This is a genomic window from Pseudomonas sp. KU26590, from assembly GCF_026153515.1.
Taxonomy (GTDB): domain Bacteria; phylum Pseudomonadota; class Gammaproteobacteria; order Pseudomonadales; family Pseudomonadaceae; genus Aquipseudomonas.
Genome location: NZ_CP110644.1, coordinates 927,501 through 1,042,271, shown reverse-complemented (window position 1 = coordinate 1,042,271; position 114,771 = coordinate 927,501). Strand labels below are relative to the sequence as shown.

Genomic DNA, 114,771 nt, shown 5'->3' with positions numbered 1-114,771 from the left:
ATGTACTTGACGCCTCAGCACATCTTGCTTGCCGGAGCTACCGGATTGACTGGCGAGCACTTGCTCGACCGCCTGCTTAACGAACCCACTGTTACCCGGCTTCTCGCCCCCAGCCGTCGTCCTCTGGCTGAACATCCACGCCTGGAAAACCCGGTCGGCGATCTTCAAAGCCTGCTGCCCGCGCTGGAAGGCCCCGTAGACATCGCGTTCTGCTGCCTGGGCACCACGATCAAACAGGCCGGTTCCCAGGAAGCGTTTCGGGCCGTGGATCTGGACATGGTCGTCGCATTCGGCAAACGTGCCCGCGAGTTGGGTGCGCGTCACCTGCTGGTGATCAGCGCGGTAAACGCCGATCCGAAATCGAGCATCTTTTACAGCCGCGTCAAAGGCGAGATGGAAGAAGCACTGAAGCTTCAGGGCTGGCCGCAACTGACCATCGCCCAGCCGTCTCTGCTGATTGGCGAGCGGCAGGATCAACGGTTTGTGGAACAGTTGGCCGCGCCTCTCGCCAAGTTGATTCCCGGCAAATACGGCGGCATTGAAGCGTGCAACCTGGCCCGCGCGCTGTGGCGTCTGGCGCTGGAAGAGCAGGACGGCGTGCGGGTGGTTGAGTCGGATGACTTGCGGCGGTTGGGGAAGTGACTGAGCACCACTCAAGCTAACGGCAAGAACTGTGTAGGAGTGAGCTTGCTCGCGAGCAGGTCTGACAGTCACCCTTACAGGGCCAGTCATATCGCAATCGCGAGCAAGCTCACTCCTACAGGGATCGCCGACCCGAGTTACATCCCGCCGGTAGCCTGAAACCCAACACCCAGCGCGGTCAGAATCGACAACGGCAGCAGCAGCGTGTCGAGCAGCGCGCTGCCGGGCAGGTCGAGCATCGGATACTTCGGCGCCTCGGTGCCGAAGCGGTCCTTCTCGCAGCAGCCCCCTTCGATGGCGTACAGATCCAGTCGTGTGCCGGCGTACACGACCGGCGCGCCGGGCTGATTGGCATCGAGGGTGCGCACGGTCGAGCAGCCTGTGGTCAGCAACAGACCCAGCGCAATGACGACGAGCTTATTCATCGGCGCCAAAGTGATGCTCGCCCCAGCGCGGCAGCATGTCCTGCGGGACGTTGAGCAAGTTGAGGATCCGTGCGACGACGAAATCCACCAGATCATCGATCGTCTGCGGCTGGTGATAGAAACCGGGCGACGCCGGCAGAATCACCGCGCCCATGTTCGACAGCTTGAGCATGTTCTCCAGATGAATGCTGGAGAACGGCGCCTCGCGGGGCACCAGAATCAGCTGCCGACGCTCCTTCAACGTCACGTCTGCGGCGCGTTCGATCAGGTTGTTGCAGGCGCCCGTGGCGATTGCCGACAGCGTTCCGGTCGAACACGGCACTACCACCATCGCACTCGGCGAACCGGAACCGGACGCCACCGGTGACATCCAGTCTTCCTTGCCGTAAACCCGAATCTGGCCCGCTGTCGCGCCGGTGTATTCGTTGAGGAAGGCCTGCATCATCTGCGGTTTGGGCGGCAGGTTGACGTCGGTTTCGGTGGCCATGACCAACTGTGCGGCCTTGGAAATAAGGAAGTGCACTTCGCGATCCTCGCGCACCAGGCAGTCCAGCAGGCGCAGACCGTATTGCGCGCCGGACGCGCCGGTCATTGCCAGGGTAATACGTTCAGGGCCGCTCATTGCAGTGCCTCCGCGAGTTTGCCGTGCAGGCCGCCGAAGCCGCCGTTGCTCATGATGACCACGTGGGTGCCGGGCTCGGCCTGGTTTTTCACGAGCTCGATAATGCCGTCGAGGCTGTCGCAGACCAGTGACGGAATGGTGCATTGCGCAGCGGTTGCGGCCAGATCCCAGCCCAGATTGGCCGGCGCATACCAGACCACCTGATCGGCCTGGACCACGCTTTCCGGCAGACCATCGCGGTGGGCGCCGAGCTTCATGGAATTGGAACGCGGCTCGACGATGGCAATGATCGGTGCATCGCCAACCTTCTTGCGCAGACCGTCCAGCGTGGTGGCGATGGCGGTCGGGTGGTGGGCGAAGTCATCGTAGATGGTGATGCCGCGCACTTCGGCGACCTTCTCCATGCGCCGCTTCACGCTCTTGAAAGCACTCAACGCCTCAACGCCCTGCTGCGGCACGACGCCCACGTGGCGGGCAGCGGCGAGGGTGGCCAAGGCATTCGCCACGTTGTGCTGGCCGGTCATGCCCCAATCGACGACGCCTTGGACCGCACCTTCGAAAAGCACTTCGAATTTTGAACCGTCTTCGCTGAGCAGGTTCGCCTGCCATTGACCGCCCTCGCCCGTGGTTTGCACCGGCGTCCAGCAGCCCATTTGAATCACGCGCTCAAGTGCCGGCTCGGTGGTCGGGTGAATGACCAGGCCTTTGCTCGGGATGGTGCGCACGAGGTGGTGAAACTGCCGTTCGATGGCCGGCAGATCAGGGAAGATGTCGGCGTGATCGAATTCCAGGTTGTTGAGGATGGCGGTGCGCGGGCCGTAATGGACGAACTTGGAGCGCTTGTCGAAAAAGGCGCTGTCGTATTCGTCAGCCTCGACGACGAAGAACGGCGTATCGCCGAGACGCGCCGAAACATCGAAGTTCTGCGGCACGCCGCCGATCAGGAAGCCCGGGGCCATGCCAGCGTGCTCCAGCACCCAGGCGAGCATGCTGCTGGTGGTGGTTTTGCCGTGGGTGCCAGCGACGGCCAGCACCCAGCGACCGCGCAGGACGTGATCGGCCAGCCACTGCGGCCCGGAAACGTAGGGCAGGCCCTTGTTCAGGACATATTCGACCGCGGGATTGCCGCGCGACATGGCGTTGCCGACCACCACCAGATCCGGTGCCGGTTCGAGGTGCGAAGGGTCGTAACCCTGCATCAACTGAATGCCCTGCGCTTCGAGCTGCGTGCTCATCGGCGGGTAGACGTTGGCATCGGAGCCCGTGACTTTATGGCCCAGATCCTTGGCGAGCACCGCCAGCGAACCCATGAACGTGCCGCAGATACCCAGAATATGAATGTGCATGACCGACCTCTTAGAACATGGGCCGCAGGTTAGCGTAGAAGGCAGTGGATGCGCACGGGGGAATTACCGAGAGCGGCTGACACGCTTGAGGATGACCCTCGGGATTGTGAGTGAACGCCATGGTAGGACCGGCTTTAGCCGGGAAGACGTCGGGCGTCCCACCGCAGAATGGATAGCGCTCACACAGGCCTCTTCCCGGCTAAAGCCGGTCCCACTGAAAAGCCACGCGCATGTGCATCTTCGATCTGACGCGGTCAATTGTAGGAGCGCGCTTGCCCGCGAAATCGGTTAATCAGGCAATACAATGGTTGCAGTTCGAACGCCTTCGCGGGCAAGCGCGCTCCTACAGGATGCGCGTCAGTCATCATTATTTCGTTTTCCCGCCATGGCCCCTATACCGGCCAAGAAGCAAGTACTGAGTGGGACCGCGATCTCCCAGTAGGACCGGCTTCAGCCGGGAAAGCGTCAGGTGGCACACCGCAGAATGGATAGCGCTCACGCAGGCCTATTCCCGGCTGAAGCCGGTCCCACTGAAAAAAGCTCGCGCATGTGCGGTCTGACGCGGTCAATTGTAGGAGCGCGCTTGCCCGAGAAATCGGTTAATCAGGCGATACAGTTATTGCCGTTCAAACGCCTTCGCGGGCAAGCGCGCTCCTACAGGATGGGCGTCAGCCTGCATTATCCCGCTTTCCCGCCCGGCCTCATATGCCGGCCAAGCAGCACGTACTGAGTGGGACCGGCTTCAGCCGGGAACGGTTGGAGGCCTAAACACAGGTTCGGCGGTGTATCCCATGCTTGCGCAGCTTTCTATACAGCGTATTGCGACTCACCCCCAGCTCGCGGGCGGCGTGGGTCATGTGCCAACGCTGGGTTTCCAGGGTGGCGATGAGCGCTGCGCGTTCCGCGTCGTCCAAGGGCGAATGGGAAATGTCGGGCTTTGTCTGTGCACTCCCCTGCCGAATCGCCACCGGCAGATCAGCAAAACCAATCCGCCCCTCATCGCACAACGCCGCCAGCGTACGCAGCACGTTGCGCATCTGCCGCACGTTGCCGGGCCAGTTGAAGTCGAGCAGCGCCTGCCTGGCCTTCGCCTCAATCACAATCGCAAGCCCTCTCGCCTCCTGCTCCAGCAAGAACTCCAGCAACTGCGCCTTATCACTCCGCTCTCTCAACGGCGGCAAGGCGATCTCCAGGCCGTTAAGCCGATAAAACAAATCCTCACGAAAGCTGCCGTCCTCCACTCGATCCAGCAGATTCCGGTGGGTGGCGCTGATCACTCGTACATCCACCGCTCGCGGCTCGCCGCCAATGGGCACCACCAGCCGGTCTTCCAGCACTCGCAGTAAACGGGTCTGCAAGGCCACCGGCATGTCGCCGATCTCATCCAGAAACAACGTGCCGCCATCGGCCTGTTGCAACTTGCCGCGCATGCCTTCCTTGCGCGCGCCGGTAAAACTTCCGCCGCGATAACCGAACAGCTCGCTCTCGATCAGGCTTTCCGGAATGGCCGCGCAGTTCAGCGCCACGAACGGCTTGGCGGAGCGCCGACTCGCCTGATGCACCGCCTTGGCGAACGCCTCCTTGCCAGAGCCGGTCTCGCCGTTGATCAGCAACGGCACGTCGCGCTCGAATACCTTCAGCGCCCGACGGAAATCAGTGTGCAGCGATGCGTCGCCCAGCCAGATATCACTCGAACAGACCGGCACAGCCAACGTGCTGACAACCGGAGTAGCAAGGTCCTTCAGCTCGGTACGCGATTGCCCGCGCAGCACGGCGAAGAATCCCCTTCCATCACGGGTACGCAAAGGCCAACGGGTGGCGGCGTCCGGCGAAGCGCGGCTCAGCAACTCATCCAGTGAGCAGTCAAACAACGATTCCACGCCCTGCCCCACCAGATCGCCACGGCTCAAGCCCAGCAAATTCAGCGCGCTCTGATTCAGCGCACTGACGCAGCCTTCGCCGTCAAACGCCAACAGCCCTTCGCTGAACAAACCGACCGCGCCAGCCTGAAGGTGAAATCGCAGCAGCCACTGACCGTCAAAATGACGCAGGAAATAGCTGCTCTCGATCATCTTCGCCGACAGGTTCACCAGCGCCATGGTGTGAAACTGGCTCTGGCGGGACACATCGTGGCGGGCCGAAGAAACGTCGAGCACCGCAAGCAGATCGCCATGGGGATCGAACACCGGGCTCGCCGAACAGGTCAGTCCGGTGTGGCGGCCCCGAAAATGCTCGTCGCGATGGATGGTCACCGACTGACGCTCGACCAGGCAGGTGCCGATGCCGTTAGTGCCCTCGCGCGCCTCACTCCAGTCGGCGCCCAGCCAAAGGCCCGCACGCTCGAAAATCCGCCGGTCCCCGGGCTCGGTCACGCAATTGAGGATGATCCCGCGTGCATCGGTCAACAGCACCGCGCTGCCGCCGGCAAGCTGACGGTGCAGGCTGTTCATCTCGTCGCCGGCGATGGTCAGGACCTGCTGCAGTTGCTCGCGACTCTCCAGCACGCGCGCATGTTCATGCACGGTGGGCGCCATGGCTTGGGCGGGGTCGAGGTGATAATCCTCCAGGCACCGCAACCATGAACGGGCAATGGAAGGATCGGCGCCGGGGCCGTATTGATGGGGCGTTTTGCCTTGGGTAACGGTCAGCACTTGTTCGGCGTGGCGCGTCAGGTGATTGCTGTGCATTTTTATTTTTCATCCTGAGCCGGGGCTCTGCGGAGGATTCGCGACTCAGCATCCTCCTCGCCCGGATTCATTGCAATGCTGCGAAAGGCGGGGTCAGCCAAGCTGTCACGCAAAGGGTACAAAGTGTCACTCCGGCCGCCCCGCCGTTGATACACCACTCGGCCAGGACCACACGACCCATGGACAAAACCCCCATAAAACGGGCACCGGACGGCAGTGGCCCGCGCTTTGCTCTACGCTCTACCCATGCGACCTAACTATGCGCCGCAACGCGTTATCCCCAGACAATCACAAGAGCAAGGAGATATTCACCATGCGTTATGCCCACCCCGGTACTGAAGGCTCAATCGTTACCTTCAAGACCCAGTACGGCAACTACATCGGTGGCGAATTTGTGCCGCCGGTCAAAGGCCAATACTTCGAAAACATCTCGCCGATCACCGGCAAGCTGATCGCAGAATTTCCACGCTCCAGCGCCGAAGACATCGACAAAGCCCTCGACGCCGCCCATGCCGCGGCCGATGCGTGGGGCAAAACCTCGGTGCAGGAACGCTCGCTGACCCTGCTGAAAATCGCTGACCGCATCGAACAGAACCTGGAGTTGCTGGCCGTCACCGAGACCTGGGACAACGGTAAAGCCGTGCGCGAAACCCTCAACGCGGACATCCCGCTGGCAGTCGACCACTTCCGTTATTTCGCCGGTGTGCTGCGTGCCCAGGAAGGCTCCGCTGCGGAGATCGACGGCAACACCGTGGCGTATCACATTCACGAGCCGCTGGGCGTGGTCGGGCAGATCATCCCGTGGAACTTCCCGCTGTTGATGGCCGCCTGGAAACTCGCGCCCGCCCTCGCCGCCGGTAACTGCATCGTGCTCAAACCGGCCGAGCAAACGCCGCTGGGCATCACCGTGCTGATGGAGCTGATCGGCGATCTGCTGCCAAAAGGCGTGCTCAACGTGGTGCAGGGTTATGGCCGCGAGGCCGGTGAAGCGCTGGCCAGCAGCAAGCGTATCGCCAAGATCGCTTTCACCGGTTCGACGCCGGTGGGTTCGCACATCATGAAACTGGCGGCCGACAGCATCATCCCGTCCACCGTGGAGCTGGGCGGCAAGTCGCCGAACATCTTCTTCGAAGACATCATGCAGGCCGAGCCGGAGTTCATCGACAAAGCTGCTGAAGGCGTGGTGCTGGCGTTCTTCAACCAGGGCGAAGTCTGCACGTGCCCGTCGCGTTGCCTGGTTCAGGAATCGATCTACCCGCAGTTCATGGAAGTGGTGATGAAGAAGGTCCTGAAGATCCAGCGCGGCGATCCGCTGGACACTGAGACCATGGTCGGCGCGCAGGCGTCGCAGCAGCAGTTCGACAAGATCCTTTCGTACCTCGAAATCGCTCAGAGCGAAGGCGCCGAGCTGCTGACCGGCGGCAAGGTCGAGAAGCTCGAAGGCTCGCTGGCCACCGGCTACTACATCCAGCCGACGCTGCTGAAAGGCAACAACAAGATGCGCGTTTTCCAGGAAGAAATCTTCGGCCCGGTGGTGAGCGTGACCACCTTTAAGGACGAAGCGGAAGCCCTGGCCATTGCCAACGACACCGAGTTCGGCCTGGGTGCCGGCGTCTGGACCCGCGACATCAATCGCGCGTATCGCGTAGGCCGGGCAATCAAGGCCGGTCGCGTGTGGACCAACTGCTACCACCTGTATCCCGCCCATGCGGCGTTCGGCGGTTACAAGAAATCCGGCGTCGGCCGCGAAACCCACAAGGTCGCGCTTGAGCACTATCAGCAGACCAAGAACCTGCTGGTGAGCTACGACATCAATCCGCTGGGCTTCTTTTGATTAGCGTGTTCAGGTGACAAGCAACGGCCTCTTCGGAGGCCGTTTTTGTTACAGGGTTTCGGCAATGCAACGTGTAGGAGCGTGGCTTGTCCCGCGATCTGGCGCGCAGCGGCAGCAATCCGGCCAATGCGGGCTATCCATAATCGCGCGGCGGCAGGATTACGGCTGCTGCGCAGCCGATCGCGGGACAAGCCACGCTCCTACCGGTTCGTACCCGCCGCTGACACGTAGCAGACGCAAACCCTGCGGGAGTGAAAGGGGGCGGCATGTCGAGCGCCATAATTGCATTGCATGCCTCTATAATGCCGCGCACATTTCCCCTCTTCGCCCCGCACGACCCGGATCGGGTCTCAAACCAGGTGCCTACATGGATTTCAATCCGCTTGATCTGATTCTTCACCTCGACGTTTACCTAGACCTGCTTGTGACCCAATACGGCACCTGGGTTTACGCGATTCTGTTTCTGGTGATCTTTTGCGAAACCGGCCTGGTGGTCATGCCGTTCCTGCCGGGCGATTCGCTGCTGTTCATCGCGGGCGCCGTGGCGGCCGGTGGCGGCATGGATCCGGTGTTGCTGGGGTGCCTGCTGATGGCAGCAGCGATACTCGGCGACAGCACCAACTACATCATCGGCCGCACGGCTGGCGACAAGCTGTTCAGCAACCCGAATTCGAAAATCTTTCGTCGGGATTACCTGACCAAAACCCAGGAATTCTACGGTCGCCACGGCGGCAAGACCGTTACCCTCGCGCGCTTCCTGCCGATCATCCGCACCTTCGCCCCCTTCGTGGCCGGTCTTGGCCGCATGCCTTACCTGCGCTTTCTCGGTTTCAGCGTATTGGGCTCGGTGCTGTGGGTCGGCGGGCTGGTCACTTTGGGCTTCTTCTTCGGCAATATCCCGTTCATCAAGAAAAACCTGACGCTGCTGGTACTGGCGATCATTCTGCTCTCGCTGCTGCCGATGATCATCGGTCTGATCCGCAGCCGCGCAGGTCGCTCTTCCGAGGTGCGCTGATCCCATGTGGTCGCTGCGGGAATGGCGCAAACGGCGCACGCTGGCCCGCCATCCGGTCGATCCGCAACTGTGGGAGCGTGTGCGCCAGCGCCTGCCGATCCTCGACGGCCTGAGCGCCGAAGAGGACCGCTACCTGCTCGACAGTTGCGTGCTGTTTCTCCAAGCCAAACACCTGACCGCGCTGGAAGGCGTCGACCTGGATGACGAATCGCGTCTGTTTCTTACCGCTCAGGCACAGCTGCCGTTACTCGCCCTGGGCGATCTGAACTGGTATCAGGGTTTTCACGAGATCATTCTTTACGGCGACGACTTCATCAGCCCGCAACGCCATCGCGACGCCAGCGGCGTCGAGCATGAATGGGACGGCGAGCACAGCGGAGAGGCGTGGTCCCAAGGGCCGGTGATTCTGGCCTGGCCCGGTGTGCTGACCAGCGGCGGGTGGGAAGCCTATAACCTGGTGATCCACGAACTGGCGCACAAGCTGGACATGCTCAACGGCGAGGCAAACGGCCTGCCGCCGCTGCACCACGACATGCGCGTCAGTGACTGGGCCAGCGCCATGCAGAGCGCGTACGACGATCTCAATCGGCAACTCGACGCCAACCCCGACGTCGAAACAGCCATCGACCCCTACGCTGCGGAAAACCCCGCGGAATTTTTCGCGGTCATCAGCGAATACTTCTTCAGCGCACCGGATTTGCTCGTCGAGGCCTATCCCGCCGTCTACGGGCAACTGAAAGCGTTCTATCGGCAGGATCCGCTGGCGCGGCTGACGGCACTTCAGCGCGACAACCCGGTCTATCAGGCTCAACACGACGCCTGAAGCCAGCCTTCACGCATGGCAACGCTTCAGGAATGTGCCTATAATCCGGGCCACTTTTTGGCGTTGCATGCCAGATTCTGAATGGTCAACCAAGGGGGCAAAGCCCAATGAGCTACAGCAAAATTCCGGCCGGTAAAGACCTGCCGAATGACATCTACGTCGCAATCGAGATCCCGGCCAACCACGCGCCGATCAAGTATGAAATCGACAAAGATAGCGACTGCCTTTTCGTTGACCGTTTCATGGCCACCCCGATGTTCTACCCGGCCAACTACGGTTTCATCCCCAACACCCTGGCTGACGACGGCGACCCCCTCGACGTGCTGGTCGTGACGCCTTATCCGGTGACCCCGGGTTCCGTGATTCGCGCCCGCCCGGTCGGCGTGCTGAACATGACCGACGACGGCGGCGGCGATGCCAAAATCATCGCAGTCCCCCACGACAAGCTGTCCCAGCTGTACGTGGACGTGAAGGAATACACCGATCTGCCAGCGCTGCTGATCCAGCAGATCGAGCACTTCTTCGCGAACTACAAAGACCTCGAAAAAGGCAAATGGGTGAAAATCGAAGGGTGGGCTGGTGCTGACGCCGCTCGCGAAGCGATCACCAAATCGGTCGCGGCCTACAAGGGCTGATCCGGTTGTGCCCCGCCGAAGCGCCCGCCGCTTCGACGGGGCCATGCTTGACGCGCCTGTCCCCGGCTTCTGCTGTTTGAACACCCCTCCCCCGTAAATCCCGTTTTTTTTTCGCCCGCCGTCATTACACAAATGTTTAAAAATCGCTTTGCACACACAGCGTGTTTAATTGGGCCGTGTGCTTTTCTTATTTGAACAATATCGCGGGATTGAAACTTCCCTCGCAGCCGCTCAAATCAGGCCCCAATGGCCGTGAATCGCTCACGCTCATGAATCCCATCGACTTCAACCATTGTTGATGCAAAAGAAAACAGTAAACGAATCGGCCTACAAAAACCGCCGAAGGTTGTAATCCCTACATTCACGTTCAAGCATGACGGCGTGCTCATTTGAACACTTCGTTCATTTAAACGCGCTTCAAGCCGCCGTAAACTTCGGGCCATGAATACATCAGGTGATCGACTGCGCGGCCTTCTGCGAGAGTGCCATCTCTCCGCAACGGACTTTGCCGCCAACCGAAAAGTAACGCCGCAACACGTGAACAACTGGTTCAAGCGCGGCATCCCCATGGCGCGCATTGAAGAAGTCGCGGAACTGCTGAGCGTCAACGCCCGCTGGCTGCGCAGCGGCGAAGGCCCCAAGCACCCTGGAGCCGACCGCATAATTGCCGAGCAGCCAGACACTCAACCAGTCCGGGCCGAGCGAAGCGTGCGCGAAGAACTGGAAATGCCGGTCTACACCGAGTTGCAGACGCAAAGCTCCGGCCGCACGGCAGTGGGCGAAATCCATAACCACAAAGTACGCCTGTCCCGACGCGTGCTTGAAACCATGGACGTGGAGCTGCACAACGCCATTTGCGTGGCGATGGTCGGCAACAGCATGGCGGACAAAATCCAGGACGGTTCGTTGATCGGCATCGATCGCGGCCGGGTGCAGGTCATCGACGGGGAAATGTACGCCCTCGAACACGACGGCATGCTGCGGGTGAAATACCTGTATCGCCTGCCGGGCGGCGGTTTGCGCCTGCGTAGCCACAATTGCGCCGAGTACCCCGACGAGATCTTCAGCGCCGAACAGGTGCAGGCGCAGCACATTCAGATTCTGGGGTGGATCTTCTGGTGGTCGACGCTCAACAACCGCCGCCATCCGGCAACGTTGCGGCGAGGCGCGGAATGAGCGTGTTTCAGAACTGGGCAGACGTGAACAACATGGGTATCCTGCACGCCTTCGTTTCAGCACCCGTCGGCCACACGCGGATGGATGATCGACCTGGCACCGTCTCCGTGACGTGCCCGGTCTACCTTACAAGCGCCTCCTCGCAGCGCGCACTTTTGCGGACGGGTGCGGTTAGCCAAAAACTAATCAAACCCGTCACCGAGAAGCCGGCCACAAGCCGGCTTTTTAACTTCCCATGAATATGTCCCACCGCTAACCCGCGCGGCGCCTCAGTGCGCGCGTAAATCGGCAATCAATGGACTGAGCGCCTAACCAACGAAGCGAAAAGAACCGTCTTCGTCTCAATACAGGAAGTTCGTCATGAGTTATCGCAACAAGACCTACATCGCATTCGCCAGCGAAGACCTCTCTTATTACTCCTTGATGAAAGCCTGGAAAGTAAATGAGAAGATCGACTTCGACTTTTTCAATGCCCATGATTTGTTCGAAGCGCGGGACAGCAGTTCGCCAGAGACCATCAAACGCCGACTGCGCGAGCGGCTGAACAACACCAAGCAAGTCATCTTCCTGGGCAGCGAAGATGGCCGTCGCAAAGGCGGCGACGGGGATTCGTTTCTTGCCTATGAAATCGAGGTCATTCTCGAACTCGATCTTCCCATCGTCATCGCGAATCTGTGCCAGAGCAGAAACATCGTCACGGACAACATTCCCGAGCCGCTCATCGAGCAAAAACACTTCAACGTTTCGGTGTCTTTCCAGCCAAAAGTCATTCAGTACGCGCTGGACAACTACGTCGCCAGCTACGCGAAGAGCGAGATGCAGGGTCCGCATCGGTATGTCGGGAGGATCTACGAAGAGCTGGGCATGTGATGACCGTCCCTAAGGACATGCAGACCTTTAACATCATTAACCCTGGCAGGCACGCGATGGAGGGTTTCGGCATCCTGATGGCAATCATCGCGCTGTCAGTTTCTGCCGCGCTGGTTAAAGCTTGGCCACGCCCGATTGCCGAGGCCTGTTTGGGCAGCAGGCTGCTGCCCAATTGCCTTGGCCGCAGTTAAGAACCCGTGCGGGAGCATCAACGGCTCCACGCTAGGGGAATACCAACTCGGAAACCGTGAAGCAGTCTCACTGCCACCTCGGGACCCTTCATTCTCTGCAAAAAACGTCGCAACCTGGATGGCCTGCGGACATTTAAGCGGTTTGCCGGGTTAGACTTCGCTTTTTTTGCCTGCCTCAAGGAACTGTTGCGTGAATACGGAAAATCATTCTCAGACGGCTGCCTTTCTCTGGTCGATTGCCGACCTACTTCGGGGTGACTTCAAGCAATCTCAGTACGGTCGCATCATTCTGCCGTTCACGCTGCTGCGCCGGATGGAGTGCGTACTTGCGCCGACCAAAGACGAGGTGATCAAGCAGACCTTCGCTCAAGAAGGCCGTCCAGATACCGTCCGCGAAATGATTTTGCTGCGTTCATCCGGCCACCAGTTTTTCAATGCCTCGCCGCTGACCCTAGGAACCTTGTCAGATACCCAGACCGCCTCCGACTTGATGAGTTACGTGCAGGCCTTCAGCAAGGACGCCCGCGAAATCTTCGAGCACTTCCACTTTGAAGACTTTGTCCAGCAACTGAGCAGCGCCAATCTGCTCTATCAGATCGTCCAACGTTTTGCTGCCACCGATCTGAGCCCCGAGCGCATCAGTAATTTCGGCATGGGCATCATCTTCGAAGAGCTGATCCGGAAGTTCGCGGAGAGCTCTAACGAAACAGCCGGAGAGCATTTCACCCCGCGCGATATCGTGCAGCTGACCACGTCACTTGTGATCACCGAGCAGGATGCAAAGCTCGCACCCAACAGCATCGTTACCATCTATGACCCAACGGCAGGTACGGGTGGTTTTCTGTCCGAAGGTGACGAGTACATCCAGTCCATCAGTAAGAAGGTTAGCGTGTCGCTGCATGGTCAGGAGCTGAACCCTGAGTCATATGCCATCTGCAAGGCAGACATGCTGATCAAGGGCCAGGATGTGGCCAGCATCAAACTAGGCAACACCCTGTCAAATGACCAACTTGCCGACAAGCGCTTTGACTTCATGCTCAGCAACCCGCCATTTGGCGTGGAGTGGAAGAAGGTCCAAAAGCAGATTACCGACGAGCACAGCCGTAAGGGCTCTGACGGTCGCTTTGGCCCTGGCCTGCCCCGCGTATCCGACGGCTCGCTGCTGTTTCTACTGCACTTGGTTAGCAAGATGCGTGACCCGCGTGAAGGTGGCTCGCGCATCGGCATCATTCTCAATGGCTCTCCGCTATTCACCGGCGGCGCGGGCTCGGGTGAGTCTGAAATTCGCCGCTACCTGCTGCAGAATGATCTCGTCGAAGCCATCGTCGCGTTGCCGACAGACATGTTCTACAACACCGGCATCGCTACCTATGTGTGGATACTGAGCAATAAGAAAGCCGCACGTCGCCAGGGCAAAGTGCAGTTGATCGACGGCAGTCGGCACTCCGAGAAAATGCGCAAGTCGCTGGGCAGCAAGCGCCAATACATTACTGAAGATCAGATTATTGGGCTGGTGCGTCTGTATGGCAGCTTCGAGCAAACTGCGCAGAGCAAGATCTTCCCCATCGACGCCTTCGGCTACCGACGCATAACCGTCGAACGGCCGCTGCGTCTGAACTTTCAGGCCAGTGCCGATCGGATAGACAAGGCGCTCGAAGAAAAGGCACTGCAGAAGTTAGATAGCACTACTCAGCAGCATCTTATGGCGGCGCTGAGCGGTATGGATGCCAGCGCACTGCACCGCAATCGCGAGCAATTCAGCAAGCTGCTGAAAAAAGCCCTCGCCGTGCACAGCGTTAGCCTCAGCACACCGGAGCTAAAAGCCCTGATGAGCGCTCTAAGCGAGCGCGATCCCGAGGCGGATATCTGCATGACCAAAGGCCAGCCGGAAGCCGACACCGGCCTACGCGACAACGAAAACGTACCGCTGGGCGAATCGGTGTACGACTACTTCCAGCGCGAAGTCATCCCCCATGTACCAGATGCCTGGATCGATGAAAGCAAAACGGACGCTCAGGATAGCGAGGTCGGCATTGTCGGCTTCGAAATTCCCTTTAACCGCCATTTCTATGTATTCCAGCCGCCGCGCCCGTTGGTCGAGATCGATAGTGATCTGAAAGCTTGTACCGACCGAATCAAGCAAATGATTGAGGGGCTGTCGGCATGACGTTTCCAGCGTATTCGTACTACAGGGATTCTGGGGTCGAGTGGCTAGGGGTTGTACCTGAACATTGGGGTGTTAAACCGCTCAGGTATCTCGGCCGCTTTAGAAAAGGATTGACGATAACAAAAGCAGATTTAACTGATACAGGTATCCCTTGTCTGAATTATGGTGAAGTTCACTCCTTGTATCCTTTCGAGGTAAACCAAGACATACATGCCCTAAAATGCGTGCCTGCGGAGTATCTGGAAACAGAGCCATCATCTTGTATTAGCTATGGCGATTTTGTGTTTGCCGATACCTCGGAGGACCTTGAAGGCGTCGGCAATTTCACTCATGTGTCAGGCACGGAGCCTCTCTTCGCTGGTTATCACACGATTATCTACAGCTTGGATTCGGACGTAAATTCACGGTTTCTTGCCTATTGTCTAGAGTCTTTCGCCTTCAGAACCCAGTTACGTATGGGTGTAAAAGGGGTCAAGGTATTCAGTGTCACTCAGGAAATTCTTCGGGGCGGTATTGCTTGGATCCCTACAACAGCCGAGCAAACCCAAATCGCCCGCTTCCTCGACCACGAAACCGCCCGAATTGACGCGCTGATCGAAGAGCAGCAGCGCCTGATCGAACTGCTCAAGGAAAAACGCCAGGCCGTGATTTCCCACGCAGTCACCAAAGGCCTCGACCCCATTGTGTCAATGAAAGACTCCGGCGTGGAGTGGCTAGGCGAGGTGCCGGCGCATTGGGATGTTTCTCGCCTCAAATACCACAGCACTAGGATCGGTGATGGTTTGCACTCCACCCCAGAGTATGACGATGCGGGTGATTATTTCTTTATCAATGGGAATAATCTTGTGGGAGGGGCAATTACCATCGCCCCAACAACTCGGCAAGTTAATCGCCAAGAGTTTTTAAAACATCGAGTGTTGCTTGATTCGAGCACAGTCCTTATCTCTATAAATGGCACCATAGGAAACCTTGCGCTTTACAGTGGCGAGCCGGTGATCTTAGGAAAAAGCGCAGCCTATATAAATTGTACTGAGTCACTTTCACCAAGATTTTGCCTATATCTTTTTTCCTCAGAGCAGATTAAGCGCTTCTTTGAAAGCCAGCTTACCGGGACGACTATTTACAACCTTTCACTGCGAACAATTGCGGAAACGCCAACGCCTTTACCGCCTATAGATGAACAAAATTCCATAGTCGAATTCTTGAATAGAAATGTCGATGGATTTGACGAGCTAATCGACAATGCTATGAAGCTTGCACAGCTGCTCCAAGAGCGCCGCTCTGCCCTAATCTCCGCTGCCGTCACCGGCAAAATCGACGTACGCGGCTGGCAGCCACCGGCCAGCGAGCCAACTCCCGAATTAGTAGAAGAGGCCGTGTAATGGCGGACAGCAAGGAAGCGCAGTTTCAACGCGACATTATCGATGCACTGGCCGCCCAAGGTTGGCTAGTCGGTACAGCCAGCGGCTACGACCGCCAAACGGCGCTGTACACCGAAGATGTGCTGGGTTACTTCAAAGACGCCTGGCCGGAACGTTGGGACAAGTTCGCGAAGGCGAACCCGAATAACCCTGACGGCGTGCTGGTGCAAAAGCTGGTGCGCGAGTTGGAGCAGAGCGGCACGCTCGATGTGCTGCGCCATGGCTTCAAGCTCCCAGCGGTGAAGGTCGAGCTGTGCAGTTTCCAGCCCGACCACAGCATGAATCCGGACACCCTAAGGCGCTATCACTGCAACCGCCTGCGCGTGGTTCCGGAGGTTTCTTACTCACCGCATTCGCGCGAAGCCGGAAGCAATGGGCACAGCTACAACCCGCGTCTGGATTTGGTGCTATTCGTCAACGGTATCCCCACCGCCACGCTGGAGCTGAAAAGCGAGTTCAAGCAGTCAGTAGAAAACGCCAAGCGCCAGTACCGTGACGACCGCCCGGTAAAAGACCCGTTGACGCGCAAGCACGAGCCGCTGCTGACCTTCAAGCGCGGCGCGCTGGTGCATTTTGCCGTGGGGCAAAACGAGGTGGCGATGACCACCAAGTTGGCGGGTAAAGATACTTTCTTCCTGCCTTTTAACCTTGGCAGCGAGGAAGGCGGCGCGGGCAACCCGATGCCTGCCGACGACAGCCAGTACGCGACGAGCTACTTGTGGCAACGACTGTTGCAGCCCGATGCTTGGCTTAAAGTTCTGGGGCGTTTTCTGCACTTGGACAAAAAAACCAGTGAAGGCTTCGACGGCACGCTGGTTACCAAAGAGACGATGATCTTCCCGCGCTACCACCAGTGGGAAGTGGTCAACAAACTCATCGAAACTACCCATGCCGAAGGGCCGGGCAAGCGCTACCTGATCCAGCACAGCGCTGGTTCCGGCAAATCGAACTCCATCGCCTGGACTGCACACCAACTCGCTTCGATGTACAGCGCGGACGGGCAGCGCCTGTTCAACTCGGTGATCGTCGTCACCGACCGCACAGTGCTGGACAGCCAACTTCAGAATACGATTTACCAGTTCGAACATGCTCAAGGCGTGGTCAAACCGATCAGTCGTGATGTTGGCAACCAGAGTAAATCCGAACAACTGGCAGAGGCGCTGGCTGAGCAGACCCGCATCATCATTGTCACGATCCAGACTTTCCCGGCGTTGTTCGATGCACTGGACAAGTACCCCAAGCTGGCCAGCGGACGTTATGCGGTGATCGCTGACGAGGCGCATTCTTCGCAAACCGGTTCATCGGCTAGCAAGCTGAAACAGATCCTCGGCAGCGATGCGCTGGACGCCGAGGAGGTCAGCGCAGAAGAGCTGTTGGACGCGGCTGTGCAAGCTCGCCAACCGAATGAGCGAATCAGTTACTACGCCTTCACCGCTACGCCGAAAGCTAAAACCCTGGAGTTGTTCGGACGTCCTGCCGATTCGACATTGCCGCCCAGTTCCAGCAACAAACCAGAGCCGTTTCACCTGTACTCCATGCGTCAGGCTATCGAGGAAGGTTTCATTCTCGACGTGCTGCGCAACTACACCACTTACAGCACTGCCTGGAAGATTGCCCATCCGGATGGCGAAGATGATGAAGTTGACAGCAAAAAGGCGCGTATCAAACTCGCCCGATGGGTCCGTTTGCACCCCTACAACATCAGCCAAAAGGTTGAAGTGATCGTCGAGCATTTCCGCGCCAATATTCGTGGTCTGCTCAATGGGCAGGCCAAGGCCATGGTAGTTACCAGCAGCCGGCAGGAAGCAGTGCGCTATCAGATGGCAGTGAAAGCTTACGTGCAGCAGATGGGCTACGCCGACGTGCACCCGCTGGTGGCGTTCTCTGGCAGTGTGCTGCCGGATTCGGTGATTCCTGAGGAAGTGACGGAGAACAGCAGTCTGCTGAATACCGGCCTGAATGGTCGCGACCTAGCTGATGCTTTCGACACGCAAGACTTCAACGTGATGATCGCAGCCAACAAATACCAGACCGGTTTCGATCAGCCCAAGCTTTGCGCCATGTACGTGGACAAAAAGCTACAAGGCGTGGACTGCGTGCAGACACTGTCACGGCTGAATCGCACATTCGGTGACAGCAAGCAGACCTTTATCCTCGACTTCTTCAACGAGCCTCAGGACATTCTCGACGCCTTCCTGCCGTACTACACGAAGGCAGAGCTGATCGATGTCACTGATCCGCAGATCATTTATGACCTGCAGAAGAAGTTGGATGCCGAGGGCATCTATCACTGGCAGGAGGTAGAGGCATTCGCCATGGCGTTCTTCGATCCGAAGGCAGCCGCAAGCAAGCTCAGCTATTACTGCGCGCCGGCAAAGGAACGTTTTGCCAAGCGCTACGCCCTCTCGGTGGAAGCGCGTCAACTGGCCCTGGACTTCAAGCGCACAGCCGAAGTTAACGGTGACAGCAGTGGCGTGAAAAAAGCCGAGCACGCGTTGAAAGAGGCTGGCGAGCAGATAGATCAACTCGACCTGTTCCGTAAGAATTTGCAGAGCTTTGTCCGCCTTTACGAATTTCTATCCCAGATAGTGCCGTACGAAGATCGCGAACTTGAACAGCTATGCGTTTATGCCAAGCATCTGCATCCACTGCTGCGCGTGGATCGCTTGCAGCAAGACGACGTGGACGTGGGCGAGCTGCAGCTGAGTCACTACCGACTGAGCAAGCGCGCTGAGCATCAGTTACGTCTGGGTGAGGAAAGGGGTGAATACGGGATCAAACCTGGCAGCGATGTGGGAAGCGGTAAACCACACGATCCGGAAAAGAAGCGACTGTCGGAAATCATCGATGCGCTGAACGACATCTTCGGTGCTGAGGTCAGCGATGATGACCAGCTGCAGTTCCTGACTGGCATTGCCCAACGGATCAGTCGTCAAGAAGACGTGATGGCTCAAGTGAACAACCACTCAGTGGATCAAGTGATGCACGGCCTGTTTCCCAAACGAGTGCTGGATACGGTGCTGGACGCCATGACCGACCACGAAAAGCTGTCGCTCGAAGTGCTAGACAACGAGACGAAGAGCCGGGCGTTTGCGCTGGTGATTCTGAAAATGTTGAAATCGGCTGGGTTGGAGGCAGGCGACTTCCGTGGCGCTTCTTGACCCGCGAAGGCTTCGCGACGAGCAATCCAGCGGAAGCTTGGGGATGCCTATCAATTCCCAATCAGAATCCGAAAAGCTTTTTTCTTCGGATTTTGATTTCGCTGTCGAGCAATGCGGATACGGTGGTCAGGAATACGTACAGGTCGCCTTCGAAGTAGTCTTCGGCGAAGGAAGTATCTTGACCAAACGGAGGGTCGACGTACTCCAACCCTTCGGGCGTCATATGCCTTCTGATATAGGTCCTTATTTCTCGTTTGAACAGGACTGCATGCAGCAGATCCAGGAACCCGTAGCCGATACATTCCTTGACTATCTGGGGAAGCGTGAGGGGTTCAAATCCTTCCTTTTCCTCTTCATCTAGAAACTCGCCAACTGCATCGCCGACAGAAAACATGAATCCATGTAAATATGCGTATCGCATCTTTAACGCCCTATAAAATTGGATGAGCAGTGACAATGTAATATGGCATGTGATTATATTCAACAAACCGAATGGTCACGTTAACCTTAGACATGTGCACTACTTTACTAGGTGCTTCTCGCGCAACCCCCCAGCCAATATTCTTTCCAAGACTCATCTTAAAATCACGACTAGTATTATTTCTCAATAAAAACTTGGACTTTGAGAACATTAATATTTTTAGCCTGCTATTTTGAAGCACCTTGCTAACTGCCCACTCTGCCGTATCCATGTCATAAAACGTCGAAGAAACATTAACTTTTTTTGACGCAAAGCGCTTTGTTAAGTAGTCAATATCTTTACCTACATGCTTGCGCAGCGCGTGTCCTCCTCCCAAGTTACCAGGCACATTGGGCAGCTTTTCGCTTGTGACAATTGATATTCGCCCCGCTCGCACGGACGACACTCTGAACGCGTTGTACAGCGAAGCGGTGGAAAGCGGAACGGCAAACTCAGTTGCAAGACCTATCACCTGGCCAGCCGATTTAGAGGTGCCGAGCGCTTCAGCGGCAGATGAACCGGCCTTGAAAGCAAAAGAGTCAGTCTCTTTGCCTGTAAGGAGCTGTGTTGCTCCTGCAGAAAGTTGGTCGGAAGCATGCACGCCCATTGCGACACATCCGATTTTAGTAATCATCGTTGGTTCGGGCACGGCGCAGAGTACCCCTGAACCTGCCAGCTCTACGATACCGCCAACAAGGCGTAGACTCCCGAAGATACGGTTCGACATTATCTCCGCAGGTGTGAGCGACTCTTGCGTCAAGATCGCAGCCATCTGAGCAAAGCTCAGCGCCACGCGAAACTCTCCATCGTCTGCCATGTTGCGTTTCCTTACGCGAATGGTTTGTTGGCGGTTCTGTCCCAACCTCCGGACACAATCCCTGCACTACCGCCATCAGCGCGACGCTGTTGGGAATATTCGAACTTGATACGGCCATAATTCAGGCTAATGATTTCCACAGGAAAACCACCTTGATCGGCGCCCTGTCCGCTGACGGTCGCGATCAAGACTTCCTCAAGCACGATGTCCATGTACTTGAATTTTTCACCACCAGAGCGATGTATGCGAATCGTCACCGTCTTGATGTGCGAGCCTCGGCAGCACAGCTCGAAGAGCTTGGGTGTTGCTCGATCTATATATTTGCTGATCTGGAAATCGCCCAGCGCCACACCGCCTGCGGACGCCCCGCCATTGGAACTCGCTGACTGGCTGATCGACTGGATTGCGTCATAATGATAAGAGAGCAACTCGATCCAACCCTTGTGGTCAGCATCCAACGACTCACCTTCTACCCCGTCCACCTGCATAAATGCGTCAAACGACATCGTTAGCTCCCTGCTTTTTTCAAATGAAAAGCGATGCTACCTGATGAAGGTTAATGATCACACCCCATTGGCGGTATATATTTGTGACGTCGACGACAGTTTAAAAAACTGCGGATCGATGTTCGGGCAATCCTATACAGATTAATCTTCATAACAAATACAAAGAGTGGCTAAGACAGCTCGATGCTGCCCCCGTAAAGCTGTTTTACAAGATTTACCCAAACGATGAGAATGTCCAACAGGCTGTTGGACAATTTCGTGTTATCAGGTCCTCCTCGCCAAGGGTTGGAATTCAACCTCCTGGATACCGCTCCCAAATCTCATCATCAAACTCCCCGCCATACCCCGAATAATCCCTAGGCACCCGCTCAATATCCTCCGCCACCGCCTCAATCACCCCACGCAACTCGAGCGGCGCAAGCCAGCGATCCGGGATCGCTTCAACGCCGTGCTGAATGCCCAGCAAATGCCCGGCAATCAGTCCGGTGCTGTCACTGTCGCCGCTGTGGTTCACGGCATTGATGACGCCGTCTTCGAACGATGTGGCAGTGAGTGCGCACCAGATGCCAATCGCCAAGGCTTCTTCCGCAATCCATCCGCCGCCCAGTGCGTCGATGCGCTCGGGGGTTGGGCGGTGGCCTTCGTAGCTAAAGAAGAGCACGCGCTCGACGATCGCTCGGGTTTCCTCCATGCCGGGTTTACCCCCGTGCTCGGACAGGCTTTTGGCAATGGCGTCGTCGAGGCTGTCCTCGCGGTCGACGATTCGCTGGAGGATGTCGGCGAACAGTCCGGCGGCCATGTAGCCCGTTGGGTGACCGTGGGTCAGACGGCCGGATTCAGCGGCGGTGTCGAAGGCGTTGCGAAAGAATGCGCACGGCGCGACGCGCATGACGGCGCCACAGCCTTTGCTGTCGTTTTTGGCGAGAAACCCTAATTCCGTGCTGGCCTTCAGCGCGCTTAAACACGTCTGGCCGGGCGCGCGGCGGGACCACAACGCGCGCTCCTGCACCAGCCAACCGTCGACGCTGACGGAAGTGGCAGGCGAGTAGTCCTGGGTCATCAGCCAGCGCAGCAACGCATGGTGGATGACGCCGGGTATGTGGCAAATACCGCGGGAGATACCGCGCACATGGGCGCGCAGCAGCCCTTCAGCGGTGAAGAGCATCATTTGCGTGTCGTCGGTGATGGCGCCAAGCCGGCCGTAAGCCGGGGCGAAATCGACAATGCCACGCGCACCGAAGGTAGCGCGGATGGCACTCCAGTCGAGAAACTCGACCGGCGCACCCAGCGCATCGCCCACCGCGCCGCCGAGCAGGCAGCCTTTGATCCGTTCAAGTCTGTTCATCTGTGCTTCCTTACACTGGCTGCATCATGATTTGGAGCGATTCGAGCGTTCTTTCACGTGGCTCAACATAGGCTCTTTCGGCACGCGAAGTCCTGATCTTCTATTTGTTAATCCTCAAATTCAGGCCCAAGATCTTGCTCACGTCGACGCGACCTCCAGCTCTTATATCCCTCCGAAATCTCCACCTCGGTCATCATTATTCCGAACCTCGGAAAAGCCTGCTTCAGCTCCAGCTCAGCCGGAATGAAGTCATCCCCGCCCCTGATTGATCGGAACATACCGTTGGGCACCTCACCAAAGGCGATGAGATCCGGCGCCTCAACTGGCAGCCCTTCTCCTTCGTAGGCATCGTATGCAGCCATGTAGAGCACATCATTGATATGAGCCTGAACGCTTCGGTCGCCACGCTTGAAAAAATGCACGGGTTGGAGGCTTTCTTCCCACACGTCGACGTGTCGCTGGAGCTCGGCCTGAGGTGGCATTTCCCCGCGTACGTTAACCGCCAGCACGAGCAGTTCAGCGAGATACCGGGAGTTGAACTGCTCCAGAAAACCCTTCATGTCGTTGCGTTTCAGGCCGACGAACATCATCGCGTAGCGCGTGTCGACTTTCATGGCGAGCAGGACATGGGTCTTGCCGAACGTGGCGACGTGCAATTGCCAGCGATCCACTCGCTCGTGTGCTGCGCTGTCCGCTTCCAGCGATTGGGCAGCAGCGGCGGGCTGCACAGCGCTGATGATTTTGCCCTTCACTTTCTTGGAGAAGAAATCACAGGCGTCCTGGGTGCAATCAAAAATCAGCATGGGGATAGAGGTCCATTCGGCGATGGTCGAGGATACCGACGCTGGCATCGAGGCGCCAACACGCTGAAAAGACGAATAGGCTGCCGTCAACTTCTAGGTGTCTGGACAGGCCCCTTCCCGGCTAAAGCCGGTCCCACTAACTGACAGCGTGTCATTCAGTGGGACTGGCTTTAGGCGGGAAAGCCGAAAGCGCATCTTCATCGAATCATCTGCCTAACCCCAAGCATCACAATCACTGCCCCACACACCCGATCAATCGCCTTCTTTTTGCTGGTATACGCACCCGCAATCCGGGGCCGTGACAGCGCGGTGGCGATCAGTGCATACCAAGCCGACGACACGATGGCGACCATCGCCAGCATCGCGGCGAAGGTTTCAAACTCGACATGGCTCGGCGCGGCAGCAGAGAAGATTGCTGCGTAAAACGCGACTGACTTGGGGTTGGCGATGTTGGTGGCGACGCCCTGTTTGAATGCGCTTCGCAGGCTGGGCATCTGACCGGCGCGGGCGTCGACTGTGGGAGGTTTACCGGAGGCGAATATCAAGCGCATTCCTAACCAGACGAGATAGCCCGCGCCGAGGCATTTGACGACAAACGCCAGCCACGGCAGCAGCGAGAAGACCGCGCCAATGCCCAGGATGGCGCACGTCGCCCAGAACAGATTCACCACCACGATGCCCGCCACCAGCATCAGTGCGTGAGCCGTTGTCGCAGAAACCGCTTTGTGCGCGACCGCCACGAAGTTGGGGCCGGGGATGATCACGCCGGCGCAGTAGACCGAGAAGACAGCTGTTACCGCAGGCCAATTAACCATGAAGTGTTCCTCGTAGTCGGGAGCGGCGATCACGCCAGATGGGTCAGGTTGATCCCTCGAAAGGCACCCGCCAGTATTCGCAGGCTTTCGCGGGTGTGCGCATCCATGTGGCGCGAATACATCACCATCTCCACGTTCGGCAATGACGGTAGTTGAAAGCCCTGGCCCACATCAATCAGCCGCGACGACGCCAGCCGCAACGGCAAAGGTGCGACGCCGATGCCAGCGGCTGCGGCATAGAGCGCGGTCGCGACACCTCCGCCAATGAAGCTGTCTGCCCACTCGATGCCTGCCTGAGCAAGCAGCCGGGTTGCGCTGCTGCGTATTCCGCATGCGTCGTCGACAGTGACGAGGGGCATGGGCTCGCCGCGCGTACGCATCGACAAACTGGCGAACCAGCCGTAGCGATCTTCAAACAGCGGTTCGGCATCGCGGCGGTTTTTCTCGGAGCGAACGATGGCAACGTCGATTTCCTCACGATCGTATTCGGCCAACAGCTCAGACGACGCTCCTACCCTCACGCTGATGGCCAGGCCCGGATCGTAAGATTTTATCTTTTCCAGAACGCTCGGCAGTTCAGGCCCGGCGACATGGTCACTGATGCCCAGGCGCAATCTACGGGACGTATGCGCCACTTCAACCAGAGCAAGTTGCTGCGCGACCAGCAGCGTGCGGGCGCGTGGCAGAAAAACTTCGCCGTCGGGGGAAAGCTGTATCGAACGGGGCGTGCGGATCAGCAGGCGTCGGTTGAGCGCACGTTCGAGCCGAGAAACCTTCAAGCTCACCGCGGCCTGGGTCAGCCCGAGCACGTCCGCAGCCTGGGTAAAGCTGCGCAAATCCGTGGTAAGCACGAATGCTTCCACGGTGGAGAGATCGAGATGCTGTGTCATTAAGGATAACCGTTGGTTATGTCTGAAATAGGCTAGCATAAATGTACAACGAGCCACGTACTCGTCACCCTTCGTAGCCAGTGGCTCGACTCCGGGCCTGAACAGGGAATTGGGTTGCGATGGGAAATGTGAAAGTGCTGGACCCGATACAAAGCGGCACCGAACAAGCCAACCGCCACCGCTGGATCGTGCTCGCCGTTGGCGTGGCGGCGCAGGCGAGTTTTTCCATGGGCTTTCAAGGTATTCCCGCCACCGGCCCTCTGTTGCAGGAGGCCTACCGCCTTACGCTGGATCAGTTGGGCCTGGTGCTCGGCGCGATCGCGCTGGGAATCGCGGCATCGGAGGTTGTCTGGGGACTGCTGACCGACAAACTCGGTGACCGCTTCGTGCTGCTGACAGGCTTGCTCAGCACCAGTCTGATTTTCGCTTTGCTGGCCATGTTTGGTGCGCCGCGTGCGGGCTCGATCCCCGGGGTGATGCTGCTCGGCGCTGGGTTGCTCGCCCTCGGCATATTCGGCGGCAGCATCAATGGCTCAAGCGGCAAGGCCGTCATGACCTGGTTTCAGGACGGTGAGCGCGGCTTTGCCATGAGCATTCGTCAGACCGCCGTGCCGGTCGGCGGCGGCATCGGTGCGGCGATCCTGCCGTGGGTTGCGCTGCACATGGGGTTCATCAGCGTTTTCACCACGCTGGCGGTGACCAGCCTGCTCGCCGCCGGCGCCGCCTGGACCTGGCTGACGCCCGCGCCGGTACAACCCGCGCCCAAAGTGAGTAGCAACGGGCCGGTGAGCAGTACGTTGCGCGACTGGAGCATCTGGCGGCTGTTCGTGGCCAGCGGTCTGTTGACCGTGCCGCAATTTGCCGTATTGACCTTTTCGGCGATTTACCTGATCAACGAATACAAATTCGGCATCGCGATCACCTCAGCCGTGATCTTCGCGGTGCAGGTGATTGGCGCCATTGCTCGCGTGTGGAGCGGCCGCTGGACGGACAAACATAAAAATCGTCGCACCGTCGTGCGCGCCATCGCAGTGCTGGCGGCGGTGGCGCTACTGCTGTTGCAGCTCAATATCATGACGATAAACGTCCCGCTGCTCAGCGTTGCCTTGCTGATTGCTGCCGGTGTGTTCGGCTCGGCTTGGCACGGAGTGGCCTACACCGAAATCGCGGTCATGGCCGGCGCGTCGAGGGTTGGTACTGCATTGGGGATCGAAAACACCGCCGTGTTCGCGGCGGCCTTTGCGACGCCAGCGCTGATTCCGTGGCTACTGCGGGTTTGCTCTTGGCCGCAACTGTGGGGAGGCATCGCGGTGTTGTGTCTGATCGCTGCGGCCCTGGCGCCCAAATCGGAGTCCTGACCCAGACAACTGGCCTTTATACGGGAGCGGCCTAAACCGCTTCCGTAGCCAATCCTTATTGGCGGTAGTTCACCTCACCCCGCCAACACATGCCGCAAAAACAACTCCCCCGCCACCGACAACCCTTCCCGCGACCTCACGCAGACGTTGAGCTCGCGACTGGCCCATTCCTCTTCCAGCTGAACCACTTTCGCACCGTCCATTCGGTAAATCCCTACACTGCCCTCGGGCATGATGCCGATGCCGACGCCCGCTTGAACCATCAGGCTCAGGGCGTCGTAGCTGGCGACTTCCATGCGGATTCTCAGGGAGCGGCCCAGGTCGTTGGCGGCTTTGATTAGCTGAAAATTGAGATGAGTGCCGCTGCGCAGGGCGACGTATTCGTGGTCGAGGGTTTCGCTGAAGCGCACTGACTCGCGGCCTGCCAGCGGGTGGTCGTTGGGCACGATCAACACCAGGCGATCGGTGCGGAATGGGAAGACTTCAATGTCGGCGCCATGGGGCAGGCGCGTGAAGATGCCGATCTCGGCGCGGTTTTCGGCGACGGCTTTGGTGATCGCCAGGCTTTGCTGTTCTTCAAGGATGATGTTGATCAGCGGGTAAAGCGCCATGAACGACTTGATCAGGCCGGGCATGAATTGGGTAATCGCGGAGATGTTCGCCAGCACGTGCACCGAGCCGCGCGTGCCGTTGGAGTAGTCGCGCATCTGCAGGACGATGTCGTTGAGGTTGTTCAGCGCGCTGCGGGCCATGAACAACAACGACAGGCCGGCATCCGTCGGCGTGATGCCTTTGTTGGTGCGGTTGAGCAGCCGGGAATCGAGCAGTTCTTCCAGTTCGCTAAGCCGCTTGCTGACGGCCGCCGCCGCAATGTGTTCGCGCTTGGCGGCGGCAGCAATGGTGCCTTCTTCGACGACGCTGACGAAGAGTCGCAGCGAGACGGGGTCGAGTTTCATGTGGGGTACCGGGCGTGCTGGCCTGAGTGGCTGCCATAGTACCCCGTCAGACATCGCCTCAGAACGCGCCCGACAACAGATGGCCGGCGTTCGGAACCTGCGCTGTAAGGCCGAGGGTTTTGAGCATCTGGTAGACGGTCGCCACGGACGCAGACAGCACCGGTTTATCCAGTCGATCCTGTACGACCTGGATGGCAGGCAGCGAAGGCATCTGCACGCAGCACGACAGAACCACTCCGTCGGCTTGCCCGATGTTGAGCCGGTCGGCGTGGGCAACGAGATTCATCGGGTCAAGGCGCCCGACTTGCAAGTTGTCGGAGACTTCCAGGCTGATGGCGTCCACCACCTCGATTCCAGCCGCTTCGATGTAGTCGATGACCTGTTGAGTGAGTGGCTTCATGTAGGGCGTGATGATCGACACTTTCTTGTAGTCGAGCATCTGCAAGCTGTCGATCAACGCGCCGGCCGAGCTCAACACGGGTGCGTCGGAGGCGTTGCTGGCGACCGTCTTGCTCAGGCGTTCCTGAGACACTTTGTGGTAACCGGCGCCCTGGCACATGATTGCCACCAGGCAGGCGTACGCCATGACATCGACCCGGGCATCGCTCAATTCCAGCGCGCAGCGGTCGCTGTCGATGTCCATTTTCTTCAATTCTTCGGGGCTGACTTTCATCATGCGCATGCGGGAGGAATGGAAGGTGAAGCGCTCGTCCGGGAACAGGGAATACCGCGACGTGAGCATCGCCGGGATCTCGGTTTCCATGGTGGTGTTGGAGCTGGGGACGATCTGGCCAATCCGGAAATTTCTCACAGGGTCTTCTCCATTTCGCCGATGGCGAGGTCATGTGCGACCGATGCTAGGAGTGACGGTGAGCTGCGTATATCAGGCAATGGCGAGCCTGCCATCGCGGCTGGCGATGGCAGTTAGAAAAGGGGCGGATCATTGCTCAATGCCAACCTGCCTCATCAAAATAAACTCGATCATCTTGTAGGAGCGCGCTTGCCCGCGAGCGCGGTAGGTCAGTCACCTTTCCATCAACTGACAGGACGCATTCGCCAGCAAGCCGGCTCCTACGGACTTGTGTCTTCCACGAGCGCAAATCTTGCGCTTGGCGCCGCACGTTGTTCTCGCTGACAAACCGCATTCGCCTGAATTACTGCCGCTGCGCGCCAGATCGCGGGCAAGCGCGCTCCTACGCCCTTCGGGCAGAGGCAGACCGCGATACATGCCATTTCGCCCTTCGGGCAGAGGCAGACCGCGATACATGCCATTTCGCCATTCGGGCAGAGGCAGACCGCGGTCCATGCCGATTCACCTGCGATTTCACACCAGAGGGTTGTGATCCAGCGCGGATTACCGACACCAACGCAGATCAACGGACGGCGCAAATCACCTGTAGGAGCGCGCTTGCCCGCGAACACGGTGGGTCAGTCACCTTTCCATCAACTGACAGGACGCGTTCGCCAGCAAGCCGGCTCCTACGGACTTGTGTCTGCCACGAGCGCAAATGTTGCGCTTGGCGCCGCACGTTGTAGGAGGTGCCGGTTGGCGCTCCACCTTGTCCCGCGATCGGCTGCGCAGCACTCGTAAAAACCGGCGCCGCTGCTCTCGCTGAAGCACCGCATTCACCTGCTTTACTGCCGCTGCGCGCCAGACCGCGGGCAAGCGCGCTCCTACGCCCTTCGGGCAGAGGCAGACCGCGATACATGCCATTTCGCCCTTCGGGCAGAGGCAGACCGCGATCCATGCCGATTCACCTGCGATTTCACACCTGAGGGGAGGTCATCCAACGCGGATTACCAACACCAACGCAGATCAACGGACGGCGCAAATCACGTGTAGGAGCGCGCTTGCCCGCGAACACCGTGGGTCAGTCACCTTTCCATCAACTGACAGCACGCGTTCGCCAGCAAGTCGGCTCCTCCTACAAAGCAAAGCCGTGTCAGGGCTGTCTCGACTACGCGTGAGAAAGCACCTCGCCTCGCGCAGGCGCTTGGGCCTTGTGATTGCCCAGCATCGCCCGCGGGATGGACAGAATCAGTCCGGCGCTGATGAACAAACAGGCGCCCAGCACGTAGGTGCCGTTGTTGATGTTGCCGGTGAGGTTCTCGGCGACGGCGGTGATCATCGAGCCGGTGAAACCCGACAGGTTGCCGATGGCGTTGATCATGCCGATTCCCGCAGCGGCCGCGACGCCAGACAGCACGGTGCCCGGGAGGGTCCAGTAGATCGGCATCAGGCTCAGCACGCCGGACGCGGACACGCTGAGGAAGATGATCGACAGCACTACGTTACTGGCGAAGTAGGCGCTGAGGATCAAGCCGATGCCGCCGATGATCGCCGGAATCGCTGCGTGCCAGCGGCGCTCGCCAGTCTTGTTGGAGTGCCGCGCGTTGAGGGTCATGGCGATCACGGCGATGCCGTAGGGAATGGCCGTCAGCAAACCAATGTCCATCGGATTGGAGACGCCGGCGCTTTTGATGATCGATGGCATCCAGAACGCCAGCCCGTAGAACCCGGTATTGAACGTCAGCAGGATCAGCACCAGCAGCCATACGCGTCCGTTGAAAAACACCTCGCGCAGGTTGGTCGCCTTGCCTTTGCTGTCGGTCTCCAGGTTGGCCTTGAGCATGGCCTTTTCCTGGGGCGACAGCCATTTGGCCGCGTCGATGTTATTGGCCATGAATGCCAGCACCACAAAGGCCATTACCACCGAAGGCAGGCCTTCGATGATCAGCAGCCACTGCCAGCCGGCCATGCCGTTGACGCCTTGCATCCGAGTCATCAACCAGCCGGAAATCACACCGCCCAGCGTCAGACTGATCGGCATCGCCATCAGGAAACCCGCCATCACCCGGCTCTGCCGACGGGTAGGAAACCAGTAGTTGAGGTAAAGGATGACGCCGGGAAAGAACCCTGCCTCACAGATGCCGAGCAAAAAGCGCAGCACGTAGAACATGGTTTCCGACTCGATGTGGAAAAACTTCGCCAGCGGTACGGTAAACGCGACGGCCATGGAGACGATGGCCCAGGTGAGCATGATCCGGGCGATCCAGAACCGCGCGCCGAAGCGATGCAGCAACAAGTTGCTGGGGACCTCGAAGAGGAAATAGCCCCAGAAGAACATGCTCGCGCCGAGGGCATAGATGGTGTTGCTGAATTGCAGGTCGTTGAGCATGTCCAGCTTGGCGAAGCCGATGTTCACGCGGTCCAGATACGCCGCCATGTAACACAGGAGCAGAACGGGGAGGATGCGCAGGATGACTTTGCGGTAGGTGCGGTCTTCAAAGCTGGCGTGCCCGGGACCCGAGGACTCGGGCAGGCGCTGGGAAACGGTTTCCATGGTGGGACCTCCAGGCACTCGGAGGCGCCTGTATTGTTGTTATGTGAGGGTCGAAACACGGAGCGATGTTACTGACAGCGGCATTGATTAGGATAATGACTTGTTTCCATTGATTGATAACGCAGCGTTATCGATCACTGCCGCGCAAGCCGGGCATTCGCCAGCAGGATTTCGGCAAATTCCGACGCGGCACCGAGCAACGGCTCACCGCGTCGGGTCAGGATTCCGTAATCCTGGGGCGCCAGTTTCAGCGGCGTGTTCAGCACTTTCAGCAAGCCCGAATCCAGATGCGGCTGCGCCATGGACGCCGGCAACATGGCGATCATCGGCCCGGCCTGCAGCACTTGCAGGAAGGTCTGCATCGAGATGGTGTCGATGGTGTTTTTCGGCGTCGCAATGCCGGCTTTGGCGAAAGCTTGCTCCATCCGTGCGCGAATCGGGGTGCCCAGCGGATACAGAATCCATGGCCATTTTCCGAGATCTTGCAGCGGCGTCTGCGCCAGTTCGGTCAGCGGGTGGCGGCTGTTGACGACCATGCAGAACGGCTCAGGGGCCAGCGCCTGAAAGTCATACACCTGCTGCTGGTTTTCATGGGTGTAACGCGCTACTGCGAGGTCAAGTTTCTTGTCGTCGAGCATTTCCATTAAATGGTCGCTGGTCTGCTCGACCACCTCGATCGACAGCAGCGGCCAGCGCGCTTTCAACTGCACAATGGCTTCCGGCAGCACCGCCGCCGTCGCCGCGAAGATCGCGCCTACTTTGAGGAAACCATGCCCGCCTTCGCGCAGGCTGCTGATCTGTTCCACGAACTTGCTCGCGTCATTCAGGGCGATCTGCGCATAGCGCACCACGTGCTCGCCGAGGGCGGTCGGCGGCATGTTCCGCGGCAGACGCTCGAACACATCAAAGCCAAGCAGCCGCTCGATCTCGCGCAGCATTTTGCTCACCGCGGGCTGGCTGAGGTTCATGTGCTGTGCCGCCGTGTGCATGTTGCGGGTCCGCGCCAGGGTTTCGATGAGCACCAGATGCTTGAACTTGAGCCAGTTACAGACCGTGGAAAAGGAAATGTCTGACATGAGCGCGGCCTCAATGAGCGATAACCCAGTGTTATCGATTACTGAACAGATGTCATTGGAGTTTATCGCCGGTGCTGATTAGGGTCGCTTGTAGACCATAAGTAGAAACCATAAAAAGTGTCGAGGACTTCACCATGCCTATCCAGCTCACCCCCGATAACACTCTCCCCGCCGATGGCCTGAATGGCACATTGATCGGCCGCGCCTGGGTACCCGGAAAAGTCGGCGGCCCGTCGCCCGTGGTGTTGCGCAGCGACGGGGTGTTCGATCTTTCGTCGAGCTTCGCCACCTTGAGCGACTTGCTGGAGCTGGAATCACCGCTGGCCGCCGTTCGCGAAGCCCATGGCACGCGCGTCGCCAGCCTCGAAGAATTGCTGGCGAATTCGACTGCAACACCTGATCCCAACAAGCCGTACCTGCTGGCGCCCGCGGACCTGCAAGTGATCAAGGCCGCAGGGGTGACCTTCGCCGCGAGCATGATCGAACGGGTGATCGAGGAGCAGGCGGCGGGGGACCCGGCCAAGGCGGAGAGCGTGCGCGCCATCGTGCAGAACGCCATCGGCGACAACCTGCGAAACATCAAGCCGGGCTCCGAACAAGCCAGCCAACTCAAGGCGCTGCTGATCGAGCAAGGCATGTGGTCGCAGTACCTTGAAGTGGGCATCGGGCCAGACGCCGAGATTTTCACCAAAGCACCCGTGCTCGCGGCAGTGGGCAGCGGCAGCCAGGTGGGCATTCATCCGAAATCGGAATGGAACAACCCCGAGCCGGAAGTGGTGCTGGCGGTGAACAGTCGCGGGCAGATCCACGGCGCGACCCTCGGCAACGACGTCAACCTGCGCGACTTCGAAGGCCGCAGCGCGCTGCTGCTGAGCAAGGCCAAGGACAATAACGCCTCGTGCTCGATCGGCCCGTTCATTCGGCTGTTCGACGAAACCTTCTCCCTCGATGACGTGCGCAACTGTGTGGTCGATCTGCAGGTAAAAGGCGATGACGGTTACGTGATGAAGGGCTCAAGCTCAATGTCACAGATCAGCCGCGATCCGGCCGACATCGCTGGCCAGGCGCTCAACGCCAACCATCAATACCCGGACGGCTTCCTGCTGTTTCTCGGCACCCTCTTCGCCCCGACCGCAGACCGTGACCATGCCGGCGGAGGTTTTACCCACAAGTTGGGCGATCAGGTCAGTATCAGCAGCAGCCTGTTCGGCGGCCTGCACAATGAGGTGACCCACAGCAGTGACGCGGCGCCGTGGACATTCGGCGTCGGCGCGCTGCTGCGCAACCTCGCCGTGCGCGGTTTGTTATAGCCCGGCAGGAAACGCGTTCTGCCAGCGCGACGCACACCCCCTAATTCCAAGAGAGACCCGACCCATGTCCGACACGCCGAAACGCCCGCTTCGCAGCCAGCAATGGTTCGATGATCCGGAACACGCTGACATGACGGCGCTGTACGTCGAGCGTTACATGAACTACGGCATGACCCGCGAGGAGCTGCAATCGGGCCGACCGATCATCGGCATCGCCCAGACAGGCTCTGATCTGGCGCCCTGCAACCGTCATCACCTTGAGCTCGCCCAGCGGGTCAAAGCCGGCATTCGCGATGCGGGCGGGATTCCGATGGAGTTCCCGGTGCACCCGATGGCCGAGCAGACCCGCCGCCCGACCGCCGCCCTGGACCGGAACCTGGCGTACCTCGGACTGGTGGAAGTTCTTCACGGCTACCCGCTGGATGGCGTCGTCCTCACCACCGGCTGCGACAAAACCACACCGGCCTGCCTGATGGCAGCGGCGACCACCGACCTGCCGTCGATTGTCTTGTCTGGCGGGCCGATGCTCGACGGTCGGCACAAAGGCGAGCTGATCGGCTCTGGCACGGTGCTCTGGCATGCGCGCAATCTGCTGTCCGCAGGCGAGATCAATTACGAAGGCTTCATGGAAATGACCACCGCCGCGTCGCCGTCGGTGGGCCACTGCAACACCATGGGCACCGCGCTTTCGATGAATGCGCTGGCCGAAGCGCTGGGCATGTCGCTGCCGGGTTGCGCGAGCATTCCGGCGGCGTACCGGGAGCGCGGACAGATGGCTTACATGACCGGCAAGCGCATCTGCGATCTGGTCCGTGAAGACGTGCGGCCTTCGCAAATCATGACACGCGAAGCCTTTGAAAACGCGATCGCGGTGGCCTCGGCGCTGGGTGCTTCGAGCAACTGCCCGCCGCACCTGATCGCCATCGCCCGACACATGGGCGTCGAGTTGAGTCTCGACGACTGGCAGCGCATCGGCGAAGACGTGCCGTTGCTGGTCAATTGCATGCCGGCCGGGAAGTATCTGGGCGAAGGCTTCCACCGCGCAGGCGGCGTGCCGGCGGTGATGCACGAGTTGCAAAAGGCCGGCAAGCTGCACGAAGACTGCGGCTCGGTCTCCGGCAAAACCATCGGCGACATCGTGCGCAACGCCGTCGCCCACGACACCGACGTGATCCGTCCGTACGAAGACCCGCTCAAACACCGCGCCGGTTTCATCGTGCTGAGCGGTAACTTTTTCGATAGCGCGATCATGAAGATGTCGGTGGTGGGCGAGGCGTTCCGCAAGACCTATCTGTCCGAGCCGGGCGCCGAGAACAGCTTTGAGGCACGAGCCATCGTGTTCGAGGGCCCGGAGGACTACCACGCGCGGATCAACGACCCGTCGCTGGAAATCGACGAGCGCTGCATTCTGGTGATCCGCGGCGCCGGCACGGTCGGTTATCCCGGCAGCGCCGAAGTGGTGAACATGGCGCCGCCGTCTGCACTGATCAAACAGGGCATCGATTCGCTGCCTTGCTTGGGCGATGGCCGGCAGAGCGGCACCTCGGCCAGCCCTTCGATCCTGAACATGTCGCCGGAAGCGGCGGTGGGCGGCGGCCTTGGGCTGCTGAAAACCAACGACCGGCTGCGGGTGGATTTGAACAACCGCAGCGTCAACGTGCTGGTCAGCGACGAAGAAATGGCCGCACGCCGCGCGCTGTTTGAGCCGAAGATGCCGGCCTCACAAACCCCGTGGCAGGAGCTGTATCGGCAGCTGGTCGGGCAGTTGTCCACTGGCGGATGTCTGGAGCCGGCGACCCTGCATTTGCGGGTGATCGCGCGAAGCGGCGAGCCGCGGCATTCCCATTGAGCAGCCGCGCGCGCTCTTGTAGGAGCGTGGCTGAACTGGCTTAATGATTTTGGACATCTCAATCGGGCGCTAAGATAGCGCCCAAATCCGAGGTGTTATGGGCATGCGTACTTCTTACTCGAACGAATTCAAACTCAAGGCAGCGGCCATGGTGCTGGACGAGGGACAATCGGTCCCTGAAGTCTGCGACAACCTGAGCATTGGCCGAACCGCGCTGCGTCGCTGGGTCGAACAGGTGCGTGCGGAGCGCCAAGGCGCGACGCCTGTGGGTGCCAAGGCGATTACCGCCGAGCAACAGGAAATACAGCGACTCAAGACCTTGCTCAGGCAGAAGGACCGGGATATCGAAATCCTAAAAAAGGCCAGTGCTCTCCTGCTTTCGGACTCCAAAGATCATTCGAACTGATCAGCGAGCTGGGCGAGCACTACGGCGTTCACGATTGTTGCCGCGCGTTGGGAGTCAACCGCAGCAGTTTTTACGCCTGGCGCCAGCGCCAGGGCGTCGTCAACCGCACCCGTGCGAGGCTTAGAACTTTGTTAGTCAGATTTCATAAGGAGTCGCGGGGATCGGCGGGGGCAAGAACGCTGGCCAGTGACCTTCGCAGCGAAGGGCATCAGGTTGGCCGGTACATGGCCCGCACTCTCATGCGTGAATCAGGGGTCGTGAGCTGTCAGCGTCGCCCGCACAAATACAAATCTTCAGGGGTCGAGGCATTGGTGGCGCCGCATCTGCTCAAACGCAAGTTTGATGTGGATGCCCCCAATACTGTTTGGTGCGGGGATGTAACTTACATAAAAGTGGGTAAGCAATGGATGTATTTCGCTGCAGTGCTCGACTTGTTTGCACGCAGGATTGTGGGTTGGTCCTTTTCGATGACGCCCGACGCTTCGCTGACTTGTGAGGCATTGAGAATGGCGGTTGAGCTTCGCGGGCGCCCTAAGGACGTGCTGTTTCACTCGGATCAGGGCTGTCAGTACACCAGCCATAAATTCCGCAATGAGCTGGTGACCCATGGTTTGAGACAGAGCATGAGTCGCAAAGGCGAGTGCTGGGATAACGCCCCGATGGAGCGATTTTTTGGCAGCCTGAAATCGGAATGGGTGCCTAAAGAAGGATATTCGTCAGCGCATGAAGCACAGTTGGACGTGCAGCGTTATGTCATGCGTTACAACAACCGTCGCCCCCACAGCTACGACGGCTACCGGTCGCCTGTAACTGCGGAGCGGGCGGCAGCTTGAAAACCTAGACGGGTGTCCAGAATTACTTGACCAGTTCAGGCTTGTCCCGCGATCGGCGACGAAGTCGTCGCAAAACCTGTCATCTCGGTGTGGAAGGTTTCCCGAGGTAGTCAATTTACGGCTGCTTTGCAGCCGATCGCGGGACAAGCCACGCTCCTACAGGGACATCATTGTGCCGAGAGTTGCGCCATGGACGCAGAGGGTTGGGCAGTACTCACAACAACGCCGGCAACCCCTTCTCCATGCCGGCGAAACGGTTTTTCAACAACGAATGCAGCTGCTGCACCGCCGGGGAAAATTGCTTGCGGTGCGGGCAAACAAGGTTGAGCGGGGTCGGCTCGCCCGGGTAATCGGGCAGCAACAGTTCCAGCCGCCCGGCGTGCACGTCTTCGCAGACATCCAGCCACGACTTGTACGCCACGCCCTGCCCCGCCACCGCCCAGCGCCTCACCAGATCAGCGTCATCGGTGAGCAACGGGCCTGACACCGAGAACACCCGCCCACCGAGCCGCCATTTGTCGTACACCCGCCCCGCCAGGGTGAACAGCAAGCACTCATGGCGCAGCAAGTCGTCCGAGACAACGGGCCGGCCCTTGCGCGCCAGATACTCCGGCGATGCCACCAGCACCCGGCGATTCCACGGCGCCAGCGCCAACGCGATGTAGTTCGCGTCTTCGATCACGCCGTAGCGAATCGCGACGTCCACCGGATCGCGAAACAGATCGGCCACTTGATCGGAGATAAACAGGCGCAGATTCAGCGCCGGGTGCTGACTGCGAAAGTCCGTCAGCCAGGGCAGCAGCATGTTTCGCCCGAGGTCCGAAGGCGCCGCCACCTGCAGCGTGCCTTGCAGCTCGGCGCTCTCCCGCTGCAACTTTTCCCGGCCATCCCTTAAAGCTTCGAGCACCGTCTGGGCGGTCGGCAGGTACTGCTCGCCTTCAGCGGTGAGGCGCAAGCTGCGCGTCGAACGAGCAAACAAGCGGATATCCAGCTCGCGCTCGAGGCGCTTGATGGCCGCCGCAACTTGCCCAGGCAACAGATCCACTTCCCGCGCGGCATTGGAAAAGCTGCCCAAAGCGGCGGTGCGAACGAACAGCGTCAGGTCGTCGATTCGTATCATTTTCACTCCAGCCGTGAAAGTGTTGCCGGATTCTGCGGGTTTTTCTGCCTGACGAACAAGAACAAGATGGGTCCAACGTTTTAGCCACCTTCTGTCCACTGACTAGAGAGATCGCCATGAAAGCCGTCGCCTTCACCCAACACGGTCTGCCCATCGAAGACCCCAACGCGCTGCTCGACATGGACCTGCCCAAGCCAACACCCGGCCCTCGGGATCTGCTGGTCGAAGTCAAAGCGATTTCGGTGAACCCGGTCGACACCAAAATCCGCGCCGGCTCTGCCGCCACCGAACCTAAAGTGGTCGGCTGGGATGCAGTGGGCGTGGTTCGTGACACGGGCAGCGACGTCACGCTGTTCAAAGCCGGGGACGAAGTGTTCTACGCCGGCTCCATCGCCCGCCCTGGCAGCTACAGCGAATTCCACCTCGTGGACGAGCGCATCGTCGGGCACAAACCCAAGACCCTCGACAACGCCCACGCCGCCGCATTGCCGCTGACCTCGATCACCGCGTGGGAATTGCTTTTTGACCGTTTGGGCGTTGAAGAAGGTGGCGGCGAAGGTGACAGCCTGTTGATCATCGGTGCTGCGGGCGGGGTCGGATCGATACTGGTGCAGCTGGCCCGCCAACTGACCAAACTGACCGTGATCGGTACCGCGTCTCGCCCGGAAACCCGCGAATGGGTCGAACGCCTGGGCGCCCATCACGTCATCGATCACAGCCAGCCGCTGGTCGAGCAACTGAATCAGATCGGCGTCGGTCAGGTGAGCCATGTCGCCAGCCTGACCCACACCGACTCGTACTTCACGCAGCTGATTGAGGCCCTGAAACCGCAAGGCCAACTGGCGCTGATCGATGACCCGAAATCCCTCGACGTGGTGCCGATGAAACGTAAGGCCCTGTCGCTGCACTGGGAACTGATGTTCACCCGCTCGCTCTACGAAACGCCGGACATGATTGCCCAGCATGAACTGCTCAATCGCGTCGCCGACCTGATCGACCAGGGCGTGCTGAAGACCACCCTCGGTGAGCATTTCGGCGCGATCAATGCTGAAAACCTGCGCCGCGCCCACGCCGTGATCGAAAGCGGCAAGGCCAAGGGCAAGATCGTCCTCGAAGGTTTCTAACCCTGAGAATCACCTGTTTCCATTATTTGAATGGCCTGCTGCTGCAGGCCGGGAGCCGTTTGTGTCCATAAAACAGAACATGATGTTGTCAGCACTGGCCCTGTCAGTCGCCTTGATCAGCCAGACCGGTATCGCTGCCACGATCGCAACCACCGCCACCGCCCTACCCGCCAACGCGCCGGCGGAGAAAACCATCGGTCAGCTTGAGCAGGTGTTCACCTTCCACGACGCCATGCCCACCGGCGTGACCGTCACGGAAGCCGGACGCATCTTCGTCAATTACCCGCACTGGGGCGACGACGTGCCCTTTACCGTGGGTGAAATCCGTGACGGCAAAGTGGTCGCCTATCCGGATGCAGCCATCAACAAAGAAGACCCCAAAGATCCGGCCAAAGGGCTGATTAGCGTGCAGAGCGTGGTCGCCGACGGTCAGGGCCGCATCTGGCTGCTGGACACCGCTGCACCGAATTTCGCCGCGCCAAAAGCCGGCGGCGCCAAGCTGGTGGCGGTTGATCTGGCCAGTAACAAAGTGGTCAAGACGCTGGTCTTTCCGGCCAACGTCATTCTGCCGAGCACCTACGTCAACGACATGCGCTTTGATTTCCGCGCGGGCAAGGAAGGCACGGTGTACGTGACGGATTCGTCGGTCTCCGGGCCCGGCGCGATCATCGTCATGGACATCGCCAGCGGCGAGGCGACCCGTCGCTTGAGCGGCGCAAAATCCACTTCGGCCGATCCTGACTTCAAGCCGGTGGTCGAAGGCCAAACCGCACTGGTCACCAAAGGCCCGGACGGCAAGTTGAAAACCATGGCCGTTGCGTCTGATGGCATCGCCCTGTCCCCTGACGGCAAGACGCTGTATTTCAGCGCACTTTCCAGCCGCCACCTGTTTGCCGTGCCCGCTGCGATGCTGCGTGATGCCGGCGTGAGCGAGGCGCAACTGAACGCTGCGGTCAAAGACCTCGGCGAAAAAGGCGCTTCGGACGGTCTGGAAGCCGATGCCAACGGCGCGGTCTACGCCGGCGACTACGAACACAACGGCATCCGCAAACGCCTGGCCGACGGCAGCTGGCAGACCATCGTTCACGACCCTCGTGTGCTGTGGCCTGACACCTTGTCGGTCGGGCCCGATGGCTATCTGTATTTCACCGCCAACCAGCTGCAGCGCCAGGCCGGTTTCCACGATGGCAAGGATCTGCGCGAGAAGCCCTACAGCCTGCTGCGGGTGAAGATCGACGCCGCACCTGCGCCGACCCGTTGATTCAGTTTCCCCATTTCGGAGCTTCATCATGCAACTGACCTCGCTCGCAAAATCGCGCTACACCACCAAAGCCTACGATGCCTCACGCAAGATCCCGCAGGAGACGATTAACGAGTTGCTGGAACAACTGCGTCACAGCCCGTCGTCGGTGAACTCGCAGCCCTGGCACTTCATCGTTGCCTCCGATGAGCAGGGCAAAGCGCGCGTGGCCAAGTCGGCCGAGGGTGGCTTTGTCTACAACGAGGCGAAGATGCTCAATGCCTCCCACGTGATCGTGTTCTGCACCCGCACCGAGATGCCTGAATCTCACCTTGAAGCAGTACTGGCCCAGGAAGCGACTGACGGGCGCTTTGCCAACGATGAGGCAAAGGCTGGTCAAGACAAGAGCCGTCGTGGCTACGTGAACATGCACAAGTTCGATCAGAAGGACGTGCAGCACTGGATGGAGAAGCAGACCTATCTGGCGCTGGGCACGCTGCTGCTGGGCGCGGCATCGCTGGGACTGGACGCGACGCCGATGGAAGGTTTCGATTTCAAGAAGCTCGACGAAGAACTGGGCCTGCGTGACAAGGGGTTCACCAGCCTGGTCGTGGCCAGCCTGGGCTACCGCAGCGACAGTGATTTCAACGCCAAACTGCCGAAATCACGCCTGCCGGCCGAGACGGTGTTTACCTTCCTGTAAACCCGTCGCTCACAACTGTAGGCGTGAGCTTGCTCGCGATCCCGCCGCTTCAGACGACGATGCGTTGACTGAAATGCCGCCTTCGCGGGCAAGCGCGCTCCTACACTGAATTAGCGTTAATACTCGAAACCTGCGCCGTGCACAGATCCGGAGCCGGCTTGCTGGCGAACCTGTTGGGTCAGATAAATCTCTATTTGCAGACACAGCGCGTTCGCCAGCAAGCCGGCTCCTACGGATTGGGGTCAGGCGACGGGTTGAGGTGGAAACACCTTCCTGTAATCCCGCCGCACACCTGCAGAAGTGAGCTTGCTCGCGATCCCGCCGCTTCAGGCGACCATGGGTTGACTAATATGGCGCCTTCGCGGGCAAGCGCGCTCCTACAGTGAATTGGCGTTAACACTGAAACCTGCGCCGTGCACAGATCCGTAGGAGCCGGCTTGCTGGCGAACACATTGGGTCAGATACATCTCTATTTGCTGACACAGCGCGTTCGCCAGCAAGCCGGCTCCCACATATCGGGGTCAGAAGAAGGATTGAGGATGAAAAAACTTTCCTGTAGGAGCGTGGCTTGTCCCGCGATCTGGCGCGCAGCGGCAGCAAGGCTTCAGCCGCCCCACCCTTCCCATTTGCCCCGATGCCAACGCTCTGCTAGTGTCGCGCCGGTTTAATGTCTACCGGGATAGCCGCCATGGCCCGCAAGAAAGCTGCACTGGATTTCGAACAGTCCCTCACGGATTTGCAAACGCTCGTCGAGCGTCTGGAGAACGGTGAGCTGTCGCTGGAAGACTCACTCACCGCCTTCGAACAAGGCATCCGCCTGACCCGCGAGTGCCAGAGCGCGCTGGCCCAGGCCGAGCAGAAGGTGCAGGTCTTGCTGGAGCGCGACGGCGAACTGGCCGAAGAGCCGTTCGACGCGGAACAGCCGGAATGATCGCGGCGTATCAGGCACTCAGCCAGGCTCGCGTCAACGCGGCGCTGGAGACTCTGTTCGATGCGCCCGCCCCTGAATTGACCCGCCTTTACGCCGCCATGCGCTACAGCGTCACCAATGGCGGCAAGCGCGTGCGCCCGCTGCTGGTTTACGCCGCGTGCGAAGCCTTGGGCGGCAATGCCGAGCACGCCAACGGCGCGGCCTGCGCCGTCGAGCTGATCCACGCGTATTCGCTGGTGCACGACGACCTGCCGGCCATGGACGACGACGATTTACGTCGCGGCCTGCCCACCACCCACAAAGCCTTTGACGAAGCCTGTGCGATCCTCGCCGGCGACGGTCTGCAGACCCTGGCCTTCAGCGTGCTGAGCGATAACGCCCTCACCCCGCAGAACGCCGAGACCCGGCTGAAAATGGTCGCCACCCTCGCCCGTGCATCCGGCCCTGCCGGCATGGTCGGCGGACAGGCCATCGATCTGGGCTCGGTCGGGCTCAAGCTTGACCAGAAGGCGCTGGAGTTCATGCATCGGCACAAGACCGGCGCACTGATCGAGGCCAGCGTCAGGCTCGGTGCTCTGGCCAGCGGCAACGCCACCCAGGTCCAGCTCGATTCGCTGCAGATCTACGCCCACGCCATCGGCCTGGCGTTTCAGGTGCAGGACGACATTCTCGACGTCGAAAGCGATACCGCCACGCTGGGCAAACGCCAGGGCGCCGACATCGCTCGCGACAAGCCGACATACCCGGCGCTGTTGGGCCTGGAAGAAGCCAAGCATTACGCCCTTGAGTTGCGCGATCAGGCCCTCGTGGCGCTGCGACCGTTCGACGGGGCCGCGGAGCCCTTACGCGCGTTGGCCCGTTATATCGTCGAGCGCCGCCACTAGTCGAACGCTGCAACTTGGCGCAGGTCATAGCACTTATCGGGCGCAAGCGGCCTTGCGCGGCTACCCGATTTCGCCGGCAATCGTTACCCCTGAACATCGCATTGCTGCACATCGTGCGCAGCCTGCAATGCATCATGTAAACTGCCGCCTCTTTTACTTATAACGATTCGCCTGATGCCCACGACGTTCAAAGAGATTCCCCGCGAGCGCCCGTCAACGCCGCTGCTCGATAAGGCAGCGACGCCGGACGGCCTGCGCCGCTTAGGTGAAGCAGAGCTTGAAGCCCTGGCGGACGAACTGCGCCTGGAGCTGCTCTATACCGTTGGCCAGACTGGCGGCCATTTCGGCGCCGGCCTCGGCGTCATCGAACTGACCGTGGCCTTGCACTACGTCTTCGATACCCCCGACGACCGGCTGGTCTGGGACGTCGGTCATCAGGCGTACCCGCACAAGATCCTCACGGGTCGTCGCGAGCAGATGTCGACCCTGCGGCAGAAAGGCGGTGTGGCGGCATTCCCGCGTCGCGGCGAGAGCGAATACGACACCTTTGGCGTCGGTCACTCCAGCACCTCTATCAGCGCCGCGCTGGGCATGGCGATCGCCTCCCGGCTGCAAGGCAGTGAGCGCAAGTCCATTGCTGTGATCGGCGACGGCGCACTGACCGCCGGCATGGCCTTCGAGGCGCTGAACCACGCGCCCGAAGTCAGCGCCGACATGCTGGTGATCCTCAACGACAACGATATGTCGATCTCGCGCAACGTCGGCGGGCTGTCGAACTATCTGGCGAAAATCCTCTCAAGCCGCACTTACACCAGCATGCGCGAAGGCAGCAAGAAAGTGCTGTCGCGTCTGCCCGGCGCGTGGGAAATCGCCCGCCGCACCGAGGAGTACGCCAAAGGCATGCTGGTACCCGGCACGCTGTTCGAAGAGCTGGGCTGGAACTACATCGGCCCTATCGACGGCCACGACCTGCCTATCCTGATCGCCACCCTTCGCAACATGCGCGACCTCAAGGGTCCGCAGTTTCTGCACGTGGTCACCAAGAAAGGTAAGGGCTTTGCACCGGCCGAGGTCGACCCGATCGGCTATCACGCGATCACCAAGCTTGACCCGCTGAACGCCCCTGTCGTGCCCAAAAAAGCCGGCGGCCCCAAGTATTCCGGCGTGTTCGGCCAGTGGCTGTGCGACATGGCCGAAGCGGACGAACGTCTGGTCGGCATTACGCCTGCGATGAAAGAAGGCTCGGACCTGGTCGCGTTCAGCGAACGTTTCCCGGAGCGCTATTTCGACGTCGCCATCGCCGAGCAGCACGCAGTAACGTTGGCCGCGGGCATGGCCTGTGAAGGCGCCAAGCCGGTCGTGGCGATTTATTCAACGTTCCTGCAGCGTGGTTACGATCAACTGATTCATGACGTTGCCGTGCAGAATCTGGACGTGCTGTTCGCCATCGACCGCGCGGGCCTGGTGGGCGAAGACGGCCCGACCCACGCCGGCAGTTTCGATCTGTCGTACCTGCGCTGCATCCCCGGCATGCTGATCATGACGCCGAGCGATGAAAACGAACTGCGCAAGATGCTCACCACCGGTTACCTGTTCAAAGGCCCCGCCGCTGTGCGTTACCCGCGCGGCAATGGCCCCGATGCCGTGATCGAGAGCAGTCTTGACCCGCTGGAAATCGGCAAGGGCGTGGTTCGTCGTCAAGGCAGCAAAGTTGCAATGCTGGTGTTCGGTGTGCAGTTGACCGAGGCGCTGATTGTGGCTGAGAAGCTCGATGCAACCGTGGTCGACATGCGTTTCGTCAAACCGCTGGACGAGGCACTGGTGCGCGAAATGGCCGGCAGCCACGACTTGCTCGTGACGATCGAAGAAAACACCATCATGGGCGGCGCGGGTGCGGCGGTCAGCGAGTTCCTGGCGCGGGAGAACATTCTCAAGTCGGTGCTGCACTTGGGTCTGCCGGATGTGTACGTCGAGCACGCCAAGCCGGCGCAGATGCTGGCCGAATGCGGGCTGGATGCTGCCGGGATTGAAGCGTCGATCAACCAGCGCCTGCTGAAGATGTAGTTTTTTGTGGAAGTGACCAGGGTGGCGCTCCACCTTGCCCGCGAATGCGTTCTATCCGTTGAGACGCTTGCAACAGACAGATCGCTTTCGCGGGCAAGCGCGCTCCTACAGTGACCTGTCAAACCAACTGACTCGGCCAACCACAGACTTGTGGGAGTGACCGGGGTGGCGCTCCTACAGGTTTGCGATCAATAAGATGACCCCTTCCCGCTTCGCCCTCGCCTTCTCCCTCATTCCCGCCACCCAGGCCTTTGCCGATCAGCCTGATCGCGAAAGCGCCTTGAAGCTGGACAGCGTGCTCATCAGCGCCAACCGCCAGGTCGAGCAGCGGGACGCCAGTACTGCGGCGAACACCGTGTTCACCCGCGCCGACATCGAGCGGCTGCAACCCGGCAGCGTCACCGACCTGCTGAGTCGCGTGCCCGGTGTGCAAGTGGCGCCCAGCGGCGGCCGGGGCAGTCTGCCGGGAGTTTTCATTCGCGGGACCAAGGCCGCGCAGACGCTGGTGTTGGTGGACGGCCAGCGCATTGCCAACGCCACTTCTGCGGACAGCAACCTGCAATACCTCGACGTGGAGCAGATCGAGCGCGTGGAAGTGCTGCGCGGGTCACGTTCGGTCATCTACGGCGCTGACGCCATTGGCGGCGTGATCCAGATCTTCACCCGACGCGGCGTCGAACAAGGCCTCCAGGCGCGCCTGCATACGGGTTTCGGCAATCGCGGCACGCAGCAGCAGAGCCTCGGTCTGTCGGGCGGCGATCAGCAGACGCATTTCAACCTCAGCACCAGCCTGGATGAAACGGCCGGCATCGACCGCACCGGCCCGTCCTTCGCCAGCGATGACGACCACGACGCCTACCGCAACAAATCACTGAGCCTGAACCTCAGCCACTGGCTCAACGACGACGTGGAAGTCGGCTTCAACGGGCTGGATAATCGGGGCAAGACCGAGTTCGACAACCCGTTCGGTGTGTTCGACCCGGTCACGTTCAATACGGTGGGGCAGCAGCAATACAGCAAGTTTGACCTGAGCAGCCTGGGCACCTACGTCGACGCCCGCATCAACCAGACCTGGAAAATCCGCCTGGAACTGGGCCACAGCGAGAACCGCGAGAAGACGCTGGATAAGTTGAGCGACGATCACTACGTGTTCAACACCTACCGCGACTCGGTCAATTGGCAGAACGACCTGACGCTGGACGACCGCAACAGCCTGATGCTGGGTGGCGATTGGTACGAAGACCGCGTCAACAGCAGCACAGCGTTCGACGAGGACAGCCGCTGGAACCGCGCGGCGTTCATTCAGCATCGCTTCAAAGGCGAGCACTTCTCCACCGAACTGGGCCTGCGCCACGATCAGAATGAGCAGTTCGGCAGCCAGAACACGTGGAGTGGCACCCTCATCGTTCCGCTCAATGACGCCAACGACGTGCTGCTTTCCTACAGCGAAGGCTTCCGCGCGCCGACGTTCAATGATCTGTATTACCCGGACTTCAGCAACCCGAATCTCAAGCCCGAGCACTCCAAAACCTACGAGCTGCAATGGCGCACTCGCCTGAGCGAAACGGCCCGGCTTGAAGCCTCGCTCTATCGCACTGATCTTCAGGATGCGATTGCCCTCGACAGCGACTTTCGCCCTCAGAACATTGGTTCGGCAAGGATCAATGGTTTCGAAGCGTCGTTTGAGCAGCAATTGTTCGGCTGGACCGGCAAGCTCGGCGGCTCGGTCATCGACCCGCGTGACCGTGACACTGGGCATACGCTCAACCGCCGCGCCCGCCGCACCCTGAACCTCGATCTTGATCGCCAGTTCGATCGCCTCGGCGTCGGCGCCAGTTGGAAGGCGGTCAGCGACAGCTACAACGAAGAGGCCAATACCCAGCATATCGGCGGCTATGCGTTGTTCGGGTTGCGCAGCAGCTGGAAAGCCAGCGACGAAGTGAAGCTGGAATTCAAGCTGGATAACGCCCTGGACAAACGCTACAGCCGCACGCTGTACAGCTTTGATGGCAGCAATTACGGCTATCGCGAAGAGGGTCGGACGTGGATGCTTGGCGTGACCTGGACGCCGGAGCTGTAGGTTTATAGCCCGCTTGATCTAGCGCTCTGGCGCTATCACGCTGCACAGCTTCGCTACCGCGCCCACCATCTGCCCGCTGGCTCGTTCGAGGCCTTTATCGGGCACGGCAATCAGGCGACCGGCTTTCACGGCCTTCAACTGCGACCAGGTTTTCCATGCTGGCAGCAATGCAGCATCGCTGGCCAGAATCACGTCTGGATCGCGTTGCAGCACTGACTCGAGACTCACCTGCGGCGCCGGCAGTTTGAGGTCGTCAAAGACGTTGCGCGCCCCGCACACGGTCAATGCATCGCTGATGATCTGCCCGCCGCCCACCGTATAAAGCGGCTGATCCCACACTTGGTAAAAGACTTTCAAAGGGATTTCGCGTCGGTAGCGTCCACGCAACGCGACCAGTCGCTGGCGGAAGTCCCTCGCCACCTGCCGTCCACGATCGGCGCGGTCAAGGCGCTCGCCCATTTGTTCGATCTGATCAGCCAGCTCGTTCAGCGTGTGGGGCTCGGCGGTGTAGGTGGGAATGTTCAGGCGCTTCAGTTGATCGCGCTGTGCCGCGCTGACGCTGCCGGGCCATAGCAACACAAGATCCGGCTGCAAACTGAGCAAACGCTCGATGTCGAGCTGCCCGTATCGACCCACCGAAGGCAGGCCCACTGCTTTTTCCGGGCGCGGGCCGCCGTCGAGTACGCCGACCAGCAGATCGGCGGCATCCAGTTCGATAACGATTTCAGTCAGAGAGGGAGCAAGGCTGACGACGCGCTGGGCAGCGCCGGCCTGAGACGCGATCAACAACAGCAGGCAGGCAATCAGTGGGCGCATCAAGGGTGTCCAGCCTGCGCCAGACGAAAGCGCAGGCGGCCAGGTATCACGCCGGATCGGCTTCGCTCTGATGCTCGTTGCCCATCATGTGACCCAGCTTGCCGGCCTTGGTCGCCAGATAAAGCCTGTTGTGCGGATTGTGGCCGGTGTGCAGCGGCACGCGCTCGGCGACGGTGATGCCCATCTCCGTCAGCGCGTTGACCTTGCGCGGATTATTGGTCATCAAACGCAGGGACGTGATACCCAGATGCTCGAGCATCGGCAGGCAAACGCCGTAATCGCGCTGGTCAGCAGCGAAGCCCAGGCGCTCGTTCGCTTCCACGGTGTCGGCACCGCCGTCCTGCAATTCATACGCGCGGATCTTGTTCATCAAGCCGATGCCGCGGCCTTCCTGGCGCAGATACAGCAGTACGCCACGGCCTTCGGTGGCGATTGCACGCATTGCCGCTTCAAGTTGGGAACCGCAGTCGCAGCGCTGACTGAACAGCGCATCACCGGTCAGGCATTCGGAATGCACACGGCCGAGCACCGGAGCGCCATCTGACACATCGCCGAGGGTCAGCACGACATGCTCGCGACCGTTTTCCTGCTCGAGAAAGCCGTTCATCTTGAAAGTGGCAAAGGGGGTAGGCAGCTTGGAAGCCGCGACAAATACGACGGGCACCGGGTGCTCCTGATCTGTATGAGGGCTGGAAATTCGCAACATTGTAACAGCAGGTTCCGACAGACGCTTAGGCTGAATTGTTGGCCAATCAGATCAACACGTTTGATCAGTGGCTAACGCCAGCGCGGGGCTGACCACTGTCTGCGTCGAACGGATAGGGGTGATTCCAGCGCGCGAAGATCGGCCGCAGCTTGCCGCTGTGCACGAGGTCGCCCATCCGCAGGTCAAACAGATCCCGCAGCGCATGGCCCCTAGGGCTGTCGGCGAAGCTCAGGTACAACGGAATGGCGGTAAGGTAAGTCAGTCGATAGCGCTGCGGGTCGTTACTTTGGGCGAGGATGAAGTCCATTTCCGGCTTGGCATCGATGTACAGGTCAGCGCGCCCGTATTCGAGCATCGGCAGAATGTGATCGCGCCGGGGGACTTCGTTGAAGTGCAATACGTTGGGCAGATAATGCTGAAACTCGTAGCCGCGCACCCAGGCCAGGCGATATTTGCCCAGCGTCTGCAGGGTCGGAAGCGGCTTGGACGCCAGGCCGAGCGTGTAAATCTCGTCATTGTCGTAGTTCCACTTCGAGTAGAGCGTGCCCTCGACCTCATCCTTGTAGGCAGCCACCCAAGCATCGGCTTCGCCCCGCTGCACCAGCCCGACCGCGCGGGTGTAGGGCTCGATGCGCTGCTCGACCTTGACGCCGGCCGGCTCGAATATCTCGCGCATCAGGTCCCATCCCAGACCGGTCCCGTCGGATTCGGTGTAGCCAATCCAGTGCTCGCTCACCAGCAGGATGTCGGAGGGTGTGTCGGGCACCGATGCAGGGGTTGCCGCGTCGGCAGTTGCCCAGGCACTTGTCATCAACAACGCCAGACCCAGCAGCCATCCCACGCCTGGACGCCTCATGAGCGTAGCCCCTAGATCACGGCCCACAGCCAGACCAGCCCTTGCATCGCCAGCCACGCGAAAACACCGGCGAGAACATCATCAAGCATGATGCCGACGCCGCCGTGCACGTGCTTGTCGATCCAGTGGATGGGCCAGGGCTTGAGGATGTCGAAAAAGCGGAACACGAGGAAACCCACCAGCAGCCAGACCCAACCTTCGGGCACCAGCCACAAGGTGATCCACATGCCGACCATTTCGTCCCAGACGATGCCTTCGTGGTCGTGGACGCGCAGGTCGTCGGCCACCTTGCCGCACAGCCAGAAGCCGAACAGCATGGTCAGGCCGAGCATCAGCCAATAGCCCCAGTCCGGCAGCATTTGCCACAGCGGAATAAAAGGCACGGCGACCATCGAGCCCCAGGTGCCGGGCGCTTTGGGGAGTGTGCCGGAGCCGAAACCGAAGGCCAGGAAATGCCACGGATTGGTCCATACCGACGGGGGAACGTTTTCCGCCGGGACCTGATTAGGATGATCTGTCACCGTGTCTCCTGAAAATGTTGATAGCCCCGAGTCAACGGGGTGACGTCCTGCCCAAGTGCGTCAATCAGCGCCACGCCGTGACCTTCGACCACTCGACCCAGAACGAAAACAGGCAATCCGGAAGCCTGTAGTTCAGCCAGCCATGAGGGCGGCAACGTGAAAGCCAGTCTGTAGTCATCGCCCCCACTAAGCGCCGCATCCAACGCCGCATCAGGCCCGAAAAACCTCAGCAGCGCGTCAGACATCGGTACCTTTTCGCGCTCAACGAGCAAGCGTACGCCTGAAGCCGTTGCGATATGCCCGCAATCGGCGAGCAGTCCGTCGGAGATGTCCAGCGCCGCGCTGGCCTTGGCGCGCAATGCCATTCCCAACTCGAACTGCGGCTGAGGCGACCAGTAACGCGCCAGCAAAGCCTGAGTGGTAGACGCCTCGGTGCTGCGCTGGTTCAACACCAGCGGCAGCGCCCCGGCCGCGTCGCCCAGCGGACCGCCCACGCACAGCACATCGCCGGGCCGCGCGCCGCTTCGGGTCAGGGCCTGCCCGGTCGGGACGGTGCCGAAGACGGTGAGGGTCAGACTCAAAGGCCCGCGCGTTGTGTCGCCGCCGATAAGGCGCAGGCCGCAGCCTTGGGCCATGGTGTTCAAACCGCGTGCGAACGCTTCCAGCCAGTCGGCGGAAACCTGCGGCAGGGTCAGGGCAAGGGTAAATGCGAGGGGACTGGCGCCCATGGCCGCCAAGTCGCTGGCCGAGACGCCGAGTGCGCGCTGGCCGAGCAGGAAAGGATCGCAGACGTCGGGGAAGTGCACCCCGGCGACCAGCGTGTCAGTGGATATCGCGAGTTGCTCGCCAGCGGCCACCGACAGCAGGGCGCAGTCGTCGCCGATGCCCAGTGCAACGCCTTCGCCGGGCTGCGCACAGGGCGCAGCGGCAAAGTAATTGCGGATCAGCTCGAACTCGCCCATGGCGGAAACGCTCAGGTTCTGGAGAAACCCAGAAGCCTCAGCGCTTGTGCGCCTTCACTTCGACTTCGCGCAGACGCGGAGCCAGCTTGTCGAGCACGCCGTTGACGAACTTGTGGCCGTCGGTCGAACCGTAGACTTTCGCCAGCTCGATGCCTTCGTTGATGACCACGCGGTACGGCACGTCGATGCGCTCCAGCAGTTCCCAGGTCGACAGGCGCAATACTGCCAGTTCAACCGGGTCCAGCTCCTCGATGGTCAGGTCCAGACATGGCGCCAGCGCCGCGTCGATCTTGTCCTGATTGGCCGGGACACCGTGCAGGATGTCGTGGAAATAGCTGGCATCGACGGAAGTGAAATCGTTATCGACGCGGAACTGTGCTTCGATCTCGTTTAGCGACTGACCCGCCATGTGGCGCTGGTACAGGGCTTGAGTGGCCATCTGGCGAGCTGCACGACGCTTTTCGCTTTTGGATGGCTTGCCAGCGTCTGCCGCACGTGGATCACGCGGGTTGAACTGATCGCTTTCGTCGTTAATCACTTGGCCTCCAACTGCGCCAACAGGCTGACCATCTCGATGGCGGACAGCGCAGCTTCAGCGCCTTTGTTGCCGGCCTTGGTGCCGGAACGCTCGATCGCCTGTTCGATGGAATCGACAGTCAGGACGCCGAAGGCGACCGGCACGCCGAACTCCATGGACACCTGGGACAGGCCCTTGGTGCACTCGCCAGCGACGTATTCGAAGTGCGGGGTGCCGCCACGAATGACGGCGCCGAGCGCGATGATGGCGGCGAACTCGCTGCGTTGGGCGACCTTCTGCACAACCAGCGGAATTTCGAACGCGCCCGGTGCGCGGATGATGGTGATGTCGCTTTCGCTCACGCCATGGCGAACCAGGGCATCAACGGCACCGCTCACCAGGCTTTCGACGACGAAGCTGTTGAAGCGGCCAACCACCAGGGCATAGCGACCTTGGGGGGCGATGAAGGTACCTTCGATGGTCTTCAGGGTCATTCGGCTGAGTCTCGTGTTCTCGTATTAAAGAGCATGAAAGCGCGCATCGGGCGCGCGCTTTCAGGGATTTTAGGCCACGAATCGGGCGACTGCAGGGACAAAAACCACCAACGGCTGAACGCTGTCGGGGCCTGTCACCTGCCGGCCATTATTCGGAGGGCACGTATTCTACAACTTCCAGATCGAAACCGGATATCGCATTGAACTTCATTGGCGAACTCATCAGGCGCATTTTGCGCACGCCGAGGTCACGCAGGATCTGCGAACCGGCACCGACAGTGCTGTACGTGGTCGGCGTCTTGATCGGTGTGCCACCGGCGGTTTCACGCACATGGGCCAGAACCGTGTCGCCATCGAGCGGGTGACCGAGCAGCAGCACGACGCCGCTGCCAGCCTCGGCCACGGTCTTCATCGCGGCGCGCAGGCTCCAGCGGCCGGGCTGTTTGACCATCAGCAGGTCGCGCAGCGGGTCCATGTTATGCACGCGAACCAGCGTGGCTTCTTCCGCGCAGATCTTGCCCAGCGTCAGCGCCAGGTGCACGTCACCTTCGACGGAATCGCGGTAAGTCACCAGGTTGAAATGGCCCAGTTCGCTGTCCAGCGGCTGCTCGGCAATCCGCTGAACGGTACGTTCGTGGATCATCCGGTAATGGATCAGGTCGGCAATGGTGCCGATCTTGATGTTGTGCTCGGCCGCGAAGGCTTCCAACTCGGTGCGACGGGACATGGTGCCGTCGTCGTTCATGACCTCGCAGATCACGCCGCTCGGCTCGAAACCGGCCATGCGCGCCAGATCGCATGCCGCTTCCGTATGACCGGCGCGGGACAGCGTGCCGCCGGCTTGAGCCATCAGCGGGAAGATGTGGCCCGGGCTGACGATGTCGTCAGCCTTGGCGCCTTTGGCAGCAGCAGCCTGCACGGTGCGCGCGCGGTCGGCGGCGGAAATCCCGGTGGTCACGCCTTCGGCGGCCTCGATGGACACGGTGAACTTGGTGCCGAAGCCGGAACCATTGCGCTGCGCCATAAGCGGCAGTTTCAGGGTCTCGCAGCGCTCGCGGGTCATCGGCATGCAGATCAGGCCACGGGCGTAACGCGCCATGAAGTTGATGTGCTCGGCCTTGACGCACTCGGAGGCCATGATCAGATCGCCTTCGTTCTCGCGGTCTTCGTCATCCATGAGGATGACCATCTTGCCTTGGCGAATGTCTTCAACCAGTTCTTCGATGCTGTTGAGCGCCACGCGGCACCCCCTTCGATTCAGGATTTGAGGTAGCCGTTGGCGGCCAGAAAGCTTTCCGTGATGTTGCCGCCCTGGGCTGGCGTCGGATCAGCGGCTTTGTCACCGAGCAGCAAACGCTCGAGGTAACGCGCCAGCAGGTCGACTTCCAGGTTGATCTTACGGCCCGGGCTGTAGTCGCCCATGATGGTTTCGGCCAGGGTGTGCGGGACGATGGTCAGCTCGAACTCGGCGCCGTTGACCGCGTTCACGGTCAGGCTGGTACCGTCGATGGTGATCGAGCCTTTGTGGGAGATGTACTTGGCCAGTTCGCGGGGGGCGCGCATGCGGAACTGAATGGCACGGGCGTTTTCTTCCCGGGACAGCACTTCGCCGACGCCGTCGACGTGGCCGCTGACCAGATGGCCGCCCAGGCGCGTGGTCGGGGTCAGGGCCTTTTCCAGATTGACGCGGCTGCCGGTTTTCAGATCGACGAACGCGGTGACGTTCAGGGTCTCGCGGCTGACGTCAGCCCAGAAGCCATCGCCTGGCAAGTCAACGGCGGTCAGGCAGACGCCGTTGACGGCAATGCTGTCGCCCAGCTTGACGTCGGAAAGGTCGAGCTTGCCGGTCTCTACGTAAACGCGGACGTCGCCGCCTTTCGGAGTGATGGCGCGGATGCTGCCGATGGATTCGATGATGCCGGTAAACATGGGTGCTCCTGGAAAACAGGGCCAGCGCTGAGCGCGAAAGCCGGAATTATACGCCGGGGTGCGACGCGGGTATCGCAATGACTCGCCAGTCATTGCCGACCGCGCGCATTTCGACAATCTTGAGTTCGAGCGCTTCGCTCATCTGCGCCAGCGGCAGGTCAAGCAACGGTCGCGCCGACGAGCCCATGAACTTGCCCGCCACGAAGATCTGAAATTCATCCACCAGCCCCAGCCGGGTAAAGGCACCAGCGAGTTTAGGGCCGGCCTCGACCAGTACGTCGTTGACGCCGCGGGTGGCCAGTTCGACCAACAGTTTGCGCAGATCGACGTGCCCGCCACTGCTCGGCAGCGCCAGCAGTTCGTGGCCTTCGTCGTGGTAGCGCCCGCGCGCCGAGGCTGCCGCGCAGGTTGCCACCAACGCGCTGCCCGCTTTAAAGAACGGCGCATCAAGGGGCACCCGCAAACGACCGTCGACCAGCACGCGCAACGGCGGCCGGGTCGCGGCAAGGGCGGTGAGTTCGGCGTTCAGGCCCAATTCGTCCGGGCGAACAGTGAGCCTCGCGTTGTCTGCCAGCACGGTATCGGCGCCGGTCAGCACCACGCTCGACTGCGCACGCAGGCGCTGCACGGCGGAGCGCGCTTCAGGGCCGGTGATCCACTGGCTCTCACCACTGGCCATGGCCGTGCGTCCGTCGAGGCTCATCGCCAGCTTGACCCGCACGTACGGCAGGCCGTGCTCCATGCGTTTGAGAAACCCTTTGTTCAGCGCCCGCGCTTCGCTTTCGAGCACGCCGCTCTGCACCGCAATACCGGCGCTCATCAAGCGCAGCAGGCCACGGCCGGCCACATCGGGATTGGGGTCTTGCATGGCGGCGACCACACGCGCCACACCGGCATCGACCAGCGCCTCGGCACACGGCGGGGTGCGGCCATGATGACTGCAGGGCTCGAGGGTGACGTAAGCCGTCGCGTCTTTCGCCTTGTCGCCCGCCTGGCGCAGCGCATGCACCTCGGCGTGGGGCTCACCGGCGCGGACGTGCCAGCCTTCGCCGACAATGGCGCCATCACGCACGATCACGCAGCCGACGCGCGGGTTGGGGTGCGTCGAGTAGACGCCCTTGCGCGCCAGTTCCAGCGCCCGCGCCATGTAGGCCGCGTCGAGCACGCTTTGCTCTGTGGAGGTCATGCTCACTCTTTAGCCGGCTCGCGGGCCAGTCGGTCGATTTCTTCGCGGAATTCGTTGAGGTCCTGAAACCGCCGATAGACAGAAGCAAAGCGGATGTAGGCCACTTCGTCGAGTTTTTGCAGTTCGCCCATCACCAGCTCACCGACGATCAGCGATTTGACCTCGCGCTCGCCGGTCGCGCGCAGCTTGCTTTTGATATGGGCCAGGGCCGCTTCCAGCCGTTCGACGCTGACCGGGCGCTTTTCCAGCGCGCGCTGCATGCCGGCGCGCAGCTTCTCTTCATCGAAGGGCTGACGGCTGCCGTCCTGCTTGATCAGCCGGGGCAGCACCAGTTCAGCGGTTTCGAATGTGGTGAAGCGTTCTTCGCAGGCGACGCATTCACGGCGGCGGCGAACCTGATCGCCTTCAGCAACGAGGCGCGAGTCAATGACTTTGGTGTCGTTGGCACCGCAAAAGGGACAGTGCATGGTGGCAGGCAACAAAAAATGGGAGGGCCATGGTAGCGCATCTCACTGGCAAGACAAGTCTCGGGGTTTGAGGTATATAGACGCGCATTCAGTGCGGTGAAACCCGTCGCACTCAGCGATACTGCGTCATCCCGTGCGTATCTCGCCCGCATTCTGCTTTGTCTGGAGCTGTTCATGACGCTACGTACGCTTGCTGTAATCAGCCTTGTGGGCCTGCTCGCTGCCTGCAGCACGGCCGAGGCGCCGAAACCTGCAGCACCTGCCAAACCTGCGCCCAACGCCATTACGCTGCCGGAAGGGCAAGGCCCGCTGCAGCCGTTCCAGCGCGAATTGAGCGGCCAGTTGCTGGGCGTGCCGGCCGGCGCAGAAGTCGAGCTGGCGCTGCTGGTGATCGACGATCGCAACCGCCCGCAAAAGCTGCTGACCAGCACCAAGCTGATCGGCAACAACCAGTCGCTGCCGTTCCAGCTGCGTTTCAATCCGGAAGCCTTCCCGGTGGGCGCGCGCGTCGAACTGCGCGGCCGCGCCAGCAAGTCGGGGCAGTTGATTCTGCATCTGCCGTCCGTGCTGATCACTCAACCCACCACGCAGGCGCTGGGTCAGCTGCAATTCGCTCCCGCACCGTGACCGCCCCGCTTCACCTGCAAGCCGCATTGAGCGAGCTGCTGGGCGATGCGCAACTGGTCGCCGAAGCACTGCCGGGGACGGAGCTGAAGCTTTGGCTGATCGACGCGAACAATATGGATCGCGCCTTCAGCCCCGACGAAACCCGGCGCATTCTCGACGACCCGCCCTACTGGAGTTTCTGCTGGGCCAGTGGCCTGGCGCTGGCGCGCTTTCTCGCCGAGCAGCCGCAGTGGGTCGCGGGCAGGCGGGTGCTGGATTTCGGGGCGGGGTCGGGGGTCGCAGGCATTGCGGCGATGAAAGCCGGGGCGCTTGAAGTCGTCGCCTGTGATCTCGATCCGCTGGCGATCGAGGCCTGCCGGGCCAACGCCGGACTGAACGGCGTGACGCTTCAGTATTCAAACGACTTCTTCGCCGAGGAGGATCGTTTCGACCTGATCCTGGTGGCCGACGTGCTGTACGACCGCGCCAACCTGCCGCTGCTGGATCAGTTTCTCAGTCGCGGCAAACAAGCGTTGGTGGCCGATTCCCGGGTGCGGGACTTTCAGCACCCGATGTATACGCGGCTGGGAATCCTTGATGCGCTGACGCTGCCGGATCTGGCCGAGCCGTGGGAGTTTCGCAGGGTGAGTCTTTATCATGCGCAGCGACAGGCCTGAGCTGACCTGACCCACCCCGTAGGAGCGTGGCTTGTCCCGCGATCTGGCGCGCAGCGGCAGCAACCCACCCAACACGGTGCGTCAGCCTTACCCAGTTGACCCGTTTTACGACGACTTCGTCGCCGATCCCGGGACAAGCCACGCTCCCACAGGTCATCGGCAAACCGCACATCTGCTGTCGCGCTTTCGACAATCCCCCCAGCCCTTTATAGTTCGCGCCATCAAGCCTTACTTCGAGACCAGCGATGAGCCAGGAAACGCCGTACATCTTCGATGCGACCACCGCCACTTTCGATCAGATGGTCATCGAGAATTCCTTTCACCAACCCGTGCTGGTGGATTTCTGGGCCGAGTGGTGTGCGCCGTGCAAGGTGCTGATGCCGCTGTTGCAGCAGATTACCGAGAGTTATCAGGGCGAACTGCTGCTGGCCAAGGTCGATTGCGACGCTGAACAGGACATCGTGGCGCGCTTCGGCATTCGCAGCCTGCCCACCGTGGTGCTGTTTAAGGACGGTCAGCCGGTGGACGGGTTCTCCGGCGCCCAGCCTGAATCGCAAATCCGCGCGCTGCTTGAGCCCCATGTGCAGATGCCGCCGCCGGCCGCCGCCGACCCGCTGAAAACCGCGCAGGCGATGTTTGCCGAGAGTCATTTCGCCGAAGCCGAAGCGGTTCTGCAAACCATCCTCGCCGAGGACAACACCAACGCTGCTGCGCTGATTCTGTATGCGCGCTGCCTGGCCGAACGCGGCGAACTGACGGAAGCCCGTACAGTGCTGGACGCGGTCAAGAGCGATGAGCACAAAGCCGCGCTGGCCGGGGCCAAGGCGCAATTGACGTTTCTGGCTGAAGCCGCCGCGCTGCCTGACGTTGCCGAGTTGAAATCGCGCCTGGCCCAGAACCCGCAGGACGATGAAGCCGCGCACCAGCTGGCGATCCAGCAATTGTCCCGTCAGCAATACGAAGCCGCGCTGGAAGGGTTGCTCAAGCTGTTCATCCGCAACCGCAGCTACAACGAAGGCCAGCCGCACAAAACGCTGCTGCAGGTGTTCGACTTGCTGGGCAATGATCACCCGTTGGTCACGACGTATCGTCGTCGGTTGTTTGCGGCGCTTTACTAGCCTTCTCGGCTGAAGCCGGTCCTTTGATAGACCGAGCCAGTCCCAAGGAATGTACGCGGTTTACTTGTGGGACCGGCTTTAGCCGGGAAGAGGCCCGCATGAGCACCCTCAATTTTGTGGTGTGACGGATGACGCCTTCCCGGCTAAAGCCGGTCCCACACGGGTCCAAAACGCCCGTGTGTATCACTCAACCCAGCGATACACCGGCGTGTCGCCCTGGCTTTCCACTTTGACATTGGCGCTGTGACGCATGCGCACCATCAGGCGTTTGCCCGCAGCGGTGCTGCCCGACAGACCTTCGAGCTGACCGAGCAGATCCGGCCCGGTCAGGTGACCTGCTTTGCGTAGCAGCTCCTGAGCGATGTCCCAGACAGCATCATTGCGACTGGCCGCAGGCTTGACGGACGTATCCGTTGGCGCCGACGTTTCCTGAACCTGCGCGCCCAGCTGAATGCCCAGCCGAGCCCAATCGGCGTCGTCCATTTCCACAGTCAGATCCACCGGCAGATCGCCGACGGTTCCACGGATTCGCAGCATGGTGTGTGTCCTCTGATAAGGCGGACCGGCATGGTCCCACAGGATCGGACAGGGTCGCTTGAAAAAGTTAAGAAACCGCGCAACACATTGTTATAAGATCACATAACAAATTTCAGACCTGCCTCCGGAGCTTTCCCCCATGCGTCGTTTGCTACTCGCCCTGCCCTTCGCCTTGCTGCCCCTCGCCGTCGCCCACGCGGCCGATGAACATGACCACGATCATGAGCACGGCAGCCTCGGCGCGCACGTGCACGGTGTCGCGCGGCTGGATATGGCGCTGGACGGGCGCACGCTGGAACTGGAGCTCGACACGCCGGCGATGAACATCGTCGGCTTCGAGCATCCGGCGACGACCGACGCAGACAAGATGACCCTGGCCCTGGCCAAGGAAACCCTGCTCAAGCCCCACGCGCTGTTCAGTCTTCCGGAAGCGGCAGGATGCACCGCCACCAAACAGCGGGTTGAAAGCACGCTGTTCGGCGACAAGGATGACGACGATCACGACCACGCCGAGGGCGACGCGGCTGACCACGAGCACAGCGAAATTCACGGCCACTATCAGTTCACCTGCAGCGCGCCGAACGTGCTCAACAAGCTCGACCTGACCCAGCTGTTCAAAATCTTCCCGGCCACCCAGACCATTCAAGTGCAACTGGTGACGCCGAAACGCCAGATGGGCGCCGAAGTGCGTCCGAGCAATCCGGTGATCAAGTTTTAACCAGCAACGTTCTATCCGCGACCGGGCTTCCCGGTCGATCACTTTTCAGACGCACGTGTGGTCATGACTCAAGCGCTCATTGAATTGTCCGAACTCGGCTTCAGCTGGCCGGGGCATCCGCAGCTGCTGGACATTCCGGCGTTTCGCCTCGATGCCGGCGAAACCCTGTTCCTCAAAGGCCCGAGCGGTAGCGGCAAAACCACGCTGCTGGGTCTGCTGGGCGGTGTGCAGCGCCCCAGCCGCGGCAGCGTTCGCCTGCTTGGTCAGGAGCTGACACAGCTCTCGGCCGGGGCGCGGGACCGGTTTCGCGTCGATCACACGGGCTACATTTTCCAGCAGTTCAACCTGCTGCCGTTTTTGTCGGTGCGCGAGAACGTCGAGCTGCCGTGCCGCTTTTCCACATTACGCACCCAGCGGGCGACCCAGCGCCACGGCAGCGTCGATAAAGCGGCTGAAACGCTGCTCGCTCACCTGGGCTTGAAAGACCCTGAAATGCTCAGCCGCCGCGCCGACTCGCTGTCCATCGGTCAGCAGCAGCGCGTCGCTGCCGCACGCGCCCTGATCGGCCAGCCGGAACTGGTGATCGCCGACGAACCTACGTCGGCGCTGGATGCCGACGCCCGCGAAGCATTCATTCAGTTGCTGTTCGCCGAATGCCGCGAGGCCGGCGCCAGCCTGCTGTTCGTCAGCCACGATCAAAGCCTGGCGCCGCTGTTCGATCGCAACCTGTCGCTGGCCGAACTCAATCGCGCCGCCGTCGCCGCAGAGGTTTGAGATGTATCTTCTTCGTCTGGCGCTGGCCAGCCTCGCCAACCGCCGCTTCACTGCATTGCTCACCGCGTTCGCCATCGCTCTCTCCGTCTGCCTGCTGCTGGCGGTCGAACGGGTGCGCACCGAAGCGCGCACCAGCTTTGCCAGCACCATCAGCGGCACGGACCTGATCGTCGGCGCGCGCTCGGGCTCGGTCAACCTGCTGCTCTACTCGGTGTTCCGCATCGGCAACGCCACCAATAACATTCGCTGGGACAGCTTCGAGCACTTCGCCAACAGCAAGCAGGTGAAGTGGGCGATCCCGATTTCCCTGGGTGACAGCCATCGCGGCTATCGGGTGATGGGCACCAACGAATCGTACTTCGAGCATTACCAGTACGGTCGTCAGCAGCACCTGGCGCTGGCAGACGGCCGGCCGTTTGCCACTGACCCGTTTGAAGTGGTGCTCGGTGCGGAAGTGGCGGACGCGCTGCATTACAAGCTCGGCGACAAACTGGTGCTGGCCCACGGCGTCGCGACGGTGAGCCTGGTCAAGCATGACGACAAGCCGTTCACCGTCGTCGGCATTCTCAAACGAACCGGCACGCCGGTGGATCGCACGCTGCACATCAGCCTGGGCGGCATGGAGGCGATTCACATCGACTGGCACAACGGCGTGCCGGCACAAGGGGCCGGGCGGATCAGCGCCGATCAGGCACGCAACATGGACCTCACGCCCACCGCCATCACCGCCTTCATGCTCGGGCTGAACAGCAAGATCGCGACCTTCGCCGTGCAGCGCGACATCAACGAGTTTCGGGGTGAGCCGATGTTGGCGATTCTGCCGGGGGTGGCGCTGCAGGAGCTGTGGAGCCTGATGGGCACGGCTGAAAAAGCGCTGTTCGTGATCTCGTTGTTCGTTGTTTTGACCGGGCTGATCGGCATGCTCACGGCGATTCTCACGAGTCTGAACGAGCGGCGTCGGGAGATGGCGATTCTGCGCTCGGTGGGCGCACGGCCTTGGCATATCGCCAGCCTGCTGGTACTGGAAGCGTTCGCCCTGGCGCTGGGGGGTTCGGTCTGCGGACTGGCGCTGCTTTACATCGGCATCGCCTCCGCGCAGGGTTACGTGCAGGCCAATTACGGTTTGTATCTGCCGCTGTCCCTGCCCAGCGCCTACGAATGGACGCTGCTGGCAGGCATTCTCGGCGCTGCCGTGTTGATGGGCACCGTGCCCGCGTGGCGTGCCTATCGCCAGTCGCTGGCAGACGGGTTGTCGATTCGTTTATGAGGTCGTTGTGATGCGGATGGGTTGGATGCTGCTGTTAGTGCTCGCCGCGACGCCGTTGTGGGCCCAGGACCTGCGCGTGCTGACGTGGCAGGAAATGATTCCGCCCGACGCGCCGCCGGTGAAGCTGATCACCGCGCCGATCCATAACCTGTCGAGCCTGGCGGACACCCTGTCCGTCGAGTCCGCGCCCGCCGCCCATCAACTGGCGCCCCATGCGCCGGTGGTCAAGTCGCTGGACGGCGAGCGAGTGCGGCTGCCGGGTTACATCGTGCCGCTGGAAGTCAGCGAGGAAGGCCGGGTGACTGAGTTTCTCCTGGTACCGTATTTTGGCGCCTGCATTCACGTGCCACCACCGCCGCCCAATCAGATCGTCCACGTGACCAGCGAGTTGGGCGTCAAGGTGGACGAGCTGTACCAGCCTTACTGGATCGAAGGCCCGATGCAGGTTAAATCCTCAACCAGCGAATTGGCCGATGCCGGTTACCAGATGGAAGCGGACAAGATTCTGGTGTACGAGATGCCGGATGAGCAGTGAAAGCTTATTCCAGGCACCGATGAACTCGATTGGGCGCTGATCAAGGAGCCGGCTTGCTGGCGAACCCGGCAGGTCAGCCAATGTTGCAGCGACTGACCTGATGCGTTCGCCAGCAAGCCGGCTCCTACAGTGAATCGCTGTTCATCGCCAATTCCAAGGGCCTGCCGTGCAGGGCCAGTGCATCACTCATGCCCCCATAGCCCGACGCCAATACCACTTAATTAATCGCTTTTTCATTGAGCCAGGTCAAAAACCGCGACCTGGACGCTTCGTAACATACGGCATCTTTTTCATGCCCTTACGGAGCCCCCATGCACAAGTACCTGCTCAGCGCGCCCCTGCTCGCGCTTGCACTCGGTATCCCCCTCGCTGCTCACGCTCACCAGGCCGGTGATTTTATCGTTCGCGCCGGTTCTGCCACGACGGCGCCCAATGAAGACAGCGGAAACCTGAAGCTCGATGGCGCCAAGGTCCCGGGCACTAAAGCGACGCTGACCAGCGACACTCAGTTGGGCCTGACCTTCGCCTACATGCTCACCGATCACGTGGGCCTTGAGCTGCTGGCGGCAACGCCGTTCCAGCACACCGTCGGGATCAAAGGCCTGGGCCCGGGGCTGGACGGCAAGCTGGCGAACGTGAAACAACTGCCGCCGACCCTGTCGCTGCAGTACTACCCGATGGACGCGACGTCGAAATTCCAGCCCTATGCCGGTCTCGGCGTGAACTACACCTGGTTCTACGATGAAAACCTGAGCAGCGAACGCAAAGGCCAGGGCATGAACAACCTGCACATCAAGAACTCCTGGGGATGGGCCGGTCAGATTGGCGCGGACTACATGCTGACGGACAAGATCATGCTCAACGCCGCCATGTGGTACGTGGACATCGACACCCAAGCCACGCTGGACGGCCCGTCGGCGCTGGGCGTCGGACGGACCAAAGTGAACGTAGACGTCGACCCGTGGGTGTACATGGTTGGCGTGGGCTACAAGTTCTAAGCGCTTGCGCCCCAACGAGCAGGCACAAAAAAGGCACCTCATCGGTGCCTTTTTGCTGCGTGGATTTCAGCGCCCCAGCAGCCGCGCCAGCCCGACTTTCAGCGGCGTCGGCTCGGGCACTTCAAAGCGCTCAAGCAAACGCTGATTGCTCGCCCGTGAATGCTTGATGTCACCCGAGCGCGCCGGAAGGTAGCTCACCGGCGGCAGACTCCCGACCACCTCGGCAAGGGCGCCCAGCAGCTCATTCAGCGACGTTGTCGCGTTCAGGCCGACATTGACTGCGCCCTCTGCCACCGTCTGCATTTCGATCCCCTGCACCACGAGGTCAACCAAGTCCTCGACGTAGAAGAAATCCCGCGTTTGCTCGCCGTCGCCGAACACTGCAATCGGCAGGTCTTTCACGGCACGCTCCGCGAAGATGCTGATCACGCCGGAGTACGGCGACGAAGGGTCCTGGCGCGGGCCGAAGATATTGAAGAAGCGAAACACCACAGGCTCGAAACCGTGCTGGCGGCGATAGAAATCGAAGTAGTGCTCACCGGCCAGCTTGTCCGACGCATACGGGGTCAGCGGTGCTTTTGGCGTGTCCTCGGTGATGGCCTCGCCTTCACCGTTGTTGCCGTAAACCGCGGCGCTTGAAGCAAACACTACGCGTTTGATACCGGCCTGGCGCATCGCTTCGCAGACATTCAGCGTGCCGATGAAATTGCTCTGGTGCGTCTTCACCGGGTCATCCACCGAGGCCTGTACCGACGCGACGGCAGCCAGATGCGCAACGGCCTGGCAACCCAGCGCCGCCCGGGCCACCAGCGCGGCATCGGCCACATCCCCTTCGATCAACTCGACGCGCGGGTTGTCCAGCGGCAGGTTGCTGCGCTTGCCAGTGGACAGGTCGTCGAGAATGCGCACCGCATAGCCTTTGGCGAGCAGCGCGTCAGTCAGGTGCGAACCGATGAAACCGGCGCCGCCGGTGATGAGGACAGGAGCATCAGACATGGCGGTAATAGCGGTCCAGTAGATTGGGCAAGCCAGCACGCCAGGCGCGTGGCTTGATACCGAAGGTGTGAAGGATTTTCTTGCAGGCGAGCACGGCGTTCTGCGGCTCTTCGCTGGCGTCCGGACGCGCGGCGTGGGCCTGCGCGGTAGGTACCTCGATCGCCAGCGGGCGCAGCAGGCGAGCTTCGGTCAATACGGCCTGACCGAACGCCAGTGGCGTGGTCGCTTCGTGCCCGGCGTAATGATAAGTGCCCCACAGCGGCGCGGCGCAATCGAGCTGTTTGAGCACCGAAATGATAACCCTCGCGGCGTCGTCGACCGGGGTCGGATTACCACGACGGTCGTCTGCCAGCAGCAGTTCACCGGGAGTTTCAGCGCGGCTAAGGAAGCGTCCGAGTACGCCTTCGGCACTATCGTCGAGCAGCCAGCCGAAACGCAGCAGCACATGCTGCGGGCAGGTGGCACGCACGCTTTGCTCAATGCGCCACAAGGCCTGACCACGGGAACCCAGCGGCACGGGCTCGTCTTTTTCGCTGTAGGCCGTCGCCCGCGAACCGTCGAACACGCGGTAGCTGGACGGTTGAACGAGGACAATATTGTGGTGCTGGCACAGCTCAGCGAGACGCTCGACGGAGCGTTCCTGATTATCCAGCCGGTCAGCGCTCACTTTCTCCGCCTGAAACCAGTCGAAGTAGTAAGCAAGATTGATCAAGGCATCCGGGCGGGTGTCATCGAGCAGTTGCGTCAGGCTTGCCGCATCCCAACCGTCTTGGGGTGGACGCGGCGCGAGGAATCCAATGTTCTCCTCGGCACCTAGACGAATCAACGCCTGCCCGAGGGCATTCCCGCCGCCCAACAGCATAAGGCGCATTCGCATAGAGTCAGCAGGCTCAGTCTTCAGGTCGATTAAAAATAGGTGAAAAACGTCCGCAAACATAACACGTCATCGGGCAAGTCCCAACAACGGCGGGCATGCGCGCGTGCGGCGCCCTGAAACGCGTCGCCGATCGCTCGCCCTTGTGTCTTCCCCTGAGCATCTGACCCTTGCATCTACCCGCCGGCGCCCGCATTAATTGCGGATGAACCTTCCCCAGACGCCCGACCCGGTGCTCGACGCCTTTCATCCGGCGGTCAGCGCATGGTTTCGCTCGACGTTCCCGGCCATTACTGCGGCCCAGGCGCAGGCGTGGCCGCTGATCAAGCGCCGCGAGTCCACGTTGATCGCCGCGCCCACCGGCTCTGGGAAAACCCTGACGGCGTTTCTGGCAGTCATTGATGATCTGGTGCATCAAGGGCTGGAGCGGGGCGGCGAGCTGCCCCATGAGACGTTTGTGGTGTACGTTTCGCCCCTGAAAGCGCTGTCGAACGACATCCAGATCAATCTGCAAAACCCGCTGGCGGGCATCACGGATCATCTGATTCAGCAGGGTCTGCCCGGGCTGCGCATCACCACCGCCGTGCGCACCGGTGATACGCCGCAGAAAGAACGCACCGCCATGCGTAAAACCGCGCCGAACATTCTGGTCACGACGCCGGAATCGCTTTACGTGCTGCTGGGATCCGACTCCGGCCGGCGCATGCTCGCGAGCACGCAGACCGTCATCGTTGACGAGATTCACGCCATCGCGGCCGGCAAGCGCGGCAGTCATCTCGCCCTGTCGCTGGAGCGTTTGCAGGCGCTGTGTGCAAAACCGCTGCTGCGTATCGGCCTGTCGGCAACGCAGAAACCCATCGAGCGGGTGTCGCGTTTTCTGGTGGGCGGCGATCCCGTCAGCCGCCCTTGCGCCATCGTCGACATCGGCCACGCGCGCCCTCGGGACTTGGCCATCGAAGTGCCGCCGGTTGCCTTGAGCGCCGTGATGTCCAGTGACGTCTGGCAATTGGTCTACGACCGGCTCGCCGCGCTGGCAAGCGAACATCGCACCACGCTGATTTTCGTCAATACGCGGCGGCTGGCCGAGCGCATGGCGCGGCATCTGAGTGAGCGACTGGGCAAAGAGGCGGTCGCAGCCCACCACGGCAGCATGGCCAAAGAGCAACGACTCGACGCCGAGCAGCGCCTCAAGCGCGGTGACCTGCAAGTGCTGATCGCCACGGCTTCGCTGGAACTGGGCATAGACATTGGCGATGTCGATCTGGTCTGCCAGATCAGCTCGCCCCGCTCAATCGCTTCCTTCTTGCAGCGTGTCGGCCGTTCCGGTCACCACGTCGGCGGCACGCCCAAGGGGCGGCTGTTCGCTGTTTCCCGGGATGATCTGATCGAGTGCGCGGCGCTGCTGGATTGTGTGCGTCGCGGCGAGCTCGACACGCTGGTCATTCCCAAGGCGCCGCTGGATGTGCTGGCGCAGCAGATCATCGCCGAGGTCAGTTGTCAGGAGTGGCAAGAGCAGGACCTGCTGGCGCTGTTCCGCAAGGCTTCGCCCTACGCCGACGTCGACGAAGGCCATTATCAGGCGCTGTTGAGCATGCTCGCCGAAGGCTACAGCGGGCGTCAGGGCGTGCGCGCGGCGTATCTGCATCGCGACGCGGTGACCCGCACGTTGCGTGGCCGGCGCGGCAGCAAACTCACGGCGGTCACCAGCGGCGGCACGATTCCGGACAACGCCGATTACAGCGTGGTCCTCGAACCCCAGGCGCTGAACATCGGCACCGTCAACGAAGACTTCGCCGTGGAGAGCGCTGCGGGAGACATCTTCCAGCTGGGCAACACGTCCTACCGGATTCTGCGGATCGAGTCCGGTCGGGTGCGGGTCGAGGACGCCCACGGCATGCCGCCGAACATTCCGTTCTGGATGGGTGAGGCGCCGGGGCGCAGTGATGAATTGTCGTTCGCCGTCGCCCGTTTGCAGGCCGACATCGACGAGCAGCTCAGCGCCCACCCCGGCAATCTTCAGGCCTGCACTAACTGGCTGATGAACACCCTGGGCCTGGACCTCGCCAGCGCCGAGCAGATCATTGAATACCTCGCCCGCGCACATTTGGCCCTGGGCGCGCTGCCGTCTCAGGACACGCTGATCATCGAGCGCTTTTTCGATCAGTCCGGCGGCACGCAACTGGTGATTCATTCCCCGTTCGGCAGCCGGGTCAACCGCGCCTGGGGCCTGGCCCTGCGCAAGCGCTTCTGTCGCACCTTCAACTTCGAGCTGCAGGCCGCCGCCAGCGAGGACGCCATCGTGCTGTCGCTGTCCACGGCGCACAGCTTTGCACTCGATGAAGTCTGGCGTTATCTCAATTCCAATACCGCTGAGCATCTGCTGATTCAGGCGGTGCTGGATGCGCCATTGTTCGGCGTGCGCTGGCGCTGGAACGCCGGCGTCGCACTGGCCCTGCCGCGCTACACCGGCGGGCGAAAAGTGGCGCCTCAGTTGCAGCGGATCAAGAGCGATGACCTGATCGCCACCGTGTTTCCGGACCAGATCGCCTGCCTGGAAAATCTGGTGGGTGAGCGGGACGTGCCGGAGCATCCGCTGATCGAGCAGACCCTGGACGATTGCCTGCACGAAGCCATGGACGCCGAAGGCTGGCTGAAACTGCTGCGGCGTATGGAAAACGGCGAGGTGCGCCTGGTCAGTCGCGATCTGCCCGCGCCCTCGCCGCTGGCGGCAGAAATCCTCAACGCCAAGCCGTATGCGTTTCTCGACAACGCGCCGCTGGAAGAACGTCGCACCCAGGCGGTGCTCAATCGGCGCTGGAGCGACCCGGAATCCACCGATGATCTCGGCGCGCTGGATGTCGATGCGATCAAAGCGGTGGCCGATGAAGCCTGGCCGCAGCCGCAAAACGTCGATGAGATGCACGAGGCGCTGATGAGCCTGGGCTGCATCACCGGCGTTGAGGCCCGCGAGCACAGCGGCTGGATGAAATGGCTGGAAAGTCTGGCCCGCTCCGGCCGGGGCACGCGCTTGCAGGTCACCCCCGAGCAGGCGTTGTGGATCCCCCTGGAACGGCTGACCTGTTTGCAGGCGATCTATCCCGCCGCCGAAATGCACCCGCCGTTGGCAGCGTTGCCCGGGTTCGATGAAGCCTGGAGCGAGGACGAAGCGCGCGTCGAAATCGTACGGGCGCGGCTTGGCGGCTTCGGCCCGCTCACGGTTCCCGCCATTGCCGAGCCGTTGGCGCTGACACAGAACGAGGTCGCTCAGGCACTGGCGCAGCTGGAAAACGAAGGCTACGTGTTGCGCGGCCAGTTCAGCCCTGACGCCCGCGAGGAACAATGGTGCGAGCGGCACCTGCTGTCGCGCATCCACCGTTACACGGTCAAACGCCTGCGCCGGGAAATCGAGCCGGTGTCGCTGCAGGACTTCACTCGATTCCTCTTCGACTGGCAGCATCTGTCCGCCACGACCCAGAGTCAGGGCAAAGCCGCGCTGCCGGAAGTCGTCGCGCAACTGGAGGGTTTTTCGTCAGCCGCAGGCGCCTGGGACAGTGACCTTCTTCCGGGCCGTTTGAAGGACTATTCATCGACCTGGCTGGATGACCTGTGTCGGTCCGGCAAGGTGGTGTGGATGCGCCTGACCAGTCGCAACAAGGTCGGCAGCGCTGCGTTGCGCAGTACGCCGATTGTGCTGCTGCCGCGACCGCAGGTCCGCCTGTGGACCGGGCTGACCGAACAGCCGGCGCCGACCGAATTATCCCTGCGCGCGCAAAAGGTTCACGAGGTGTTGTCGAGCCAGGGCGCGATGTTTTTCGATGAGCTGACCGGTGAGGCGCACTTGCTGCGGGCTGAACTAGAAACAGCGCTGCAGGAGTTGGTCGGCGCAGGGCTGGTCAACGCCGACAGTTTTGCCGGGCTGCGGGCGCTGATCACCCCGGCGAGCAAACGCGCCAGCCACACCAGTCGGCGCAATCGCGGCGCCTTCATTGGCGGCATGGACGATGCCGGGCGCTGGGCGTTGCTGCGTCGCGCGCCGGCGAAGGAAGAAGGCGCGTCGCAAAGGATCGACAGCGACACGCTGGAGCATGTCGCCATGACCTTGCTGCGCCGATACGGCGTGGTGTTCTGGCGCCTGCTGGAGCGCGAGGCGGACTGGCTGCCGACATGGCGCGAGCTGCTGCGTACGTTCCATCGGCTTGAGGCGCGCGGAGAGATTCGCGGCGGGCGCTTTGTCGCAGGGCTGGCCGGTGAGCAATTCGCGCTGCCCGAAGCCATCCCGTTGTTGCGCGAAGTACGCAAGCGCCCATTGGACGGCAGCTTGATTGCCGTCAGCGGAGTTGACCCCCTCAACCTCGCCGGGACGCTGCTGCCCGGCGCGAAAGTCCCGGCGATTGTGGGCAATAAACTGGTCTACCGCGACGGCATTCCCATCGCCGCCATCATCGCCGGCAAGCCGCAGTACTGGGGCGAGGTGGATGAGGCGCTGATGCTGCAGGTGCGGGATCGGTTGTTCAGGTAGGCCGCAGCCAATCTCTGGGGAGCGGCTTGCTGGCGAAGGCGGCGAAGGCGGTGTCCCGGCCAAACACGATGTTGGATGTACTGACGCCTTCGCGGGCAAGCGCGCTCCTACAGGGGCGTTACGTCGTTCGCCTGAATTGTGGTTGGCCCCAATCCGTAGGAGCCGGCTTGCTGGCGAACCTTGCCGGTCTGACAACTATGTAGTGGCTGACCGGACGCTTTCGCCAGCAAGCCGGCTCCTACAATCTCGAGCTCGCGCCATCTGCCCAGTATGTCAAACCGGGCTTTCGGACCCGTCTTTGTTCACCACTGATGTCTTGCCGGGCAGCGCTTGTTGCTCTGCGCCCTCCTCGCCACGTTCGCCCTCGGGTGCCTGGCGATTGTGTGGGCTCATCACCAGTTGTGGATAAGTTTGCGCGAATCGCACCTCATCCGACTTATCCACAAGTCGCTTGAGCCGGTCATTGAACGCACGGCTCACCGCGTACTGCCCACCCGACGAGGTGCGGAACTGCGCAGTGATCACAATGCCGTTCATGTCCATCCGGTCCAGCCCGAACACTTCCAGCGGGCCCTGCAGCTTGCTCGCCAGCAGCAGATCGTCGCTGATCGACTGGCCCGCTTCACGAATCAACGAGGTCGCCGCGTCCACGTCGGTGTCGTAGGTAAACTGGAACGAGAAGAAGGCATAAGCGAACTGTCGGGACTGGTTGGTGACCGCCTTGATCTGCCCGAACGGCACCGAATGCACGAAGCCCTTGCCGTCACGCAGACGCAACGTACGGATCGTCAGGCTCTCGACGGTGCCGGCATGGCCAGAATCCAAGACAACCCAGTCGCCGATGGAGATCGTGTCCTCGATGATGATGAACAGCCCAGTAATGACATCCTGCACCAACTGCTGCGAACCGAAACCGATCGCCAGACCGACAACCCCGGCACCGGCCAGCAGTGGCGCGACGTTGATGCCCAAGTTCGCCATGGTCGTGATGGTGCAAATCACCACCAGGATGATCTTCATCGCGTTGCGCAGCAGCGGCAGGATGGTCTTCACCCGCGTGCTCGGCTGACGTGTGGAACGCGCATTCGCCGGCGGTTTCAGGGCTTCCTGAATGGCCGTGTCCATCACCACCCACAGCAGCCAGGTCACCAGCAGAATCAGCCCAATGCTGCTGAGGGAATCGCTGATCACTTTGCCCAGCGCATTGCGTTGGGCGAATTCAAACAGCGAGAAGCCCCAGATCCGCCCCAGCAACTCAATGAAGCCGATCGCCAGCGCAATACGCATGACTGCGTGCAACAGGCTCAGCAGACGCTCCTTGTAAACACTGTCGGTCCGCGCCTCGGTGGGCTTGAACATGTGCTGGAACAAAGTGCTGAGAAACACCGCGCCAATCAACAGCACCGTGGTCAGCAACGCGCAACGCAAAGCTTCCTGACTGCCTTCCCCGGCGCCGATCAGATTCACGGCCGAGACCAGAATCATCAGCAGGATCGGCAAGTGCCAGAGGCTGGAGAAGATCTTCAGGGTCTGTTGCACCGCAGGCCGCGACAGCCGCGCGCCCAGGGAACGGTTGCGGATCAAATGCGCAATCGGCCGGCGCATGCGGATGACGACCATGCCAAACATGACCGACGCCATCAGCCCGGTGAACGCGGCGATGCTGGTGGTCACGTTGCCGCCGAAGAGCCTGGCAATCTGTGGGCTGGTCAACGCGTCGCTCAACGCCGCGAGAAAGCCAATGATGAACAACGGGTGCGGCGCGTAGTGACGAATGATGCGCACCGCCGGCCGTTTGTGGCCCGAATTGAACAGCACGATCAGCGACAGCAGCACCGAGGTGGAGAAAATCCCGCTGCTGGTCGAGTAAGCCAGACACAGCGCCAGCGCACGCCCCACCGACGTCGGCATGAAATGACTGACGTACAGCGTCAGCGGCAGACAGATGAGCGCCGGCACCATGTATGGCAGCACATAGCCCAGCACCCCGACCACGCGATCGCGGCGGATCAGAAACCGATGCCGTGATAACCGTGTCACGAGAAACGCGCCGATGCGGTTGAGCAGCAGGAATGCCCCCGCCCACACCAGCGACAGCATCACGAAATCGCCCGTGATTCGCCACGGTGAGCGCGACTGCGGTTTGTTGACCAGCGCGTCGATCTCGTCGGCGGCGCGGTCAGCGCGCAGACGCCAGGAGTCGAGCAAGTGGCCATCCACATCGAGCTTGTCTTGCACGCTGTCGATGCTGGAACTGATAGCGCCGAGCAATCCGCCTTTGACCAGAATCTCCGCTTTGGCAGGATCCTCCGGCGCCGGGTCGGCAGGTGTGCCAGCGGGAGCGGTGGTTGCGGCGGGCGCGTCGGCGGCTTGAACATTGACGCTGCAAACACTTAACAGCAGGCAAAGCAACAGAAAGGGTTTGAAATTCGGCAAAACGCGAGTCACTCCTTCGGTCAGAGAACCGTGGAAAAATCGGCCCTCTGGAACTGATCGAATTTCATCCGGCAAGTTCGTTTCCAAAGCGCAATCGTCATGTTGGCCGTTGGCTGTCCGCTCACCGGGAAAATGTAACGAACCTTTACCGAGCCGCTTCGTCGTAGCCTTTACGAGGGTGACTTTCTCAAGTGCGCCCGCTCCGCCGAGGATCAACTCCATGTCGCTCATCCATCCCAAAGCCCATTACCGTCCCTACACCTCCGCCGCCGGCGGTTGGGGCTCGGCGAAGTCGGTGATGGAGATCCTCTGGCGGGAGCAGGCGCCGATTCGTGCAGGCCTGCCGCTGATCAAACAAAACAAGCCGGGCGGGTTTGCCTGCGTCAGCTGCGCATGGGCCAAGCCTGGCAAGCCCCACAGCCTGGAGTTCTGCGAAAACGGCGCGAAGGCCACGGCCTGGGAGCTGACGTCGCGGAAGACCGACCCGGCCTTTTTTGCCCGTCACACCCTCACCGAACTGCGCCAGTGGCCCGATTACGACCTTGAGCAACAGGGCCGCCTCACGCACCCCATGCGGTACAACGCTGCAACCGATCGCTATCAGGAAACCACGTGGGAGGACGCCTACCGTGACATTGGCGCGCAGCTGAAAAGCATGACGCCCGACAGCGTGGTTTTTTACGCCTCCGGACGGGCCTCGCTGGAAACGTCGTTCATGTACCAGCTCATCGCCCGCGCCTACGGCAACAACAACCTGCCCGACAGCTCGAACATGTGCCACGAGAGCACCTCGGTGGGCTTGCAGGAAAGTATCGGCGTACCGGTAGGAACGGTGACGCTGGATGATTTCGAGCACACCGACTGCATCCTGTTTTTCGGCCAGAACGTGGGCAGCAACAGCCCACGGATGTTGCATCAACTGCGTGAAGCCCGGCAGCGCGACGTGCCGATCATCACGTTCAATCCGATCCGTGAGCGCGGCCTCGAACGCTTCGTCAACCCGCAGTCCCCCGTGGAGATGCTCGGGCCGAAGTCGACCATCATCAGCACGCAATATCACCAGTTGGCGATCGGCGGGGACACGGCGGTTGTGCTGGGCATCGCCAAGTCGCTGTTTGAAATGGACGAGGTGGCGCTGGCTAAGGGTGAGCCCGGGATCATCGATCAGGCGTTCATTGCCCAACACACTGAGGGATTCGCTGAGTTCTGCAGCTGGGCGCTCGAAACACCGTGGGAAAGCATCGAGCGTCGGGCAGGACTCAGCCGCAGCGCGCTGGAGGCAGTGGCGACGGTGTACGCCAGACACGAGCGTGTGATGCTGATTTACGGTATGGGCATCACCCAACACCGGCGCGGCGTGACCAACGTGCAGATGTTGGTGAACCTGCTCCTGCTGCGCGGCAACATCGGCAAGCGCGGCGCCGGCATCTGTCCGGTGCGCGGTCACTCCAATGTGCAGGGGCAGCGCACGGTTGGCATCACCGAAGACCCGAAAAAAATCCCTGTGGATAAGATTGAGGAACTCTATGGCTTCACGGTCCCGACGAAAAAAGGCTTGAACACCGTTGAGACCTGCGAAGGACTGCTGGACGGGAGCGTGCGCGGATTCGTCGGACTTGGCGGGAATTTTCTGCGCGCAATCCCGGACACGTCCCGCATGGAACCGGCCTGGAATACATTGGACCTGAACGTTCAGATCGCGACCAAGCTGAACCGCACGCATCTGGTTCCGGGGAAAAACGCCTGGATATTGCCCTGCCTCGGGCGCATCGAGAAGGATGTGCAAAACGGCGTCGAGCAGGTTTATACCACTGAAGACAGCACCGGCTGCGTGCGGGCCTGGCAAGGTAACAGCGAACCGGCCAGCGCTCACGCCCGCGCCGAGGTCGCCATTCTCGCCGGCCTCGCCGAGGCGACATTACCCGGTACTACCCGAATCGATTGGGACGCCTGGCGCCGCGATTACGCGCTGATTCGTCAGGACATCGCTCAGGTCTATCCCGAGATTTTCCACGACATGGAAACCCGCATGTGGGAAACCGGCGGGTTTCATCGTCCTATCCCGGCGGCGAAACGTGAATGGAAAACCGAGAGTGGCCGCGCGATGTTCATCACGCCCCAACTGCTTGAAGAAAACGATGACGTGTACCCGAACCACACTCGCCGCGACGTGTTGCAACTGATGACGCTGCGCAGCAATGACCAGTTCAACACCACGATCTATGGCTACGAAGATCGCTTCCGTGGCGTCAGCGGCACCCGCGCGGTCATCTTCATGAACCGCAACGATGTCCTGCGAATGGGCTTCAAACCGGGAGACTGGGTCAACGTGACTACGGCCATCGAGCCTCAGGTCACGCGTTCGGTAGGACCTCTGCAGATCATTGCCTACGACATCCCCGAGAACTGCTGCGCGGCGTACTACCCCGAGTGCAATCCGCTCGTTCCGCTGTGGCACCACGCCGAACGCAGCAAGGTGCCTGCGGCTAAATCCATCCCCGTGACGCTGGCCAAGGCTTCACCCAGTGCAGACGATTTGAAACGTGCGCTGCCGGAAACCGATCAGGTGCGTTGAGCCTGTTTTTGAATGGGCGGCTTGACGCGGGAGAACGCACGTTCTACCTTCTGCATCATGAACACATCAACGACCAACACCCGCGAGAAAATCCTCGCGACGGCCGAACAGCTCATTTACCAGAACGGCATCCAGGCCACCGGCATGGACCTTCTGGTGAAGACGTCCGGGGTCGCGAGGAAAAGCATCTATCGCTACTTCGCCACCAAAGACGACGTCGCCGCCGCTGCGCTCAATGCACGTGATGTGCGCTGGATGGACTGGTTCCGGACTGAATCGAACAAGGCCGACACACCCGAAGCACGCATCCTGAATATGTTTGACGTGCTTAAAGGCTGGTTCGAGTCCGAAGGCTTTCGCGGCTGCGCGTTCATCAATACGGCCGGCGAAGTCGGCGACCCACAGGACCCCATACGTCTGATCGCCAAGCTGCACAAACAGAAGCTGCTGGACTACACACTGGAGCTCTGCGAGCAGCTTTGGATTGCCGATCCGCAAGCCTTGGCAAAACAGTTGCTGATCCTCATGGATGGCGCGATCACCGTCGCCCGCGTCATGGGTGACTACAGTGCTGCAGAAAGCGCCAAGGCGGTTGCGCAGCTGATGCTGGAGCAGCGCCTGCGTTCCAGTTCCTAGCCTAAAACGTCCCACCCACCGCCGAATCATCACCGCCTGGAGGTCCACCATGTCGTCCAATGCCCAGACTCGCCCGCCACTTCCCCCTTTCACCCGAGAATCCGCCATCGAAAAGGTTCGCCTGGCGGAAGATGGCTGGAACAGCCGGGACGCTGAAAAGGTCTCGCTGGCCTACACGCTCGACACCCAATGGCGCAACCGCGCCGATTTCGCCGAGAACCGTGAAGAGGCGAAAAATTTCCTGATCCGCAAGTGGAACAAGGAGCTCGACTACCGCCTGATCAAAGAGCTCTGGGCGTTCACCGACAACCGCATCGCGGTCCGTTACGCCTACGAATGGCACGATGATTCAGGCAACTGGTTCCGCTCTTACGGCAACGAGAATTGGGAATTCAATGAAGACGGCCTGATGGCGCGACGCTTCGCCTGCATCAATGACATGCCGATCAAAGAAGCGGATCGCAAGTTTCACTGGCCGCTGGGCCGCCGTCCTGACGATCATCCCGGGTTGTCGGATCTGGGTCTGTAATCCTCGAACGAGACCCAAAACAAAGCCCCCGGACAGCTGAGCTGTGCGGGGGCTTTTGTTTGCGGCGTTAACGCGCTTGGATAACGCGCTGCTTAGAATGGGATGTCGTCATCGAAGCTGTCGAAATCAGGCGCTGGCTGCGGCGCTTGTTGCGGCGCGGGGCGCGACTCGCGCTGTGGCTGAGGCTGAGGAGCAGACTGCGGGCGTGCCTGTTGCTGCGGGCGCGGCGCGGAGTTTTGGGAGTTCTGATAACCGCCACCACCCTGGCCCTGAGGAGCGCCTTCGCCTTGAGGACGGCCACCGAGCAACTGCATGGTGCCTTGCATGTCGACGACGATTTCAGTCGTGTAACGCTTGATGCCGTCTTTTTCCCATTCGCGGGTCTGCAGCTTGCCTTCGATGTAGACCTGCGAACCCTTGCGCAGGTACTCGCCGGCGATTTCGGCGACTTTGCCGAACATCGAAACACGGTGCCATTCGGTCTTCTCGACCTTCTGACCGGTTTGCTTGTCGGTCCACTGCTCGCTTGTTGCCAGACTCAGGTTGGTCACGGCATTACCGTTAGGCATGTAGCGGACTTCGGGATCCTGGCCGCATGTCCCGACCAATATGACTTTGTTAACCCCACGGGCCATAACGTTCTCCTAGGCTTCACACGTTTCCGACGCTGGATTGACCACTTCGTCGAAAGACGCCCGATCCAACAGTTCTTTGTCAAATTTGATATAGATGGCAGCCTCGTCGGCCACCACTACTGCATCTGTTACTCCACGTACGGCCAACACGCGATCGGCAAGGCCTGTGTCGCGTTGAGCCTCGGGCGACAACGGCAAGCGAAGGCTGGTTACGTAGGGAGGTTCGCGCATGGTAACAGCAAACGCCAGCCAGATGGCGGCCAGCCCGGCGCCGCCGAGGAACACGACATCCAGCCCGCCGTGCTGGAACAGCCATCCACCGAGAATGCCCCCCACAGCCGAACCCAGGAACTGACTGGTGGAATAAATCCCCATCGCCGTGCCCTTCCCACCCGCCGGAGACACCTTGCTGATCAGCGACGGCAGCGACGCTTCAAGCAAGTTGAACGCGGTAAAAAAGACCACGGTACCGATGACCAGCGCTCGCAGCGTGTCGCCGAACTCCCAGAAGAATAGCTCAGTGAGCATCAGCACCAGCACTGCGCCGAGCAAAACTCGCTTCATCTGACGCTTCTTCTCGCCGTAAATGATGAAGGGGATCATCGCGAAGAAAGAAATCAGCAGCGCAGTGAGATACACCCACCAGTGCTGCTCCTTGGGCAAGCCGGCTTTTTCGACCAGCGCCAGCGGCAATGCCACGAAACTGGACATCAGCATGGCGTGCAACGCGAAGATACCCAAGTCCAGACGCAGCAGGTCGGGATGACGAAGCGTCGCGCCCAATGCCTGTCGCGCCAGACCGGACTCACGGTGCTGCAGGGTCACTGTGGATTTGGGCACGACGAAGGCAACGATGGCCACGCCCACCAGCGCCATCGCGCCGGTCGCCAGGAAAAGACCGGACAATCCGAATGCACTGGTCAGAATGGGACCGACCACCATCGCAACGGCGAACGACACGCCAATCGTCATGCCGATCATCGCCATGGCTTTGGTGCGGTGCTGCTCGCGGGTCAGATCGGAGAGCAACGCCATGACCGCTGCGGAGATAGCGCCCGCGCCTTGCAGTACCCGACCGGCGATAACGCCCCAGATCGAGGTCGACTGAGCGGCCAGCACACTGCCGAGCGCAAACACGACCAGCCCTAGATAAATGACAGGGCGACGGCCGATTCTATCGGAGATGATGCCGAAGGGAATTTGCAGCACCGCTTGTGTCAGGCCGTAAGCGCCAATCGCCAGACCGATGAGTGCCGGGCTCGCGCCGGCCAGGTCCATCCCGTAGGTGGCAAGGACGGGCAGCACCATGAACATGCCAAGCATACGGAAGGCAAACACCAGCGCCAGACCGCCCGCCGCGCGGGTTTCGCTGCCGCTCATGCGCTCACTGTGAGAATCAAGCATGAAGGAACCTCGTATGAACCGGCGGCGATTCTACCAGTCCCATCGTGTAGAGCACATACGACGGTTTGCCGCGCATCGCAGGAATGGTCTTTTTTCCGAGTCAGCCGGCGCCGTCTTCAACAGTGTGTATCCATCCAGTATTTCCCCGTATACTTCCACGTTTTACACGCCCGCCGTGCGAGGCCAGCTTTGGACAAGATCTTGATTCGTGGGGCTCGAACCCACAACCTGAAGAACATCGACCTGACCCTTCCACGCGACAAGCTGATCGTCATCACCGGATTGTCCGGCTCAGGAAAATCGTCCCTGGCGTTCGATACGCTTTACGCCGAGGGCCAGCGTCGCTACGTCGAATCGCTGTCCGCCTACGCGCGGCAGTTCCTGTCGATGATGGAAAAGCCGGACGTCGACACGATTGAAGGCCTTTCGCCGGCCATTTCCATCGAGCAGAAGTCCACGTCCCACAACCCGCGCTCGACCGTGGGCACCATCACCGAGATCTACGACTACCTGCGCCTGCTGTACGCGCGTGTGGGTCAGCCGCGTTGCCCGGATCACGACATTCCTCTGGAGGCACAAACCGTCAGCCAGATGGTCGACCTGGTGCTGGCGCAGCCAGAAGGCGCCAAGCTCATGTTGCTTGCCCCCGTGGTACGGGAGCGCAAAGGCGAGCATCTGGCGATTTTCGAAGAGCTCCGCGCTCAGGGTTTTGTACGCGCTCGGGTGAACGGCCGGCTGTGCGAGCTCGACGAGCTGCCGAAGCTGGATAAACAGAAAAAGCATTCGATCGATGTCGTGGTTGACCGCTTCAAGGTGCGCCCGGACCTGCAACAGCGTTTGGCCGAATCGTTCGAAACCGCGCTGAAGCTGGCAGACGGCATTGCGCTGGTCGCGCCGATGGACGACGAGCCGGGCGAAGAGATCATTTTTTCCGCGCGCTTCGCCTGCCCGATCTGTGGCCATGCGATCAGCGAGCTGGAGCCAAAGCTGTTCTCGTTCAACAACCCTGCCGGTGCATGCCCGACCTGCGACGGGCTGGGCGTGAAGCAATTTTTCGACACCAAGCGTCTGGTCAATGGCGAACTGACGCTGGCGGAAGGGGCGATTCGTGGCTGGGACAGGCGAAACGTCTATTACTTCCAGATGCTCGGCTCGTTGGCGAAGCATTACGGCTTCAGCCTCGAGGTGCCGTTCAAGGAACTGCCTGCTGATTTGCAGAAGGTCCTGCTCGGCGGCAGCGGCAAGGACAGCGTTGACTTCCGTTATCTGAATGACCGCGGCGACATCGTCAAACGTGCGCACCCGTTCGAAGGCATCGTTCCCAATCTCGAGCGCCGCTATCGCGAAACCGAATCGAGCACGGTTCGAGAGGAGCTGGCGAAGTTTCTCAGCACGCAGCCGTGCCCCGAATGTCGAGGCACGCGCCTGCGCCGTGAGGCCCGTCACGTGTGGGTCGGCGAGAAGACACTTCCCGCCGTTACCAACATGCCGATTGGCGACGCTACGCATTATTTTGGTGAGCTGAAGCTCACGGGCCGCCGCGGTGAAATCGCTGACAAGATTCTCAAGGAAATTCGCGAGCGGCTGCAGTTCCTCGTCAACGTCGGGCTGGACTACCTGACACTGGACCGGAGCGCCGATACGCTCTCCGGGGGCGAGGCGCAGCGGATTCGTCTGGCCAGCCAGATCGGTGCCGGGCTGGTCGGCGTCATGTACATCCTCGATGAGCCATCAATCGGCTTGCATCAGCGCGATAACGACCGGCTGCTGGACACGTTGCGGCACCTGCGAGACATCGGCAACACGGTCATCGTGGTTGAGCACGACGAGGACGCCATCCGAATGGCCGACTACGTGGTCGACATCGGGCCGGGTGCTGGCGTGCATGGCGGCAATATTGTCGCGGAAGGTACGCCACAGGAAGTCATGGATCATCCGGACTCATTAACCGGTAAATACTTGTCGGGGCGGGTGAAGATCGCCGTGCCGGCCAAGCGTACGCCGCGTAATAAAAAACTGTCGCTCAAACTCAAAGGCGCGCGCGGCAACAATCTGCGTAATGTCGATCTGGAAATTCCGATCGGCTTGCTGACCTGTGTGACAGGCGTGTCCGGCTCGGGCAAGTCGACGCTGATCAACAACACGCTGTTCCCTCTGAGCGCCACCGCACTCAATGGCGCGACGACGCTTGAGGCTTCGGCACACGACAGCATTGACGGCCTGCAGCACCTGGATAAAGTCGTCGATATTGACCAGAGCCCAATTGGGCGTACGCCTCGTTCAAACCCTGCGACCTATACCGGGCTGTTCACGCCCATCCGAGAGTTGTTCGCCGGCGTGCCTGAATCAAGATCTCGTGGCTACGGACCTGGCCGGTTCTCCTTCAACGTCAAGGGCGGTCGCTGCGAAGCGTGCCAGGGTGACGGCCTGATCAAGGTCGAGATGCATTTTCTGCCTGACATCTACGTGCCCTGTGATGTGTGCAAGAGCAAGCGATACAACCGTGAAACGCTCGAGGTCAAGTACAAGGGCAAAAACGTCCACGAGGTCCTGGAGATGACGATCGAAGAGGCGAGGACGTTCTTTGACGCCGTGCCTGCTCTTGCAAGGAAGTTGCAGACGCTGATGGATGTTGGCCTGTCCTATATCAAGCTGGGGCAGTCGGCGACCACGCTTTCTGGTGGTGAAGCGCAGCGGGTGAAACTGTCACGCGAACTCTCAAAGCGTGACACCGGCAAGACCCTGTACATCCTCGATGAGCCGACCACGGGTCTGCATTTCGCGGATATACAGCAGTTGCTGGACGTCTTGCATCGACTACGCGACCACGGCAACACGGTCGTTGTGATCGAGCACAACCTGGACGTGATCAAGACCGCCGACTGGCTGGTCGACTTGGGCCCCGAAGGCGGTTCGAAAGGCGGACAGATCATTGCCACCGGCACGCCAGAACAGGTGGCGGACATGAAACAGTCTTACACCGGCCATTACTTGAAGCCGCTTCTGGAGCGCGATAGCGCTTGATTGCATGGCCTTAACAAAAAGCCCCTGTCGCGATACGCGCCAGGGGCTTTTTTTTATAGCGACTGTCTGAGCATTCAGAACTGCGACTGAAGGTAATTCTGGAGGCCGATGGATTTGATCAGGCCCAATTGCTTCTCAAGCCAGTAAGTGTGGTCTTCTTCCGTATCTGCGAGCTGAATGCGGAGGATGTCACGGCTGACGTAATCCCTGTGCTGCTCGCAGAGCGCAATGCCTTTGCATAGAGCGGCGCGGACCTTGTATTCCAGGCGAAGGTCGCTGGCGAACATCTCAGGTACCGTGGTGCCCACGTCCAGATCGTCAGGACGCATGCGTGGAGTGCCTTCGAGCATCAGAATCCGGCGCATCAACGCATCAGCGTGTTGGGCCTCTTCTTCCATCTCGTGATTGATGCGTTCGTAGAGCTTGCTGAAACCCCAATCTTCGTACATCCGCGAGTGGACAAAATACTGGTCGCGCGCAGCCAGTTCGCCAGTCAGCAGCGTGTTGAGGTAATCGATTACATCCGGGTGGCCTTGCATCGCCGTCCATCTCTTCGTGAAAGGCGTTAGTTTGAACCAACCGGACTGGTTGGTCACCCTGCAGGATGGCAAATAAACATAGAAATCCCGCGAAATTCGGACATTTGGTACCGAAAAGACGGCTAAATGAGGAAGCTTCCGTTTATCACTTAGAATCACCCCATAATCGGCTCAATCGAGCCATCGGGGATGATCATCGAGGGCAACAAAAAACCGGGCACTAGGCCCGGTTCTTTGTAATGACTGATGTCTTATTCGGCGGTTTCTACAGAACCACCGACAGGACGATCAACCAGTTCGACGTACGCCATTGGCGCGTTGTCGCCAGCGCGGAAGCCACACTTGAGGATGCGCAGGTAGCCACCCTCACGAGTTGCATAACGCTTGCCCAGATCGTTGAACAGTTTGCCGACCATTTCTTTCGAACGGGTACGGTCAAATGCCAGACGACGGTTAGCAACGCTGTCAATCTTGGCCAAGGTGATCAGCGGCTCAGCAACGCGACGCAGTTCTTTGGCTTTCGGCAGGGTAGTTTTGATCAGCTCGTGCTCGAACAGCGACACCGCCATGTTTTGAAACATGGCCTTACGGTGAGAGCTGGTACGGCTCAGGTGACGTCCACTTTTACGATGACGCATGGTTCATTCCTTACCAAACACTACGTTCGGTGATTACGACGATCAGGCAGTCGCCTTGTCGTCCTTCTTAAGACTTGCAGGCGGCCAGTTGTCGAGGCGCATGCCGAGGGAGAGACCACGAGAAGCCAGAACGTCCTTGATCTCGGTCAAGGATTTCTTGCCCAGGTTCGGAGTCTTCAACAGTTCTACTTCGGTGCGCTGAATCAGGTCGCCGATGTAGTAAATGTTCTCCGCCTTAAGGCAGTTGGCCGAACGTACGGTCAGTTCCAAATCGTCAACCGGACGAAGCAGGATCGGATCGATCTCGTCTTCCTGTTCGACTACAACAGGTTCGCTGTCACCTTTGAGGTCCACGAACGCAGCCAACTGCTGTTGCAGGATGGTTGCTGCACGACGGATAGCCTCTTCAGGATCCAGAGTACCGTTGGTTTCCAGATCAATAACCAGCTTGTCCAGGTTGGTACGTTGCTCGACACGGGCGTTTTCCACCACGTATGCAATGCGACGAACCGGGCTGAACGAAGAGTCGAGCTGCAAGCGACCGATGCTGCGGCTTTCGTCTTCATCGCTCTGACGCGAGTCTGCTGGTTCATAACCGCGACCACGAGCTACAACGAGCTTCATGTTCAGGGCGCCGTTAGACGCCAGGTTAGCGATTACGTGATCGGGGTTAACGATCTCGACATCATGATCCAGCTGAATATCGGCAGCGGTAACCACCCCCGAACCCTTCTTCGACAAGGTCAGCGTAACTTCGTCTCGACCGTGCAGCTTGATAGCCAGACCTTTAAGGTTCAACAGGATTTCAATGACATCTTCCTGTACACCTTCGATGGCGCTGTACTCATGGAGTACACCGTCAATCTCGGCCTCGACTACTGCACAGCCGGGCATGGAGGACAACAGGATGCGGCGCAGCGCGTTGCCCAGGGTATGGCCGAAACCACGCTCGAGAGGCTCGAGAGTGATTTTGGCGCGGGTCGGACTGACAACCTGCACATCAATGTGGCGGGGTGTCAGGAACTCATTTACCGAAATCTGCATGGATGCACCTATTTTCTAGCCCTTACTTGGAGTAGAGCTCGACAATCAGGCTTTCGTTGATGTCGGCGGACAGATCACTGCGAGCTGGGACGCTTTTGAAGACGCCAGATTTTTTCTCAGTGTCTACTTCTACCCATTCTACGCGGCCACGTTGGGCACACAGATCGAGAGCCTGGACAATACGCAGTTGGTTCTTCGCTTTTTCGCGGATTGCCACTACGTCACCAGCACGGACCTGGTAGGACGGAACGTTAACGGTTTTGCCGTTTACGCTTACCGACTTGTGCGATACCAGCTGACGCGATTCGGCACGAGTCGAACCGAAGCCCATGCGGTATACAACGTTGTCCAGACGGCATTCGAGCAGTTGCAGCAGGTTCTCACCAGTCGCGCCTTTCTTGCCGGCAGCTTCTTTGTAGTAACCGCTGAACTGACGCTCGAGAACGCCATAAATACGACGGACTTTCTGCTTTTCACGCAGTTGGGTGCCGTAGTCGGACTGGCGACCGCGGCGTTGGCCGTGGATACCAGGTGCTGCTTCGATGTTGCACTTCGATTCGATCGCGCGCACGCCGCTCTTCAGAAAGAGATCGGTGCCTTCGCGACGAGCGAGTTTGCATTTTGGACCAATGTAACGAGCCATTCTTTACAATCTCCTGGATTACACGCGGCGCTTCTTCGGCGGACGGCACCCGTTGTGCGGGATTGGCGTCACGTCGGTGATGCTGGCGATCTTGTAGCCGCAGCCGTTCAAAGCACGGACAGCAGATTCACGACCTGGACCTGGACCTTTGACGTTGACGTCGAGGTTTTTCAGGCCGTATTCCAGCGCAGCTTGACCAGCACGTTCAGCAGCTACTTGAGCAGCAAACGGCGTGGACTTGCGAGAACCGCGGAAACCCGAACCACCGGAGGTTGCCCAAGACAGGGCGTTACCTTGACGGTCGGTGATGGTCACGATTGTGTTGTTAAAAGATGCATGGATGTGGGCGATGCCATCAACCACTGTCTTTTTAACTTTTTTACGAGGACGAGCAGCAGGTTTTGCCATGATTTAATTCCTGTCGATTCGCTGGGGCGATTACTTGCGGATCGGCTTACGCGGACCTTTACGGGTACGCGCGTTAGTCTTGGTACGCTGACCGCGCACTGGAAGACCACGACGATGACGCAGACCCCGATAGCAACCGAGGTCCATCAAGCGCTTGATTTTCATGTTGATTTCGCGACGCAGATCACCTTCAGTGGTGAACTTCGCGACTTCGCCACGCAGCTGTTCAATCTGCTCGTCGCTCAGATCTTTGATCTTTACCGCCGGGTTAACCCCGGTAGTAGCACAGATTTTGTGTGCAGTTGTGCGACCAACACCATAGATGTAGGTCAGCGAGATAACAGTATGCTTGTTATCTGGAATGTTAACGCCTGCAATACGGGCCATTCAGTGGGACTCCAATTGACAGCTACCTACGCCCCGGAAGCCAAGAAATAGGGCGCGAGATAATATCGCTGTAATAACAAATAATCAACCCAGCAGCGCACTAGCTGCTGGGCTTTTAGCACAGATCACATTTAGCCTTGGCGCTGCTTGTGACGTGGTTCCGCGCTGCAAATTACTCGAACAACACCTTCGCGGCGAATAATCTTGCAGTTGCGGCACAGCTTTTTCACCGATGCACGAACTTTCATCACCAACTCCTAGAACCTTATGGGTGCTTCAGCGCAGCATGCCGCTGCCGTAGCCCTTCAGGTTGGCTTTCTTCATCAGGGATTCGTACTGGTGCGAAACGAGGTGCGATTGCACTTGGGACATGAAGTCCATCACAACCACGACCACGATCAGCAACGAGGTCCCGCCAAGGTAAAACGGCACGTTCGCAGCGACCACCAGAAACTGTGGAAGCAGGCATACGGCCATCATATAAAGAGCACCGAACATGGTCAGACGAGTCAGAACGCCATCAATATAGCGTGCAGACTGCTCACCAGGACGAATGCCCGGAATAAAGGCACCGGACTTCTTCAGGTTTTCCGCTACGTCTTTCGGATTGAACATCAACGCCGTATAGAAGAAGCAGAAGAAAATAATCCCTGCACTAAACAGCAGAATATTCAACGGCTGACCAGGTGCGATCGACTGCGAGATGTCCTGCAGCCAGCCCATACCCTCAGACTGACCGAACCAGGCACCCAGCGAAGCCGGAAACAGCAAAATGCTGCTCGCGAAGATGGCAGGAATAACGCCCGCCATGTTCACTTTCAACGGCAAGTGGCTCGTCTGCGCAGCGAAGACCTTGCGGCCCTGCTGACGCTTGGCGTAGTGAACAGCAATACGACGCTGACCACGCTCGATGAACACCACGAAACCGATGATCGCTACTGCCAGCAAACCGATGGCGACCAAAGCGAAGATATTGATATCACCTTGACGTGCAGACTCGAAAGACTGCCCGATCGCTCTCGGAAGACCGGCGACGATACCCGAAAAAATCAACATCGAGATACCGTTGCCAACACCGCGCTCAGTGATCTGCTCGCCCAGCCACATCATGAACAGCGCACCAGCTACAAACGTGGTGACTGCGACGAAGTGGAAGCCGATATCTGCTGAGAACGCAACGCCCTGACCGGCCAAACCAATGGACATGCCAATGGCTTGAACCAGGGCCAGAACTACGGTGCCATAGCGGGTGTACTGGCTGATCTTACGACGACCAGCCTCACCTTCCTTCTTCAACTGCTCCAGCTGTGGGCTGACCGCGGTCATGAGCTGCATGATGATCGATGCCGAGATATACGGCATGATCCCCAGTGCAAAAATGCTCATGCGCTCCAGCGCACCACCAGAAAACATGTTGAACAAGCTAAGAATGGTCCCCTCATTCTGTCGAAACAGGTCCGCCAGCCGGTCAGGGTTGATACCCGGAACTGGGATATGCGCACCGATCCGATAGACGATAATCGCCAGGAACAGGAAACGCAGACGAGCCCAGAGTTCGGACAACCCGCCGGTTTTGCCTAGCGCTGAGAGAGCACCTTGCTTAGCCATTTATTCCTCGAACTTGCCGCCAGCTGCTTCGATAGCCGCACGCGCACCTTTGGTGGCTGCGATACCTTTGAGGGTGACTGCGCGAGTAACCTCACCGGACAGCATGATTTTCACACGCTGTACGTTTTGGTTGATCACGTTGGCATCCTTCAGGGACTGCACAGTGACGACGCCTTCTACTTTTGACAGCTCGGAAGTGCGAACTTCAGCACGATCCATAGCTTTCAAAGAGACGAAGCCGAACTTAGGCAGACGACGATGCAACGGCTGTTGGCCGCCTTCGAAGCCCGGAGCAATGGTGCCACCGGAGCGGGAGGTCTGACCTTTGTGGCCACGGCCACCGGTCTTACCCAAACCACTACCGATACCACGGCCCGGACGATGCTTTTCGCGACGGGAACCCGGCGCTGGACTCAGATCATTGAGTTTCATCGATTAACCCTCGACTCGCAGCATGTAGTAGGCCTTGTTGATCATCCCACGGTTTTCCGGGGTATCAACGACTTCTACAGTGTGACCGATGCGACGCAGACCCAAACCCTTAATGCACAATTTGTGGTTAGGGATGCGGCCGGTCATGCTTTTGATCAGCGTTACTTTAACGGTAGCCATGATCAGAAGATCTCCTGGACGTTCAGGCCGCGTTTAGCAGCGATCGACTCAGGGGACTGCATGGTTTTCAAACCTTTGAACGTTGCGTGAACAACGTTAACCGGGTTAGTCGAACCGTAGCACTTGGCCAGAACGTTGTGGACGCCAGCAACTTCGAGGACGGCGCGCATTGCACCACCAGCGATGATGCCAGTACCTTCCGACGCAGGCTGCATGTAAACCTTCGAAGCCCCATGAGCGGACTTGATGGCGTACTGCAGCGTAGTGCCGTTCAGATCAACCTGGATCATGTTGCGGCGAGCAGCTTCCATTGCCTTCTGGATCGCGGCAGGCACTTCACGTGACTTGCCACGGCCGAAGCCAACGCGCCCTTTACCATCACCAACCACGGTCAACGCGGTGAAAGTGAAGATACGGCCGCCTTTAACGGTTTTTGCTACGCGATTAACCTGTACCAGCTTCTCGATGTAGCCTTCGTCGCGTTTTTGGTCGTTATTTGACATAACTTAGAACTCCAGCCCGCCTTCACGAGCAGCATCAGCCAGCGCCTTAACGCGACCGTGGTACTTGAAGCCAGAACGATCAAAAGCCACTTGCGATACACCGGCGGCTTTCGCACGCTCAGCGATCAGCTGGCCAACTTTAGTGGCCGCGTCGATGTTGCCAGTGGCGCCATCACGCAGTTCTTTGTCCAAAGTCGAGGCGTTTGCCAGGACTTTGCTGCCGTCGGCCGAGATGACCTGGGCATAAATGTGCTGCGAAGAGCGGTACACGCAGAGACGCACGACTTCGAGTTCGTGCATTTTCAGGCGTGCTTTGCGAGCGCGACGCAGTCGGGTAACTTTTTTGACGGTCATTTGCTATGCCCTACTTCTTCTTGGCTTCTTTACGACGGACGACTTCGTCCGCGTAACGCACGCCTTTGCCTTTGTACGGCTCTGGACGGCGGAAGTCGCGGATCTCAGCGGCCACTTGACCAACCAACTGCTTGTCGATACCGCGAATAACGATATCGGTTTGGTTGGGAGTCTCAGCGGTGATGCCTTCCGGCAATTCGTAGTCCACTGGGTGCGAGAAGCCAAGGGCCAGGTTCAGCACCGTGCCTTTTGCTTGCGCTTTGTAACCAACACCGACCAGCTGGAGCTTGCGCTCGAAGCCTTGGCTTACGCCCTGGACCATGTTGTTTACCAACGCACGAGTGGTACCGGCCATTGCGCGAGTTTGTTGATCGCCATTGCGAGCAGCGAAACGCAGCTCACCGGACTCTTCAACAATTTCAACGGACGAATGGATGTTCAGGTCTAGAGTGCCCTTGGCACCCTTCACCGAAAGCTGCTGGCCGACGAGTTTGACTTCGACGCCTGCTGGCAACTTAACGGGGTTCTTAGCTACGCGTGACATGCTTATCCCCCCTTAGAACACTGTGCAAAGCACTTCGCCGCCGACACCGGCAGCGCGCGCAGCACGATCCGTCATCACACCTTTGTTGGTGGAGACGATAGACACACCGAGGCCGCCACGAACTTTTGGCAACTCATCGACGGACTTGTACTGACGCAGGCCTGGTCGGCTAACGCGCTTCACTTCTTCGATGACCGGACGGCCTTCGAAGTACTTCAGCTCGATGGATAGCAACGGCTTGGTTTCGCTGCTGATCTGATAACCCGCAATGTAACCTTCGTCCTTCAGGACTTTGGCTACAGCCACCTTCAACGTGGAGGATGGCATGCTTACGACGGGCTTTTCAGCCATCTGGGCATTACGGATACGAGTTAGCATGTCCGCTAACGGGTCCTGCATACTCATGGGCTAGACGCTCCTGATACAAAAAAAATGAGCCTTACGGCTACAACCTATCGCCTTAAAATTCCGGGCACGTGCAAGCACGGGCTCTGGCGAGCCGGCAATTCTAGGCGCACCCCGGAAATGAATCAAGCCCCAAAAGGGGCTTGATTCAAATTCAGGCTCTACGCCCATCAGTTCGAGGTGAACACAATAGGCGCACTGCGAGAATAACTGCTTACCAGCTAGCTTTAACCAGACCTGGTACGTCGCCACGCATTGCTGCTTGGCGCAGCATGTTACGGCCGAGGCCGAACTTGCGGTATACGCCGTGCGGACGACCTGTCAGGCGGCAACGGTTACGCATGCGCGAGGCACTTGCGTCACGTGGTTGCTTCTGCAGTGCGACCGTAGCTTCCCAACGTGCTTCTGGACTTGCGTTCAGATCCACGATGATCGCTTTCAGCGCAGCACGCTTGGTAGCGTACTTGGCAACGGTGAGCTGACGCTTCAGCTCACGGTTTTTCATGCTCTTCTTGGCCATGGTCCTACTCCAATCAGTTGCGGAACGGGAACTTGAAAGCACGCAGCAATGCGCGACCTTCTTCGTCCGTACGAGCAGTGGTGGTCAGGGTAATGTCCAGACCGCGCAGGGCATCGATCTTGTCGTAGTCGATTTCCGGGAAAATAATCTGCTCTTTAACGCCCATACTGTAGTTACCACGACCATCGAAGGACTTGGCATTCAGGCCGCGGAAGTCGCGAACCCGAGGCAGGGAGATCGACAGCAGACGATCCAGGAATTCATACATACGCTCACGGCGCAGAGTCACTTTGACGCCGATCGGCCAACCTTCACGGACTTTAAAGCCAGCGATAGATTTGCGAGCGTAGGTCACAACGACTTTTTGGCCGGTGATTTTTTCCAGGTCTGCAACAGCGTGCTCGATGATTTTCTTATCGCCGATCGCCTCGCCCAGACCCATGTTCAGGGTGATCTTGGTAACGCGTGGAACTTCCATCACGTTCGAAAGCTTAAGTTCTTCCTTAAGTTTCGGTGCGATTTCTTTCCAGTAAATCTCTTTTAGTCGTGCCATGGTCTTCTACCTAGCAGTGTTCAAGCATCAACCGCTTTTTGGGTCGACTTGAAGACACGAATTTTCTTGCCGTCTTCAACTTTGAAACCAACGCGGTCAGCCTTGTTGGTTGCGCCGTTGAAAATGGCGACGTTAGAAGCGTGCAATGGCGCTTCTTTCTCGACGATACCGCCCTGTACGCCCGACATCGGGTTTGGCTTGGTATGACGCTTCACCAAGTTGATCCCACCAACGACCAGACGGTCGTCAGCGAGAACCTTGAGCACCTTACCGCGCTTACCTTTGTCTTTGCCGGCGATCACGATGATCTCGTCGTCACGACGAATCTTTTGCATGTCGGATCTCCTTACAGCACTTCTGGGGCGAGCGAGACGATCTTCATGAACTTCTCAGTACGAAGTTCACGGGTCACTGGCCCAAAGATACGGGTGCCGATCGGCTCTTGCTTGTTGTTCAACAGAACAGCAGCGTTGCCATCAAAGCGGATGATGGAGCCGTCTGCGCGACGGACACCGTGGCGAGTGCGGACTACTACTGCAGTCATCACTTGGCCTTTCTTCACCTTGCCGCGCGGAATTGCTTCCTTGACGGTCACTTTGATGATGTCACCGATACCAGCGTAACGACGATGAGAGCCACCAAGCACCTTGATGCACATAACGCGGCGTGCGCCGCTGTTATCGGCCACATCGAGCATGGATTGAGTCTGAATCATATAATTTCTCCGACCCCTAGCCCTTAGACTTCCACAGCGCGTTCGAGAACATCAACCAGTGCCCAAGATTTGGTCTTGGCCATCGGACGAGTTTCACGAATAGTGACCTTGTCGCCGATGTGGCACTGATTGGTTTCGTCGTGCGCGTGCAGCTTAGTCGAACGCTTAACGTATTTACCGTAGATTGGGTGCTTGACGCGACGCTCGATCAGTACGGTGATGGTCTTGTCCATCTTGTCGCTGACGACACGGCCAGTCAGCGTACGGACGGTTTTTTCGGCTTCAGCCATGATTACTTACCTGCCTGCTGGTTGAGCACAGTCTTCACGCGAGCGATGTCACGCTTAACTTGCGAGAGCAGGTGAGACTGCCCCAACTGGCCAGTTGCTTTCTGCATGCGCAGATTGAACTGGTCGCGCAGCAAGCCGAGCAGTTGCTCGTTCAGTTGCTGTGCTGATTTTTCACGAAGTTCATTCGCTTTCATCACATCACCGTCCGCTTAACAAAGGAGGTGGCGAGCGGCAGCTTTGCAGCAGCCAGGGCGAAAGCCTCACGCGCCAACTCTTCGGAAACACCCTCGATTTCATACAGGACTTTGCCTGGCTGAATCTGGGCAACCCAGTACTCCACGTTACCCTTACCTTTACCCATCCGAACTTCGAGAGGCTTTTTGGTGACAGGCTTGTCCGGGAATACACGGATCCAGATCTTGCCGCCACGTTTAACGTGACGGGTCAGTGCACGACGCGCTGACTCGATCTGACGAGCGGTGAGACGACCACGAGCAACAGACTTCAGCGCGAACTCGCCGAAGCTGACTTTGCTACCGCGCAGTGCCAGACCACGGTTGTGGCCGGTCATCTGCTTGCGGAACTTCGTACGCTTAGGTTGCAACATTTGGCGTACCCCTTACTTAGCAGCTTTTTTACGAGGCGCTGGTGCTTGCGGTTTCAGCTCTTCTTGGCGACCACCAATTACTTCGCCTTTGAAGATCCAAACCTTTACACCGATCACACCGTAAGTGGTGTGAGCTTCGTAGTTGGCATAGTCGATGTCGGCACGCAGGGTGTGCAAAGGCACACGACCTTCGCGATACCATTCAGTACGTGCAATTTCAGCACCGCCGAGACGACCGCTCACTTGGATTTTGATGCCTTTGGCACCAATGCGCATGGCGTTCTGCACTGCGCGCTTCATAGCGCGACGGAACATTACGCGACGCTCCAGCTGCTGAGCTACGCTCTGCGCAACCAGCATACCGTCGAGCTCCGGCTTACGGATCTCTTCGATATTGATGTGCACAGGCACACCCATTTGCTTGGTCAGGTCCTGACGCAGCTTCTCAACATCTTCACCTTTCTTCCCGATAACGATACCTGGACGAGCGGTGTGGATGGTGATGCGTGCAGTCTGCGCCGGACGATGGATATCGATACGGCTTACGGACGCGCTTTTTAGTTTGTCTTGGAGATACTCTCGCACCTTCAGATCAGCGAACAAATAGTCCGCATAAGTCCGACCGTCTGCGTACCAGACGGAGGTGTGCTCCTTGACGATTCCCAGGCGAATGCCAATGGGATGTACTTTCTGACCCATCTCTTCGACTCCGTTACTTGTCAGCAACCTTGACAGTGATATGGCAAGACCGCTTGACGATGCGATCAGCACGGCCTTTGGCACGTGGCATGATGCGCTTCAGCGAACGCCCTTCGTTGACGAAAACGGTGGAGACCTTGAGGTCATCAACGTCTGCGCCTTCGTTATGCTCGGCGTTGGCTACGGCCGACTCCAGCACTTTCTTCATGATCTCGGCGGCTTTCTTACTGCTGAAAGCCAACAGGTTGAGCGCTTCGCCCACCTTCTTCCCGCGGATCTGGTCGGCGACCAAGCGGGCTTTCTGGGCGGAGATTCGAGCGCCCGACAACTTAGCGGCTACTTCCATCGTTCCTTACCCCTTAACGCTTGGCTTTCTTGTCTGCCACGTGCCCACGATAAGTGCGGGTACCGGCAAACTCGCCTAGTTTGTGGCCGACCATGTCTTCGTTCACGAGAACAGGAACATGTTGACGACCGTTATGCACAGCAATGGTCAAACCGACCATTTGCGGCAGGATCATAGAACGGCGCGACCAGGTCTTAACTGGTTTGCGATCGTTCTTTTCCGCCGCCACTTCGATCTTCTTCAGTAGGTGAAGATCAATAAAAGGACCTTTTTTCAGAGAACGTGGCACTGTCGTATCCCTCTATTTACTTGCGACGACGGACGATCATTTTGTCGGTACGCTTATTACCACGAGTCTTCGCGCCCTTAGTCGGGAAGCCCCACGGCGATACCGGATGACGACCACCAGAGGTACGACCTTCACCACCACCATGTGGGTGGTCAACCGGGTTCATGGCAACACCACGAACGGTTGGGCGAACGCCACGCCAGCGTTTGGCACCAGCTTTACCCAGCGAACGCAGGCTGTGCTCGGAGTTCGAGACCTCACCCAGAGTCGCACGGCATTCAGCCAGAACCTTACGCATCTCACCGGAGCGAAGACGCAGGGTCACGTAGACACCTTCACGAGCGATCAGCTGTGCAGATGCACCAGCGGAACGAGCGATCTGAGCACCTTTACCCGGCTTCAGTTCGATGCCGTGAACGGTAGAACCCACTGGGATGTTGCGCAGCTGCAGAGCGTTACCTGGCTTGATTGGAGCCAAGGCGCCTGCGATCAGCTGGTCGCCAGCACTCACGCCTTTAGGCGCGATGATGTAACGACGCTCGCCGTCTGCGTACAGCAGCAGTGCGATGTGAGCAGTACGGTTTGGATCGTATTCAATGCGCTCGACGGTGGCAGAGATGCCATCCTTGTCATTGCGACGGAAATCGACCAGACGATAATGCTGCTTATGACCACCACCGATGTGACGAGTAGTGATGCGGCCATTGTTGTTACGACCACCAGTCTTCGATTTTTTCTCGAGCAGCGGTGCGTGAGGAGCGCCTTTATGCAGCTCCTGGTTGACCACCTTGACCACAAAACGGCGGCCAGGGGAAGTCGGTTTGCATTTAACGATTGCCATGATGCACCCCTTCCTTACTCAGCACTGCTGCTGAAATCGAGATCTTGGCCTGGCTGAAGGGAGATAACTGCCTTCTTCCAGTCATTACGCTTGCCCAGACCGCGAGCAGTGCGCTTGGTCTTACCCATGACATTCAGGGTAGTGACACGCTCTACTTTCACGCTGAACAGGCTTTCGACGGCCTTCTTGATTTCCAGCTTGGTTGCATCAGTAGCAACCTTGAAAACGAACTGACCTTTTTTGTCTGCCAGAACCGTAGCCTTCTCGGAAACGTGCGGGCCAAGCAGAACTTTAAATACGCGTTCCTGGTTCATCCCAGCAGCTCCTCGAATTTCTTCACGGCCGACACAGTGATCAACACTTTGTCGTATGCGATCAGACTAACTGGATCGGAACCTTGAACATCACGCACATCAACGTGCGGCAGGTTACGAGCAGCCAGGTACAGGTTCTGATCAACAGCGTCCGACACGATCAAAACGTCGGTCAGGCTCATGTCGTTCAGTTTGCCCAGCAGATCTTTGGTTTTCGGCGATTCAACAACGAAATCCTGAACCACGACCAGACGATCAGTACGAACCAGTTCAGCAAGGATGGAGCGCAATGCAGCGCGATACATCTTCTTGTTGAGCTTCTGAGAGTGGTCCTGAGGACGTGCTGCGAAAGTGACACCACCGCCGCGCCAGATCGGGCTACGGATAGTACCGGCACGAGCACGGCCAGTACCCTTTTGACGCCACGGGCGCTTACCGCCACCGGATACGTCAGAACGGGTCTTTTGCTGCTTGCTACCCTGACGACCGCCAGCCATGTAGGCCACGACTGCCTGGTGAACCAGCGTCTCGTTGAATTCGCCGCCAAATGTCAGTTCGGAAACTTCGATCGCTTGAGCGTCATTTACATTTAATTGCATGTCAGCTTCCCCTTAACCGCGAGCCTTGGCTGCTGGACGTACAACCACATTGCCGCCAGTAGCGCCAGGAACAGCACCCTTGACCAACAACAGATTGCGTTCAGCGTCCACGCGCACTACTTCCAGGGACTGCACGGTCACGCGCTCAGCGCCCATATGACCGGACATTTTTTTGCCCTTGAATACACGACCAGGAGTCTGGCACTGGCCGATAGAGCCCGGGACGCGGTGGGACACGGAGTTACCGTGAGTATTATCTTGGCCACGGAAATTGTGGCGCTTGATAGTACCTTGGAAGCCTTTACCTTTGGACTGACCGGTAACATCTACCATCTGGCCAGCAGCAAAGATTTCTGCATTGATCAGATCGCCAGCCTTGTATTCGCCTTCTTCAAGACGGAATTCCAGCACTGTACGACCAGCGGCAACGTTCGCTTTAGCGAAGTGACCTGCTTGAGCAGCAGTCACACGGGAAGCACGACGCACGCCGACAGTGACTTGCACTGCACGATAGCCATCGACTTCTTCGGTTTTGAACTGGGTGACGCGATTCGGCTCGATCTCAATGACCGTAACCGGAATGGAGACACCTTCTTCGGTGAAAATACGGGTCATACCGCATTTACGACCGACTACACCAATAGTCATGTTGTAAACCTCATGAGTGTACGGGGCTTTCACCCGCTATGGCCGCCCATTTCAGAGCGTTACACGACTAAGACCCGAGTCTTAGCCGAGGCTGATCTGTACTTCCACACCTGCCGCAAGATCAAGCTTCATCAGCGCGTCAACGGTTTTATCCGTTGGCTGGACGATGTCCAGAACACGCTTATGAGTGCGGATCTCGTACTGGTCGCGCGCGTCTTTGTTGACGTGCGGAGAAACCAGAACGGTGAACCGCTCTTTACGGGTAGGGAGTGGAATCGGACCACGCACTTGAGCACCAGTACGTTTCGCGGTTTCCACGATTTCCTGGGTGGATTGGTCGATCAGGCGATGATCAAAAGCCTTCAACCTGATACGGATTTGCTGATTTTGCATTGGATTTCAGACTCCAGGCTACTTCCCACCGAGCGCAATACGCCCGTTTAAAGGAGGCGCAATTCTATAGACGAGCTAACAGGGTGTCAACCCAATAAAAAAGCCCCCGCAAGCGGGGGCTCTTTTTGAAGATCATCGCTTACGCGATGATTTTGGCTACGACGCCAGCGCCGACGGTACGACCGCCTTCACGGATAGCGAAACGCAGACCGTCTTCCATTGCGATTGGCTTGATCAGGGTAACGGAAACTTTCACGTTATCACCTGGCATAACCATCTCAACGCCTTCCGGCAGTTCGCAGCTACCAGTTACGTCGGTAGTACGGAAGTAGAACTGTGGACGGTAGCCTTTGAAGAACGGAGTGTGACGACCGCCTTCTTCTTTGCTCAGAACGTAGATTTCAGCTTCGAACTGAGTGTGCGGCTTGACAGTACCTGGCTTGACCAAAACCTGGCCACGCTCAACGTCGTCACGCTTGGTGCCGCGCAACAGAACGCCGCAGTTCTCGCCAGCACGACCTTCGTCGAGCAGCTTACGGAACATTTCAACACCGGTGCAGGTGGTGACGGTAGTGTCACGAAGACCAACGATTTCCAGTGGATCTTGAACCTTGACAATACCGCGCTCAACACGACCAGTCACAACAGTACCGCGACCAGAGATCGAGAATACGTCTTCGATTGGCATCAGGAACGGCTTGTCAACAGCACGCTCTGGCTGAGGGATGTAGCTGTCCAGAGTTTCAACCAACTTCTTGACGGCAGTGGTGCCCATCTCGTTGTCGTCTTTGCCTTCCAACGCCATACGGGCGGAGCCGATGATGATTGGAGTGTCGTCGCCCGGGAAGTCGTAAGTGCTCAGCAGATCGCGCACTTCCATCTCAACCAGTTCCAGCAGCTCAGCGTCGTCTACCAGGTCAGCCTTGTTCAGGAAGACCACGATGTACGGAACGCCTACCTGACGGGACAGCAGGATGTGCTCACGAGTTTGTGGCATCGGACCATCAGCAGCCGAACAAACCAGGATAGCGCCGTCCATTTGGGCAGCACCGGTGATCATGTTCTTCACGTAGTCGGCGTGACCTGGGCAGTCAACGTGTGCGTAGTGACGCACGGCCGAGTTGTACTCAACGTGAGCGGTGTTGATGGTGATACCGCGAGCTTTCTCTTCTGGTGCGCTGTCGATCTTGTCGAAAGAAACAGCGGCCGAACCGAAAACTTCGGAGCAGACGCGAGTCAGAGCAGCGGTCAGCGTGGTTTTACCATGGTCAACGTGACCGATAGTGCCAACGTTGACGTGTGGAAGGGAACGATCAAATTTTTCTTTAGCCACGACAAATAACTCCTAGCCTAAAGGCGCTGAATCAGCCTTGTTTTTTGGTTACAGTTTCGACGATGTGCGACGGAGCTGTATTGTATTTTTTGAATTCCATAGAGTAGCTTGCGCGACCCTGGGACATGGAGCGAACGTCGGTCGCATAACCGAACATCTCACCCAACGGAACCTCGGCACGAATTACCTTGCCGGAGACCGTATCTTCCATACCCAGGATCATGCCGCGACGACGGTTAAGGTCGCCCATCACGTCACCCATATAGTCTTCAGGCGTAACAACCTCTACAGCCATGATCGGCTCAAGCAACTCACCGCCGCCCTTCTGGGCCAGTTGCTTGGTCGCCATGGACGCAGCCACCTTAAACGCCATCTCGTTCGAGTCGACGTCGTGGTAAGAACCATCAAACACGGTAGCCTTCAGGCCGATCAGCGGATACCCGGCAACAACGCCGTTCTTCATCTGCTCTTCGATGCCCTTCTGGATAGCCGGGATGTATTCCTTAGGAACCACACCACCCACTACTTCGTTCACGAATTGCAGACCTTCCTGACCTTCGTCAGCAGGCGCAAAACGGATCCAGCAGTGGCCGAACTGACCACGACCGCCGGACTGGCGAACGAACTTGCCTTCGATTTCACAGTTCTTCGTGATGCGCTCACGATACGAAACCTGAGGCTTACCGATGTTGGCTTCGACGTTGAACTCACGGCGCATCCGGTCAACCAGGATGTCCAGGTGCAATTCGCCCATGCCAGAGATGATCGTTTGACCAGTCTCTTCATCAGTTTTAACGCGGAAAGACGGGTCTTCCTGAGCAAGCTTGCCCAGTGCGATACCCATTTTTTCCTGGTCATCCTTGGTCTTAGGCTCTACGGCAACCGAAATAACGGGCTCCGGGAAGTCCATCCGTACCAGGATGATTGGCTTGTCAGCGTTGCACAAGGTTTCACCAGTGGTGACGTCCTTCATGCCGATCAAGGCCGCGATGTCACCAGCGCGTACTTCCTTGATCTCTTCGCGAGCGTTAGCGTGCATTTGCACCATACGACCCACGCGCTCTTTCTTACCCTTGACGGAGTTGATCACGCCGTCGCCGGATGCCAACACGCCCGAGTAAACACGGACGAAGGTCAGGGTACCCACGAATGGGTCAGTCGCGATCTTGAACGCCAGAGCCGAGAACGGCTCGTTGTCGTCTGCGTGACGCTCCAGATTGATAGTCTCGTCATCCGGGTCAGTGCCCTTGATGGCAGGGATATCAACCGGTGCCGGCAGATAGTCGATCACGGCGTCGAGAACCAGGGGAACGCCCTTGTTCTTGAAGGAAGAACCGCAAACAGCCAGGACGATTTCGCCAGCGATAGTACGCTGACGCAGAGCATCCTTGATTTCCGCGTTGGTGAGCTCTTCACCTTCGAGGTACTTGTTCATCAGCTCTTCGCTGGCTTCGGCCGCAGCCTCAACCATGTTGCCGCGCCACTCGTCAGCCAGTTCCTGCAGCTCAGCAGGGATAGGCTTGCGAACAGGGACCATACCCTTGTCGGAATCGTTCCAGTAGACCGCTTCCATGGACATCAGATCGATCTGACCCTGGAAGTTGTCTTCGGAACCGATAGCCAGCTGGATAGGAACCGGAGTGTGACCCAGACGCTGCTTGATCTGACCAATTACGCGCAGGAAATCTGCACCTGCACGGTCCATCTTGTTTACGTACACAAGACGTGGAACACCGTACTTGTTGGCCTGACGCCATACGGTTTCCGACTGCGGCTCTACGCCCGAGGTACCACAGAAAACCACGACCGCACCGTCGAGTACACGCAGGGAACGTTCAACTTCAATCGTGAAGTCTACGTGGCCCGGGGTGTCAATCACGTTGAAGCGATACTGATCTTTGTGCTGCTTCTCGGAACCCTGCCAAAAGGCAGTAATAGCAGCAGAAGTAATGGTAATACCACGCTCCTGCTCCTGAACCATCCAGTCGGTGGTCGCGGCGCCATCATGCACCTCGCCCATCTTGTGGCTTTTGCCGGTGTAAAAAAGGACGCGCTCGGTGGTGGTGGTTTTACCAGCATCCACGTGAGCAACGATACCAATGTTACGGTAACGGCTGATCGGTGTAGTACGAGCCATAAAGCCCTCGCAAAATTAGTGACGCTGAAATTAGAAGCGGTAGTGCGAGAAAGCTTTGTTGGCTTCAGCCATACGGTGCACGTCTTCACGCTTCTTGACCGCAGCACCTTTACCTTCGGCGGCGTCCAACAGTTCGCCAGCCAAACGCAGAGCCATAGACTTCTCACCGCGCTTGCGCGCGAAGTCTACCAGCCAACGCATTGCCAGAGCATTACGACGGGACGGACGAACTTCGACCGGAACCTGGTAAGTAGCACCGCCTACACGGCGCGACTTCACTTCGACCAGCGGAGCGATGGCGTCGAGAGCTTTCTCGAAGATTTCCAGGGGATCGGAGTTCTTGCGTTCTTTAACCTTTTCCAGCGCGCCATAAACGATACGTTCGGCAACGGCTTTCTTGCCGCTTTCCATAACGTGGTTCATGAACTTGGCCAGAATCTGGCTGCCGTATTTTGGATCGTCAAGCACTTCGCGCTTGGCTGCTACGCGTCTTCTTGGCATGGATAAGCCCTCAAACGGTCTTCAGGTTCGCTCGGAATCAGCACCTAATGGCGCTTCCGACCTTACTCTTATCGACTCAGAAAATAAGATGATTCAGTTTTTACAAAAAGCCGCTACTACTTAGGCTTCTTGGTACCGTACTTCGAACGACCCTGGTTACGACCTTTAACACCGGAAGTATCCAACGAACCGCGAACGGTGTGGTAACGAACACCTGGCAAGTCTTTTACACGGCCGCCGCGAATCAGTACGACGCTGTGCTCTTGCAGGTTGTGGCCTTCACCGCCGATGTACGAGGAAACCTCGAAACCGTTGGTCAGACGCACACGGCAGACTTTACGCAATGCCGAGTTAGGTTTTTTCGGCGTAGTTGTGTACACGCGAGTGCACACACCACGACGCTGCGGGCAGTTCTGCAGCGCAGGCACGTCGGATTTCTCGACGATACGCTTACGCGGCTGACGTACCAGCTGGTTGATAGTTGCCATCTACTAGCTCCACTGTTGTCTTGCGACGCTATTGTCTTACAAGAAAAGCAAAATGGCAGGACATACGTCCCGCCAGATTTAGGGGTACAAGAGTCTAAAGAGGATCCTGCCCCCAGTCAAGGCAAAGCCCCGACGTCCACAACCACTGGCAACCCATCGAAACCGGGTGAGACCAATGGCTATGAAAATCGGGGCCTTACTCTCAATTACTGCTTGAGTTCAACGCTTCAGTCAGCGCGGCTTCAACTTCGCTCGCACTTACACGCGTTGGCTTGTCAGCTTCACGACGACGCTTGCGCTCGCTGTGATATGCCAAACCGGTACCTGCCGGGATCAGACGACCCACGACTACGTTTTCTTTCAGGCCGCGCAGGTAATCGCGCTTGCCAGTAACCGCCGCTTCAGTCAGTACGCGAGTGGTCTCCTGGAAGGAGGCCGCCGAGATGAACGATTCGGTGGACAGCGAGGCCTTGGTGATACCAAGCAACACACGAGTGAATTTGGAAACAAATTTCTCGTCGGCTGCCAAGCGTTCGTTTTCAACCAGTACGTGCGTCAACTCCATCTGGTCGCCCTTGATGAAGCTGGAGTCGCCCGACTCAGCGATCTCGACTTTACGCAGCATCTGGCGAAGGATCGTCTCGATGTGCTTGTCGTTGATCTTCACGCCTTGCAGGCGGTAAACGTCCTGAATCTCGTTGACGATGTATTTCGCCAGAGCGCTGACACCCAGCAAACGCAGGATGTCGTGCGGATCGCTAGGACCGTCGGAGATAACCTCACCACGGCTGACCTGCTCACCTTCAAAGACGTTCAGGTGACGCCACTTAGGAATCAGCTCTTCGTACGGATCAGTACCATCATTTGGCGTGATAACCAGACGGCGCTTGCCTTTCGTCTCTTTACCGAACGCAATGGTACCGCTGACTTCAGCGAGGATCGACGCTTCTTTAGGACGACGCGCTTCGAACAAGTCAGCAACGCGCGGCAGACCACCCGTGATGTCACGAGTCTTGGAGGTCTCTTGCGGGATACGGGCGATAACGTCACCCACCCCCACTTGCACACCATCCGCAACACCGACGAGGGCGTTTGCCGGCAGGAAGTACTGAGCAGGTACGTCAGTACCCGGCAGCAGCAGATCCTTGCCGTCAACACCAACCATCTTGACCGCAGGACGAATGTCTTTACCTGCTGCAGGACGATCTTTGGCATCCAGTACTTCGATGTTGGTCAAACCGGTCAATTCGTCGGTCTGGCGCTTGATCGTAATACCTTCCTCCATGCCCACGTAGGTCACGGTACCTTTCATCTCGGTGACGATTGGGTGAGTGTGCGGATCCCACTTGGCCACGATGGACCCAGCGTCGACCTTGTCACCTTCCTTCACCAGAATCACGGCGCCGTACGGCAGCTTGTAACGCTCGCGCTCACGCCCGAATTCGTCGGCAATTGCCAGCTCACCCGAACGCGAAACCGCGACCAGGTGGCCATCAAGACGCTCAACGTGCTTCAGGTTGTGCAGGCGAACGATACCGCCGTTCTTGACCTGGACACTGTCCGCAGCAGACGTACGGCTTGCCGCACCACCGATGTGGAATGTACGCATGGTCAGCTGGGTACCCGGTTCACCGATCGACTGCGCAGCGATAACGCCGACAGCTTCACCGATGTTCACCTGGTGACCGCGTGCCAGATCACGGCCATAACACTTGGCACAGATACCGAAACGGGTTTCGCAACTGATTGGCGAGCGCACGATGACTTCGTCAATGCTGTTCAGCTCGATGAATTCGACCCACTTCTCATCAACCAGCGTCCCGCCTGGAACGATGACATCTTCAGTGCCAGGCTTGAATACGTCACGGGCGATCACTCGACCCAGTACGCGCTCACCCAGCGGCTCTACGACATCACCGCCTTCGATGTGCGGTGTCATTACCAGACCGTGCTCGGTACCGCAGTCAACCTCGGTAACGACCAGATCCTGTGCCACGTCCACGAGACGACGAGTCAGGTAACCGGAGTTCGCGGTTTTCAACGCGGTATCCGCCAGACCCTTACGAGCACCGTGAGTCGAGATGAAGTACTGAAGTACGCTCAAACCTTCGCGGAAGTTCGCAGTGATCGGCGTCTCGATGATCGAGCCATCCGGCTTGGCCATCAGACCACGCATACCTGCCAGCTGACGAATCTGTGCTGCGGAACCCCGCGCACCAGAGTCGGCCATCATGTACATCGAGTTGAAGGATTCCTGGTCAACGGTCTCACCGTGGCGGTCGACAACCTTCTCTTTCGAGAGGTTCGACATCATCGCTTTCGAGACTTCATCGTTGGCCTTGGACCAAAGGTCGATCACCTTGTTGTACTTCTCGCCCTGGGTAACCAGGCCCGAAGCGTACTGACTTTCGATCTCTTTCACTTCGTCGGTTGCGGCGTCGATGATGCGAGCTTTTTCATCAGGGATAACGAAGTCGTTAACACCGATGGAAACACCCGAGATCGTCGAATAGGCAAAACCGGTGTACATCAACTGGTCAGCGAAGATAACGGTCTCTTTCAGGCCAACCACGCGATAGCACTGGTTGATCAGCTTGGAGATCGCCTTCTTCTTCATCGGCTGGTTGACGACGTCGTATGACAGGCCGGCCGGAACCACCTGGAACAGCAGCGCACGGCCAACGGTTGTGTCGACGATACGAGTGTTCTTGACGCTGCCGCCGTCACGATCATTGACCGTTTCGTTGATGCGCACTTTTACTTTCGCATGCAGTGCGGCTTCGCCGGCACGGAACACACGGTCAACTTCCTGCAGATCCGCGAATACACGACCTTCGCCTTTGGCGTTGATCGCTTCACGGGTCATGTAGTACAGACCCAATACAACGTCCTGCGAAGGCACGATGATTGGCTCACCGTTCGCTGGCGACAGAATGTTGTTGGTCGACATCATCAACGCACGGGCTTCGAGCTGGGCTTCCAGCGTCAGCGGCACGTGGACAGCCATCTGGTCACCGTCGAAGTCGGCGTTGTAGGCCGCACAAACCAACGGGTGCAGCTGGATCGCTTTACCTTCGATGAGAACCGGCTCGAACGCCTGGATACCCAGACGGTGAAGCGTCGGTGCACGGTTCAGAAGCACTGGGTGTTCGCGAATGACTTCGGCGAGAACGTCCCAGACTTCTGGCAGCTCGCGCTCGACCATTTTCTTGGCAGCTTTAATGGTGGTAGCGAGACCACGCATTTCCAGCTTGCCGAAAATGAACGGCTTGAACAGCTCAAGTGCCATCTTCTTAGGCAGACCGCACTGATGCAGACGCAGGGTCGGACCTACGGTAATTACCGAACGGCCAGAGTAGTCAACGCGCTTACCGAGCAAGTTCTGACGGAAACGACCTTGCTTACCCTTGATCATGTCAGCCAGGGATTTCAGAGGACGCTTGTTGGAACCTGTGATGGCGCGACCGCGGCGACCGTTATCGAGCAAGGCGTCCACAGCTTCCTGCAGCATGCGCTTTTCGTTGCGCACGATGATGTCAGGAGCAGACAGATCCAGCAGGCGCTTCAAACGGTTGTTACGGTTGATCACCCGACGATAGAGATCGTTGAGGTCAGACGTCGCGAAACGACCACCATCCAGTGGAACCAGTGGACGCAGGTCTGGCGGCAGAACCGGCAGAACGGTCAACACCATCCACTCTGGAAGGTTGCCGGAACCCTGGAAGGCTTCCATCAACTTCAGACGCTTGGACAGCTTCTTGATTTTGGTTTCAGAGTTGGTTTGCGGAATCTCTTCGCGCAGACGGCCAATCTCGTGCTCCAGATCAATAGCGTGCAGCAGCTCACGGACAGCCTCGGCACCCATGCGGGCGTCGAAGTCATCGCCGAACTCTTCGAGGGCTTCGAAGTATTGCTCGTCGTTCAGCAGCTGCCCTTTTTCGAGCGTGGTCATGCCCGGATCGATAACGACATAGCTCTCGAAATAGAGAACGCGTTCGATATCACGCAGGGTCATGTCCATCAGCAAGCCGATACGGGATGGCAGCGATTTAAGGAACCAGATGTGAGCTACCGGCGATGCCAGCTCGATGTGAGCCATACGCTCACGACGGACTTTGGCCAGTGCGACTTCAACGCCACACTTCTCGCAGATGACGCCACGATGTTTCAAGCGCTTGTACTTACCGCACAGGCACTCGTAATCCTTGACCGGGCCAAAGATCTTGGCGCAGAACAGGCCGTCACGCTCAGGCTTGAACGTACGGTAGTTGATGGTTTCCGGCTTTTTAACTTCACCGAACGACCACGAACGGATCATCTCAGGCGATGCCAACCCGATACGGATGGCGTCGAACTCTTCGACTTGACCCTGGTTTTTCAGCAAATTCAGTAGGTCTTTCAAGGCCTTTCCTCCTGGCGGAGCAGAGGGCGGTCATACCGACCCACCCTCGATTCGCGTCACGTGTTATTCGGTTTCCAGATCGATATCGATACCGAGCGAACGGATTTCTTTGATCAACACGTTGAAGGACTCGGGCATGCCCGGCTCCATACGGTGATCGCCGTCCACGATGTTCTTGTACATCTTGGTACGGCCGTTCACGTCGTCCGACTTCACGGTGAGCATTTCTTGCAGAGTGTACGCCGCGCCATATGCTTCCAGCGCCCAGACTTCCATCTCCCCGAAACGCTGACCACCGAACTGAGCCTTACCACCCAGCGGCTGCTGGGTGACCAGGCTGTAGGAACCAGTGGAACGCGCGTGCATCTTGTCGTCCACCAAGTGGTTCAGCTTCAGCATGTACATGTAGCCAACGGTGACCGGACGCTCAAACTTGTTACCGGTACGGCCGTCGAACAGCTGCATCTGGCCACTGTCCGGCATGTCCGCCAGGCGGAGCATTGCCTTGATTTCGGATTCCTTGGCACCGTCGAACACCGGGGTAGCCATTGGAACACCGCCACGCAGGTTTTTCGCCAGATCCAGAATTTCCTGATCAGTCAGGTCATCAAGACTTTCCTGACGGCCGCCAATCTCGTTGTAGATCTCGTTCAGGAACTTGCGCAGTTCAACGACTTTACGCTGCTCTTCAAGCATGCGGTTGATCTTCTCGCCCAACCCTTTAGCCGCGAGGCCCAGGTGAGTTTCGAGAATCTGACCGACGTTCATACGCGAAGGTACACCCAACGGGTTGAGGACGATATCCACAGGCGTGCCGTTGGCATCGTGCGGCATGTCTTCAACCGGCATGATCACGGAGACCACACCTTTGTTACCGTGACGACCGGCCATCTTGTCGCCCGGCTGGATGCGGCGGCGAATGGCCAAGTAGACCTTGACGATCTTCAGCACGCCTGGAGCAAGGTCATCGCCCTGCTGCAGCTTGCGCTTCTTGTCTTCAAACTTGTCGTCAAGCAGACGGCGACGGTCAACGATATACGCCTGAGCCTTTTCGAGCTGCTCGTTCAGCGCATCTTCAACCATGCGCAGCTTGAACCACTGACCATGTTCCAGACCGTCCAGAACTTCGTTGGTGATTTCCTGCCCTTTCTTCAGGCCGGCACCACCTTCGGCGGTACGACCTACCAGAGCGGAACGCAGACGCTCGAACGTCGCGCCTTCGACAATGCGGAACTCTTCGTTCAAGTCCTTGCGGATCTCGTCAAGCTGGCTCTTCTCGATGGACAGCGCACGAGCATCACGCTCAACGCCATCACGCGTGAAGACCTGGACATCAATGACGGTGCCTTTGGTACCGGTAGGTACGCGCAAGGAGGTGTCTTTAACGTCACTGGCTTTTTCACCGAAGATTGCGCGCAGCAGCTTCTCTTCCGGAGTCAGCTGGGTCTCGCCTTTCGGAGTGACCTTACCTACCAGAATGTCGCCAGCGCCGACTTCCGCACCCACATAAACGATACCGGCTTCGTCGAGCTTGTTCAGCGCCGCTTCACCCACGTTAGGGATGTCAGCAGTGATCTCTTCAGGCCCGAGTTTGGTATCACGCGCCACGCAGGTCAGTTCCTGAATGTGGATCGTGGTGAAGCGGTCTTCCTGAACAACACGCTCGGACAGGCAGATGGAGTCTTCGAAGTTGAAGCCGTTCCACGCCATGAACGCGATGCGCATGTTCTGACCCAGTGCCAGTTCACCCATATCGGTGGACGGACCGTCAGCCATGATGTCGCTACGTTGAACGCGATCACCCTTGCTCACCAGCGGACGCTGGTTGATGCAGGTGTTCTGGTTCGAACGTGTGTACTTGGTCAGGTTGTAGATGTCGACACCGGCTTCGCCTGTCTCAACTTCGTCATCTGCAACACGAACCACGATACGGCTGGCGTCTACGGAATCGATGACGCCGCCACGACGGGCCACGACGCAAACACCGGAGTCACGCGCAACGTTGCGCTCCATGCCAGTACCAACCAGCGGCTTGTCAGCGCGCAGTGTTGGGACAGCCTGACGCTGCATGTTGGAACCCATCAACGCACGGTTGGCGTCGTCGTGTTCCAGGAACGGGATCAGCGATGCTGCAACCGAAACAACCTGCTTCGGCGAAACATCCATCAGGGTGACGTCTTCCGGCGCCTTGACGGTGAATTCGTTCAGGTGACGAACAGCAACCAACTCGTCGGTCAGGATCTTTTTGTCGTTCATTGCGGCAGAAGCCTGGGCAATGACGTGATCCGCTTCCTCAATAGCTGAGAGGAAAACGATTTCGTCAGTGACCAGAGCGTCTTTAACCACACGGTACGGGCTCTCGAGGAAGCCGTACTGGTTGGTGCGCGCATAAGCAGCCAGGGAGTTGATCAGACCAATGTTCGGACCTTCCGGCGTTTCAATCGGGCATACACGGCCGTAGTGAGTCGGGTGTACGTCACGAACTTCAAAGCCAGCACGCTCACGCGTCAGACCACCAGGGCCGAGTGCAGAGACACGACGCTTGTGAGTGATCTCGGACAGCGGGTTGTTCTGGTCCATGAACTGGGAAAGCTGGCTGGAACCGAAGAACTCTTTCACCGCTGCCGCAACAGGCTTGGCATTGATAAGGTCCTGAGGCATCAAGCCTTCGCTTTCTGCCATCGACAGACGCTCTTTGACCGCGCGCTCAACACGCACCAGACCTACACGGAACTGGTTCTCGGCCATCTCGCCCACGCATCGAACGCGACGGTTACCAAGGTGGTCGATGTCATCGACGATGCCCTTACCATTACGGATGTCGACCAGGGTCTTCAGCACGGCGACGATGTCGTCTTTGTGCAGGACGCCGGAACCTTCGATCTCGGTACGACCGATACGACGGTTGAACTTCATCCGACCTACAGCCGACAGATCGTAGCGCTCTGGACTGAAGAACAGGTTGTTGAACAACGTCTCGGCGGCATCCTTGGTAGGTGGCTCGCCAGGACGCATCATCCGATAGATTTCGACCAGGGCTTCAAGCTGATTGCCGGTCGAGTCGATCTTCAGAGTGTCGGAAATGAACGGACCACAGTCGATGTCGTTCGTGTACAGCGTCTCGATACGGACAACCTGAGCCTTGGCAATTTTTGCCAGGATCTCGCTGTTCAGCTCGGTATTGCACTCGGCAATGATTTCACCGGTCGCCGGATGAACAATCGCTTTGGCGCTGGTGCGGCCGATGACGTAGTCGAGCGGAACTTCAAGGGTCTTGATATTCGCTTTTTCGAGCTGGTTGATGTGGCGAGCCGTGATACGGCGGCCTTGCTCAACAATCACCTTGCCCTTGTCGTCCAGAATATCCAGAACGGCAATTTCGCCACGCAGGCGCTGAGGCACCAACTCCAGATTCAGGTTTTCGCCCTGAACGTGGAATACGTTGGTGGTGTAGAAGGCATCCAGCACTTCTTCAGTGGTGTAACCCAATGCACGGAGCAGAACCGATGCAGGGAGTTTGCGGCGACGGTCGATACGTACGAAGACACAGTCTTTCGGATCGAATTCGAAGTCCAGCCACGAACCACGGTAAGGAATGATGCGAGCCGAGTACAACAACTTGCCAGAGCTGTGCGTCTTACCGCGGTCATGGTCAAAGAACACGCCCGGGGAACGGTGCAACTGGGAAACGATTACTCGTTCGGTACCGTTGATAACGAAGGTACCGTTTTCGGTCATCAGGGGGATTTCACCCATGTAGACTTCTTGCTCTTTGATGTCCTTGATCGCTTTGTTCGACGATTCTTTGTCGAAAATGATCAGACGTACTTTTACCCGCAAAGGTACGGCGTATGTCACACCGCGGAGCACGCATTCCTTGACATCAAAAGCCGGTTCGCCCAGACGATAACCCACATACTCCAAAGCAGCATTGCCGGAGTAGCTGATGATCGGGAAAACAGATTTGAAGGCCGCATGCAGGCCCACGTCGCGGAACTGATCTTTAGTCGCTCCCGCTTGCAAGAATTCACGATACGAATCCAGCTGGATGGCCAGGAGGTAAGGCACATCCATGACGTCCGGCAACTTGCTAAAGTCCTTGCGGATACGTTTTTTCTCAGTATATGAGTAAGCCATCAGCGTTCCCCAGCTTGGTCACCTGCTTGTTTGGCTCCTCCCGACGGGAGCAGCCAGAAAAATCTTGCGAACCCCATGGTTCGCGCCACCGTTCGAGGTGGGTAGATCACGTAATCAGCGCTAACCGAATCAGCTGCCAACAACGGAAAAAGGCCGGTGGCAGAAGCCACCAGCCATCAGCCTTTCGCTTAACGCTTGGGCTGGAAACGCAAAGTCGATGCTTACTTCAGCTCGACTTTAGCGCCTGCTTCTTCCAGAGCAGCTTTGGCTTTGTCAGCAGCGTCTTTGGAGACTGCTTCCAGGACCATTGCTGGAGCGCCGTCAACTACTGCCTTGGCTTCTTTCAGGCCCAGACCGGTCAGTTCACGAACTGCTTTAATCGCGTTAACTTTCTTCTCGCCAGCTTCAAGCAACATGACGTTGAATTCAGTTTGCTCTTCAACAACGGCAGCAGCAGCAGCTGGACCAGCGGAAGCAGCAGCAGCGCTAACACCGAATTTTTCTTCGAATGCTTTGATCAGCTCAACAACCTGCAGAACGGACATTTCAGCTACGGCGTTGAGGATATCGTCTTGAGAGATAGACATGACTCTAATTCCTGAATTGGGGGACGGCCTACGCGACCATCGAAATAAACAAAAATACGCGAGAGGAAGTACCTGCCCTTAGGCTGCAGCGGCTTCTTTCTGTTCGCGAATGGCCGCCAGAGTACGAGCGAGCTTGCTGGTAGCGCCTTGAATCACGCTCATCAGCTGCGAAATCGCTTCGTTGCGGGTCGGCAGTGTTGCCAGTACGTCGATCTGATTAGCTGCGAGGAACTTGCCCTCGAACGCAGCTGCCTTGATCTCGAACTTATCCTGACCTTTAGCGAACTCTTTGAACAAACGGGCAGCAGCACCTGGATGTTCGTTGGAGAAAGCGATCAAGGTCGGGCCGGTGAACACATCGTTGAGGACACTGTATTCAGTGTCAGCAACGGCGCGCTTGAGCAGGGTGTTACGTACGACACGTACGTAAACGCCAGCTTCACGAGCCTCTTTACGGAGTCCGGTCATCGCGCCTACCGTCACACCGCGGGCATCAGCCACAACAGCAGACAGAGCGACTTTGGCAGCCTCGTTGACTTCAGCGACGATGGCCTTCTTGTCTTCGAGTTTAATTGCCACGGGTTTAACTCCTGCTTGTTACCGTTTCATCTGACCTGAGCCGGATGTCGTTTTGGTGTCTGATTCGGTAAGGAACCGGGAGCACCATCTGCGTAGGCTTGAGGTTTAAGGCTTTCGCCGCCTACGGTCTTGGATAGCCCCCGCCAGGCAGGGACCCCAATTTTCGCAATGACGCGGTTACCCGCGCCATGCCAGTCTTACGCGTCCAACGAACCTTGGTCGATGACCAAGCCTGGGCCCATAGTGGTGCTCAGTGTTACGCGCTTGACGTAGATACCTTTCGAGGAAGCTGGCTTGATACGCTTCAGATCAGCGATCAGTGCTTCAACGTTCTCACGCAGCTTGTCTGCATCAAAGCCGACCTTGCCAACGGAGGTGTGGATAATGCCATTTTTGTCGGTGCGATAACGAACCTGACCAGCCTTGGCGTTTTTCACGGCAGTGGCTACGTCTGGAGTAACGGTACCGACTTTAGGGTTAGGCATCAGACCGCGCGGGCCGAGGATCTGACCCAGCTGACCAACAACACGCATTGCGTCCGGAGAGGCGATTACGACGTCATAGTTCAGGTCGCCGCCTTTCATTTCAGCAGCCAGATCGTCCATACCAACGCGATCAGCGCCTGCAGCCAGAGCAGCTTCAGCAGCTGGACCCTGAGTAAATACTGCGACCCGAACGGTCTTGCCAGTGCCGTGAGGCAGCACGGTAGCGCTACGTACGACCTGGTCGGATTTACGAGGATCAACACCGAGGTTCACAGCGATGTCTACAGACTCGCTGAACTTCACTGTCGACAACTCAGCCAGCAGAGCAGCGGCTTCGTTGAAGTTATACGATTTGCCAGCTTCAACTTTGGAAGCGATAGCCTTTTGGCGCTTAGTCAGCTTAGCCATTACACACCCTCCACGTTAAGGCCCATGCTACGAGCGGAACCGGCGATAGTGCGCACAGCGGCGTCCATATCAGCAGCGGTCAGGTCGGCATTTTTTGCCTTGGCGATTTCTTCCAGCTGAGCACGGGTTACGGTGCCAACTTTTACGGTGTTCGGACGAGCCGAGCCGCTGGTCAGGCCAGCTGCTTTTTTCAGCAGTACCGAAGCCGGGGTGCTTTTGGTTTCAAAGGTGAAGCTGCGGTCACTGTAAACAGTGATGATCACAGGAGTCGGCAAGCCTGGCTCAATACCCTGAGTACGGGCGTTGAACGCTTTGCAGAATTCCATGATGTTCACGCCGTGCTGACCCAGTGCAGGACCAACAGGCGGGCTCGGGTTAGCCTGAGCGGCTTTCACTTGAAGCTTGATGTAAGCGGTAATCTTCTTGGCCATGAGGCACTCCAATTACGGGTTCTAGCGCCTCGAAAGGCTCCCCGGTTACTTGCGCGTTTATCCCGGTGACGAAAAAACCCCACAGCACAAGGCTGCGGGGTATGGGATTCTGAGCTCAGTTACGCCTTTTCGACCTGACTGAACTCCAGCTCCACCGGAGTGGAGCGTCCGAAAATGAGCACCGCCACTTGGATCCGGCTCTTCTCGTAATTGACTTCTTCGACGGTACCGTTGAAATCAGCAAACGGGCCATCTGTAACACGGACGACTTCGCCCGGCTCGAACAGAGTCTTTGGCTTTGGCTTGTCGCTACCATCAGCGACGCGACGCAGAATGGCCTCAGCCTCTTTGTCGGTAATAGGGGCCGGCTTGTCTGCCGTACCACCGATGAAGCCCATCACGCGAGGAGTGTCCTTGACCAAGTGCCAAGTACCCTCGTTCATGTCCATCTGGACAAGCACATAGCCAGGGAAGAATTTGCGTTCGCTTTTCCGCTTCTGGCCGTTACGCATTTCCACTACTTCTTCAGTAGGGACCAGAATTTCGCCGAAGCCATCTTCCATGCCTGCAAGCTTTACACGCTCAACAAGTGAGCGCATGACATGCTTCTCGTAACCCGAGTAGGCATGCACTACGTACCAACGCTTAGCCACGGGACACCCTTAGCCGACAATCAAGGAAACAAGCCAGCCGAGCAGGGAATCTAAACCCCACAACAGCAGCGCCATAACGAGAACCACTGCGACCACGATCAAAGTGGTCTGGGTAGTCTCTTGACGCGTAGGCCACACGACTTTACGAATCTCAGCGCGAGCTTCCTTGGCCAAAACAAAGAAAGCCTTGCCCTTCCCCGTCTGCAGAGCCACGTAGGCTGCAACAGCGGCGATTACAAGCAGGGCAAGAACGCGATACAGGATTGGTTGTGCGGAGTAGTATTGATTTCCAACGACACCCACGACTACCAGAAGCACTACTACAAGCCACTTCACGAGATCAAAACGGGAGTCTTGGGCTTCAGCCTTTGGATTCATCTACTAAAATCCTGTGAAAAGAAAGCCAGATACTTTAGAGAATCTGGCAGGTCAGGAGGGAATCGAACCCCCAACCTACGGTTTTGGAGACCGTCGCTCTGCCAATTGAGCTACTGACCTAAAAGCAAAATCAGGCCGAACATTATGCTGACCTGACAGGAAGATTTCAACAGCAACTCGACAACTGCGCATCGCACAGATCGATTCACTGCAGCGCTATCTCGCCAAGAGCTTGAAAACCTTGACATTAGTAGCACTTAAAACAAAGGCAGATACTTACATATCTGCCCTAGTAATGGAGCTCTTGAGCGGATTTGAACCGCTGACCTCACCCTTACCAAGGGTGTGCTCTACCAACTGAGCTACAAGAGCGAATACATCGCACAAACAGAAAACCTGGAGCGGGTAGCGGGAATCGAACCCGCATCATCAGCTTGGAAGGCTGAGGTTCTACCACTAAACTATACCCGCTGAGCTTTGCTGCTTACGCTCAAAATTTGGTGGAGGGGGAAGGATTCGAACCTTCGAAGTCGTAGACGTCAGATTTACAGTCTGATCCCTTTGGCCGCTCGGGAACCCCTCCTAAGCGAGGCAGCATTCTATATCATGCCACCCTTCTGTCAATCTTTTTCTCAATAAAAACTTGAGGTTACAAGCATTGACTGTCGCTGCATCAGTACCTATCAATTGATCTGCACTGCGAAGCGGGCGCCATTCTATTCAAACTAATCTGCGGTTGCAATGCCTTCACATGACATTATTTCATTTTTTAGCATGGGGAAATCCCGGCGGAGCTCGGCCATCAACGCCTCGCTGATCAGACGCCGGCTAGCAGGCGCGATTTTCAGCCAGTACACGCCACCTTGCTGGTCCAGGCGCTGTCCAGGGTGAGCATCGATATCCAAAGCAACAAGACGCTGCTCAAGAAGCGCCGCTTCATCGTGCTTGGTAGTGCCGCCCAGGTAGAGGCACTTCTCTTGCTCTGTAGGGGTTTGCGCATTACTGCCACGCAACCCCAACTCGCCTAGCAACCGAATATCCTGACCATAAGCTCGATGGGTTACCAGCGGCTCGACCTCTTTAGGCCGTAGCGGCGCATCCTGCTGATGCCACACAAAATAAAGACTGTTCAACATCAGTAACAACAAAAAAATCCAACGCATACCCACCTCATAAACGATACGCATCCGGATGTGTGCCTACTTACCAACTCTGATTTCGACCTAATTACTCTGAAGCCTCAGACTCACCTCCCCCCCGCTGAAATGCTCCTCGCGCCCACCTACCTCCAGGCGTAACGCTCCATCGTCTCCAACTCCCATGACAACGCCCTGGGTGATCTTCGCACCCGCGGTTAGAGCGACCGCCAGCCCTTGCCATAGGTGCCTATCCTCCCAATCTCTCCGGTAGGCTGCAAAACCCTTTTCTTGATGACCAGCAAGATAAGCGCTGAGATGTCGGCTGAGCGCGCTGGCAACTTTGTTCCGATCCTGTACCTGTCCCAGCTCAAGGGCCAACGACGTCCAAGCCTGGTCGACGACAGCGGATTCACGCATGTTGATATTGATCCCAATACCAATCACTACGTGGCACACATTGGCAGGATCGCCAGTTACCTCGAGCAACACTCCAGCGAGTTTCTTGCCGCCAACCAGAATATCGTTAGGCCATTTCAACCCCGCGCAGGAGATACCGAGCTCGCGCAGGGTATCTACCACAGCAAGCCCTACGAGAAGGCTGAGCCCGTCGAGTCGACGCGTCCCTCCATCCATACGCAAGGCGAGGCTGTAATAGAGATTTTCAGCGAAAGGGCTTACCCACTTACGGCCACGCCTGCCGCGGCCCGCTGTTTGCTGCTCTGCAAGAACCAAGACAGGAAGCGCTTCACCTGAATTCGCCACTCGCATGGCTTCAGCATTCGTTGAGTCGATAGTGTCGTGAATCCTGCATGTCCAACCCAACCCGGCGTGCTCACGGCTCAGCATCTCATCGTCCAAAAACGAAAACGGCGAAGCCAAACGGTAACCACGACCGCGCACCTTGTAAATCTCGATGCCTAGGTCAGCCTGGGCCTGCTGCAGCTTCTTCCAGACGGCACTCCGGCTGACGCCCAGCGCGATCCCCAGATCCTCGCCGGAGTGAAACGCCCCGTCTTCAAGCAGCTTTAGCAATGTATGCATGGGTGTGAGTGCCTCGTAGTAAGACGCGCATGATAGCCATCCAGCAGCCCTAAGCAAGCGTGCCTTTCACGCCGCAAGCCGCTACCAAGCGGCACTCATGTGCTGGTTATCTGGGGGAGAGTGGCTACCCGCTTTTTCGCGCGCAAAAACAAAACCCCATCTGCTTTCGCAAATGGGGTTTCGGAATTTAATCTTGACGATGACCTACTCTCACATGGGGAAACCCCACACTACCATCGGCGATGCATCGTTTCACTGCTGAGTTCGGGATGGGATCAGGTGGTTCCAACGCTCTATGGTCGTCAAGAAATTCGGGTGCTGACTCGTTCTCTCGAACGCTTCAGCAAATCGGGTATGTGATCAAGGTACAGCCTGTGTGTTCGCAAACTTTCGTCTTCATGCGTCTTCACACACCGCAACCTGCCATCTTTCTGCAGATTGCTTGGGTGTTATATGGTCAAGCCTCACGGGCAATTAGTATTGGTTAGCTCAACGCCTCACAGCGCTTACACACCCAACCTATCAACGTCGTAGTCTTCGACGGCCCTTCAGGGAACTCAAGGTTCCAGTGAGATCTCATCTTGAGGCAAGTTTCCCGCTTAGATGCTTTCAGCGGTTATCTTTTCCGAACATAGCTACCCGGCAATGCCACTGGCGTGACAACCGGAACACCAGAGGTTCGTCCACTCCGGTCCTCTCGTACTAGGAGCAGCCCCTCTCAAATCTCAAACGTCCACGGCAGATAGGGACCGAACTGTCTCACGACGTTCTAAACCCAGCTCGCGTACCACTTTAAATGGCGAACAGCCATACCCTTGGGACCGGCTTCAGCCCCAGGATGTGATGAGCCGACATCGAGGTGCCAAACACCGCCGTCGATATGAACTCTTGGGCGGTATCAGCCTGTTATCCCCGGAGTACCTTTTATCCGTTGAGCGATGGCCCTTCCATACAGAACCACCGGATCACTAAGACCTACTTTCGTACCTGCTCGACGTGTCTGTCTCGCAGTCAAGCGCGCTTTTGCCTTTATACTCTACGACCGATTTCCGACCGGTCTGAGCGCACCTTCGTACTCCTCCGTTACTCTTTAGGAGGAGACCGCCCCAGTCAAACTACCCACCATACACTGTCCTCGATCCGGATAACGGACCTGAGTTAGAACCTCAAAGTTGCCAGGGTGGTATTTCAAGGTTGGCTCCACGCAGACTGGCGTCCACGCTTCAAAGCCTCCCACCTATCCTACACAAGCAAATTCAAAGTCCAGTGCAAAGCTATAGTAAAGGTTCACGGGGTCTTTCCGTCTAGCCGCGGATACACTGCATCTTCACAGCGATTTCAATTTCACTGAGTCTCGGGTGGAGACAGCGCCGCCATCGTTACGCCATTCGTGCAGGTCGGAACTTACCCGACAAGGAATTTCGCTACCTTAGGACCGTTATAGTTACGGCCGCCGTTTACCGGGGCTTCGATCAAGAGCTTCGCGTTAGCTAACCCCATCAATTAACCTTCCGGCACCGGGCAGGCGTCACACCCTATACGTCCACTTTCGTGTTTGCAGAGTGCTGTGTTTTTAATAAACAGTCGCAGCGGCCTGGTATCTTCGACCGGCATGAGCTTACGGAGCAAGTCCTTCACCCTCACCGGCGCACCTTCTCCCGAAGTTACGGTGCCATTTTGCCTAGTTCCTTCACCCGAGTTCTCTCAAGCGCCTTGGTATTCTCTACCCAACCACCTGTGTCGGTTTGGGGTACGGTTCCTGGTTACCTGAAGCTTAGAAGCTTTTCTTGGAAGCATGGCATCAACCACTTCGTGTTCTAAAAGAACACTCGTCATCAGCTCTCGGCCTTAGAATCCCGGATTTACCTAAGATTCCAGCCTACCACCTTAAACCTGGACAACCAACGCCAGGCTGGCCTAGCCTTCTCCGTCCCTCCATCGCAATAACCAGAAGTACAGGAATATTAACCTGTTTTCCATCGACTACGCTTTTCAGCCTCGCCTTAGGGACCGACTAACCCTGCGTCGATTAACGTTGCGCAGGAAACCTTGGTCTTTCGGCGTGGGTGTTTTTCACACCCATTGTCGTTACTCATGTCAGCATTCGCACTTCTGATACCTCCAGCAAGCTTCTCAACTCACCTTCACAGGCTTACAGAACGCTCCTCTACCGCATCACTTGCGTGATACCCGTAGCTTCGGTGCATGGTTTGAGCCCCGTTACATCTTCCGCGCAGGCCGACTCGACTAGTGAGCTATTACGCTTTCTTTAAAGGGTGGCTGCTTCTAAGCCAACCTCCTAGCTGTCTAAGCCTTCCCACATCGTTTCCCA

General features: G+C 58.8%; 112 protein-coding genes, 4 tRNA genes and 2 rRNA genes (1 of these 118 cut by a window edge). 36 read left to right on the top strand and 82 right to left on the bottom strand.

Translation table 11 applies throughout. The annotated features are described in order from the left end of the window. Nucleotides 1-642: an oxidoreductase gene (locus OKW98_RS04805; RefSeq protein WP_265388166.1), complete on the top strand. Its 642-nt coding sequence runs from the start codon at nt 1-3 to the stop codon at nt 640-642. 137 nt (nt 643-779) lie between these two features. On the opposite strand, the gene OKW98_RS04800 is transcribed toward OKW98_RS04805, so the two are convergent. From OKW98_RS04800 to OKW98_RS04785, 4 genes are all read right to left on the bottom strand, one after another. Then, nucleotides 780-1,067 carry a YceK/YidQ family lipoprotein gene (locus tag OKW98_RS04800; RefSeq protein ID WP_122536988.1) on the bottom strand — a complete coding sequence of 96 codons (288 nt, stop codon included), beginning with the start codon at nt 1,065-1,067 and terminating at the stop codon, nt 780-782. Then, nucleotides 1,060-1,689 carry a flavin prenyltransferase UbiX gene (ubiX, locus tag OKW98_RS04795; RefSeq protein ID WP_074892728.1) on the bottom strand — a complete coding sequence of 210 codons (630 nt, stop codon included), beginning with the start codon at nt 1,687-1,689 and terminating at the stop codon, nt 1,060-1,062. The genes OKW98_RS04800 and ubiX overlap by 8 nt, the downstream gene beginning before the upstream one ends. Then, nucleotides 1,686-3,035, bottom strand: coding sequence for a UDP-N-acetylmuramate:L-alanyl-gamma-D-glutamyl-meso-diaminopimelate ligase (gene mpl, locus OKW98_RS04790; protein ID WP_265388165.1), 1,350 nt, complete (start codon nt 3,033-3,035; stop codon nt 1,686-1,688). Before mpl ends, ubiX begins: the two co-directional genes overlap by 4 nt. Before the next feature lie 764 nt (nt 3,036-3,799). Then, entirely contained in the window at nt 3,800-5,722 is a 1,923-nt protein-coding gene (locus OKW98_RS04785) for a sigma-54-dependent Fis family transcriptional regulator (RefSeq protein ID WP_265388164.1), read from the bottom strand. Between the two features lie 313 nt (nt 5,723-6,035). On the opposite strand from OKW98_RS04785, the gene OKW98_RS04780 reads away from it, so the two are divergent. From OKW98_RS04780 to OKW98_RS04735, 10 genes are all read left to right on the top strand, one after another. Further along, nucleotides 6,036-7,556: an aldehyde dehydrogenase family protein gene (locus OKW98_RS04780; RefSeq protein WP_265388163.1), complete on the top strand. Its 1,521-nt coding sequence runs from the start codon at nt 6,036-6,038 to the stop codon at nt 7,554-7,556. Nucleotides 7,557-7,923: 367 nt separating this feature from the next. Then, the gene (locus tag OKW98_RS04775) at nt 7,924-8,571 is read left to right on the top strand and encodes a DedA family protein (protein WP_265388162.1); all 648 of its coding nucleotides are present in this window, start codon (nt 7,924-7,926) and stop codon (nt 8,569-8,571) included. A 4-nt stretch (nt 8,572-8,575) separates the two neighbouring features. After that, the gene (locus OKW98_RS04770) at nt 8,576-9,394 is read left to right on the top strand and encodes a zinc-dependent peptidase (RefSeq protein WP_265388161.1); all 819 of its coding nucleotides are present in this window, start codon (nt 8,576-8,578) and stop codon (nt 9,392-9,394) included. A gap of 107 nt (nt 9,395-9,501) precedes the next feature. Further along, nucleotides 9,502-10,029: an inorganic diphosphatase gene (ppa, locus tag OKW98_RS04765; protein WP_133776048.1), complete on the top strand. Its 528-nt coding sequence runs from the start codon at nt 9,502-9,504 to the stop codon at nt 10,027-10,029. Between the two features lie 441 nt (nt 10,030-10,470). Beyond that, nucleotides 10,471-11,205, top strand: coding sequence for a LexA family transcriptional regulator (locus tag OKW98_RS04760; protein WP_265388160.1), 735 nt, complete (start codon nt 10,471-10,473; stop codon nt 11,203-11,205). A gap of 360 nt (nt 11,206-11,565) precedes the next feature. Next, the gene (locus OKW98_RS04755; RefSeq protein ID WP_265388159.1) at nt 11,566-12,075 is read left to right on the top strand and encodes a TIR domain-containing protein; all 510 of its coding nucleotides are present in this window, start codon (nt 11,566-11,568) and stop codon (nt 12,073-12,075) included. Then, complete coding sequence (locus OKW98_RS04750; RefSeq protein WP_265388158.1) at nt 12,075-12,266, top strand: hypothetical protein; 192 nt, start codon at nt 12,075-12,077, stop codon at nt 12,264-12,266. The genes OKW98_RS04755 and OKW98_RS04750 overlap by 1 nt, the downstream gene beginning before the upstream one ends. Nucleotides 12,267-12,456: 190 nt before the next feature. After that, entirely contained in the window at nt 12,457-14,433 is a 1,977-nt protein-coding gene (locus OKW98_RS04745; RefSeq protein WP_265388157.1) for a type I restriction-modification system subunit M, read from the top strand. Continuing rightward, nucleotides 14,430-15,815: a restriction endonuclease subunit S gene (locus OKW98_RS04740; RefSeq protein ID WP_265388156.1), complete on the top strand. Its 1,386-nt coding sequence runs from the start codon at nt 14,430-14,432 to the stop codon at nt 15,813-15,815. The genes OKW98_RS04745 and OKW98_RS04740 overlap by 4 nt, the downstream gene beginning before the upstream one ends. Then, entirely contained in the window at nt 15,815-19,015 is a 3,201-nt protein-coding gene (locus OKW98_RS04735) for a type I restriction endonuclease subunit R (RefSeq protein ID WP_265388155.1), read from the top strand. The genes OKW98_RS04740 and OKW98_RS04735 overlap by 1 nt, the downstream gene beginning before the upstream one ends. Before the next feature lie 61 nt (nt 19,016-19,076). On the opposite strand, the gene OKW98_RS04730 is transcribed toward OKW98_RS04735, so the two are convergent. The 7 genes from OKW98_RS04730 to OKW98_RS04700 all read right to left on the bottom strand — a co-directional run bounded on the left by OKW98_RS04730 (nt 19,077) and on the right by OKW98_RS04700 (nt 24,690). Further along, nucleotides 19,077-19,436, bottom strand: a complete 360-nt coding sequence (locus tag OKW98_RS04730) for a hypothetical protein (protein ID WP_265388154.1) — start codon at nt 19,434-19,436, stop codon at nt 19,077-19,079. Between the two features lie 10 nt (nt 19,437-19,446). Further along, nucleotides 19,447-20,292 carry an RNase A-like domain-containing protein gene (locus OKW98_RS04725; protein ID WP_265388153.1) on the bottom strand — a complete coding sequence of 282 codons (846 nt, stop codon included), beginning with the start codon at nt 20,290-20,292 and terminating at the stop codon, nt 19,447-19,449. A gap of 11 nt (nt 20,293-20,303) precedes the next feature. Beyond that, on the bottom strand, nt 20,304-20,798 hold the full coding sequence (locus OKW98_RS04720) for an Hcp family type VI secretion system effector (RefSeq protein WP_265388152.1): 495 nt from the start codon (nt 20,796-20,798) through the stop codon (nt 20,304-20,306). A gap of 292 nt (nt 20,799-21,090) precedes the next feature. Further along, nucleotides 21,091-22,143 carry an ADP-ribosylglycohydrolase family protein gene (locus OKW98_RS04715; protein WP_265388151.1) on the bottom strand — a complete coding sequence of 351 codons (1,053 nt, stop codon included), beginning with the start codon at nt 22,141-22,143 and terminating at the stop codon, nt 21,091-21,093. 107 nt (nt 22,144-22,250) lie between these two features. Further along, nucleotides 22,251-22,946: a DUF6933 domain-containing protein gene (locus OKW98_RS04710; protein WP_265388150.1), complete on the bottom strand. Its 696-nt coding sequence runs from the start codon at nt 22,944-22,946 to the stop codon at nt 22,251-22,253. Nucleotides 22,947-23,143: 197 nt separating this feature from the next. Beyond that, nucleotides 23,144-23,761 (bottom strand): LysE family translocator, encoded by a 618-nt coding sequence (locus OKW98_RS04705; protein ID WP_322114178.1) that lies wholly within the window; start codon nt 23,759-23,761, stop codon nt 23,144-23,146. 29 nt (nt 23,762-23,790) lie between these two features. Next, the gene (locus OKW98_RS04700; RefSeq protein WP_265388148.1) at nt 23,791-24,690 is read right to left on the bottom strand and encodes a LysR family transcriptional regulator; all 900 of its coding nucleotides are present in this window, start codon (nt 24,688-24,690) and stop codon (nt 23,791-23,793) included. An 80-nt stretch (nt 24,691-24,770) separates the two neighbouring features. Here OKW98_RS04700 and OKW98_RS04695 point away from each other — a divergent pair, with 80 nt between their 5' ends. Then, nucleotides 24,771-26,009: an MFS transporter gene (locus tag OKW98_RS04695; protein ID WP_265388147.1), complete on the top strand. Its 1,239-nt coding sequence runs from the start codon at nt 24,771-24,773 to the stop codon at nt 26,007-26,009. A gap of 74 nt (nt 26,010-26,083) precedes the next feature. Here the strand turns inward: OKW98_RS04695 and OKW98_RS04690 are convergent, their stop codons facing one another. The 4 genes from OKW98_RS04690 to OKW98_RS04675 form a co-directional block, all read right to left on the bottom strand. Further along, complete coding sequence (locus tag OKW98_RS04690; RefSeq protein ID WP_265388146.1) at nt 26,084-26,965, bottom strand: LysR family transcriptional regulator; 882 nt, start codon at nt 26,963-26,965, stop codon at nt 26,084-26,086. Between the two features lie 58 nt (nt 26,966-27,023). Next, complete coding sequence (locus OKW98_RS04685) at nt 27,024-27,776, bottom strand: Asp/Glu racemase (protein WP_322114164.1); 753 nt, start codon at nt 27,774-27,776, stop codon at nt 27,024-27,026. Between the two features lie 1,147 nt (nt 27,777-28,923). Then, nucleotides 28,924-30,309, bottom strand: a complete 1,386-nt coding sequence (locus OKW98_RS04680; protein WP_265388145.1) for an MFS transporter — start codon at nt 30,307-30,309, stop codon at nt 28,924-28,926. Nucleotides 30,310-30,443: 134 nt separating this feature from the next. Further along, on the bottom strand, nt 30,444-31,385 hold the full coding sequence (locus tag OKW98_RS04675; protein ID WP_265388144.1) for a LysR family transcriptional regulator: 942 nt from the start codon (nt 31,383-31,385) through the stop codon (nt 30,444-30,446). A 134-nt stretch (nt 31,386-31,519) separates the two neighbouring features. Here OKW98_RS04675 and OKW98_RS04670 point away from each other — a divergent pair, with 134 nt between their 5' ends. The 4 genes from OKW98_RS04670 to OKW98_RS04655 all read left to right on the top strand — a co-directional run bounded on the left by OKW98_RS04670 (nt 31,520) and on the right by OKW98_RS04655 (nt 35,783). Then, nucleotides 31,520-32,695 (top strand): fumarylacetoacetate hydrolase family protein, encoded by a 1,176-nt coding sequence (locus tag OKW98_RS04670; RefSeq protein ID WP_265388143.1) that lies wholly within the window; start codon nt 31,520-31,522, stop codon nt 32,693-32,695. Between the two features lie 64 nt (nt 32,696-32,759). Then, the gene (locus OKW98_RS04665) at nt 32,760-34,544 is read left to right on the top strand and encodes an IlvD/Edd family dehydratase (protein ID WP_265388142.1); all 1,785 of its coding nucleotides are present in this window, start codon (nt 32,760-32,762) and stop codon (nt 34,542-34,544) included. 103 nt (nt 34,545-34,647) lie between these two features. Further along, entirely contained in the window at nt 34,648-34,950 is a 303-nt protein-coding gene (locus OKW98_RS04660; protein WP_241090298.1) for a transposase, read from the top strand. Continuing rightward, entirely contained in the window at nt 34,947-35,783 is an 837-nt protein-coding gene (locus OKW98_RS04655) for an IS3 family transposase (RefSeq protein ID WP_322114177.1), read from the top strand. Before OKW98_RS04660 ends, OKW98_RS04655 begins: the two co-directional genes overlap by 4 nt. Before the next feature lie 214 nt (nt 35,784-35,997). On the opposite strand, the gene OKW98_RS04650 is transcribed toward OKW98_RS04655, so the two are convergent. Further along, complete coding sequence (locus OKW98_RS04650; protein ID WP_265388141.1) at nt 35,998-36,903, bottom strand: LysR family transcriptional regulator; 906 nt, start codon at nt 36,901-36,903, stop codon at nt 35,998-36,000. Nucleotides 36,904-37,019: 116 nt separating this feature from the next. Here OKW98_RS04650 and OKW98_RS04645 point away from each other — a divergent pair, with 116 nt between their 5' ends. From OKW98_RS04645 to OKW98_RS04615, 7 genes are all read left to right on the top strand, one after another. After that, nucleotides 37,020-38,027 carry a zinc-binding alcohol dehydrogenase family protein gene (locus OKW98_RS04645; RefSeq protein WP_265388140.1) on the top strand — a complete coding sequence of 336 codons (1,008 nt, stop codon included), beginning with the start codon at nt 37,020-37,022 and terminating at the stop codon, nt 38,025-38,027. Nucleotides 38,028-38,088: 61 nt separating this feature from the next. Next, nucleotides 38,089-39,288, top strand: a complete 1,200-nt coding sequence (locus OKW98_RS04640; RefSeq protein WP_416148024.1) for an L-dopachrome tautomerase-related protein — start codon at nt 38,089-38,091, stop codon at nt 39,286-39,288. A gap of 28 nt (nt 39,289-39,316) precedes the next feature. Then, entirely contained in the window at nt 39,317-39,970 is a 654-nt protein-coding gene (gene nfsB, locus OKW98_RS04635; RefSeq protein WP_265388139.1) for an oxygen-insensitive NAD(P)H nitroreductase, read from the top strand. 688 nt (nt 39,971-40,658) lie between these two features. Then, entirely contained in the window at nt 40,659-40,901 is a 243-nt protein-coding gene (locus OKW98_RS04630; protein ID WP_062384761.1) for an exodeoxyribonuclease VII small subunit, read from the top strand. Continuing rightward, complete coding sequence (gene ispA / locus OKW98_RS04625) at nt 40,898-41,785, top strand: (2E,6E)-farnesyl diphosphate synthase (protein WP_265388138.1); 888 nt, start codon at nt 40,898-40,900, stop codon at nt 41,783-41,785. The genes OKW98_RS04630 and ispA overlap by 4 nt, the downstream gene beginning before the upstream one ends. Before the next feature lie 174 nt (nt 41,786-41,959). Then, the gene (gene dxs, locus OKW98_RS04620; protein WP_265388137.1) at nt 41,960-43,849 is read left to right on the top strand and encodes a 1-deoxy-D-xylulose-5-phosphate synthase; all 1,890 of its coding nucleotides are present in this window, start codon (nt 41,960-41,962) and stop codon (nt 43,847-43,849) included. Between the two features lie 196 nt (nt 43,850-44,045). Next, entirely contained in the window at nt 44,046-45,929 is a 1,884-nt protein-coding gene (locus tag OKW98_RS04615) for a TonB-dependent receptor domain-containing protein (protein ID WP_265388136.1), read from the top strand. Nucleotides 45,930-45,947: 18 nt separating this feature from the next. Here OKW98_RS04615 and OKW98_RS04610 read toward each other — a convergent pair whose 3' ends face one another. The 11 genes from OKW98_RS04610 to nrdR form a co-directional block, all read right to left on the bottom strand. After that, nucleotides 45,948-46,745 (bottom strand): cobalamin-binding protein, encoded by a 798-nt coding sequence (locus OKW98_RS04610; RefSeq protein ID WP_265388135.1) that lies wholly within the window; start codon nt 46,743-46,745, stop codon nt 45,948-45,950. Between the two features lie 46 nt (nt 46,746-46,791). Further along, on the bottom strand, nt 46,792-47,409 hold the full coding sequence (gene ribA / locus OKW98_RS04605) for a GTP cyclohydrolase II (protein ID WP_265388134.1): 618 nt from the start codon (nt 47,407-47,409) through the stop codon (nt 46,792-46,794). A 106-nt stretch (nt 47,410-47,515) separates the two neighbouring features. Then, a complete protein-coding gene (locus OKW98_RS04600) occupies nt 47,516-48,307 on the bottom strand; it encodes a substrate-binding periplasmic protein (RefSeq protein ID WP_265388133.1) in 792 nt (263 codons plus the stop codon). An 11-nt stretch (nt 48,308-48,318) separates the two neighbouring features. Next, a complete protein-coding gene (locus OKW98_RS04595; RefSeq protein ID WP_265388132.1) occupies nt 48,319-48,828 on the bottom strand; it encodes a phosphatidylglycerophosphatase A in 510 nt (169 codons plus the stop codon). Next, entirely contained in the window at nt 48,825-49,790 is a 966-nt protein-coding gene (gene thiL, locus OKW98_RS04590; RefSeq protein ID WP_265388131.1) for a thiamine-phosphate kinase, read from the bottom strand. The genes OKW98_RS04595 and thiL overlap by 4 nt, the downstream gene beginning before the upstream one ends. A 37-nt stretch (nt 49,791-49,827) precedes the next feature. Further along, nucleotides 49,828-50,328: a transcription antitermination factor NusB gene (gene nusB / locus OKW98_RS04585; RefSeq protein WP_133776020.1), complete on the bottom strand. Its 501-nt coding sequence runs from the start codon at nt 50,326-50,328 to the stop codon at nt 49,828-49,830. Then, a complete protein-coding gene (ribE, locus tag OKW98_RS04580; protein ID WP_037017809.1) occupies nt 50,325-50,801 on the bottom strand; it encodes a 6,7-dimethyl-8-ribityllumazine synthase in 477 nt (158 codons plus the stop codon). The genes nusB and ribE overlap by 4 nt, the downstream gene beginning before the upstream one ends. Before the next feature lie 148 nt (nt 50,802-50,949). After that, nucleotides 50,950-52,041: a bifunctional 3,4-dihydroxy-2-butanone-4-phosphate synthase/GTP cyclohydrolase II gene (gene ribBA, locus OKW98_RS04575; protein ID WP_265388130.1), complete on the bottom strand. Its 1,092-nt coding sequence runs from the start codon at nt 52,039-52,041 to the stop codon at nt 50,950-50,952. A gap of 17 nt (nt 52,042-52,058) precedes the next feature. After that, the gene (locus OKW98_RS04570; protein WP_265388129.1) at nt 52,059-52,730 is read right to left on the bottom strand and encodes a riboflavin synthase; all 672 of its coding nucleotides are present in this window, start codon (nt 52,728-52,730) and stop codon (nt 52,059-52,061) included. Between the two features lie 46 nt (nt 52,731-52,776). Continuing rightward, nucleotides 52,777-53,916, bottom strand: a complete 1,140-nt coding sequence (gene ribD, locus OKW98_RS04565) for a bifunctional diaminohydroxyphosphoribosylaminopyrimidine deaminase/5-amino-6-(5-phosphoribosylamino)uracil reductase RibD (RefSeq protein WP_265388128.1) — start codon at nt 53,914-53,916, stop codon at nt 52,777-52,779. A gap of 2 nt (nt 53,917-53,918) precedes the next feature. Then, nucleotides 53,919-54,383 carry a transcriptional regulator NrdR gene (gene nrdR, locus OKW98_RS04560; RefSeq protein ID WP_265388127.1) on the bottom strand — a complete coding sequence of 155 codons (465 nt, stop codon included), beginning with the start codon at nt 54,381-54,383 and terminating at the stop codon, nt 53,919-53,921. Nucleotides 54,384-54,557: 174 nt separating this feature from the next. Between nrdR and OKW98_RS04555 the strand changes: the two genes are divergently transcribed. The 3 genes from OKW98_RS04555 (at nt 54,558) to trxA (ending at nt 56,784) form a co-directional block, all read left to right on the top strand. Continuing rightward, nucleotides 54,558-55,010, top strand: a complete 453-nt coding sequence (locus OKW98_RS04555) for a hypothetical protein (protein WP_237254191.1) — start codon at nt 54,558-54,560, stop codon at nt 55,008-55,010. Continuing rightward, the gene (locus tag OKW98_RS04550) at nt 55,007-55,666 is read left to right on the top strand and encodes a class I SAM-dependent methyltransferase (RefSeq protein ID WP_265388126.1); all 660 of its coding nucleotides are present in this window, start codon (nt 55,007-55,009) and stop codon (nt 55,664-55,666) included. Before OKW98_RS04555 ends, OKW98_RS04550 begins: the two co-directional genes overlap by 4 nt. 245 nt (nt 55,667-55,911) lie before the next feature. Next, the gene (trxA, locus tag OKW98_RS04545; RefSeq protein ID WP_265388125.1) at nt 55,912-56,784 is read left to right on the top strand and encodes a thioredoxin; all 873 of its coding nucleotides are present in this window, start codon (nt 55,912-55,914) and stop codon (nt 56,782-56,784) included. Nucleotides 56,785-56,967: 183 nt separating this feature from the next. Here the strand turns inward: trxA and OKW98_RS04540 are convergent, their stop codons facing one another. Next, nucleotides 56,968-57,321, bottom strand: a complete 354-nt coding sequence (locus tag OKW98_RS04540; RefSeq protein ID WP_265388124.1) for a hypothetical protein — start codon at nt 57,319-57,321, stop codon at nt 56,968-56,970. Between the two features lie 139 nt (nt 57,322-57,460). On the opposite strand from OKW98_RS04540, the gene OKW98_RS04535 reads away from it, so the two are divergent. The 5 genes from OKW98_RS04535 (at nt 57,461) to OKW98_RS04515 (ending at nt 61,613) form a co-directional block, all read left to right on the top strand. Continuing rightward, nucleotides 57,461-58,039 carry a DUF2796 domain-containing protein gene (locus OKW98_RS04535; RefSeq protein WP_265388123.1) on the top strand — a complete coding sequence of 193 codons (579 nt, stop codon included), beginning with the start codon at nt 57,461-57,463 and terminating at the stop codon, nt 58,037-58,039. Nucleotides 58,040-58,102: 63 nt separating this feature from the next. Continuing rightward, nucleotides 58,103-58,813, top strand: coding sequence for an ABC transporter ATP-binding protein (locus OKW98_RS04530; protein ID WP_265388122.1), 711 nt, complete (start codon nt 58,103-58,105; stop codon nt 58,811-58,813). A gap of 1 nt (nt 58,814) precedes the next feature. Continuing rightward, nucleotides 58,815-60,080 (top strand): ABC transporter permease, encoded by a 1,266-nt coding sequence (locus OKW98_RS04525; RefSeq protein WP_265388121.1) that lies wholly within the window; start codon nt 58,815-58,817, stop codon nt 60,078-60,080. 25 nt (nt 60,081-60,105) lie between these two features. Further along, a complete protein-coding gene (locus OKW98_RS04520) occupies nt 60,106-60,615 on the top strand; it encodes a DUF3299 domain-containing protein (protein WP_265388120.1) in 510 nt (169 codons plus the stop codon). Between the two features lie 311 nt (nt 60,616-60,926). Beyond that, nucleotides 60,927-61,613, top strand: a complete 687-nt coding sequence (locus tag OKW98_RS04515) for an OmpW/AlkL family protein (RefSeq protein ID WP_265388119.1) — start codon at nt 60,927-60,929, stop codon at nt 61,611-61,613. Nucleotides 61,614-61,679: 66 nt separating this feature from the next. Here the strand turns inward: OKW98_RS04515 and OKW98_RS04510 are convergent, their stop codons facing one another. Both OKW98_RS04510 and OKW98_RS04505 read right to left on the bottom strand, forming a co-directional pair. Continuing rightward, nucleotides 61,680-62,609: an NAD-dependent epimerase/dehydratase family protein gene (locus OKW98_RS04510; protein WP_265388118.1), complete on the bottom strand. Its 930-nt coding sequence runs from the start codon at nt 62,607-62,609 to the stop codon at nt 61,680-61,682. Further along, a complete protein-coding gene (locus OKW98_RS04505) occupies nt 62,602-63,486 on the bottom strand; it encodes a sugar nucleotide-binding protein (protein WP_265388117.1) in 885 nt (294 codons plus the stop codon). The genes OKW98_RS04510 and OKW98_RS04505 overlap by 8 nt, the downstream gene beginning before the upstream one ends. Before the next feature lie 202 nt (nt 63,487-63,688). Between OKW98_RS04505 and OKW98_RS04500 the strand changes: the two genes are divergently transcribed. Next, the gene (locus OKW98_RS04500) at nt 63,689-68,002 is read left to right on the top strand and encodes a DEAD/DEAH box helicase (RefSeq protein WP_265388116.1); all 4,314 of its coding nucleotides are present in this window, start codon (nt 63,689-63,691) and stop codon (nt 68,000-68,002) included. 273 nt (nt 68,003-68,275) lie between these two features. On the opposite strand, the gene OKW98_RS04495 is transcribed toward OKW98_RS04500, so the two are convergent. After that, nucleotides 68,276-70,438: a mechanosensitive ion channel family protein gene (locus OKW98_RS04495; RefSeq protein ID WP_265388115.1), complete on the bottom strand. Its 2,163-nt coding sequence runs from the start codon at nt 70,436-70,438 to the stop codon at nt 68,276-68,278. 220 nt (nt 70,439-70,658) lie between these two features. Here OKW98_RS04495 and OKW98_RS04490 point away from each other — a divergent pair, with 220 nt between their 5' ends. From OKW98_RS04490 to OKW98_RS04480, 3 genes are read left to right on the top strand one after another with little or no spacing between them, the layout of a single operon-like run. Further along, nucleotides 70,659-73,013: an FdhF/YdeP family oxidoreductase gene (locus OKW98_RS04490; RefSeq protein WP_265388114.1), complete on the top strand. Its 2,355-nt coding sequence runs from the start codon at nt 70,659-70,661 to the stop codon at nt 73,011-73,013. Nucleotides 73,014-73,070: 57 nt separating this feature from the next. Next, nucleotides 73,071-73,649, top strand: a complete 579-nt coding sequence (locus OKW98_RS04485) for a TetR/AcrR family transcriptional regulator (protein ID WP_265388113.1) — start codon at nt 73,071-73,073, stop codon at nt 73,647-73,649. A gap of 49 nt (nt 73,650-73,698) precedes the next feature. After that, nucleotides 73,699-74,178, top strand: coding sequence for a nuclear transport factor 2 family protein (locus OKW98_RS04480; RefSeq protein WP_265388112.1), 480 nt, complete (start codon nt 73,699-73,701; stop codon nt 74,176-74,178). A gap of 92 nt (nt 74,179-74,270) precedes the next feature. Here the strand turns inward: OKW98_RS04480 and OKW98_RS04475 are convergent, their stop codons facing one another. Beyond that, complete coding sequence (locus tag OKW98_RS04475; RefSeq protein ID WP_265388111.1) at nt 74,271-74,813, bottom strand: single-stranded DNA-binding protein; 543 nt, start codon at nt 74,811-74,813, stop codon at nt 74,271-74,273. 9 nt (nt 74,814-74,822) lie between these two features. Beyond that, nucleotides 74,823-76,217 carry an MFS transporter gene (locus OKW98_RS04470; protein ID WP_265388110.1) on the bottom strand — a complete coding sequence of 465 codons (1,395 nt, stop codon included), beginning with the start codon at nt 76,215-76,217 and terminating at the stop codon, nt 74,823-74,825. Between the two features lie 189 nt (nt 76,218-76,406). On the opposite strand from OKW98_RS04470, the gene uvrA reads away from it, so the two are divergent. Beyond that, entirely contained in the window at nt 76,407-79,241 is a 2,835-nt protein-coding gene (gene uvrA / locus OKW98_RS04465) for an excinuclease ABC subunit UvrA (protein WP_265389646.1), read from the top strand. Between the two features lie 74 nt (nt 79,242-79,315). On the opposite strand, the gene bfr is transcribed toward uvrA, so the two are convergent. The 49 genes from bfr to OKW98_RS04220 form a co-directional block, all read right to left on the bottom strand. After that, the gene (gene bfr, locus OKW98_RS04460; RefSeq protein ID WP_265388109.1) at nt 79,316-79,780 is read right to left on the bottom strand and encodes a bacterioferritin; all 465 of its coding nucleotides are present in this window, start codon (nt 79,778-79,780) and stop codon (nt 79,316-79,318) included. 251 nt (nt 79,781-80,031) lie between these two features. After that, nucleotides 80,032-80,418 (bottom strand): 50S ribosomal protein L17, encoded by a 387-nt coding sequence (rplQ, locus tag OKW98_RS04455; protein WP_065988453.1) that lies wholly within the window; start codon nt 80,416-80,418, stop codon nt 80,032-80,034. Nucleotides 80,419-80,460: 42 nt separating this feature from the next. Further along, entirely contained in the window at nt 80,461-81,462 is a 1,002-nt protein-coding gene (locus tag OKW98_RS04450; protein ID WP_007970428.1) for a DNA-directed RNA polymerase subunit alpha, read from the bottom strand. A gap of 22 nt (nt 81,463-81,484) precedes the next feature. Then, nucleotides 81,485-82,105: a 30S ribosomal protein S4 gene (gene rpsD, locus OKW98_RS04445; protein ID WP_037017742.1), complete on the bottom strand. Its 621-nt coding sequence runs from the start codon at nt 82,103-82,105 to the stop codon at nt 81,485-81,487. Nucleotides 82,106-82,123: 18 nt separating this feature from the next. Next, nucleotides 82,124-82,513 (bottom strand): 30S ribosomal protein S11, encoded by a 390-nt coding sequence (gene rpsK / locus OKW98_RS04440; RefSeq protein ID WP_002555466.1) that lies wholly within the window; start codon nt 82,511-82,513, stop codon nt 82,124-82,126. Nucleotides 82,514-82,543: 30 nt separating this feature from the next. Continuing rightward, the gene (gene rpsM / locus OKW98_RS04435) at nt 82,544-82,900 is read right to left on the bottom strand and encodes a 30S ribosomal protein S13 (protein WP_037017739.1); all 357 of its coding nucleotides are present in this window, start codon (nt 82,898-82,900) and stop codon (nt 82,544-82,546) included. Between the two features lie 131 nt (nt 82,901-83,031). Beyond that, entirely contained in the window at nt 83,032-83,148 is a 117-nt protein-coding gene (gene rpmJ / locus OKW98_RS04430; RefSeq protein WP_002555468.1) for a 50S ribosomal protein L36, read from the bottom strand. A gap of 28 nt (nt 83,149-83,176) precedes the next feature. After that, a complete protein-coding gene (gene secY / locus OKW98_RS04425) occupies nt 83,177-84,508 on the bottom strand; it encodes a preprotein translocase subunit SecY (protein ID WP_237254173.1) in 1,332 nt (443 codons plus the stop codon). Then, on the bottom strand, nt 84,509-84,940 hold the full coding sequence (gene rplO, locus OKW98_RS04420) for a 50S ribosomal protein L15 (protein ID WP_237254172.1): 432 nt from the start codon (nt 84,938-84,940) through the stop codon (nt 84,509-84,511). A gap of 3 nt (nt 84,941-84,943) precedes the next feature. Then, the gene (gene rpmD / locus OKW98_RS04415) at nt 84,944-85,120 is read right to left on the bottom strand and encodes a 50S ribosomal protein L30 (RefSeq protein ID WP_265388108.1); all 177 of its coding nucleotides are present in this window, start codon (nt 85,118-85,120) and stop codon (nt 84,944-84,946) included. A 2-nt stretch (nt 85,121-85,122) separates the two neighbouring features. Then, nucleotides 85,123-85,623: a 30S ribosomal protein S5 gene (gene rpsE / locus OKW98_RS04410; protein ID WP_037017729.1), complete on the bottom strand. Its 501-nt coding sequence runs from the start codon at nt 85,621-85,623 to the stop codon at nt 85,123-85,125. A 3-nt stretch (nt 85,624-85,626) separates the two neighbouring features. Next, nucleotides 85,627-85,977: a 50S ribosomal protein L18 gene (rplR, locus tag OKW98_RS04405; RefSeq protein ID WP_037017727.1), complete on the bottom strand. Its 351-nt coding sequence runs from the start codon at nt 85,975-85,977 to the stop codon at nt 85,627-85,629. A gap of 10 nt (nt 85,978-85,987) precedes the next feature. Then, nucleotides 85,988-86,521 carry a 50S ribosomal protein L6 gene (rplF, locus tag OKW98_RS04400; protein ID WP_108121485.1) on the bottom strand — a complete coding sequence of 178 codons (534 nt, stop codon included), beginning with the start codon at nt 86,519-86,521 and terminating at the stop codon, nt 85,988-85,990. Nucleotides 86,522-86,533: 12 nt separating this feature from the next. After that, entirely contained in the window at nt 86,534-86,926 is a 393-nt protein-coding gene (rpsH, locus tag OKW98_RS04395; RefSeq protein ID WP_037017722.1) for a 30S ribosomal protein S8, read from the bottom strand. 214 nt (nt 86,927-87,140) lie between these two features. Then, nucleotides 87,141-87,446 carry a 30S ribosomal protein S14 gene (gene rpsN / locus OKW98_RS04390; protein ID WP_003186042.1) on the bottom strand — a complete coding sequence of 102 codons (306 nt, stop codon included), beginning with the start codon at nt 87,444-87,446 and terminating at the stop codon, nt 87,141-87,143. A 13-nt stretch (nt 87,447-87,459) separates the two neighbouring features. Then, nucleotides 87,460-87,999, bottom strand: a complete 540-nt coding sequence (gene rplE / locus OKW98_RS04385; RefSeq protein WP_237254171.1) for a 50S ribosomal protein L5 — start codon at nt 87,997-87,999, stop codon at nt 87,460-87,462. A 20-nt stretch (nt 88,000-88,019) separates the two neighbouring features. Further along, on the bottom strand, nt 88,020-88,334 hold the full coding sequence (gene rplX, locus OKW98_RS04380; RefSeq protein ID WP_002555478.1) for a 50S ribosomal protein L24: 315 nt from the start codon (nt 88,332-88,334) through the stop codon (nt 88,020-88,022). Between the two features lie 11 nt (nt 88,335-88,345). Continuing rightward, nucleotides 88,346-88,714, bottom strand: a complete 369-nt coding sequence (gene rplN / locus OKW98_RS04375; RefSeq protein WP_002555479.1) for a 50S ribosomal protein L14 — start codon at nt 88,712-88,714, stop codon at nt 88,346-88,348. A gap of 23 nt (nt 88,715-88,737) precedes the next feature. Next, a complete protein-coding gene (rpsQ, locus tag OKW98_RS04370) occupies nt 88,738-89,004 on the bottom strand; it encodes a 30S ribosomal protein S17 (protein WP_003194644.1) in 267 nt (88 codons plus the stop codon). Between the two features lie 2 nt (nt 89,005-89,006). Next, a complete protein-coding gene (gene rpmC, locus OKW98_RS04365; RefSeq protein WP_002555481.1) occupies nt 89,007-89,198 on the bottom strand; it encodes a 50S ribosomal protein L29 in 192 nt (63 codons plus the stop codon). After that, complete coding sequence (gene rplP / locus OKW98_RS04360) at nt 89,198-89,611, bottom strand: 50S ribosomal protein L16 (protein WP_003186052.1); 414 nt, start codon at nt 89,609-89,611, stop codon at nt 89,198-89,200. The genes rpmC and rplP overlap by 1 nt, the downstream gene beginning before the upstream one ends. A 12-nt stretch (nt 89,612-89,623) precedes the next feature. Further along, on the bottom strand, nt 89,624-90,310 hold the full coding sequence (gene rpsC / locus OKW98_RS04355) for a 30S ribosomal protein S3 (protein WP_003176422.1): 687 nt from the start codon (nt 90,308-90,310) through the stop codon (nt 89,624-89,626). Between the two features lie 13 nt (nt 90,311-90,323). After that, nucleotides 90,324-90,656, bottom strand: coding sequence for a 50S ribosomal protein L22 (gene rplV / locus OKW98_RS04350; RefSeq protein WP_003103908.1), 333 nt, complete (start codon nt 90,654-90,656; stop codon nt 90,324-90,326). 13 nt (nt 90,657-90,669) lie between these two features. Beyond that, complete coding sequence (gene rpsS, locus OKW98_RS04345; RefSeq protein ID WP_002555486.1) at nt 90,670-90,945, bottom strand: 30S ribosomal protein S19; 276 nt, start codon at nt 90,943-90,945, stop codon at nt 90,670-90,672. A gap of 16 nt (nt 90,946-90,961) precedes the next feature. Then, nucleotides 90,962-91,786: a 50S ribosomal protein L2 gene (gene rplB, locus OKW98_RS04340; protein WP_003176423.1), complete on the bottom strand. Its 825-nt coding sequence runs from the start codon at nt 91,784-91,786 to the stop codon at nt 90,962-90,964. Nucleotides 91,787-91,800: 14 nt separating this feature from the next. Further along, entirely contained in the window at nt 91,801-92,100 is a 300-nt protein-coding gene (gene rplW, locus OKW98_RS04335; protein ID WP_065988457.1) for a 50S ribosomal protein L23, read from the bottom strand. Continuing rightward, nucleotides 92,097-92,699, bottom strand: a complete 603-nt coding sequence (gene rplD, locus OKW98_RS04330; RefSeq protein ID WP_237254170.1) for a 50S ribosomal protein L4 — start codon at nt 92,697-92,699, stop codon at nt 92,097-92,099. Before rplD ends, rplW begins: the two co-directional genes overlap by 4 nt. 12 nt (nt 92,700-92,711) lie before the next feature. After that, nucleotides 92,712-93,347 (bottom strand): 50S ribosomal protein L3, encoded by a 636-nt coding sequence (gene rplC, locus OKW98_RS04325; protein ID WP_065988459.1) that lies wholly within the window; start codon nt 93,345-93,347, stop codon nt 92,712-92,714. An 81-nt stretch (nt 93,348-93,428) separates the two neighbouring features. Continuing rightward, complete coding sequence (gene rpsJ / locus OKW98_RS04320; RefSeq protein WP_003186070.1) at nt 93,429-93,740, bottom strand: 30S ribosomal protein S10; 312 nt, start codon at nt 93,738-93,740, stop codon at nt 93,429-93,431. A gap of 139 nt (nt 93,741-93,879) precedes the next feature. Then, nucleotides 93,880-95,073: an elongation factor Tu gene (gene tuf / locus OKW98_RS04315; RefSeq protein WP_265388107.1), complete on the bottom strand. Its 1,194-nt coding sequence runs from the start codon at nt 95,071-95,073 to the stop codon at nt 93,880-93,882. Between the two features lie 31 nt (nt 95,074-95,104). After that, on the bottom strand, nt 95,105-97,210 hold the full coding sequence (gene fusA / locus OKW98_RS04310; protein WP_265388106.1) for an elongation factor G: 2,106 nt from the start codon (nt 97,208-97,210) through the stop codon (nt 95,105-95,107). 30 nt (nt 97,211-97,240) lie between these two features. Beyond that, complete coding sequence (gene rpsG / locus OKW98_RS04305; protein WP_002555493.1) at nt 97,241-97,711, bottom strand: 30S ribosomal protein S7; 471 nt, start codon at nt 97,709-97,711, stop codon at nt 97,241-97,243. 116 nt (nt 97,712-97,827) lie between these two features. After that, the gene (gene rpsL / locus OKW98_RS04300; RefSeq protein ID WP_002555494.1) at nt 97,828-98,199 is read right to left on the bottom strand and encodes a 30S ribosomal protein S12; all 372 of its coding nucleotides are present in this window, start codon (nt 98,197-98,199) and stop codon (nt 97,828-97,830) included. Between the two features lie 202 nt (nt 98,200-98,401). Next, a complete protein-coding gene (gene rpoC / locus OKW98_RS04295; protein ID WP_265388104.1) occupies nt 98,402-102,601 on the bottom strand; it encodes a DNA-directed RNA polymerase subunit beta' in 4,200 nt (1,399 codons plus the stop codon). A gap of 63 nt (nt 102,602-102,664) precedes the next feature. Continuing rightward, on the bottom strand, nt 102,665-106,738 hold the full coding sequence (gene rpoB, locus OKW98_RS04290; protein ID WP_265388103.1) for a DNA-directed RNA polymerase subunit beta: 4,074 nt from the start codon (nt 106,736-106,738) through the stop codon (nt 102,665-102,667). 221 nt (nt 106,739-106,959) lie between these two features. Next, a complete protein-coding gene (rplL, locus tag OKW98_RS04285; RefSeq protein ID WP_237254168.1) occupies nt 106,960-107,325 on the bottom strand; it encodes a 50S ribosomal protein L7/L12 in 366 nt (121 codons plus the stop codon). A gap of 78 nt (nt 107,326-107,403) precedes the next feature. Then, nucleotides 107,404-107,904, bottom strand: a complete 501-nt coding sequence (gene rplJ / locus OKW98_RS04280; protein WP_133775993.1) for a 50S ribosomal protein L10 — start codon at nt 107,902-107,904, stop codon at nt 107,404-107,406. Between the two features lie 197 nt (nt 107,905-108,101). Then, entirely contained in the window at nt 108,102-108,797 is a 696-nt protein-coding gene (gene rplA / locus OKW98_RS04275; RefSeq protein ID WP_265388102.1) for a 50S ribosomal protein L1, read from the bottom strand. After that, nucleotides 108,797-109,228, bottom strand: a complete 432-nt coding sequence (gene rplK, locus OKW98_RS04270; protein ID WP_037017696.1) for a 50S ribosomal protein L11 — start codon at nt 109,226-109,228, stop codon at nt 108,797-108,799. Before rplK ends, rplA begins: the two co-directional genes overlap by 1 nt. A 119-nt stretch (nt 109,229-109,347) precedes the next feature. After that, entirely contained in the window at nt 109,348-109,881 is a 534-nt protein-coding gene (nusG, locus tag OKW98_RS04265; RefSeq protein WP_003317113.1) for a transcription termination/antitermination protein NusG, read from the bottom strand. A 9-nt stretch (nt 109,882-109,890) separates the two neighbouring features. Continuing rightward, nucleotides 109,891-110,259, bottom strand: a complete 369-nt coding sequence (gene secE, locus OKW98_RS04260; RefSeq protein WP_037017694.1) for a preprotein translocase subunit SecE — start codon at nt 110,257-110,259, stop codon at nt 109,891-109,893. A gap of 44 nt (nt 110,260-110,303) precedes the next feature. Beyond that, a tRNA-Trp gene (locus OKW98_RS04255) sits at nt 110,304-110,379 on the bottom strand. Nucleotides 110,380-110,555: 176 nt separating this feature from the next. After that, nucleotides 110,556-110,631, bottom strand: a tRNA-Thr gene (locus OKW98_RS04250). Nucleotides 110,632-110,656: 25 nt separating this feature from the next. Beyond that, nucleotides 110,657-110,730, bottom strand: a tRNA-Gly gene (locus OKW98_RS04245). Nucleotides 110,731-110,757: 27 nt separating this feature from the next. After that, nucleotides 110,758-110,842, bottom strand: a tRNA-Tyr gene (locus tag OKW98_RS04240). Between the two features lie 142 nt (nt 110,843-110,984). Further along, nucleotides 110,985-111,422, bottom strand: a complete 438-nt coding sequence (locus OKW98_RS04235) for a hypothetical protein (protein ID WP_265389645.1) — start codon at nt 111,420-111,422, stop codon at nt 110,985-110,987. Nucleotides 111,423-111,482: 60 nt separating this feature from the next. Continuing rightward, the gene (gene birA, locus OKW98_RS04230; RefSeq protein WP_265388101.1) at nt 111,483-112,439 is read right to left on the bottom strand and encodes a bifunctional biotin--[acetyl-CoA-carboxylase] ligase/biotin operon repressor BirA; all 957 of its coding nucleotides are present in this window, start codon (nt 112,437-112,439) and stop codon (nt 111,483-111,485) included. 191 nt (nt 112,440-112,630) lie between these two features. Next, nucleotides 112,631-112,746: ribosomal RNA gene (gene rrf / locus OKW98_RS04225) — 5S ribosomal RNA — on the bottom strand. Nucleotides 112,747-112,892: 146 nt separating this feature from the next. Next, nucleotides 112,893-114,771, bottom strand: a 23S ribosomal RNA gene (locus OKW98_RS04220) (it continues 1,013 nt past the right edge of the window).

Coding starts and splice junctions, on each gene's coding strand:
- ribD (WP_265388128.1), bottom strand. CDS start 53,916: ATGACCTCCACAGAGCAAAGCGTGCTCGACGCGGCCTACATGGCGCGG.
- OKW98_RS04665 (WP_265388142.1), top strand. CDS start 32,760: ATGTCCGACACGCCGAAACGCCCGCTTCGCAGCCAGCAATGGTTCGAT.
- rplB (WP_003176423.1), bottom strand. CDS start 91,786: ATGGCAATCGTTAAATGCAAACCGACTTCCCCTGGCCGCCGTTTTGTG.
- rplX (WP_002555478.1), bottom strand. CDS start 88,334: ATGCAAAAGATTCGTCGTGACGACGAGATCATCGTGATCGCCGGCAAA.
- OKW98_RS04710 (WP_265388150.1), bottom strand. CDS start 22,946: ATGCTGATTTTTGATTGCACCCAGGACGCCTGTGATTTCTTCTCCAAG.
- OKW98_RS04760 (WP_265388160.1), top strand. CDS start 10,471: ATGAATACATCAGGTGATCGACTGCGCGGCCTTCTGCGAGAGTGCCAT.
- rplF (WP_108121485.1), bottom strand. CDS start 86,521: ATGTCACGCGTAGCTAAGAACCCCGTTAAGTTGCCAGCAGGCGTCGAA.
- ppa (WP_133776048.1), top strand. CDS start 9,502: ATGAGCTACAGCAAAATTCCGGCCGGTAAAGACCTGCCGAATGACATC.
- OKW98_RS04500 (WP_265388116.1), top strand. CDS start 63,689: ATGAACCTTCCCCAGACGCCCGACCCGGTGCTCGACGCCTTTCATCCG.
- bfr (WP_265388109.1), bottom strand. CDS start 79,780: ATGCAAGGCCACCCGGATGTAATCGATTACCTCAACACGCTGCTGACT.
- rplW (WP_065988457.1), bottom strand. CDS start 92,100: ATGAACCAGGAACGCGTATTTAAAGTTCTGCTTGGCCCGCACGTTTCC.
- rplO (WP_237254172.1), bottom strand. CDS start 84,940: ATGAAACTCAATGATCTGAGTCCAGCGCCGGGTTCCCGTCGCGAAAAG.
- OKW98_RS04720 (WP_265388152.1), bottom strand. CDS start 20,798: ATGTCGTTTGACGCATTTATGCAGGTGGACGGGGTAGAAGGTGAGTCG.
- OKW98_RS04660 (WP_241090298.1), top strand. CDS start 34,648: ATGCGTACTTCTTACTCGAACGAATTCAAACTCAAGGCAGCGGCCATG.
- rpsC (WP_003176422.1), bottom strand. CDS start 90,310: ATGGGTCAGAAAGTACATCCCATTGGCATTCGCCTGGGAATCGTCAAG.
- OKW98_RS04675 (WP_265388144.1), bottom strand. CDS start 31,385: ATGTCAGACATTTCCTTTTCCACGGTCTGTAACTGGCTCAAGTTCAAG.
- rpsN (WP_003186042.1), bottom strand. CDS start 87,446: ATGGCCAAGAAGAGCATGAAAAACCGTGAGCTGAAGCGTCAGCTCACC.
- OKW98_RS04600 (WP_265388133.1), bottom strand. CDS start 48,307: ATGAGGCGTCCAGGCGTGGGATGGCTGCTGGGTCTGGCGTTGTTGATG.
- OKW98_RS04735 (WP_265388155.1), top strand. CDS start 15,815: ATGGCGGACAGCAAGGAAGCGCAGTTTCAACGCGACATTATCGATGCA.
- OKW98_RS04805 (WP_265388166.1), top strand. CDS start 1: ATGTACTTGACGCCTCAGCACATCTTGCTTGCCGGAGCTACCGGATTG.
- OKW98_RS04770 (WP_265388161.1), top strand. CDS start 8,576: ATGTGGTCGCTGCGGGAATGGCGCAAACGGCGCACGCTGGCCCGCCAT.
- OKW98_RS04235 (WP_265389645.1), bottom strand. CDS start 111,422: ATGCGTTGGATTTTTTTGTTGTTACTGATGTTGAACAGTCTTTATTTT.
- thiL (WP_265388131.1), bottom strand. CDS start 49,790: ATGGGCGAGTTCGAGCTGATCCGCAATTACTTTGCCGCTGCGCCCTGT.
- secY (WP_237254173.1), bottom strand. CDS start 84,508: ATGGCTAAGCAAGGTGCTCTCTCAGCGCTAGGCAAAACCGGCGGGTTG.
- rplP (WP_003186052.1), bottom strand. CDS start 89,611: ATGTTGCAACCTAAGCGTACGAAGTTCCGCAAGCAGATGACCGGCCAC.
- OKW98_RS04450 (WP_007970428.1), bottom strand. CDS start 81,462: ATGCAGATTTCGGTAAATGAGTTCCTGACACCCCGCCACATTGATGTG.
- rpsG (WP_002555493.1), bottom strand. CDS start 97,711: ATGCCAAGAAGACGCGTAGCAGCCAAGCGCGAAGTGCTTGACGATCCA.
- ubiX (WP_074892728.1), bottom strand. CDS start 1,689: ATGAGCGGCCCTGAACGTATTACCCTGGCAATGACCGGCGCGTCCGGC.
- OKW98_RS04695 (WP_265388147.1), top strand. CDS start 24,771: ATGGGAAATGTGAAAGTGCTGGACCCGATACAAAGCGGCACCGAACAA.
- OKW98_RS04555 (WP_237254191.1), top strand. CDS start 54,558: ATGACGCTACGTACGCTTGCTGTAATCAGCCTTGTGGGCCTGCTCGCT.
- nfsB (WP_265388139.1), top strand. CDS start 39,317: ATGCAACTGACCTCGCTCGCAAAATCGCGCTACACCACCAAAGCCTAC.
- OKW98_RS04520 (WP_265388120.1), top strand. CDS start 60,106: ATGCTGCTGTTAGTGCTCGCCGCGACGCCGTTGTGGGCCCAGGACCTG.
- OKW98_RS04775 (WP_265388162.1), top strand. CDS start 7,924: ATGGATTTCAATCCGCTTGATCTGATTCTTCACCTCGACGTTTACCTA.
- OKW98_RS04750 (WP_265388158.1), top strand. CDS start 12,075: ATGACCGTCCCTAAGGACATGCAGACCTTTAACATCATTAACCCTGGC.
- OKW98_RS04645 (WP_265388140.1), top strand. CDS start 37,020: ATGAAAGCCGTCGCCTTCACCCAACACGGTCTGCCCATCGAAGACCCC.
- rpsE (WP_037017729.1), bottom strand. CDS start 85,623: ATGTCAAATAACGACCAAAAACGCGACGAAGGCTACATCGAGAAGCTG.
- OKW98_RS04725 (WP_265388153.1), bottom strand. CDS start 20,292: ATGGCAGACGATGGAGAGTTTCGCGTGGCGCTGAGCTTTGCTCAGATG.
- dxs (WP_265388137.1), top strand. CDS start 41,960: ATGCCCACGACGTTCAAAGAGATTCCCCGCGAGCGCCCGTCAACGCCG.
- rpoB (WP_265388103.1), bottom strand. CDS start 106,738: ATGGCTTACTCATATACTGAGAAAAAACGTATCCGCAAGGACTTTAGC.
- OKW98_RS04485 (WP_265388113.1), top strand. CDS start 73,071: ATGAACACATCAACGACCAACACCCGCGAGAAAATCCTCGCGACGGCC.
- rpsK (WP_002555466.1), bottom strand. CDS start 82,513: ATGGCAAAACCTGCTGCTCGTCCTCGTAAAAAAGTTAAAAAGACAGTG.
- OKW98_RS04530 (WP_265388122.1), top strand. CDS start 58,103: ATGACTCAAGCGCTCATTGAATTGTCCGAACTCGGCTTCAGCTGGCCG.
- rpmD (WP_265388108.1), bottom strand. CDS start 85,120: ATGGCTACCGTTAAAGTAACGCTGATCAAAAGCATGACCGGCCGCATC.
- OKW98_RS04730 (WP_265388154.1), bottom strand. CDS start 19,436: ATGCGATACGCATATTTACATGGATTCATGTTTTCTGTCGGCGATGCA.
- rpmJ (WP_002555468.1), bottom strand. CDS start 83,148: ATGAAAGTTCGTGCATCGGTGAAAAAGCTGTGCCGCAACTGCAAGATT.
- OKW98_RS04680 (WP_265388145.1), bottom strand. CDS start 30,309: ATGGAAACCGTTTCCCAGCGCCTGCCCGAGTCCTCGGGTCCCGGGCAC.
- OKW98_RS04470 (WP_265388110.1), bottom strand. CDS start 76,217: ATGCTTGATTCTCACAGTGAGCGCATGAGCGGCAGCGAAACCCGCGCG.
- fusA (WP_265388106.1), bottom strand. CDS start 97,210: ATGGCTCGTACTACACCGATCAGCCGTTACCGTAACATTGGTATCGTT.
- rpmC (WP_002555481.1), bottom strand. CDS start 89,198: ATGAAAGCGAATGAACTTCGTGAAAAATCAGCACAGCAACTGAACGAG.
- OKW98_RS04510 (WP_265388118.1), bottom strand. CDS start 62,609: ATGTCTGATGCTCCTGTCCTCATCACCGGCGGCGCCGGTTTCATCGGT.
- rplC (WP_065988459.1), bottom strand. CDS start 93,347: ATGACTATTGGTGTAGTCGGTCGTAAATGCGGTATGACCCGTATTTTC.
- trxA (WP_265388125.1), top strand. CDS start 55,912: ATGAGCCAGGAAACGCCGTACATCTTCGATGCGACCACCGCCACTTTC.
- nrdR (WP_265388127.1), bottom strand. CDS start 54,383: ATGCACTGTCCCTTTTGCGGTGCCAACGACACCAAAGTCATTGACTCG.
- rplR (WP_037017727.1), bottom strand. CDS start 85,977: ATGACCGTCAAAAAAGTTACCCGACTGCGTCGCGCTCGCAAAGCACGC.
- OKW98_RS04755 (WP_265388159.1), top strand. CDS start 11,566: ATGAGTTATCGCAACAAGACCTACATCGCATTCGCCAGCGAAGACCTC.
- secE (WP_037017694.1), bottom strand. CDS start 110,259: ATGAATCCAAAGGCTGAAGCCCAAGACTCCCGTTTTGATCTCGTGAAG.
- rplN (WP_002555479.1), bottom strand. CDS start 88,714: ATGATTCAGACTCAATCCATGCTCGATGTGGCCGATAACAGCGGCGCA.
- OKW98_RS04800 (WP_122536988.1), bottom strand. CDS start 1,067: ATGAATAAGCTCGTCGTCATTGCGCTGGGTCTGTTGCTGACCACAGGC.
- rpsQ (WP_003194644.1), bottom strand. CDS start 89,004: ATGGCTGAAGCCGAAAAAACCGTCCGTACGCTGACTGGCCGTGTCGTC.
- rpsD (WP_037017742.1), bottom strand. CDS start 82,105: ATGGCTCGTTACATTGGTCCAAAATGCAAACTCGCTCGTCGCGAAGGC.
- OKW98_RS04740 (WP_265388156.1), top strand. CDS start 14,430: ATGACGTTTCCAGCGTATTCGTACTACAGGGATTCTGGGGTCGAGTGG.
- OKW98_RS04490 (WP_265388114.1), top strand. CDS start 70,659: ATGTCGCTCATCCATCCCAAAGCCCATTACCGTCCCTACACCTCCGCC.
- birA (WP_265388101.1), bottom strand. CDS start 112,439: ATGCATACATTGCTAAAGCTGCTTGAAGACGGGGCGTTTCACTCCGGC.
- OKW98_RS04475 (WP_265388111.1), bottom strand. CDS start 74,813: ATGGCCCGTGGGGTTAACAAAGTCATATTGGTCGGGACATGCGGCCAG.
- OKW98_RS04535 (WP_265388123.1), top strand. CDS start 57,461: ATGCGTCGTTTGCTACTCGCCCTGCCCTTCGCCTTGCTGCCCCTCGCC.
- OKW98_RS04480 (WP_265388112.1), top strand. CDS start 73,699: ATGTCGTCCAATGCCCAGACTCGCCCGCCACTTCCCCCTTTCACCCGA.
- OKW98_RS04670 (WP_265388143.1), top strand. CDS start 31,520: ATGCCTATCCAGCTCACCCCCGATAACACTCTCCCCGCCGATGGCCTG.
- OKW98_RS04690 (WP_265388146.1), bottom strand. CDS start 26,965: ATGAAACTCGACCCCGTCTCGCTGCGACTCTTCGTCAGCGTCGTCGAA.
- rplL (WP_237254168.1), bottom strand. CDS start 107,325: ATGTCTATCTCTCAAGACGATATCCTCAACGCCGTAGCTGAAATGTCC.
- rplD (WP_237254170.1), bottom strand. CDS start 92,699: ATGCAATTAAATGTAAATGACGCTCAAGCGATCGAAGTTTCCGAACTG.
- ispA (WP_265388138.1), top strand. CDS start 40,898: ATGATCGCGGCGTATCAGGCACTCAGCCAGGCTCGCGTCAACGCGGCG.
- rplE (WP_237254171.1), bottom strand. CDS start 87,999: ATGGCACGACTAAAAGAGATTTACTGGAAAGAAATCGCACCGAAACTT.
- rplQ (WP_065988453.1), bottom strand. CDS start 80,418: ATGCGTCATCGTAAAAGTGGACGTCACCTGAGCCGTACCAGCTCTCAC.
- OKW98_RS04570 (WP_265388129.1), bottom strand. CDS start 52,730: ATGTTTACCGGCATCATCGAATCCATCGGCAGCATCCGCGCCATCACT.
- rpsH (WP_037017722.1), bottom strand. CDS start 86,926: ATGAGTATGCAGGACCCGTTAGCGGACATGCTAACTCGTATCCGTAAT.
- OKW98_RS04780 (WP_265388163.1), top strand. CDS start 6,036: ATGCGTTATGCCCACCCCGGTACTGAAGGCTCAATCGTTACCTTCAAG.
- ribE (WP_037017809.1), bottom strand. CDS start 50,801: ATGACCCTGAAGACCATCGAAGGTACCTTCATCGCCCCCCAAGGTCGC.
- OKW98_RS04505 (WP_265388117.1), bottom strand. CDS start 63,486: ATGCGAATGCGCCTTATGCTGTTGGGCGGCGGGAATGCCCTCGGGCAG.
- rplV (WP_003103908.1), bottom strand. CDS start 90,656: ATGGAAGTAGCCGCTAAGTTGTCGGGCGCTCGAATCTCCGCCCAGAAA.
- OKW98_RS04785 (WP_265388164.1), bottom strand. CDS start 5,722: ATGCACAGCAATCACCTGACGCGCCACGCCGAACAAGTGCTGACCGTT.
- mpl (WP_265388165.1), bottom strand. CDS start 3,035: ATGCACATTCATATTCTGGGTATCTGCGGCACGTTCATGGGTTCGCTG.
- OKW98_RS04705 (WP_322114178.1), bottom strand. CDS start 23,761: ATGGTTAATTGGCCTGCGGTAACAGCTGTCTTCTCGGTCTACTGCGCC.
- rplK (WP_037017696.1), bottom strand. CDS start 109,228: ATGGCCAAGAAGATTACCGCTTACATCAAGCTTCAAGTGAAAGCCGCT.
- rplA (WP_265388102.1), bottom strand. CDS start 108,797: ATGGCTAAGCTGACTAAGCGCCAAAAGGCTATCGCTTCCAAAGTTGAA.
- OKW98_RS04525 (WP_265388121.1), top strand. CDS start 58,815: ATGTATCTTCTTCGTCTGGCGCTGGCCAGCCTCGCCAACCGCCGCTTC.
- OKW98_RS04615 (WP_265388136.1), top strand. CDS start 44,046: ATGACCCCTTCCCGCTTCGCCCTCGCCTTCTCCCTCATTCCCGCCACC.
- rpsL (WP_002555494.1), bottom strand. CDS start 98,199: ATGGCAACTATCAACCAGCTGGTACGTCAGCCGCGTAAGCGTATCGTC.
- OKW98_RS04610 (WP_265388135.1), bottom strand. CDS start 46,745: ATGCGCCCACTGATTGCCTGCCTGCTGTTGTTGATCGCGTCTCAGGCC.
- OKW98_RS04715 (WP_265388151.1), bottom strand. CDS start 22,143: ATGAACAGACTTGAACGGATCAAAGGCTGCCTGCTCGGCGGCGCGGTG.
- OKW98_RS04540 (WP_265388124.1), bottom strand. CDS start 57,321: ATGCTGCGAATCCGTGGAACCGTCGGCGATCTGCCGGTGGATCTGACT.
- OKW98_RS04515 (WP_265388119.1), top strand. CDS start 60,927: ATGCACAAGTACCTGCTCAGCGCGCCCCTGCTCGCGCTTGCACTCGGT.
- OKW98_RS04650 (WP_265388141.1), bottom strand. CDS start 36,903: ATGATACGAATCGACGACCTGACGCTGTTCGTTCGCACCGCCGCTTTG.
- rpsJ (WP_003186070.1), bottom strand. CDS start 93,740: ATGCAAAATCAGCAAATCCGTATCAGGTTGAAGGCTTTTGATCATCGC.
- rpsM (WP_037017739.1), bottom strand. CDS start 82,900: ATGGCCCGTATTGCAGGCGTTAACATTCCAGATAACAAGCATACTGTT.
- OKW98_RS04700 (WP_265388148.1), bottom strand. CDS start 24,690: ATGCTAGCCTATTTCAGACATAACCAACGGTTATCCTTAATGACACAG.
- OKW98_RS04630 (WP_062384761.1), top strand. CDS start 40,659: ATGGCCCGCAAGAAAGCTGCACTGGATTTCGAACAGTCCCTCACGGAT.